Here is a 115,343-nt window from a genome sequence, read left to right on the forward strand (position 1 = left end):
CGCGACTCGATCTCCAGCACCATCAGCGGCTCGCCGACGGTGACCTCGCGTGTGATGTCCACGTGCGGCGCGACCTCGCGTGCCCGTTGTTCGGCGTCGGCCAGCGTGCCGTCCACCAGCTCGCGCACCCCTGCCCTGGCCGGACTCCAAGGAGGCCCACCAGGCGGTGGATGGATCGACGGCCACCCGAAGGCGTGCACCAGCCGTAGGCCGACCCCGCTCAACACCGCCTCGTATGCCGCCGTCTCGACCGCGTCCAGGCTGGACGGTGAGCCGTCGACCCCCGCGACGACCGGTTTCGCCATGCCCGCCTCCTCACCAGTCAGGCTCTACGGGCCGCCTGCCCGGCTCTCATCCATCCTCCGCCACCATGCCCGGCACCGCATGGGACCAATGGATCTCCCGCACGCTCCGTCATCACCCGGACAGCTCAGCAGACACGGCATGGGTGCACCCGAACGGGTCCTATGAGGAAGGGGGCGCTGTCACTCAAGAGGCCCCCGGAGGAGGAAGTCGTGTTCCGCCACTCGATACGAACGCTCCTGGCCGGTCTGTGCGCGCTGACCGCGGCATCCCAGGCGGCCCCCGCCCTGGCCCTCGCCGCCCCGGCCTGCCCCCACCCACAGGTGCAAGCTGCCCGGGCGCTACGCGCCCAGACGCTCACGGACCTCACCACCACCATGAAAGGCGAGGCGTTCGCCTACGCCTCCTACAGTCTCTTCGGCACCCAGGCCGACCGCGAGACGCACCCTGCCGTCGGGCGGCTCTTTGGGACCACGGCGCAGACCGAGCTGAACGAGCACCTGCACGAGGCGGCCACGCTGGCTGGCGTGGTCGGCACGAACGCGGCCAACCTGCACCAGGCCATCAAGGGAGAGACGTACGAGCACCAGGTCATGTACCGCGGCTTCGCGGACCAGGCCCGGCAGGACGGGGACACGAACGCCGCCGCACTGTTCACGGAGATCGCCGCGGACGAGGGCCGCCACCGCGACGCCTTCCGCACGGCCCTCCACGTCGTGAACTCCGGCCAAGGCGCCATCCCGGCTCCGCAGAACGCCAAGACGGTGCCGGTGCCCGCCGGGCTGCCGAAGGTGCACGCCGCCCGTACCAAGACCAACCTGGACACCGCGATGCACGGCGAGGCCCTCGCCTACGCCAAGTACATGCTGTTCGCAGCGCAGGCGAAGAAGGCCGGGAACCCCTCACTGGCCCGCCTGTGGGAAGGGACAGCGGCAGTGGAGCTGCACGAGCACTTCGCCGGCGAGGCCGTACTGGCCGGACTGGTGCGCACCACGAAGGAGAACCTGAACAAGGCCATCACCGGGGAGCGTGCCGAGGCGACCACAATCTACCCCGGGTTCGCCAAGCAGGCGAAGGCCGCCAGTGACACCGCTGCCGCCGCCTACTTCCGCAACACCGCCGCGGACGAGGCCAAACACGCAGCCGCCTTCCAACAGGCACTCAACCAGCTCCACTGACCCCCTGGCCAGGCCGCGAGACCGGCCGGACGCAAGCAAGAACATCCGGCCGGTCGACGCTGCGGGTGCCGAGAAATCATCCGCCCGGGTCGCGGCCTTGACCGCCGATCTCTGGTCGTGCCCCAGCCCACCCAGTCTCTTCACGTGCACAGGCGCGTACACCATCATGATTCTTTCGTGCTGCTGCGCTTGACCTACTCGCCGCGACCAACACCCTGGCACTCCTGCGCCTTCTGCCGATGAGCGACCGCGACAAGGACATCGAGATCCTGGCGCTGCGCCACCAGCTGCTGGTCCTGCAGCGTCAGGTCGGCAAACCCACGTTCACCGCCGCCGACCGCGCCGTCCTCTCCGGCCTGCTCCACCACCTCCCGACGGACAAGCTGCGGCACCTCCTGCTGCTGGTACGTCCAGACACCATCCTGCGATGGCACCGTGACCTTCTCAAGGGACGCCATGCTGCGGCCTGCGTGCCCAAGCGCCGCGGCCGCCCGCCCACCGTCCGCTCGATCCGCACCCTCGTCCTGCGCCTCGCCTGGGAGAATCCCTCATGGGGGTATCGCCGGATCCACGGCGAACTCGCGGCTCTCGGCGTCAAGGTCGCCGCCTCCACCGTCTGGGAGATCCTCCGCGCGCACGGCATCCTGCCCGCACCCGAACGACAGAACACGACCTGGGCCGACTTCCTCCGCAGCCAGGCCGACGCACTGCTCGCCTGCGATCTCTTCGAGACCCGCACCTTGACCGGCGCGCGCCTGTACGTCTTCGCGGTCATCGAGCACGCCACGAGACCCATCCGGATCCTGGGCGCCGCGGCACATCCGACCGCGCAGTGGATCGTCCAGCTCGGACGCAACCGCCTCATGGACCTCGAGGACGCGGGCAGCAAGGCCACGTTCCTCATCCGCGACCGCGACTCAAAGTTCACGGCCGCCTTCGACGACCTGCTCGCCGACGCAGGACTGAAGGTCGTCACCACCAGCATCCGGATACCCCGAATGAACTCGCTCACGGAGCGGTGGATACAGACCTGCCGCAGGGAGCTCCTCGACCGCACCTTGATCTGGAACCGGAGCCACCTGCTCCACGCACTCCGGGAGTTCGAGGCCCATTACAACCAGCGCCGGCCGCACGGAACGCTGAAGCAAGCCGCTCCGCTCCGCCCGCTACCCGAACCGATCAGCGTGCCAGAGACGAGCAGGCACCTGGAGGTGCGCCGACGGGACCGGCTGGGTGGAACCCTACGTGAGTACGAACATGCGGCTTGACCAGGCCGGATGATTAATCGGCACCCGCAATGACGATTGCGGCGGCGCAGGCGATGCCGATCTGCGGGGCGGCGATGCCCATGGCCTTGGCGAAGGCTGCGCCACCATCAGGACCCGTGAGGTGCTGCCGGACGGGTTTCCTCCGGGAGCGCGATGGAGCTTGGCCAGCCGTCGCCGGGATATGAGCGACCGGGTCAAGTGAAGGATATGACGAACGGGCACTCCGGACCGTGCCGATCCCCCCGCCTCGTAGCCCGCTATGTGGGAATCCGCCCGGCTGACGTGGACTGCCGGTCGGTTGACCGGACGGGGACCGAAGTAGGTCACCGCCGCGTTCGGGTTGGGGGACCCTCCCGTAACTCAACGTGTTACCAATGAGGGAGACAGAACGGTTGACGTATCTCGCTGTGACGAACGCGTTCGCGATGCTGCGCGTGCTGCCTATGAGCGACCACGGCAAGGACATCGAGATCCTCGCCCTGCACCATCAGCTCATGGTGCTGGAACGCCAACTCGGCAAGGAGAGGGCGCGGTTCGCCCGGGCGACCGGGCGTTCCTGGCCGCGCTGCTGCACCGTCTCCCGCGTGGCGTGCTGCGCCAGGTGCGGCTGCTGGTGCACCCCGATACGGTGCTGCGGTGGCACCGCGACCTGCTCGCGCGTCGGGACGCGGCCCGTTCCCGGCCGGGCCGGCCCCGCACCGTGCGCTCCGTCCGTGTCCTGGTGCTGCGTCTGGCCCGGGAGAATCCCGGTTGGGGCTACCGGAGAGTGCAGGGCGAACTGCTCGTCCTGGGCGTGCAGGTGGCCGCCTCCACGGTATGGCAGATCCTGAAGGAGGCGGGGATCGACCCGGCACCCGAGCGGGGTTCCAGCACCTGGACGGACTTTCTGCGCTCCCAGGCCGATGCCCTGCTGGCATGTGACTTCTTCGAAGCGGTCACCCTGTCCGGGGCGCGGCTGTACGTGTTCGCGGTGATCGAGCACGCGACCCGCCGGATCCGGGTCCTGGGTGCCACCGCGCACCCGACCGCCTCCTGGGTGGCGCAGGCCGCCAGGAACCTCGTCATGGATCTCGAGGATGCCGGCTGCCGGGCCCGGTTCATGATCCGCGACCGCGATGGGAAGTACCCCGCCCTGTTCGACACCGTCCTTGAGGATGCAGGGATCGAAGGCGACACAGCCGAGAACAGCAGCGATGTACCACGGTCAGTTCGACGCTCGGCACGCACGACCGTGAGCGTAGAGCACGCCGACAATCAGAGCGCCTCGCGAACACGATGGCCGCGCCACCCGGCCTCTCCGGTCGTACTCGAGGACCTCCGGAAGGCGGGAGCTGCCAAGGCCGAGGGCGCGCCTCCTCTGCCACAAGCGCAAGTCGACCGGATCGTCGCCATCCTGCGCCGGGCAGGCTCTCAGGCCAGTGCACGTCGTGGACGCGGAGCGCCACACCGGACGGCTGGGGGCCGTGAGAGCGGTACTCGGCATCGGCGGCACGGGGTGCGTTCACGCTCCTCTCGCGTTCGCGCTCACCCAGTGCCGCAGCGCGAGTCGCCCTTTCCCAAGGCCGCGCCGCCCTCGAAGTGAAGTCAAAGTCCCCGGTTGCGGCAGCCACACGGCGATCATCCCAATCGGATGCGCGCTCACCGACGATGTGCGACGCCGCGAAGCGCGCCTACTTCGTCTCGTTCGGGTGGCTCGTGTGCACCTGCTCCAGGAAGACCGTGCGCTCGTGGACGTAGAACCAGATGCGCGCGGTGCCCTTCGCAGTCGGTTTGTGCTGCCACCGCTCATGGGTCGCGCCGCCACGCTCGATGACGCCGAGCTCACCCTTGAGCCGGTAGTTCGTCGGCGTCGTGGACAGTGGCGTCCGCGTGAGGAAGTCCCAGGTCTCCGTCATAGGGTTGCGGATCGTCGCGACGAGGTCGCGCCACCCCTTCTGCGCGTCGGCTGTGGCGAAGCGGATCTCGTACTCGATCTTCTTAGGAGGGCGAGGAACCAGCTCGCCCTTCCTGGCGGCCGCCACGGCTACGGACGCTCCACGGTCTCATCCTCGTCGAGCCACTCCAGACCGGCGCTGCCGCTGCTGAGCCCGGCCGCGACGGCGGTGGCCGTCTCCTTCCAGGAGGTCAGCTCTGCGATCGCGAGGTGCGGCTGATCGGTGGAGAACGACGCGCGCGCCGCATCGACGAGGTCCTGCGCGCAGGACTCCCGGTCGGCCGGCGACAGCGCGAGCATCCAAGGGAAGGCCTTGGACATCCGCTCGGCGAGCGAGCCGCGGTCATCGAGGGTGACGGTGATGAGCTGCGCGGCAAAGTTCAGCAAGCGGGCACGACCCTCGGCCTCGCGCTGCGACATCAGGACCAGAGCCTCGCCGTCGCGCCGGGTCACCGTCACGGGGTGGTCCTCGGCCTCGGCGAAGACCTCGGCAGAGTGCTTGCTCAGGTCCGAGGAGCGCCGAGTCGCCACGGGGAGGTCTGCTGCGATGGTCATGGATCCATAGTATTCGGAACGTATTCGGAAGTCCAGTGGAGACCGCCCGCGCCGTGCCACTGAATCCTTCGCCCGACCCATTGTCCGACCAGGGACACAGGCATCTGACTCACGCCCGCACGCGGCGTCGCGATCCCGATCCATCAAGCCCTCCTGGCCGACACCACCGGTCGACGCGAACAGCACGGCTTTCCCCGCTACCAGCAGGGCGCGACTCAGCCAGGATCACCCCTTGCAATGCCCCAGTTGGTGCCGGTCCGCGCAATTCGCCACTCCGTGTGGAATATCGCCTCGGCAGCTTGCAGGGTTCCGGGTAGGTCATGTACACGCTGCGGACGAGCGGACGCCACACGCTTGTCGGGACAGCTCGACGCCGGAGGCCACCTCGCGTCAGACCGCTTACCGCACCCATCCGTGACCCCGCTGTTGTGAAACGCGGCCGCGAGGGGATTGCCGGGCGCGAGGGCAAGGCACGTCGAGATCGTGGCGCCCGTGGACAGCCCGGCGGGGGACCCGTACTCGCCGGCTGATCATCGGCGCACAGCACTCCGACACGCAAACAGGTGACTCCCGTTCGCCGGCCCCAGCACTCAGATCTTCGGCCACCACGCACTCGGCGGCGGCTGACACCACCTTGCAGGGCGAGTATCGCTTCGCCGCAGCCTCAAGAAGACGGCACCCCCAGCGGCATTGCCACGGCGAACCCATGACCAGCATTGACACGTGAAAAATCCAGCTCATTAGTATGCAAATCGATCACTGGATCGGTGCAATCGGCACATATGCCGGGCTCCAGGAGGATCTAGCGTCCGAGATGTACGCGGTTCGCACACGGACCAGAAAGGCATACACGCTCCCATGCCCATCCCGGATACCGGCATCGTGCCGGAAACAGCGCCCGACACCCTGATCACGTCCCCCCGCCCCCGCCAGCACACGGCCGAGGACCTCTCCCTCCCAGCCGATGAACTGCCCAACGCGGAATCATCGCCCGACGCCGTCTGCCGCCGCGTACGGGACGAGCTGATGCTCGACGGCAACGCACGGCTCAACCTCGCCACCTTCGTGACGACGTGGATGGAGCCACAAGCACGGCAACTCATGGCCGAGACCGCTGAGAAGAACCTCGCGGACCGCGCCGAGTACCCCCAGATCACAGCGATGGAAGACCGCTGCGTGCGGATGCTGGCCCGGCTCTGGCACGCGCCCTACCCGGAACAGGTCCGCGGCTGCTCCACCACCGGGTCCAGCGAGGCGGCCATACTCGCCGGCCTGGCACTCAAGCGGCGCTGGCAGGCCCGTCGGCGCACACAGGGCAAGGACATCGGACACCCGAACCTCGTCATGGGCGCGAACGTCCAGGTGTGCTGGAAGAAGTTCGCCAACTACTTCGAGGTCGAGCCCCGTTACGTCCCCATGGAGCCGGGCAGACACCACCTCACCCCCGACACGCTCACCGCCTACTGCGACGACAACACCATCGGTGTCGTCGCCGTCCTCGGCTCCACCTTCGACGGCTCCTACGAGCCCGTCGCTGACATCTGCATGGCCCTGGACGGATACCAGGCCGCCACCGGCACCGACATCCCCGTGCATGTCGACGGCGCCTCCGGCGCCCTGGTGGCACCCTTCCTCGACCCCGGCCTCATGTGGGACTTCCAGCTCGAACGCATCGCGTCCATCAACGCCTCGGGGCACAAGTACGGCCACGTCTTCCCCGGCCTCGGCTGGGCCCTGTGGCGCAACGCCGAAGCCCTCCCCGAGGACCTGGTCTTCGAGGTCGACTACCTCGGAGGCACGTCCCCCACGTTCACCCTCAACTTCTCCCGCCCCGGCGCCCATGTCGTCGCCCAGTACTACAACTTCCTGCGCTACGGCTTCGAAGGGCTCAGGAACCTTGCAGACCAGTGCCGTACGACCGCCCGCGCACTGGCAGCACAGATCCGGAACACGCCCCCTTACGAGCTGATCACGGACGGCTCCGAGCTTCCCGCCTTCGCCTTCCGCCTCGCCCCCGACACCCCGGAGTTCACCGTCTTCGACGTCTCCCACGCCATGCGCGCACGAGGCTGGCACCTGCCCGCCTACACCTTCCCCAAGCCGTGCCAGGACGTCTCAGTCCTGCGCCTGGTCGTACGCACCGGCTTCACCACCGAACTCGCCCGGCTCTTCCTCTCCGACCTCACCCAAGTCACCAGGCAACTCCAAACGCACGGCACGCGCGCACTCCCGTCCCTTCGCCGGCCCTCAGCCGTAACCTGAGCCCAGCCGCCCATCGGCACTGGGGCACGAGCCAGGACCGTCTTGTCGGCGGACGGGCCTGCGCGCTTCACCGAACGCTCCATCGAACCGGGGTCGACTCCGGACCGGTTGCGGTGCGGTAGAACTCGGCCGCTGTGACGGTGGCCGGGACGCCGAGTTCGGCGGCGACCGCGGTGATCGCCCTGTCGGCGACGGTGAGGTCGGCTCGGCCGTCGGTGGTGTAGTGCGGTGCGATGAACGTCTCGTAGTGGGCTCGGACCTCGTCCTCGGTGTGTCGGCCCAGGAACGTCCGCATGTGCCGGACCGTGGTGTCGGGATCGTCGTGGATCACCTGAAGGGCGCGTTGGTGGGCTCGTACGACGGCCCGGACGGCGGGGTCGTCCGGGTCGGTGTGGGTCGGGTCGACGGCCACGCCCACGGTGGGGATCTGGAAGTGGTCGCCGACCCAGGCCGGCACCTGCCAGCCGTGCTCGGCGGCTACCGCCTCCGGTGCCATGGTGCTGCCGACATAGGCGGCGTCGATGCTGCCCTCGCGCAGCCGGCGGAGGTCCATGCCGTAGTCGCCGGGCCGACGGACGATGGTCCGCACGTCGTGGTCCGGGTCGAGTCCGGCCTGGCGTAGCACGATCCGGGCGAAGCACCCGGGTGCGGTATGGGGGGCGTGTATCGCCAGCCGCCGGCCAGCCAGGTCGGTCAGGGAGGTCAGGCCGGGGCAGGCGAGGAACCAGAACAACGGGCTGTGGGTGTTTACGTTGAGTGCGATCCAGGGGATGCCGTCGGTCAGCCGGGACAGCAGTGCCCGGCCGAGTCCGATGGTGACACTGCGGCGCAGCCGTTCGTCGTCCCAGGAGCAGCCGTCGCGCAGGGCGACGTGGACGCCCTCGTCGGCGTAGTAGTCCTCCTGGTCGGCGACGTAGGCGACCAGTTCCTCGTGCAGGCCCCGCCCGACGTAGGCGAGATCGATCGTGTACATGAGTGCTTCCGTTGGTCGGCCGGTCAGGGACAACGCGGCCCCGTCCGCGCTGGACATAGGAGCGTCAGTACATGGCCATTCCGCCGTTGACCGCGGCGGTGGTGCCGGTCATGAAGGTACTGTCCTCGCTCGCGTAGAAGGCGACCGTCTGAGCGACATCGGCGGGGTGCGCCAGGCGACCCAAGGGGGTGGCCGCGACCTGCCGTTGCTTGACCGCGTCGTCGATCACACCCGCGAGGCGGGTCTCCTCTACGGGGCCGGGCGCGACGGTGTTGACCGTGATGCCCTGCGGGCCCAGTTCCTGGGCGAGGTACCGGGCCATCCCTTCCAGTGCGGCCTTGGACGCGCCCAGTGCGATCATGCCCTCCCGGGGGCGGCGGCTGAGGCCGGTGCCGAGGTAGATGACGCGTCCCCAGCCCTGTTCGGTCATGTGGGGCAGGACCGCTTTGGTGACCACGTAGGCCGCGTGCATCTCGTCGTTGAGCTTGCCGCCCAGCTCTTCCCACGTCATGTCCTGGAAGGGCTTGATCGCGTACGGGATGAGCGCGTTGTGCACGAGTACGTCGATGCCGCCCCACGCCGCCTGGACCTGATCGACCATGCTCTCGACCGCCACTGCCTCGCGGACGTCGGCCTGTACTGCCATGGCCTGGCCGCCCGCGGCGTCGATGTCGGCCACGACCTGTTCTGCCGCCTCGCTGCTGCGGAGGTAGTTGACCACCACGCGCAGCCCTCGTGCGGCCAGCAGACGCGCGGTGGCCGCGCCGATTCCGCTGCTGGCCCCTGTCACCAGGGCCACCCTGCCGGTTGTCCCCGTCATGGGCCCACCTCCTGTTCGTCATCGCGGGCCGTCGGCACAACCGCCCTCAGTCGTTTGTTGTCGATGCCGGTGTCTGCTGAGCGGATCGCCCCGTAGAGCATCGTGTCGACGGTCGCCCGCAGCAGATCGGCCGCGGTCCAGTCCATTTCGCGCGGCAATTGCGAGGTGAGCAGCCGCTCTAGCGCGCCGCGGGTGATCTCGCTCAGCAGCTCGGGCGGCGCGGAGAGCAACCCTTGTCGGTGCCCGTCCGCGAAGAGCTCGTCGAGCCGCCGGTAGACCACTGCGTCCACGCGCTGCTCCACGTGCCGGCGCACTGCCGCATCGCCCCGTCCCGTCGCGAGCTGGGCCGCGCCAATCCGCTCGAGCTCCGTTCCTGTCGCGATCAGGAATCGCTGCACCCGCACGCGGAACGGCTGCGCTTCGGCATCCTCGGCAGCCGCCACCAGAGTGCGCTCCACCGCTGCGAACTGCCGGTCCAGTACCGCCGTCAGCAGACTGCGCTTGTCGGGGAAGTGACGGTAGATCGTCTTCTTGCTCATTCCCAGTTCGCGGGCGAGGTCGTCCATACTCACCCGCCCGGAGCCCGGCGTGAGGAACAGCCGGCCAGCTGCCTCCACGATCACCTCGGCACGCTGCCGGTCATGCGGGGAAACTTTAGAAACCACTTCCGTTTCCATAGTTTCCAGCGTCCCCCCGCATCTACGCACTGTCAAGCCGATTCCCCCGGGCGCCTGGGACCGAATGCTCACTCCGCTCGTGCACGGCGAAGCTGGAAGGTTTTGCCTCCCAGCAGGGAGGAATCCGGTGTAGTCCCGGTTCCGGTCGACGGCACTGAACGGGCGCCCGAACATCCGACGAACCAGAGTCCGGGTCCGCCGCCGACTGCGATCGCCCCCGGTCGGTCCTGCAACACCCCCGACCAGCGCTGGACGAGGCGCTCGGTCCCCTCCCCTTCGCGCACACCGCTTGGATATCGTCCGGCAGCCACGCACGAAGCACGCCGCACGGCATCGGTCGCCATAGGAACTGGCTAGCGGCTCTGGGCACGGCCGGTGCCTCCTTCGGCGAAGCCAAGTTCGCGCGTGCCCGCTTGGAGCGACGCCGGCTGGCGCAGTGGGACGAGAAGTGGGCGCGCATCGTTGTCGGCCGAGGCTGGGCGGCCGACTGACGCCCGATGCGGTTGTGCGAAGCGACACAGGATCGAGCCGAAGGCCGGGGATGGCAGCGCAACCGAGATCTGCGTCCGTGTACTCGATCACAGGCCGCAAGACATCGCGGTTGCGGTCGCTGTGCGGCCGGAACGCTGTTCTTCCGTCGCCCTTCCGCACGTCTTCAGGCCGACGGAGACCCGGGCCGCCCGCGACGGTGCGCAGTTCGCACAGTTGGGACAGGGTTTCCTCGCTCTGGGCGAGGTGGGCTCCAGCAACTCGGTGACCCGTCGGCAAGGCTGTGCACAGATGCGCTGCAGGCCGGGAGCGTCACCGATCTCAGCCAGGGTCAGGAGTACCGGCGTAGGCGGCCTGCAGTGCCTCGGAGCGATCGGTGTAGCCCGTGATGCGGATGATCGAGCCCGCCGTGACCTCACAGACCTGATACACCGTGGCCTCTCCGGCCGCCACGGAAGCCGGGCCGTGAACACGCAGGCCGAGTACGACGGCCGCCGGATAGGTGAAGGTCTCCTCGATCCGCACACGCAGTCCGAGAGCGTCGAGACGGACACAACGGCTCAGGACGTGGGAGCGGCCACGGCAGTCTGCGCGGGCCCCGTCCGGCCGGGTCCAGCTCACGTTGGGGTGCAGGACCTCTGCCAGAGCCCTCCAGTCGGCGGCGTCCAGGACTCTGCGCAGGTGAGCAGTGACGGCGCCAGGGCCGCGCGGGAGATGTGACTGCATGTGGATCCCTCCGGGATTCCTGGGCTTCCCAGCCCAGCGCGAACTGTTCATGAGCGGCGGGGACTTGCAACTCCCGAGCCGGGCTCCGCGCTCACCCAGGCCGGGACCACCGCGAACTGCCCCAAGGAGGGTTGTCGCCTACCGGCAAGCGCGCCACCGACAAGACGGCGCGAGCCGGGAAGTCCCGTGAGCCGCAAGGCAGCCCGGCGGACGCGCGCCTGTCGCAATGATTCGGGGACGAACCAGTGCGCGGCCCTGCGGGCGACGCGCTGCCTGTTTTTGATGACGGGCCGCCACAGTCGTTCATAGGCGTGCAGCGCGTCCTCGATCCGGGAAACTCGGGAGAGTTGGTCGGCCAGCACATACGCACCACCCATAGCCAGAGAGGCGCCCTGCCCCGCCAGCAGGGACACTGCCTGGCAGGCATCACCGACCAGCACGACCCGCCCATGACTCCAGCTGGGCAGGTCGGCCTGCGCGACCTGGTCGTAGTAGATCCGGGAGGGCGGAGGACACTGGGCCAGGGCGCGGGGCACGAGCCAGCCGAGCGAGCCGTACTCGCGGCGCAGGGCATCCCGTACGTCGCCGGGGCGGGAGGGGTCGGCGGCCCGGTGCACGGTGAAGGCGGCGACCTCGTCGTCGCGCAGCGCGTACAGGCCCATCTGCCTGCCAACGGTGTCGGTGAGGCAGAAGCGGTCACCGATCTGCGCGTGCACCTGAGGGTCACGGAAGGTGAACGCGGCCGTGTGGTAGCCGAGGTAGCGCACGTACCGGTGTTCCTCGCCGAAGACGAGGGTGCGCACCGTGGAGTGGAGGCCGTCGGCACCGACGAGGAGATCGGCGTCGATGCGACTGCCGTCGGTGAGGGTGACGTGAACACCGTCGGGCCGTGCGTCAACGCTGGCAGGGCCGACGCCGAAGCGCAGGCGGACGGCGAGTGACAGGCGTTCCCGCAGGGCGAGTTCGAGGTCGGGCCGCATGATGCTCAGCAGCCGGCCACGCACGGAACGGGCGAACCGGCCGTACGGGAGCCGGGCGCGGCACCGCCCCTCCCCGTCGAGGAAAGCAGCCTCCGAGACCGGGTAGCTGAGTTCTTCGAGCCAGGGCAGTACGCCCATGACTTCGGCCGCGTCGTACCCGGGGCCGAAGAAGTCGATCATGTAGCCCTCGGTGCGGGGCTGTGGCGCCTTCTCCAGGACCAAGACCTCCCAGCCGAGCATGTTGTGCAGGCGGCCGGCCAGAGCGAGCCCCGCGATTCCGGCCCCGCAGATGACGACCCTCATCGGTGCACACCACCCTTCTCAGCAAGCTCGGTCAGCGGGTTCTCAAGCCACCCTCCTTTTTGCACTATGCAAAGCTTAGCGTCAAGCCGACCGGAGAAGCCCGTCAGGGCGCCATGTACTTCCGCCATGGACTGGATCGCGTGAATCTTGACGCTCCCCTAACGCCTCACTGGTCGAATTCTTGACGTAGCTTTGGCGGCGGTGTGCCGGGAAGTCTGGTCGGCGGAGTGTCCTCATTGAGATCCGTCCGTCAGGACGTCCAGGAAGGTCTTCGCGTGTCCCTCTCGAAGGCAGCCGCCGCCACCCGCACAGCCGCCTCCCCCGCGGTACGCGGCCCGCGCCGGTCCGTACTCTTCTTCGCGTTCGCCTTCGCGGTGATCGCCGATCCGGTCTCCTCGGTGGCGTACGCGATCGAGGCGGCGCTGCGCGCCCTGCACGGCGACCTCGCGCTGCTGCTGCCCACGATGAGCCTGGTCATCGGGCTCGTCGTGATCGTCACCGCGAACTACTGGCAGCTCGTGCGGCGCTTCCCCAAAGGCGGCGGCGCGGCAGCAGCGGCCGGGCGGGCCTTCGGTGCCCGCTGGACGTTCCTGCCCATCGGCGCGCTGGTCGTGGACTTCGTGCTGACCATCGGCATCTCGATCGCGGCCGCGGCCAGCGCGGTCATCGCCCTGCTCCCGGGCCTGGCCCCGGTCCGTATCCCGCTCGCGCTGCTTCTGCTCCTGGTCGTGGCGGGGCTCACCTGGTTCGGGCACGGCGGCCGACTGCTGTTCGCCGTCATGACCGTCGCGTTCGTGCTCATCTCCGTCGCTGTACTCATCCTGGGCTTCGCCTCGCCCCATTCCAGCGGGCACGCCGCCGCAACGACCGACCCCGGCCGCCCCGCCGCCCTCGCTGTCGTCCTGGCCTTCCCGGTCGCGATGGCGCTGGCCACCGGGATCGAGGCGCCATCGACCGCCATCGCACAGCTCGGCCAGCTCGACGACACGCACCGCCGCCGCTTCGGCCGCGGCACACTCGCGCTGCTGCTGGTCATCGTCGGCGGCCTGACCCTGGCCCTGACCGCCCTCGCCGTACGCCTGCACATCGGCATCCCCAGCGCAGACTCCACCCAGATCGCCGACATCGCGCACGCCGCCGCCGGACCAGGCTGGCTCTACGACGCCTTCCAGCTGACCAGCTCCCTGCTGCTGCTCGCCGCGGCCAGCTCCTCCTTCCAAGCCGGGCCGGGACTGCTGAAGGCACTGGCAGGAACGGCCGACCGGCCCGGAGTGCTGCCCCCGGTGCTCGGCCGGATCAACCGGCACCACACCCCGTACTGGTCCGTGGTCGTCTACCTGGCCGCCGCCGCCCTGATCATCGTCGCCGCGACCGGCCAGGAACAGGAACTCGTCCTGTTCTATGCCGTCGCCGTCTTCGTCAGCTTCCTGATCGGCCTCGTCGCCATGGCCCGCTTCGCCCACCGGGAACAGAAGACGGGCCTGGCCTGGATGAACGGCCTGGCCGCCGCGGCCGTCGCCTTCACCCTCGCAGTGAACCTGCTGCGCGGCTGGCCCATGCTGTCCCTCGCCGCCACCGTACTCATCGCGGCCGGCCTGTACGCACGGTGGACCCGGGCCGCGCGCCCCGCCGGCATCGAGGACGTCGAGGCACGCGCAGAAGCGGAGTGATTTCCGGGGTCGGCGACCGCCTTCGCGGACGATGAGCACCGGACGGGCGGCATGCTGCACACCGCGCTGACTGACCGAGCCGAGGAGCATCCCCGGCGAAGGTGCCACGTCCGCGGTTGCCCACCATGAGGAGATCGGCGTGCCGGGCAGCCCAGTGCAGCACCACCCGTCTCGGTTACGCCCCGTCCACGCCCACCACGATCGACGGCGGAGGAGCGGCACCACTCATGGTCCGCCTCCACAGTCCATCCCTCTCCCAGCGCTCACACCGAGGCGACCGTCCGCCAACGGGACCGCTCTGTCCCGATGGGTGGACAGATGGAGCGCCCCCTTGACTCGTTTTGCATAATGCAAAAGTAGGAAGGGGTAAATGAATGAGTGCCATACCGGCAACAAGGGACAGCAAGCAAGGGTCCATCACAGCAGCGAGCGGCGCCAAGCTCACACCAAGGCTCGCGGGTCTGCGGAACGCCTCGTGGGGCGTGATGGCACTGGCCGTGGTGGTCGGTGCCGGAGCGGGCGCCGGCTCGGTCGTCTTCCGCTGGTGCATCACGACCTTCACCCGCCTGCTGTCCGGGCACAATGACTACTCCGCCTCTCCCGGGCAGAGCAATCCGCACGTGCCGTGGCTGGGCCCGTATTTCGTGCTGCTCGCGCCGGTGATCGGCGGTCTGCTGTACGGCCCCTTGGTCAACCGGTTCGCCAAGGAGGCCCGCGGGCACGGCGTGCCCGAGGTCATGCTGGCCGTCGCCCAGCGCGGCGGGCGGATCAGCCACAAGGTCGCCGTCGTCAAGACGCTCGCCTCCGCCCTCTGCATCGGCTCCGGCGGTTCAGTCGGCCGCGAGGGCCCCATCGTGCAGATCGGCTCGGCACTCGGCTCCACTCTCGGCCGGGTGACCAAGGCGGCCGAGGGCCGTACGAAGCTCCTGGTCGCCTGCGGCGCGGCCGGGGGCATCGCGGCCACCTTCAACGCGCCCCTTGCCGGTGTCTTCTTCGCCATGGAGCTGATCCTCGGTACCTTCTCGGCCGAGGCGTTCGGCGCCTTGGTCCTCGCCAGCGTCACCGCGAGCGTCATCGGCCGCGCCGCCTTCGGCGACGTCGCTTTTCTGAACCTGCCTGCCTTCCACGTCGACCACCTCGCCCAGTACGGCCTCTTCGCCCTGCTCGGCGTGGTCGCCGCCCTCGTTGGCATGGGCTTCACCCGCTTCCTGTACCTGATCGAGGACGCCTGCGACTGGGTCTGGCGCGGCCCTGAATGGCTGCGCCCGGCGGTCGGCGGACTGGCTCTCGGCCTGGTTCTGCTGGTGCTGCCCGAGATGTACGGCGTCGGCTACCCCGTCCTGGAGAAGGCGACCGAGGGCGGCTACGCGGTCGGCTTCCTGCTCCTGCTGCTGGCCGGCAAGATGCTGGCGACGAGCCTGACGATAGGCATCGGCGGCTCGGGCGGCGTCTTCGCGCCCAGCCTGTTCATCGGCGCGATGCTCGGCTCGGCGTACGGCATCGGCGTCCATGACCTGATACCCGGCACGGCCGGCGCAGTGGGCGCATACGCCCTGATCGGCATGGGTGCCACCTTCTCCGGCGCAGCCCGGGCACCGATCACCGCCGTGGTCATCCTCTTCGAGCTGACCGGCGAGTACTCGATCATCCTGCCCCTGATGCTGGCCATCGTCCTGGCCACCGCCACCAGCCGCCTGCTCTCCCGCGACACCATCTACACCCTCAAACTGCGCCGCCGCGGCATCGACCTCGAGGGCCCCGCCCCTGGAGCGGCCCTCGGCACCCAGCACGTCGGCGCCGTCATGGAGCCGCTGCCCGAACCCCTGCCCGCGACCACGTCGCTGACGGACGCCGCCGACCTGCTGAGCCTGTCCGGCCACGGCGCGCTCCCGGTCGTGGACGACACCGGTGGGTACGTCGGCGTCGTCACCGCCCAGGCGGTGGCCGAGGCCCTCGCCGAACAGCCGGACGCCGTACCGCAAACGGTCGAGCAGCTCGCCACGCCGCCCGCTCCCGTCACCACCGAGCAGCCCCTAGCCCAGGCCCTGCACACCCTGCTGTCGGCAACGGGAACCGGCGTCCCCGTCCTGGATGCCGAGCAGGGCAGGCCGGTCGGCTGGCTCAGTCACCAGAGCGCACTGCGCGCCGTGCATGCCACTGCCTGAGCACCTCCGCAGGCGGTGTCCACCGCGACTCCGTACCAGTTTGCACTGTGCAAAAATAGATGGAGGGAGCCTCACCGGACCCGCTCCAAGGAGGTGAACCGTGGATACGAGACACGTCCGGCACGCCTACTCCTTCGTCTGCCTCGACTGCGGACACGGATGGGAAGCCACCTACGACATCGACGTGACCGAGGACGATCACGGGCACATCATCGCCACCTACCACCTCGACGGCCGCCTCGTGCGCTCGCCGCTGCAGTGGCCGCGCTGCCCCGCCTGCGAGGGTCACAAGATACGCATCATGCGACCGGGACGGGTGGCAACGGCACGCCTGTACGAGAAGTGAGGGCGATGAAGCCGCACACCCGCCGCCTGCGCAGCCGGAGGCGCTTGGCCGGTCCCCTCGCACCCCGAGCGGGGACGAGCGGCCCGGCCATCGGGTGCGGACACGCTTTTGCGTGGTTACCGTCGGCGTTTACGGACCGCGCATCTGGTGCACACGTTCACGACGTCCTCCTGCGCGTCCATCCGCAGCCGGGGACGAAGTGATCAGCCACGAGCCGAGACGCGTCGGCCGGAGGACCGCGAGGTGCCCTAAGGGCCGGGAAGCCGATAGGAGCGCACCACAGCGGCGAGGCTCGCAACCATGAAGGCCACGCACCACGGGACCAGGTCGCGCGGCGTTCCCTGCCCTTCCGTCGCTGCACCGCGCGGCGGCACCAGCCCCTTGGGGTCGTAGGCGACGGCGAGTGTGTCCCCCGGCCGTGTCGCCTCGCCGCAGCCACGCCAGATCCGGACCTTGAGCGGGACGCCGTCATGGTCCATCACCGAGCAGAGGTAGCGGTCCTGCCCATTACCCGCCGCGCGGCCGTCCTCGACCGACGTCACCACCACGGACTGCACCCGCCCCCGCTCCGCCAGCACCACGCCGGCGGCGGCCTGCGGTGCGTGGAGCGCCAGGCACACGCCGAGCAGGGCGGTGATGCCGATCAGCGCGCGGCCGGCTCTCACGGAGAGCAGGTACAGGACGAAGGCAGCCACGCACACGAGTCCCGCCTCACCGTCGGCCAGGCCGGGCCTGCCCGTCCAGGCGCCGAGGAGTGCCGTCCCGACGATCGCCACCATGGCGACGATCCCCGCAAGGATCCCCTCTCCGACGAGCCACCCGGGCGGAGACCCGACGAACTCGGCAGGCCCCCACACCGTGGAATGCAGATATGCCATGAGGCCCGGCTCGATCCGGAACGAGGACCGACGCCTTCGGCGCATGCCTGTCACACCCCACGCCCCATCGCCTGCCGTCGGCGATCGCCGACCGCTGCCAACGTCCGGCAGCGAGCCACATCAACACTTCTCTTGCATTATGCAAAACCTTACGACTTCAAGGAAGAGCAGTCAGGCAGCGTGCACCATCCGCCAACAACAGCGTCACGCGTCTTGCGCCATCGCCCCGTCCACGATCCAGCCGAGCGGGTGCGGCTCCGGATCGTCCGCCCCCGGCGCCGGGGGCTCGCCGCCCGCCTCGTTGAAGGCGTTGAGCGCCTCGACGAGCGCCAGGCGCTCCATCGGGCGGAGGCGTTCGACGATGGCGGCGATCTCGGCGCGCCGCCGGGCGGTGACTTCCTCGACGGTGCGCCGGCCCTCCTCGGTCAGCCGGAGCAGGGTCTCGCGGCGATTGGCGGGATTGGCCTGGCGGTCGGCGAGCCCGGCGGCGATGAGCCGGTCGACCATGCGCATGGCGGTGGAGGGCGCCACCTGGAGCAGGTCGGCGAGCTCGACCAGCTTGGTCGTCCCCCTGGTGGACAGCACTACCAGCATCCGGAACTGAGCGACGGTCACCCGCTCCTCCACCGCCGCCAGCGAGCGGGCCGAGACCGCCACCAACAGCCGCGACGCGGTCAGCACCGCTCTGGTAACAGCATCTACATCGTCCAAGGCACCCGTGGGGGTCTGTCGCTCCGCCATAGTTCCTTTCTACCGTGCCGAAGCCGCACCGCCCGCACTTCATACGAACAGACATTCACCCCGCATGGTCGTGATAGCGGAGCAAAAGCATCGCGGCATCGTCATGGAGAGGTCCGGCAACATGCCGGACCAAGTCTTCGCGCAGCGCCTCAAGGGCACGTTCGGCGTCCGGTTCCTTCAACAGACCCGCTCGGTCACCCAGCGGATAGAAGGAGCCACCCAGGTCACGGGCCTCGGTGACACCGTCCGTGTACAACAGCAGCTGATCACCCGGGATGAAGTCCACCCGATAGGGCCTCGGCCCCTCAGTTCCGTGCTCACCCAGGCCCAGCGGCAGGGCGAAAGAGTCCGGCTCCGCAAAGTCGACGCCACCGTCCTCACGGACGACCATCGGGGCTGGATGCCCGTAGTTGAGGAAGACGGCATCGTGCTCCGGTCCGAACTCGGCGAGCACAGCGGTCACGAACTTCTCGCCCCCCAGCTCCCGGGCCACGCTCCGCTCCAGCCGCTCGCCCAGCCCGACCAAGTCGGGTTCGTCGTGGGCCGCCTCCCGGAAAGCGCCGAGCACGACGGCGGCGGTCTCCACCGCGGCCAGCCCCTTGCCCTGCACATCCCCCACGATCACCCGGACCCCGTGCGGCGAGGCGACCACCTCGTACAGGTCACCGCCGATACGGGCCTGAACGACCGCCGAGGTGTACGACACCGCCGCCTGGAGCGGACCCGCGGTGCGCGGTACCGGCCGCAGCAGCACGCGCTGAGCCACCTCCGCGATCGACCGCACGCTGGCCAGCTCCGCCTCCCTGCGCGAGCGCATCAAGGCCGCCACGATGCCCGCTGCGGTGACCCCGGCCACCGACGCCATCGCCGTGAATCCCCGGCGCTCCTCGAACAGCCCGTCGTACAAGCCGAGGCCCACGCACACCAGCAGAGCCACCACACCGATCAGCGCCGTACGCCGCCACCCGCCGACCAGCCCGGAGAAAGCCGGCCCCAGCGAGACCAAGGGCAAGAACCCCACCCCTGGCCCGACGACGACGTCCGCCGCGGCCACCACGGCCATCGCCGCCAGCGGCAACCAGGACAGCATCACGGAACCGGATGCCGGTTTGAGCACGGTCACGACGTCCTCCAGCTGAACAGGGGAGCCCGCAAGCCGCCCGATCACCTCTGCCACAGAGGCGCCTCACATTTAGACTATGCAAAGGTTTCCTCGACGAGCCTGCCTCTGTCCGGGCCCTTTACCCAAGAGTGGCCGAAAGCCGACACACCAGACCCCGGAAGGCAAAGATGCCCCGCAGACGGACCACACCCCGCCGACCGCAACTCCCCGTCGGCTGGCAGCGCTTCGCCGCGCGACTCCCGATCCTCGTCTTTCGTGCGGGGCTGGGATGGATCTTCCGCAGGCGACTGCTCCTGCTGCACCACACCGGCCGCGTCACCGGGCTGGACCGCCTGGTGGTCCTCGAAGTGGTGGAGCACGACCCGATCGGCGGGAGCTGGACCGTCGCCTCCGGCTTCGGCCCTAGGTCAGCCTGGTACCGCAACCTGCGCGCTCGGCCGAAGACGGTCATCCAGGTGGGCAACCACCGCCACGCCGTCACGGCACACTTCCTCACGCCGGCTGACGGCGCCGACATCATGGTGCGCTACGCCCGCCGGCACCACCGGACCGCACGCCGCCTGTGTGCGTTCATGGGCCTGCCGTCAGACGGCAGCGAAGCCGGGTTCCGGGAAGCCGGCCGGGCCATTCCCTTCGTGCGACTGGACGTCGGCTCTGGTACCAGGGCGGCGTAATCGCTGCGAGTGGCTCGCCAACCGGGGCCTTGCACCTGCCGGGTACACGGGAGGCCGCCGCAGGTCAGTGAGACGTTGATCGCCTGGGAAGCCATCACGCCTCTGCCCTGCCGGGCCACGCAACGGGCGGCGCCGACGCCCCGCTTGAGCAATCAGCGTGATCACCCAGAGGGGTCTGGGCCGTCAGCCTTCCCGAACCATCGATGCCAGCGCAGGGCGTCCAGTTCCTGCCACAACTCCCCAAGTTCGATCTGGACCTGGGTGAGCCCGGTCTCCTCGGCCAACTTCTCCGGGCTGATCCTCCCATGGTGAGCCTCGACCGCACGGCCGATCTTGCCTACCCACAGCTCGGCATACACGAACGGCCGCTCCTTATACACGTCGACCAGCGCGGCCAAATGTTCGGGCGAACACGCAGTCAGCCACCGTTTCCCGTCCAATTTCGGGTCATGGCCATGGATCACCGATGAATCCGGCACCATCGCATGGACCTTGGCCTGACCCGAGATCTCTTCCCCGCACAGATCACACAGCTCTGGCAGTACCTCACTCCCGCCCGGTTCACCGCTATCGGTCACCTACCCTTCCTACCGCCCCCCAACGACCGCTGAGCGTTACGACCCTCTGACCTCGACAGACAAACCGAAATAGCCTTCGGCCGACCCTCCCCTACACGAACGCCGCATCCGCCGTCCGGCGTGACGATCACACCGAGACGTTCGACAACGCTGTCCTCGCTCCGTACGGACATGGTGAGCATGCCGCTTCCTGAGCGATCGAGGTGAGCGACGGGGCCTGCGAGCGGCAGGTCCACTTCGGCGACGTGCACCTGGGCACGCCCTGGGCCCCCTTGCCACTACTAGTAGATGCGCGATCAGTACGAAAAGGGATGGTCCACACAGTCTGTAGTCGGCGCGTGCCACGGGCAGGAAGACCGCGCGGGGACGAGTGGCTATGGCCTGTCGTCTGTGAAGTACGCCAAGATCGGACCTGGAGTAGACCGCCGGGGGCCTCTCAACGGACCGCTCGGCCAAGTGCCGGCTCCGAGCATGCGGTGAACGGGACACCACGTACCACTGGCCTTGCGCTGTGCAAAGATAGTGGTCAGAACCTCGACGGACGGAGCGTCTCGGGGAGGTCGGCCATGGCCGCAGAGCATGCCCGTTGCCACCCTTGCTCGTTTCTCTGCCTCGACTGCGGGCACGGCTGGGACGGCACGTACGACATAGACATGACGGTGGACGAACACGGCCGCATCAGCCCCGTTTACCACCTGGACGGCAGAGAATTCCCTCGCTGCCCCACCTGCAAGAGCCTTGAGATCCGCACCGTTCGGCGTGGGCGCATTTCGTCGGCACACCCCCGTATGCCATGACGAGAAGTAGAAGCGGAGCATGCCACCACCCCCTCCGGCTCGGACGAGCGCTACGTCCGGGCGCGCCACGAGCAGGATGCCTGGTTCATGACGGAGGGCAACCGCCACCATGCCGTCACAACACACCTCTCACTCCCGATAGCGGCGCCGAAATCACTGCCCGCTACGCCTGTCGACCCCCGGACAGCACGCCGTCGCTTCGCGTTCATGGGGCTACCGACGGACGGCACCGAGGCAGGGTTCGGGGGACCGGCAGGGCCGTCCTCTTCGTACGGTTGGACTCCGACAGCCGTTCCCAGTCGACGTGACCGGGAAGGAACCTCGGTCACGGCTCACGCCCCAATCCGACACTTGAGCGGAGTACCGGCGATCTGCTTTTGCGTCATGCAAAGATGGCACCGGAGTCGAGTCGGCGGTCGGGCTGCCCGGCGCCCACGGAGTGAAGCCCCGCATCGGGGGTGAGGCAACACACCGGCCGCCGACAGGCCCCCGCCATCCGGCCGCGCACCAACGCAAACCCACGGCGACGGTCCGCCCCGGCCCTCCCCTCTTTTGCTGCACCAGCATTCAGGCATGCCCGAGCCAACAGCCCCGACCAGGCGAGACACGCGTAAGCAGGCTTTTGCATGCTGTACATGCGCTCAATCCGTGACGACCGGACCACACGGTGTGCCTGCCGAAAATCCATCCGCGCTGGTGAGGGCTCTTCCGTCGCGCTCCGCTCGCCCCCTCTCGGGCGGGGTGCCATCTGTCCGGGGCGCGCGCTACAATGTGTGAGGTATGGGTAATCTTCCCACATGCCGCACATGGAGGGAGTGGTCATCGTGAGCGTGACCAACGTCGACCTGGACGACCAGGCCCTCGCCGAGGCCGCCGCGCTCCTTGGCACCACCACCAAGAAGGACACGATCAACGCCGCCCTCGCCGAGGTCGTCAAGCGCTACAAGCGCCGCCAGGCGGCCGAGCGGCTGGCCGAACGCGGAGCACGCGGCGACTTCGAACCCACCCGGCGCCTGTGGGAGGCGCGTAAGGCCGCGCAGCGCGTCGAGGCCGCCGCAAGCGGCGCCGACGAGGCGGCCGGGTGATCGCGTACCTGATCGACACCAGCGCCTACGTCCACCTGGCCACCGATCCCGCCGGCCTGCGCCGCTGGGACGCCGAGATGGAAACCGGGGCCATCGGCATGTGCGAGGCCACACGGGCGGAGATCCTGTTCAGTGCCACCGGACCGGCCGACCGCGACGCGATAGAGGCCGACCTGAACGACCTGTTCGGCACGGTGCACGTCCCCAAGGATGTATGGCGCTGGGTGGACCGTGCACAGTACAAGCTGACGCAGACCGGCCAGCACCGCGCGGCCGGAGTAATCGACCTCGTACTCTGCGCGACCGCGGTACATCACGGCCTGACCGTCCTGCACCGTGACAACGACTTCGCCACCGTCGCCCGCGTTCTGGACGAGGTGGACCAGCACGACGTACGACGCTGACGTCAACGACGCGGCCTGGTCCGGACAAGGTCACGCGGCAGCGTGCTGGTACTCGTGGAGGATGCCGCCGAGGCGGTCACGTCGACGTATGTCGAGGCGGGCGATGCGGTCGGGTTCGGCGATCGGTGACGGGAGTGGGTGCAGCGGCCGGGCGTTGTTGATGCCCTGGTGGGGCCGGTGCTCGTTGTAGTACTTCTCGAACTCGCGCAGGACATGGAGCAGATGCCGCTGGTTCCAGACGAGGGTGCGGTCCAGCAGCTCGCGTCGGCAGGCCTGCACCCAGCGTTCCATGAGCGCGTTCATGCGGGGCATCCGGACACCGCTGAGCACGACCTCGAGGCCACCGTCCTTCAGGATCGCGTCGAACAGGGCGGGGAACTTCCCGTCCCGGTCCCGGATCAGGAATCTCGCCCGGCAGCCGGTGTCCTCCAGGTCCATGACGAGGTTCTTCGCGGCCTGGGTGACCCAGGAGGCGGTGGGCTGGGCCGTGGCGCCCGGGATGCGGATCCGCCGGGTGGCGTGCTCGATGACGGCGAACACGTACATCCGCGCCCCGGACAGCGTGACGGTCTCGAAGAAGTCGCACGCCAACGGGGCCTCGGCCTGGGACCGCAGGAAGTCCGCCCAGGTGGTGGCAGATCGTTCGGGTGCCGGGTCGATGCCGGCCTCCTTCAAGACCTCCCAGACCGTGGACGCCGCCACCTTTACCCCGAGCACGAGCAACTCGCCGTGCAGGCGCCGATAGCCCCAGCCTGGGTTTTCCCTGGCCAGGCGCAGTACCAGCGCCCGGATCGAGTACACGGTGCGCGGCCGCCCTCCGCGCTTGGGCCGGGACTGGGCGGCGTGCCGGCGGGCGATGAGGTCACGGTGCCACCGCAGCACCGTATCCGGCCGCACCAGCAGCCGCATCCCGCCCAGCACTTCCCGGGGCAGGCCGTGGAGCAGCGCCGCCAGGAACGCCCGGTCGGCCGCGTCGAACCGGACCCGCTGCCCGTTCAGCTGCCGCTGCAGAACCTCGATCTGATGGCGCAGGGCCAGGATCTCGACATCTTTCCCGCGAGCGCTCACCGGGAGCAGCCGCAGCATCGCGAACGCGTTCGTCACGCCCAGGTACGCCAGTCTCAGCAGCACGGCCGATCATCATGCCGCGACCACCGCCGATCACGCGAGAGCGTCGACTAGGTCAACCCCGGCTGACGCCGAAACCCACTCCCACCTGCATGGATGAGGTAATCGGCTAGGGCAGGGTCGGGGTGCGTATCGAGTCGTGATCAATCTGCGGGATTCGCCTCGCAGCAAAGGCCGATCACACGGCCAGCGGGCAATCGCACTGGATGCGCATGCCGGTCAGCCTGTGCGCAGGCCGATCTGGTCGCGTTCGAGCACGGAGCGGAGCTCCGAAAGGACCTGTACGGCGGCCAGTCCTCAGGGCCCGCCGAGAGCGCCTGCGGTCAGCTCGGCCAGCGTTTCGGTGAAGGTTGCCTCCGCCGCCTCGACGAGTTGCAGGCCGTCATCGGTCAGGTCCAGCAGTGATGAGCGACGATCCGATGGATTGGTTCGCCGTATGACCCATGCCCGCTTCTCCAGGCGCTCGGTGCCCTTGCTGGTCACACCGATCCCGCTGGCGAACTCAGCGGCAGGGTCCGCCACCCGGGACCCAGGGTGGTCGCGCAGGAAACGCAGGAACTCCAACTGCGAGGTGACGATCCCGTGCCGCTCGCGAAGACGGTCGTTCAGCGCGTTGCCGCATGGCGGCACGCTCCGTCACCACCGAACGCGAGACGGGGCCGTTGGCTGGACAGACCCGAGGTTGTTGCCCCACAGAGAAGAGTCGGTGCTCTTGAGGCTGGGGACGCCGCTGTACGTGCCGCCGTCGACGGTGACGAGCGGGGCGGAGAGCTGGTCTTCCAGAAGTCCGCCGCGGACCCGCACGATGGTGCTCTCGTGGTCGGTCTTGCCGGGCTTGAACGTCTTCCCGTCGATCGCGGCCTTCAGGTACTGTAGGGCGTACTCGGCGTAAAGGTCGACTGGCTGGGACACGGTAGCGTCGATGTTGCCGTTGGAGATGTCCTTGAGCTCCCTGGGGATGCCGTCGTTGGAGACGACGAACACGTGCTTCTTGTCCCTCGGGCCGACAGACAGCCCCTGCTGCTTGAGCACGTGGAGCGTGCCGGACAGGGCCAAGCTGGACTGCATGTAGATGCCCTTGATGTCCGGGTGGGCTGTCAGGTCGGTCTGGAGCTTCTGCGCGGCGACGGCGCCGTCCCAGTTGGTGGCCTCGCCGAACACCTTGACGCCCGGGTAGTTCTTCTTCATGCAGTCGTTGAATCCCTCGGTGCGGTCACGGCCGTTGATCGATGCGAGGTCGCCCTCGAGCATCACAACCTTGCCCTTGCCGCCCAGCTTGGTGCCCAGGTACTTGCATGCCTTCTCGCCGTAGGCGCGATTGTCGGCGCGGACCACCATGTAGACCTTGCCGGTGTCGGGGCGGGTGTCGATGGTGACGACCGGGATCTTCGCCGCCTGCAACTGCGCCAGGATCGGCGCGATGGCGAACGTGCTCTGCGGGGCCATCGCGATGCCCTTGACGCCCTGGAGGATGAGCGTCTGCACGTTGGCGGCGAGTTTGGCGACATCGTTCTGCGAGTTGGTGGTCTTGAGCGAGAAGCCGAGCTGCTTGGCGTACTCCGGCGTGTACTTGATGTACGCGTTCCAGAAGTCGGTGTCGGAGCGCGGGTACTCGACGCCGACCAGCGGCTTGCCGCCGCTCGACGTGGCCGTGGTGCCGGAGCCGCCGCTGCAGGCGCTGAGCAGCACCAGTGCGGAGAGGGCGGAAGCAGCGGAGCAGAGGACGGATCTGAGCCTCATCGGTACTTCCTCGCGCTGGGTCCCGAAGCGCCTGCCGTCTACCCCCTCGGAAGGGCTGGCTGTGAAATCCCCATCGTGTCGAATTTGTGGTCTGATCTGTGCAGGGACGGAAGGGAGACATGCCACATCCAGCCGACATAAATCACCTCTTTATCCAACATACATGCGAAAACCTCTCTTCGTATCTGGCCAATCACCCTTGCATGCCTGTTGACATGGACGGGATAGCCGCGGCGCTGGAACGCCAGATCGACCATGTGGGAAGCGTCCTGCGTGCACCAGGTGGCCGCGCCCGGAAGCGAGGTATCGGTGCTTCCCGAGAACTGGGCAGCGCCTACGCCGCCCGTGGAAGTGTCAGGCGCGCCCGTGCGCCTGCTGCGCGTGTCGGGACAGCGAGTCAATGACCACCGCGGCGAAGAGCACCCCGCCCGTGATCACCAGCTGGACGGCGGTGGGCGTGTCAGTGAGGGCCATGCCCGAGGCGATCGACTGGATGACCAGGATGCCGAGCACTGCGGACCAGGTCGTACCGCGTCCTCCGAACAGGCTGGTGCCACCGATGACGGCGGCAGCGATGGCGTTGAGCAGCAGGACGCCGGAGCCGGAGCTCTGGCTCACCGACGTGATGCGCGAGGCCAGGAACAGGCCGCCGGTCGCCGCCAGGGTGCCGGAGACCGCGAGCACGGCCGTCTGAACGCCGGTCACGCTGAGGCTGGCGCGACGGGCCGCCTCGATGCTGCTCCCCAGTGCGTAGACCTGCCGTCCGTAGGGCGTGCGCCGGAGCATGATGTCGAGGCCGGCCACCACCGCGAGGAAGATCAGCAGAGCGAGCGGCAGACCCTGGAACTGGTTCAGCACGTAGGCGGAGGCGAACGCGATCACCGCCACCATTCCTGTGCGCACCCCGATGGTGTGCAGCGGGCGGTGTGGCATGCCGACCTCCCTGCGGCGGCGCCTGTCCAGGTAGGAGGCGAGGAAGACCAGAGCTGTGGCGAGTGCCGCCACCGCGTAGGCGACGCCGGCGTTGGTGAAGTAGTAGCTGGTCAGGTGGGCGATGAGCCCGTTCTCGTCGAGGTTGACGGTACCGCTGGTGCCGAGGATGGCGAGCATGAGGCCGTTCCACGTCAGCAGCCCGGCGAGGGTGACCACGAAGGCCGGAACCCGGGTCCTGGCGACGGAGTACCCCTGGACGGTTCCTGCCGCGGTGCCCGTCAGCACGGCGGCGATCAGGGCAAGCCATTCCGGCACGCCGTTGTTGACGCTGAGCACGGCGAAGACCGCGGCGGCGAGCCCGCTGATCGAGCCGACCGACAGGTCGAGTTCACCGAGCAGCAGCACGAAGACGATGCCGACCGCGATGAGGCCCGTACCCACGATGTCCACGCTGAGGTTGGACAGGTTACGGGGCGAGAGGAAGGTGGAGTTGATGCACTGGAAGATGATCCAGACCGAGGCGAGGACGAGGGTGACGGGAAGATGGCCCAGCTCACCGGCGCTCAGCCTGCGCCGCCGGACCGCGATCCAGCCCGCCACAGCACGGGTGACCGCCCACCCGGCGCGGCGCTGACGGGCTTCTGCGGTGGCTGCTGCGGGATCGGCCCGCGTCTCGTCCGGCATGTCACGCATCCCTTTCACCACTCGGCCTCGTGGTGGGCCGGCCGGCGGGGCGCGTTGTCCGTGGCGCCCGTGATGCAGGAGATGATCTGCTCCTGGGAGGTGGTGCTCACGTCGAAGAAGCCGTTGTTGCGGCCGAGCCGCAGTACGGCAGCCCGGTCCGCGAGGGCCTTCACATCACCCATGTTGTGGCTGATGAGCAGGATCCCCAGGCCGTGGTCGCGGAGACGGTCGACGAGGTCGAGGACCTCGGTGGTCTGCTCGAACCCCAGCGCCGCGGTCGGTTCGTCCAGAAGGAGGACGCGCGGGTCGCCGAGAAGCGAGCGGGCGATGGCGACGGTCTGCCGCTGGCCGCTGGACAGTGACACCACGGGACCGCGCAGATCGGGGACATTCCGGGTCAGGCGCTCCAGCAGCTGCATGGAGCGGCGCTCCATCTCCACCTCGTCGAGGAAGCCGAACCTGCGGATCTCCCGTCCGAGGAAGAGGTTGCCGACGACGTCGAGGCTTCCGCACAGCGCCAGGTCCTGGTAGACGGTGGCGATGCCGAGGTCCCGGGCTTCCTGGGGACGCCGCATGTGAACGGGCCGGCCCTCCCACTCGATGCTCCCCTTGTCCGCGGGGGCAACCCCGGAGATCACCTTGACCAGGGTGGACTTGCCGGCTCCGTTGTCGCCGAGCAGGGCGAGGACCTGGCCGGCGTGGATCTCCAGCTCGATGTCCCGGAGGACCTCGACGACGCCGAAGCGCTTGCACACACCGTGCAGGGCGAGCAAGGGGGGCGGCAAGAGAACCATCTCCTTTCCGGGCCTGGGGCCGGCCGGTCCCGCCTGTCAGGCCAGCCCGGCCTTGTGGCAGTCGTCCGCGAGTGGCGGGGCGCAGATCTGTTCGAGCGTGTACACGCCGCCTTTCACCAGGGTGTTCTTGATGGTGGCAAGGGTCACGGGCACCGGGGTGAGCAGCACGGCCGGAACCTCAGCGCCGCCGCGGGTTTTCACCCGCCTGGTGGCCACCCCGTCGAGGCGCTGACCACGCGCGGCGGCCACGGCCATGGCGCCGCCGGCGGCAGCCTCGGGTCCGAACGGCTTGTAGACCGTCATGTACTGGTCGCGGCTGACAATGCGCCGTACGGCTCCGAGCTCGGCGTCCTGCCCGGTGACGGGTGGCAGCGGGCTGACCTTGTTGGCCTTGAGGGCGGAGATACTGCCGGCGGCGAGGCTGTCGTTGGCGGCGTAGACGCCGTTGATGCTGCCGGCGCCCAGGGCGGAGATGGCCCCGGACATGTTCCGGTTCGCCGCCTCCGAGCTCCACTGGGGTGTGTCGTACTCCTTGGCGATCGTCACCTTCCCCTGGAGCTCGGACAGTGCGCCCTGCTTGAACGACAGCGCGTTGGGGTCGCCGGGGTCGCCGTTCATCATCACGATCCGGCCGGCGTGTGCCTTGGCGCCCATGGCCGTCAGCAGCGCCTTGCCCTGGAGCCTGCCGACCTCCTGGCCGTCGAAGGAGACGTAGCCCGAGATCGGGCCCTCGGCGAGGCGGTCGTAGGCGATGACCGGGATGTGCGCGGCAGCCGCTCTGTCGACCGAGGGGCGCATGGCCCTGGCATCGACGGCCGTCAGCACGATGGCATCGACCCCGTTGGCGATCGCCGAGTCCATCTGCTCCTGCTGGATGGCCACGTCACCCTTGGCGTTTGCGTGCTCGATCGTGCAGTCGCCGCACAGCTCCCGGATCTTCTGTTCCAGCAGCGGCCTGTCCTGCGTCTCCCAGCGGGCGGTGATGGAGTCCGGCAGCAGCACGCCGATCTTCCGCGCGCTCCCTGCGCCGGAGGTGTTCCCGGCGCCCGATCCGCAGGCGGTGAGGGACACGGCCGTCGAGAACGCGGCTAGGGCAAGGGCGGTGTCCCGAACGCAGGCTTTCATGCGCGAGGCCTCCCTCCGCCCTGGAACGCCGCGGCCGCAACCGCGGCGCAGCAGCGTGCCCCGCCGGGGCGAGGCGGGGTCTCGGCCCGCACCCGCCCGGACCAGGTGAAAGTGGCAAAACGACCACGTCGCCAGTGTGACACCGGCCATGGTGAACTGCGAACCCGGTGCCGCGTGGCCGACACGACGTCAATCTGTCTTGTTTATCCCTCTATGCGATTCTGGTAGGGGGAGTGCCCAGTGGCAGCCGGTCGGCGCCCCCGGCACGGACGGGAGGTAGATGCGGACATGCCTCACGACGGCAGTGCCCGGGCCGGACTCTCGCCGCCGGGGACAGTCGAGGCTCGCGCCGCGGACACCGGCTCACCACCGAGGCCGGAGAACCCCGTGAGCGTCCGCGCCCTGACGTTCGCCGGAGTGGAGCTGACGGTGCTCTACGTGCCCGGCACAGGTTCTGACGACCTTCGGTCGGTGGACACGGCCGGGTGCGCCCGTGCCGAGTACGGGCTGCCGGAGCGCCTGGCCCTGTCCGGCGGCTCGCCTGCGGCCCACGCCTTCCGTGCCCCCCACCCCGTGTGGCTGACCCCCGGGGAACTCGCCTCCTACCCCGAGGGATGTCCGGCGCCGCCGCGGGCCCGGACATCGCTCGGTGCGTTGCCCCTCGGCGCCGAGGGCAGGCGGCTCGGCTGCCTCGTCGTCGTGGGTGCCGGTGAGAACGGCTTCGAAGCCGGGCAGCAGCGCTTCCTGGAGCGCTATGCCGACGCGGTCGCCGGCGTGCTGGAGGCCGCGGCCGGGGGAGGGACGCCGCGGGCACCCTTGAGTTCCGCATTGCGCCGCATGCGCGTCGGCTCCTTCGTCCTGGTGCCGGAAACCGGTGTGATCGACGCGGACGAGACGCTGCGCGAACTGGTCGGCATCAGGCCGGACGACTTCGACGGCAAGGCGGACTCCCTGCTCGCGCACGCACTGCCGGAAGACTTGCACGCGCTGATGTCGGTGCTGGAGCCGTCCGCCCAGACGTTCGGCCGACGGGAACTGGACTTCCGCGTCCGCTGCCCCACCGGTGGGATGCGCTGGCTGAGCCTGAGGTGCCGCGTGGCGGCGGCTGCCGACGACCGGCCGGAGCGGGTGCTGGGCGTGGTGACGGCGATCTCGGTCCTGCACCGGGGCGCCGACGACGTCTCCCGGATCCAGTGGTTGACCGCCGCACTCGACAAGGCCACCACCGTGCGCGACGTCAGCCACGTGATGGTCACCGCCCTGCACGAACCCCTGAGCGCCGACCGGGTGGCGTTCGCCGAGCTGCAGCACGAACGGCTCCAGGTCACCCTGCTCGACCCGCCGCAGCCCGTTGCCTGGCCGCGGACATGGCGTCTCCAGTGGCGTTCGGAGTGGCCCGACGCACCCCTCAGCGCCCTGCCCACCCTGCAGACGGCTCTTCGAGACGGACGTATGGACCTGTGGCCGACAGGCACAGCTTTCGAACCGGGACTCGACGGCATCGGCCCCGGAGGCCTTGCCGTCCTGCCGCTGCCCGCACGGGGCCGGGTCGTCGGCGTGTGCCTGATCGGCTGGGACCGGCCGCACGAGTTCGTCCCCGAGGAACGTTCGCTGCTGACCGCCACCGCCTCACTGGCCGGCCAGGCCCTCACCCGCGCCCACGCCTATGACGCCGAACAGGAACTCGCGACGATGCTGCAGCGCAGCCTGCTGCCGCGACGTCTGCCCGAGCTTCCCGGCGGGATCGCCGTCGCCCGCTATCTGCCCGCTCGGCGGGGACTGCAGGTGGGCGGCGACTGGTACGACGTGATCGCCCTCTCCGAGGACCGGGTGGCGCTGGTCATCGGCGACGTGCAGGGCCACAGCGCCGCAGCCGCGACGATCATGGGCCAGATGCGTACCGCGGTCAGGGCGTACGCGGTGGAGGGCCACCCGCCCGACGTCGTCGTCTCGCACGCCAACCGCCTCCTCGTCGGTATGGAGACGGATCTCTTCGCCACCTGCTGCTACGCCGAACTGGACATGGACGAGGGCGACGTCCTGTTCGTCCGGGCCGGGCACGTCGCACCGCTGCTGCGCCATCCCGACGGCAGCACCGAGGAGGTCGAGATCGAGGGCGGCCTTCCGCTGGGCATTTCCATGGACGCGGACTTCCCGATGACCGCGGTGGCACTGGCGCCCGGAACGATGCTCGCCCTGGTCACCGACGGGCTGATCGAGGCCGTCGACCTGTCCCTGGACGAGGGCATGCGCCGCACGCGCGCCACCCTCGCCGCGGCCGACCCGTCGGATCCCGGGCGGGTGGCCGACGACCTGCTGGGTCACGTCGGCCGTCGCGAGGACGACGTGGCGCTGTTGCTGCTGCGCTACGACGGCATGAAGACGCGGCCGATCCGGTCGGGCTGGGTGGTGTGGCGGCTGCCCGACGCCGTCATGCACGCCCGCCGGTTCACCGCGCGCACGCTGCGCCGCTGGAAGGTCGAAGAAGCCACCGACCCGGTGCTGCTGGTGGTGTCCGAACTCGTCACCAACGCCCTGGTGCACACCCAGGGCCCGGTCCGTCTCGACCTGATGCTCCGCGAGGACCGGGTGCGTGTCTGCGTGAGCGACTCCTCTCCCCGGGCGCCCGCCAAGCCCGTGATCGTGGACTGGGAGTCGACCGGCGGCCGAGGTCTGCTCCTGGTCGAAGCGATGTCGGAGTCCTTCGGCACGGTGCCCGTGGCCGGCGGCAAGCAGGTGTGCAGCGAGATAGCGGTACCGCGTCGTGAACCGGCTTCGGTGGGCGCAGAACCAGACGCCAAGGACGGAGGCCGATCATGACGTGTCGTAGGCAACTCGTGACGCTCCGTACGCAGTATGTCGTCGGCGCGCTTGTCGCGGGCCTGCTGACCATGCCGTCGGCCGCCTGCACAGGAGACCGGACAGCCACCACGGACAGTTTCACCGTCGGCCTGCTGCTGCCGAGCCGGGAGGCGCCACGCTGGGAGCACTCCGACAAGCCGCTGATCGAGCAACGGGTGAAACGGCTCTGCCCGCACTGCAACGTCGCCTATGCCAACGCCGGCGGCGACTCAGCGGCGCAGCGGCAACAGATGCTCGCCATGATCACCAAAGGGGTCAGGGTCCTCATCCTCGGCGCCACCGACAACAGGGCGCAGCGCTCTTCCGTCCAGGAGGCGCACAACGCGGGCGTCCCCGTCGTCGCCTACGACAGGCTCGCCGACGGCCCGGTCTCGGGCTACGTCAGCTTCGACGGCGTAAAGGTCGGCACGCTGCAGGGCCAGGCTCTCCTCAAGGCCATGCACGCCCCGGCCAAGGACCGGATCATCGTTATGATGAACGGCGACCCGACCAGCTCCAACACCGCGTCGTACAAGAGGGGTGCACTGTCCGTCCTGCGGGGCAAGGTGAGGATCGGCCGTTCCTACGACACCCTGGGCTGGAGCACGAACAACGCGAACGCCAACATGTCCGCCGCCATCTCGGCCCTGGGCCCGGGCCGGATCGACGGCGTCCTAGCCGCCAACGACGCCATGGCCGCAGGCGTCATCTCCGCACTCAAGAGCGCCCACGTCAGTCCCCTTCCACCCGTCACCGGCCAGGACGCCGACCTCGACGCGGTGCAACGCATCGTCAGCGGCGAGCAGTCCATGACGGTGTACAAGTCCTTCCGCGCGGAAGCCGAAGCAGCCGCTGCCATGGCTGTCGCCCTGGGCCGCGGCGAGAAGCTGCACGCCATCGCCACGACGACGACCGACAGCCCCACCACCCACCACATCCCGTCCGTGCTCCTCACCCCGGTCGCCGTGACAACCGCCAACATCAAGCAGACCCTCGTCAAGGACGGTGTGTACACCATCGCCCAGATCTGCACACCACAGCTGCTCGCCGCCTGCGCGAAGGCAGGGCTGACTCCGTAGACGGGCGGGGACCGGCGTGACGGAGCCTTGACCAGTAGTCGAGGCACGTCGACAGGGTGAGGTGGCTGACGCGGTGCGCGGAGCACGCTCGGGCTCGTCCGGGGGCGGGCCGCCACGCTGTGAACCCAGTCCGGCGCGGCCGCTCAGCTCCCCCCTGCACCTCCGACAGCGGTATGTCTCACTCCTGGATTCCGTCTCATGGTGCGCATTGTCTCCATCGTCAACTGCTGTCCCGTGAGGGCGGTTTCGCCTCGCTCCTATGGTCTCAGGCCCCACCGGCACTGGCAGGTCCATGTTGTCCCGGTTTCCCCGAGCCGGCCCTGGGGATGTCATGGCTGCCCCTCCCCCGGGGCCTGCGACGTGTCCGGGCCCGTGCCAGCAGGCGCCAGTGGCCCACCCGAGGCCTTGCGGGAGTGCATGCACCTGCGTGTACTGCTTCGCCCGCAAGACGCACAGCTATCTGGACCTCGACACCGGACTCGGCTTCGACACCCAGATCGTGGTCAAGGTGAACGCGCCCGAGGTGCTGCGCCGTCAGCTGGCCTCCCGCCGTTGGCAGGGCGATCACGTGGCGATGGGCACGAACGTCGACTGCTATCAGCGCGCGGAGGGCCGCTACCGGCTCATGCCGGGCATCATCTCCGCCCTCACCGAGCACGCCAACCCGTTCTCGATCCTCACCAAGGGCACCCTGATCCTGCGCGACCTGGATCTGCTGGTCCGGGCGGCCCAGGTGACGGACGTGGGCATCTCGGTCTCCGTCGGCTTCCTGGACGCCGAGCTGTGGCGCACGGTGGAGCCGGGCACGCCCCCGCCCGAGCGCCGCCTGGACGTCGTACGCGCCCTCGGCGAGCACGGCATCGGCTGCGGGGTGCTGATGGCGCCGGTCATCCCGTTCCTGAGCGACCACCCGGCCCAACTGCGGGCCACGGTACGGGCGATCGCGGCAGCCGGGGCCACCTCGGTGACCCCGCTCACGCTGCATCTGCGCCCCGGCGCGCGGGAGTGGTTCATGGCCTGGCTCGGCCGGCACCATCCGCATCTGGTGCGGCGCTACGAGCGGCTGTACGCGGAGGGCGCCTACGCGCCCAAGTGGTACCAGCGCCGGATCACCCGTCAGGTGCACGAGCTGGCCGAGGAGTACGGCATCGGGCCCACGCGCGCGGGCCTGGCGCGCCGGATCCGCCCGGCCGAACCTCCCGCTGTCGCCGAACCGACCCAGCTCACCCTCATGTGAGAGCGCCGCCCACCCACGGCGGAGCGGCGTTCCCCCAGCTGAGAAGCGTTCCCTCGGGAGGGAGGCGTTCGAGGGCTTCGATCGGACCAATCGGGTCAACTATGCCTATAAGACGTTCTTCAGTACGCCGATTCCGGGACGATGCGGCGAAAGATGTGACCTTCACAATCCGCTGAAACCTCCGTCCCGGGAGGACGCATGAGAACACGCGCAGCCGTGCTGTGCGCATCCGCCGCCGTGCTGGCGGGCTCGGTCACGGCCCCGCCCGCCCAGGCGGCCCCGGCCGCTCCCGCCACCCCGCTCGCCTGGAAGACCTGCGGCTCCATCACCTATCCCACGCTCCAATGCGCGTCCCTCAAGGTGCCGCTGGACCACGCCCGCCCGTCGGGCCGGCAGATCACCCTCGCCCTCACCCGCGTCCCGCACACCGCGCAGACCTCCCAGGGCCCCCTCCTCGTCAACCCGGGCGGGCCCGGCGGCAGCGGCCTGACGCTCGCCGGATACGTCGCCTCGGCCTTGCCGAAGCCCGTCGCCGCGCAGTACGACGTCATCGGCTTCGACCCGCGCGGGGTCGGCCGGAGCAGCCCGGCCCTGGACTGCGCGCCCGGCCACTTCAAGACGGTGCGCCCGGACACCGTGCCCGCCTCGGCCGCGCTGGAGCGGACCAACCTCGCGCGCGCGACCTCCTTCGCCACCGCCTGCGACCACAAGTACGCCGATGTGCTGCCGTACATGGACACCGTCAGCGCGGTGCGCGACATGGACGCCATCCGCCAGGCGCTGGGCGCGCCGCGCATCAGCTACTTCGGCTACTCCTACGGCACCTATCTCGGCGCGGTCTACGCGAAGCTCTACCCGGAGCGGGTCCGCCGTCTGGTGCTGGACTCGGTCGTCGACCCGACGGGCGTCTGGTACAAGGACAACCTCGGCCAGGACTACGCCTTCAACAACCGCCACCGCGCGCTGATGGCGTGGATCGCGCGCAACGACGCCACGTACCACCTCGGCATGGACCCCGCGAAGATCGAGGCCGCGTGGTACGCGATGCGGGCAGCCCTGGCGAAGAAGCCCGCCGGTGGCGCGGTGGGCGCCGCCGAGCTGGAGGACACCTTCATCCCCGGCGGCTACTACGACGGCTACTGGCCCGATCTCGCCCAGGCGTTCGCGGCATACGTGCGCGAGAAGAACACCAAGCCGCTGGTGGCGGCGTACGAGAAGTTCGGTGCCGTGGACGCCTCGGGCGACAACGGCTACAGCGTGTACGCGGCGGTGCAGTGCCGGGACACCTCCTGGCCCACCAGCTGGAAGCGGTGGCGTACGGACACCTGGGCGGTGTACCGCAAGGCGCCCTTCATGGCCTGGAACAACGCCTGGTACAACGCGCCGTGCGCGTTCTGGCCGACCCCGAAGCTCAAGCCGGTGAGCATCGCCAACACCCAGCTGCCGCCGGCGCTGCTCTTCCAGGCGACGAACGACGCGGCCACGCCGTACCCCGGCGGCGTCACGGTCCACCGCCTGCTCGCCCACTCCAGCCTAGTGGTCGAGGACGGCGGCGGCAACCACGGCATCACGCTGAGCGACAACACCTGCCTCGACACCTACCTGGCCGCGTATCTGAACGACGGTACGCTGCCGCACGGTGCGGGCACCGCCGACGCGGTCTGCAAGAAGTCGCCGGACCCGAAGCCGCAGGACACGAAGGCCGCGTCGACCGACTCCCGCGGCTCGACCCTGCACGACCTGCTGGGCTTCCGCCGCTGACCAACCGCCCGGCCCGTCGGGGGCGTTGTCAGTGGGGTGGTCCACCATGGAGCCATGAGCGATCAGCATGGAGCCTGCGGAGCCGTGAGTGAACCGACCCGGATCTCCGCCCCCGACGGCGTCGCCCCCGCCGCCCAGTACAGCCATGTCGTCTCGGCGACCGGCCGTTTCGTCGCCGTCTCCGGCCAGCTCGCGCTGGACGGGGACGGCGAGCTGGTCGGCGCGGGCGACCCCGCGGTCCAGGCCCGCCAGGTCTTCGAGAACCTGAAGCGCTGCCTGACCGCGGCAGGCGCCGGCTTCGAACACGTGGTGAAGCTGACCTACTTCGTCACCGACACAGCCCATCTGCCGGCGATCCGCGCGGCCCGAGCCGCCCACATACCCGACGACCGCCTCCCGGCGTCGTCCGCGGTCCAGGTCGCGGCGCTGGTGGCCCCGGAGTTCCTGATGGAGATCGAGGCGCTGGCGGTGGTGGGCGAATAGGACGAACACGGGCGCCCGCCGCGGCCCGCGGATTCCCGCTCCGGCGAAAGCACCCTCGTCCGGCGAAGGAGTCGGCGTCCAGCGAAGACGCTCGCGCCTGGCGAAGGAGTCGGCATCCGGCGAAGACGCTCGTGTCCAGCGAAGGCGCTCGCGCCGGACCACCGCCGTGCGCCCGACCGCGTGGGCGGCTCCGGTGACCACCAGCAACAGCCCGATCCCGCACGGAAGTACACCCTTCGCCGTCCCCAGCTGCCCCTTCGTCCCGGCCACGGGCAGGACCACATGCGCCGGGTCGTAGACCACCGGCACCTGGTCGTCGACGAGCGGCTCCAGCCGCTCGCAGGTGTCGCTCGATGCCTGCAACTGCCGTGAGTCGCCGTTGGGCAGGGTGACCGTACAGGTGTGGCCCTTGCCTCCGTCGCGCGTCCGCGTGGTGTTCTGGTCGACGACGGTCGCCGTGCCCTCCCTGCCCCAGGTGTCGAGGCAGATCCGGGGAGTGGCGTCGCCGGCGCCGAAGATCAGGATCGCGTAGCCGAGCCCGGCGAGGACGCCGGCGAGCCTGTGCCCCGGCGAGCGCGGCATCCGCCGACGAAGCCAGAAGACATAGAGGAGGGTGAACGCGACCCAGGTGCCGACCGCGGGCCCGCGTCCCGCCGTCACGGCGACCAGCGAGCCGGCCGCCACCACGACGAGGTCGAAGCCGAGCAGAAACGACCACCGCCGTACGGCGAGTCCCAGCGGCACCTCGCGCTCCGACCGGGCGGACCAGTCCAGCTCTTCGCTCAGGCGGCGGAAGAGTTCCTCTTCGGCGGGTTCGGGATCCTTCGACCCGCCTGGATCCTCCGGCCCGCCGGGGTCCTTCTCGCTCATGTCTCGATCACGGCAGGGCACCCTGACAGCGCCTCCAGTCCGCGCCTGACGAACCGCCCTGCCCCACGCCGTGCGGCTGAGCGGCCGTCACCTGGCCTGTTCCGCCTCGGGGATGCTCGCCAGCGCGTGCACCGCGGCCCTCGCCAGTGCCGGATGGGCGAGGGCCTCCTTCAGGACGCGGCGGGCGCGGGGGTCGGCGAGGGTGCCCAGTCCTTCGACGCACGCCAGGGCGACGCGGTGGTAGGGGTCGTGGGGGTGCAACCGGCGCTCCAGCGTGGTGATGAGCGCGGGCACGGACTCGGGAGCGCGGAGTTCGGCCAGGAGTCGCACCGGGTGCAGGGCGTAGGCCACCCGCAGCTCGTTCGTCGCCAGTGCCGCCGCGGCCCGGGCCGTACGCGGATCGCCGAGCCGGCCGAGGGCGTGGGCGGCGGAGGCGCAGCGCGGAGGGTCGCGGTGGTTGAGGAGGAGCACCAGGGACTCGAAGGCGCGCCGGTCGCCGGCGACCCCGAGCCGGAACGCGGCCAGCTCCCTGGCCCACAGCGGCTGTCCGGGCGCGGTGAGCACCTCCGCGAGTTCGTCGTGGTCCTCGGTCACCAGCAGCCGGTCGAACGCCGCCGTGCCGCGCGACTCCTGCCGTAAGCGCTCCGTGAGCGATCGCAACTCTTCGTCCACGAAGTCCAGCGTAGGCGCGTTGCGGGGGCCGGGGGAGCTACATCACAAAGTCAGCCGCGACTCAGGTCTGGCGCGCTCGTTACTCGCCGGTTAAGCTCAGACGAGCGAGTTACCCACTCGCATTTCCACTGGCGACGGTTTGGTGACGCGGCCGTCGCCGGGGGCAGCTCCCACGCCCCTCGGGCAGTGGGGAGATGTCGGTTCGGTACGACGTGTACCGCAGTACGACCCGGCTCCGGGACAGGGCCGGTCGGATTCCCTGCCGTTTGCCGCTCGCGGGCGTGTGCATCGCCCGTGGCACCCGGCAGCACCGGGCGTGTGCGCCAGCAGCCCGACAACACCCGCACTCCATTTCCGCACCGCGGTGCGCCCCTCGGCGCACCCGGCGCGTTCCTCGTCGTCACCCTCATTCCTGGAGTCCCGCGATGGCCACTCCCCTGTCCCCCCAGTCCGGCACCCCGCTGTCCCCGTTCAAGACGATCGCCGTCGTCGGCCTCGGCACCATGGGCACCGGTATCACCGAGGTCCTCGCGAAGGCCGGTCGCGAGGTGATCGGCATCGACATCAGCGAGGCCCAGGCCGCGAAGTCCCTCTCCGCCCTGGAGGCCTCCACCGCCCGCTGCGTGGAGCGCGGCCGGCTCACCGAGCAGGAGCGCGCCGAGGCACTGGCCCGGGTGCGCACCGCCACCGACCTCGCCGCGGCGGCCGACGCCGACCTCGTCATCGAGGTGGCCCCGGAGTCGTACGAGATCAAGCAGCAGATCTTCCGCGAGCTGGACGGCGTCGTCCGCCCGGAGACGATCCTCGCGACCGGTACCAACGCCCTGTCCGTCACCCGCCTCGCGGCCGACTCGGCCCGCCCCGAGCGCGTGCTGGGCCTGCACTTCTTCAACCCGGCACCGGCGATGAAGCTGGTCGAGGTGGTCTCCTCGGTGCTGACCGCGCCGCAGGCCGTCGCCGCGATCACGGACCTCGCGATCGAGCTGGGCAAGGAGCCGGTCGCGGTCGGCGACCGCCCCGGTTTCGTCGCCGACGGCCTGCTGTTCGGCTATCTCAATCAGGCCGCCGCGATGTACGAGGCGCGGTACGCCTCCCGCGAGGACATCGACGCGGCGATGCGGCTCGGCTGCGGTCTGCCGATGGGCCCGCTCGCGCTGCTGGACCTGATCGGCATCGACACCGCGCGCACGGTCCTGGAGGCCATGTACGCCGAGTCCCGCGACCGGCTGCACGCCCCGGCGCCGATCCTGAAGCAGCTCAGCGAGGCGGGTCTGACCGGCCGCAAGTCCGGGCGCGGCTTCTACAGCTACGCGGCGCCGGGCAGCGCCACGGTCGTGCCGGACGCGCTGACCCCGGCGGAGGGGGACACGAAGGCCACCGGCCGCAGCGTCCGCTCGGTGGGCGTCGCCGGCTCCGGCACCATGGCCTCGGGCATCGCCGAGGTGTTCGCCAAGGCGGGCTACGACGTCGTGCTGGCCGCGCGGAGCGAGGAGAAGGCGCAGGCCGCCAAGGCCCGTATCGGCAAGTCGCTTTCGCGCTCTGTCGACAAGGGCCGGCTGACCGCCGAGGCCGCCGCGCAGATCCTGGACCGGATCGCCCCGGCCGGGTCCTACGACGCCTTCGCCGACGTCGACCTGGCCGTCGAGGCGATCGCCGAGGACCTGGAGATCAAGCAGCAGCTGTTCGTCACGCTGGACAAGGTCTGCAAGCCCGGCGCGGTCCTCGCCACCACCACCTCCTCGCTGCCCGTCGTCGCCTGCGCCCGCGCCACCTCGCGGCCGCAGGACGTCATCGGCATGCACTTCTTCAACCCGGCACCGGCGATGAAGCTGGTCGAGGTCGTGCGGACCGTGCTGACGGCCGACGACGTCCACGCGACGGTCCGCGAGGTCTGCGCGAAGATCAAGAAGCACGCGGTGGACTGCGGCGACCGGGCCGGCTTCATCGTGAACGCGCTGCTGTTCCCGTACCTGAACAACGCGATCAAGATGGTCGAGGAGCACTACGCGTCCCTGGACGACATCGACGCCGCGATGAAGCTCGGCGGCGGCTATCCGATGGGCCCGTTCGAGCTGCTGGACGTGGTCGGCCTGGACGTCTCGCTGGCGATCGAGAAGGTCCTGCACCGCGAGTTCCGCGACCCCGGCCTGGCCCCGGCCCCGCTCCTTGAGCACCTGGTGGCCGCGGGCTGCCTCGGCCGCAAGACCGGCCGCGGCTTCCGCGAGTATGCCCGCCGCTGACAGCGTCGGCGACTGGTCCCACACGGACGCGGACTGGGGCGGGCTGCTCGATCCGGGCGGCCTCGCCCCGCCCGGCCGGCCGGGCTCTCCCCCGCCCTCAGCGGGCGGGGGAAACGGCACACCTGCGCATCGAGCTGCGCACATGCAGTACGTTCAGGTCATGTCCCAGCCCGCCAAGTCCTCACGTACACCAGCTACGCCCGACGCGCCGGAAAGTGCCGCAGGCAGTCGCGCCGCCGCCCAGCGGCTCAAGATGCGCCGAGAACTGGCGGCCGCAGCCATGGAGCTGTTCGCTACCAAGGGCTACGAGGCGACCACCGTCGACGAGATCGCGGCCGCCGCCGGAGTCGCCCGCCGGACCTTCTTCCGCCACTTCCGCTCCAAGGAAGAGGCGATCTTCCCCGACCACGACGACACGCTGGTCCGCGCGGAGGCGGTCCTCAACGCCGCCCCGGCGCACGAGCACCCGCTCGACACCGTGTGCCGCGGCATCAAGGAAGTCATGAGGATGTACGCGGCCGCGCCGGAGGTCTCCGTCGCCCGCTACAAGCTGACCCGCGAGGTGCCCACCCTGCGGGAGGCCGAGATCGCCTCGGTGGCCCGCTACGAACGCCTCTTCACCCGCTACCTCCTCGGCCACTTCGACGAGCACGCGCACGCCGACGACGCCAACGACGACCCGTTGCTCGCCGAGGTGGCCGCCTCCGCCGTCGTCACCGCCCACAACCACGTCCTCAGGCGCTGGCTGCGGGCGGGCGGCCAGGGCGACGTCGAGGCGCAGCTGGACCATGCCTTCGCGATCGTGCGGAAGACGTTCGGCACCGGGATCGGGGCCGGGCGCGGTCCGGCGCCGGGGCGGCCGGCCGCCGGCACCGTCCCGGCGACGGCGTCCACGCACGGCGAGGTCCTCGTCACGGTCGCCCGCACCGACGCTCCGCTGGACGAGGTCATGCGCACCATCGAGGAGGCGCTGAAGGAGCGCTAGACCCGCTCCCCCGTGTGACAACGGCCACCCGCCCGGGTGGCCGTTTTGGCATGTCAGGGGCCCTTTTCCGGCACTTTTCTGGGCACGTTCGATCGATCATCGCTCATTTGTTACGTAAAGATTTCACCTGAGCCGAACTTCTGGCACTCAGTGCCTTGCCGCCTGACACGCGGTGTCATACGTTGAAGGTGTCCGGGTGGCCGGCGAGCAGAGACCAATCGCTCGCCGGCTGTCCCCAAAGGCCCATGGCCCGCGCGCCCGGACGCCTGCGTCACAGGCAACCTCCCGCGCCACAAAGCGCTGCCGAAGCACCACCGAGCCGAACCGACGGCACACCTCAACACCCTCAGCAGCACTCATCGCAGCACCGACGAACCCTCAGCGCCCCCTCCCTCAGGGGCGCTCACCGCCGGAGGCAACACCGTGACCGTGAAGGACATCCTGGACGCGATCCAGTCGCCGGACTCGACGCCGGCCGACTTCGCCGCCCTGCCGCTCCCCGAGTCGTACCGCGCGATCACCGTGCACAAGGACGAGACGGAGATGTTCGCGGGCCTGGAGACCCGCGACAAGGACCCGCGCAAGTCGATCCACCTCGACGAGGTGCCCGTGCCCGAACTCGGCCCGGGCGAGGCCCTGGTGGCCGTCATGGCCTCCTCGGTCAACTACAACTCGGTGTGGACCTCGATCTTCGAGCCGCTGCCGACGTTCGGCTTCCTGGAGCGCTACGGCAAGGTCAGCGAGCTGACCCGCCGGCACGACCTGCCGTACCACATCATCGGCTCCGACCTCGCGGGCGTCGTCCTGCGCACCGGCCCGGGCGTCAACGCCTGGAAGCCCGGTGACGAGGTCGTCGCCCACTGTCTGTCCGTCGAGCTGGAGTCCTCCGACGGCCACAACGACACGATGCTCGACCCCGAGCAGCGGATCTGGGGCTTCGAGACCAACTTCGGCGGCCTCGCCGAGGTCGCGCTCGTCAAGTCCAACCAGCTGATGCCGAAGCCGGCCCACCTGTCGTGGGAGGAGGCCGCGGCCCCCGGCCTGGTCAACTCCACCGCCTACCGCCAGCTGGTCTCCCGCAACGGCGCCCAGATGAAGCAGGGCGACAACGTGCTGATCTGGGGCGCGAGCGGCGGACTCGGCTCGTACGCCACCCAGTTCGCCCTCGCCGGCGGCGCCACCCCGATCTGTGTCGTCTCCTCGCCCCAGAAGGCCGAGATCGCGCGGAGGATGGGCGCCGAGCTGATCATCGACCGCAACGCCGAGGGCTACAAGTTCTGGAAGGACGAGCACACCCAGGACCCCAGGGAGTGGAAGCGCTTCGGCAAGCGCATCCGTGAGCTGACCGGCGGCGAGGACGTCGACATCGTCTTCGAGCACCCCGGCCGCGAGACCTTCGGCGCCTCGGTCTACGTCACCCGCAAGGGCGGCACGATCGTCACCTGCGCCTCCACCTCGGGCTACCACCACGAGTACGACAACCGCTACCTGTGGATGTCGCTGAAGCGGATCATCGGCTCGCACTTCGCCAACTACCGCGAGGCCTGGGAGGCCAACCGCCTCGTCGCCAAGGGCAAGATCCACCCGACCCTGTCGAAGGTCTACTCACTCAAGGACACCGGCCAGGCGGCGTACGACGTCCACCGCAACCTGCACCAGGGCAAGGTCGGCGTGCTGTGCCTCGCGCCCGAGGAAGGCCTCGGTGTGCGCGACGAGGAGATGCGGGCCGAGCACCTCGACGCCATCAACCGTTTCCGCAACGTCTGAGAGCCATAGATGACAGAGCGTCAGAAGGACCGTCCGTGGCTCATGCGGACGTACGCGGGCCACTCGACGGCCGAGGCGTCCAACGAGCTGTACCGGCGCAACCTCGCCAAGGGCCAGACGGGTCTGTCGGTGGCGTTCGACCTGCCGACGCAGACCGGCTACGACTCCGACCACATCCTCGCCCGCGGCGAGGTCGGCCGGGTCGGCGTGCCCGTCGCGCACCTCGGTGACATGCGCCGGCTGTTCCAGGACATCCCTCTGGAGCAGATGAACACCTCGATGACGATCAACGCCACCGCCATGTGGCTGCTGGCGCTCTACCAGGTCGTCGCCGAGGAGCAGGGCGCGGACATCACCAAGCTCCAGGGCACGACCCAGAACGACATCGTCAAGGAGTACCTGTCCCGGGGCACCCATGTGTTCCCGCCGGGGCCCTCGCTCCGCCTGACGACGGACATGATCGCGTACACGGTCTCCCACATCCCGAAGTGGAACCCGATCAACATCTGCAGCTACCACCTGCAGGAGGCCGGGGCCACGCCGGTGCAGGAGATCGCGTACGCGATGTCCACCGCGATCGCCGTCCTCGACGCCGTGCGCGACTCCGGCCAGGTGCCGCAGGAGCGCATGGGCGACGTGGTCGCGCGCATCTCCTTCTTCGTGAACGCGGGCGTCCGCTTCATCGAGGAGATGTGCAAGATGCGCGCGTTCGGCCGCATCTGGGACAAGGTCACCCGCGAGCGGTACGGCATCGAGAACGCCAAGCAGCGCCGGTTCCGCTACGGCGTCCAGGTCAACTCGCTCGGCCTGACCGAGGCGCAGCCGGAGAACAACGTCCAGCGGATCGTGCTGGAGATGCTGGCCGTGACGCTGTCGAAGGACGCACGCGCGCGTGCCGTACAGCTGCCGGCCTGGAACGAGGCCCTCGGCCTGCCCCGCCCCTGGGACCAGCAGTGGTCGCTGCGCATCCAGCAGGTACTCGCCTACGAGAGCGACCTGCTGGAGTACGAGGACATCTTCGAGGGCTCGAAGGTGATCGAGGCGAAGGTGGACCAGCTGGTCGAGGACACCCTCGCGGAGATCGACCGCATCCAGGAGATGGGCGGCGCGATGGCCGCCGTGGAGTCCGGCTATCTGAAGTCGCAGCTGGTCGCCTCGCACGCCGAGCGCCGGGCCCGGATCGAGTCCGGGCAGGAGAAGATCGTCGGCGTCAACGCCTTCGAGGGCACCGAGCCCAACCCGCTCACGGCCGACCTGGACACCGCGATCATGACGGTCGACCCGGCGGTCGAGGCCCGCGTCATCGCCTCGCTGCAGCACTGGCGCGACACGCGCTACCAGCCGCCCTTCAACCACCCGCGCCCCTGCAAGGCGCTGGAGCGGCTGAAGGAGGCCGCCAAGGGCACCGACAACCTGATGGAGGCCACCCTGGAGTGCGCCCGTGCCGGGGTCACGACCGGCGAGTGGGCGGGCGCCCTGCGCGAGGTGTTCGGCGAGTACCGGGCGCCGACCGGGGTCTCCTCGGCTCCGGTGGCCGTCCCCGTCGAGGCGGGCTCGGCGCTCGCCGAGGTCCGCGCCAAGGTGGACGCCACCGCCCGTGACCTGGGCGTCGGCAAGCTGCGCTTCCTGGTCGGCAAGCCGGGCCTGGACGGGCACTCCAACGGCGCCGAGCAGATCGCCGTACGCGCGCGTGACGCCGGCTTCGAGGTGGTCTACCAGGGCATCCGGCTCACCCCCGAGCAGATCGTGGACGCGGCCCTCGCGGAGGACGTGCACGCGGTGGGCCTGTCGATCCTGTCCGGCTCGCACGCGCAGCTGGTGCCGGACGTGCTCCAGCGGCTGCGTGTGGCCGGTGCCACAGATATACCGGTGATCGCCGGTGGCATCATCCCGAATGGAGACGCCGAGCAGCTCAGGGCCGCAGGAGTGGCCGCCGTCTTCACCCCGAAGGACTTCGACATCACCGGAATCATCGGCGCGATCGTCGACGAGATCCGGAAAGCGAACAAGCTCGACCCCCTGGAGGTCCCCGCATGACCACCCCTGTCAACCGCCTTCGCCCGCGGCGCTCCTGCCTGGCCGTACCGGGCTCGAACCCCCGCTTCCTGGAGAAGGCGCAGGGCCTCCCCGCCGACCAGGTCTTCCTGGACCTGGAGGACGCGTGCGCGCCGCTCGCCAAGCCGGAGGCGCGGCACACCATCGTCAAGTTCCTCAACGAGGGCGACTGGACGGGCAAGACGCGCGTCGTGCGCGTCAACGACTGGACGACCGAGTGGACGTACCGCGATGTCGTCACGGTCGTCGAGGGCGCGGGCCCGAACCTGGACTGCATCATGCTGCCGAAGGTGCAGACGGCCGAGCAGGTCGTCGCCCTGGACCTGCTGCTGACGCAGATCGAGAAGACCATGGGCTTCGAGGTCGGCAAGATCGGCATCGAGGCGCAGATCGAGAACGCGCAGGGCCTGAACAACGTCAACGCGATCGCGCAGGCCTCCCCGCGCGTCGAGACGATCATCTTCGGCCCGGCCGACTTCATGGCCTCCATCAACATGAAGTCGCTGGTCGTGGGCGAGCAGCCGCCCGGCTACCCGGCGGACGCCTACCACTACATCCTGATGAAGATCCTGATGGCCGCCCGCGCCAACAACCTCCAGGCGATCGACGGCCCCTACCTGCAGATCCGCAACGTGGAGGGTTACCGCGAGGTCGCCCAGCGCGCCGCCGCCCTCGGCTTCGACGGCAAGTGGGTGCTGCACCCGGGCCAGGTCGAGGCGTCCAACGAGATCTTCTCGCCCTCCCAGGAGGACTACGACCACGCCGAGCTGATCCTGGACGCGTACGACTACTACACGTCCGAGGCGGGCGGCAAGAAGGGCTCCGCGATGCTCGGCGACGAAATGATCGACGAGGCCAGCCGCAAGATGGCCCTGGTCGTCTCCGGCAAGGGCCGGGCCGCCGGCATGCAGCGCACGTCGAAGTTCGAGATCCCCGCCAGCTAAGGAGCCCTGAGCGCGATGCAGTTCGGACGCACCTACGAGGAGTTCGAGGTCGGCGCGACGTACAAGCACTGGCCGGGCAAGACGGTCACGGAGTACGACGACCACCTGTTCTGTCTCCTCACCATGAACCACCACCCGCTCCACATGGACACGAACTATGCGGAGAAGACGACGGACTTCGGCAAGAACGTCGTCGTGGGGAACTACATCTACTCCCTGCTGCTCGGCATGAGCGTGCCGGACATCTCCGGCAAGGCGATCGCCAACCTGGAGATCGAGTCGCTCAAGCACGTGGCGCCGACCTTCCACGGCGACACCGTCTACGGCGAGACGACCGTGCTCGACAAGTGGCCGTCGAAGTCGAAGAACGACCGCGGCATCGTCTACGTCGAGACCAAGGGCTACAAGCAGGACGGCACCCTGGTGTGCGTCTTCCGCCGCAAGGTCATGGTGCCCACCGAGACGTACATCAAGGAGCGCGGCGGCGAGCAGCCGGGCCGCCCCGAGCTGAAGCAGCAGGAGAAGTAATGGCGCGCCTCGCCCAGACCGCCGGTCTGACCGACGTCCAGCAGGAGATCCTCTCCACCGTCCGGGACTTTGTCGACAAGGAGATCATTCCTGTCGCCACCGAGCTGGAGCACCGCGACGAGTACCCGCAGCAGATCGTGGACGGCCTGAAGGAACTCGGCCTGTTCGGTCTGATGATCCCCGAGGAGTACGGCGGCCTGGGCGAGTCGCTGCTCACCTACGCGCTGTGCGTGGAGGAGATCGCCCGCGGCTGGATGTCGGTGTCCGGCATCATCAACACCCACTTCATCGTCGCGTACATGCTCAAGCAGCACGGCACGCAGGAGCAGAAGGACCACTTCCTGCCGAGGATGGCCGCCGGCGACATCCGGGGCGCCTTCTCGATGTCGGAGCCGGCCCTGGGCTCCGACGTGTCCGCGATCACCTCGAAGGCGGTCAAGGACGGCGACGAGTACGTCCTGAACGGTCAGAAGATGTGGCTGACGAACGGCGGTACGTCATCCCTGGTGGCCGTGCTCGTCCGCAGCGACGAGGGCCACCCCGAGGGCACGGCGCCCCACAAGTCGATGACCACCTTCCTGATCGAGAAGGAGCCCGGCTTCGGCGAGGTCCGCCCCGGCCTCACGATCCCCGGCAAGATCGAGAAGATGGGCTACAAGGGCGTCGACACGACCGAGCTGATCATGGACGGTCTGCGGCTTCCCGCCGATCGGGTGCTCGGCGGCGTCACCGGCCGAGGTTTTTACCAAATGATGGACGGTGTCGAGGTCGGCCGCGTCAACGTGGCGGCGCGCGGCTGTGGCGTCGCCCAGCGCGCCTTCGAGCTGGGTGTGCAGTACGCCCAGCAGCGGCACACCTTCGGCAAGCCGATCGCCCAGCACCAGGCCATTCAGTTCAAGCTCGCGGAGATGGCGACCAAGGTCGAGGCCGCGCATGCGATGATGGTCAACGCGGCACGCAAGAAGGACTCCGGGGAGCGAAACGACCTTGAGGCCGGGATGGCGAAGTACCTCGCCTCCGAATACTGCAAGGAGGTCGTGGAGGACGCCTTCCGTATCCACGGCGGGTACGGCTTCTCGAAGGAGTACGAGATCGAGCGTCTCTACCGCGAGGCCCCGATGCTGCTCATCGGTGAAGGTACCGCCGAGATCCAGAAAATGATCATCGGGCGCAGGCTGCTCGAAGAGTATCGATTCCAGGGCTGAATGTCCGGATACGGGGTGTTTTCTTCGAGAAGAAGATCACACCCCGTAGACCGTCTTCGGCCGCCGACTCGGCTGCCTGGCTTGCCCAGTTGCAGCCCGCGACCGGTACGATCCCACGGAAAGCCGCCGTCCCCCGTCTTGCGCGGCATCATCCGCTACGAAGGTCATCCATGCCCCACAGCCAAACCTCTGCACCTCGCGACAGCCGAGCCGGCGTACGCCTCGCGCGCGGAGCATCGCCGTGGCTTCTCCCGACCGTCGCCACCGCAGCCCTCAGCCTGGCCCGCGCCCGCCGCTCCGGCGCGGCGAAGGCCGTGGCCGTGCCCGCCACCGCGCTAGCGGCGGGCATGCTGTGGTTCTTCCGCGACCCCGAGCGCGAGATCGGCTCCGGCCGGGTGATCTCGCCCGCCGACGGCGTGGTGCAGAGCATCATGCCGTGGAAGGACGGACGCACCCGCGTCGCGATCTTCATGAGCCCGCTGAACGTCCACGTCAACCGCGCGCCCCTCGCGGGCGCGGTGACGTCCGTCGAGCACATCCCCGGCGGCTTTGTTCCGGCTTTCAACAAGGAGAGCGAGAACAACGAGCGCGTAGTCTGGCATTTCGACACCGAACTCGGCGACATCGAGATGATCCAGATCGCCGGCGCGGTGGCCCGCCGCATCGTGCCCTACATCCCGGAGGGCACGAAGGTCGAGCAGGGTGACCGAATCGGTCTGATCCGCTTCGGCTCGCGTGTCGATCTCTACCTGCCCGAGGGCGTGGAGGTCGCGGTCGAGGTCGGACAGAAGACCGTGGCTGGGGTGACTCGCATTGACCGTGATTGATCCGGAGACCCAGGCGGGCTGGGTGCCCGAGGCCGACGAGGTGGACGACGAGGAGGAGATGCCCCTCTCGCTCCGCCTGTCGATAGCGGACACCCTCACTCTGGGCAACGCGACGTGCGGCTTCATGGCGGTGTACTTCACCACCACCGGCATCCTGATCCCGCACCTGACAGGCAATGACGAGTCGGCGGGCATGGCGCGGCACAGCGCCGCCACGGCCGTCATCCTGATGCTCTGCGCTGCCGTCTTCGACCTGTTCGACGGACTGGTCGCGCGGAAGCTGCGCTCCTCGCCCATGGGCGCTGAGCTGGACAACCTCTCCGACCTGATCAGCTTCGGTCTCGCGCCCGCGTACTTCGTGCTCGTCTACGGCATGGTCGCGGACGACGCACACCAGAGAATGGCGGCGCTGGGGGCAATCGTGGTGCTCCTGGCGGTCGTGCTACGCCTGGCCCGCTTCTCGTGCGTGACGATGAAGGACGGCATGTTCCAGGGCATGCCCTCGCCGTTCGGCGCGCTCACGGTGGTTTCCATCGTCCTGCTGGAGCTGCCCTTCGTGGCGACCCTGCTGGCGATCCTGGGCACAGCCTGGCTGATGGTGAGCCGGGTGGAGTACCCGAAGCCGCGGGGCCGCCTCGCCGGCGCGATGCTCTCCTGGATCGTGCTGTCCATGGGCCTGCTGGCCGCCTGGGCCTTCGACGCCCCGGGCGGTCAGCTGCTGCTCCAGACCGGCTGTGCGCTGCAACTGGTCATGGGGGCGGTGATTCCGTTGTTCGCCACGGCTCGGCGGGTGAACAACTTCCGCGACAATCGGCGCGAGGCGCGGGCGGCACAGCTGCCCTGACCCTCCGTACCGGCACCGACGGGTGTGGCCCGAGCCTCCGAGGCTCGGGCCACACCCGTTTCGCGTTCAAGAGCTGTGTCCGATTGCCCGTTGAGCAGTCAACTACGGTTGTTCTCCGCCGAGTTGCGATGGCCCGCCAGGGGGAGCACGGTGGATTCAGGGGGGTTGTCAGGGGCATATGCCCAACCTCGGGGGGTAACTCTCGCGCAATCCGATGGGAGGACGATCGTGTCCGCCATCAGCATCACTGACCGCAGCATCCAGTTCCAGTCCACCATTCCGGTGAACTCCGGCCAGCAGGTGACCCTGTTCGTGCAGGAGTACGACGGCACCCAGCCCGGCCACGACCGCCGGCCGGTGCTGATGCTCCACGGCCGAAGCGCACCGGTGGCCGCGGGGTTCGACCTCATGCTGCCCCACGGCTTCGGCGACGGCGGCGCCCAAGACCGCTACAGCTGGGCACGGTCGCTGGCCAAGGACGGCTTCGACGTGTTCATCATGGACCTGCAAGGCAATGGACAGTCCACCCGGCCGGCGGTGATGGACGATCCCTGCAACGCCAACCCGGGCCAGCAGGAGCCGGTCCTGGTCCCCAACCCGCTCGCCCAGACGTGTGACCCGAAGTACGCGTTCCAGCTGGGCAATTCCGGGAGCGAGTGGGCGGAGCTGGACGCCGTCGTCCGGTCCATCAGGGGGCTGTCCCCCGACCGGGACAAGCCGATCGAGTTCATCGGCTGGTCCGCGGCGGCCTTCGTGATGGGGCCGTACACCATCCAGCACCCGGAGAACGTCGCTCACCTGATCCTGGTGGCCCCGATATTCCCGCCGCAGGGCCGCTGGTCCACACACATCAACGACCCCTTCGGCCTGCCGCCCAACACCACACTGCCGGTGAACTCGCCGGCGGTCACCTTCGGCTTCCCGCTGAACGTCAACAGCAAGTCCAGCTTCGAGCACTCCTGGGACGTCGAGCAGGGCAGCCCGCAGCAGCGGGAGCCGGGCATGGGCGACCAGGTGTGGGAGACGATGATCGCCACCGACGACATCGGCCTGAAATGGGGGCGCTTCGAGGTGCCGGACGGCCCGCCCGAGGGCGTGCTGCGCTTCCGGAACACCTACTGGTGGGGCTGGAACAGCCAGACGGCACCGCTGACGGGCACCGCGGGCACGCCCGTGCTCGGCGGCCAGGTGCCCGTGCTCATCTTCTACGGCGCGCTGGACCGGCAGGCCAACAACTCGACCACACTGCCCGCGGTCGCGCACTTCTCCGTCCCGGACCTCTACACGGCCATCGCCGGGACACAGAAGCTCATGTTCTGCTACGAGGACGCCGGACACATGGTGCTCTGGGAGCGCCCGGCCAAGTTCGTGCACCACATGGCGAGGGACTGGCTCAACAACGGCAAGGTGCAGGGCCTCACGACCGGAAGCTACCTCCGGGACGCGAGCGGCGAGCTCACGCCCCTCCAGTAGTCCGGTAGAGACGCCCTGCCGCGGGGGACACCCGACGGCTCAGACCAGCCAGTCCCCCGCGATCCGCTCCGCCACGTCCTCAAGGATCGGGCCGGCGTCGGCGATGCACCTGGCCACGTCCGGCTCGACCGAGGTCAACGGGTACGCCCGCTCGATACCGGCCCGCAGCAGCGCCTCCTCGGGCAGAGCCAGCCGCCCGCACACCGCCACGACCTGCTTGCCCGCCGCCCGAGCCGCAGCAGCAACACCCGCCGGCGCCTTCCCGTGCAGCGTCTGCTCGTCCAGTGACCCCTCGCCGGTGATCACCATCGAGGCCCGCTCCAGCGCGGGCGCGAAGCCCAGGACGTCCAGCATGACCTCGATGCCGGCGCGGAAGCGGGCGCCCAGGAGGAGGGCACCGTACCCGATGCCGCCCGCCGCACCCGCGCCCGGCGCCGCCGCGTACTCGGCGGCGCGCGGCCCCACGGCCGACTCCAGCACCTGGGCGAAGTGCGCGAGGGCCGCGTCCAGGGCCTCCACGTCGTCCGGCGAGGCGCCCTTCTGCGGGCCGTAGACGGCCGGCGCGCCCTTCGGGCCGGTCAGCGGGTTGTCGACATCGCTCGCCAGTACCAGTTCCACCTCGGACAGGCGGGGGTCCAGGCCGGACAGGTCGGCGCGGGCCAGACCGGCGAGGCCACCGCCGCCCGGGGACACCGGGTCGCCGTCCTCGTCGAGGAAGCGGGCGCCCAGCGCCGAGAGCATCCCGGCGCCGCCGTCCGTCGTGGCGCTGCCGCCGACGCCGAACACGATCGTCCGCGCGCCCGCGTCGAGCGCGGCCCGCAGCAGCTCGCCGGAGCCGTACGTCGAGGCCGTCAGGGGCGCGAAGACACCGGCCGGCAGGCGCTGCAGGCCGCTCGCCTCGGCCATCTCCACGACCGCGGTGTCGCCGCGCAGCGCGAACGCGGCCGTCACCTCCTGGCCCAGCGGCCCGGCGACCCGCATCTCGCGCCGCTCGAAACCGGCCGCGACCGCCGCGTCCACGGTCCCGTCGCCGCCGTCGGCCACCGGCAGCGCCTCGACCGTCAGGTCCGGTACGACCCGGCGCAGCCCGGCCGTCACCCGCTCGGCGACCTGCACGGCCGTCAGCGAGCCCTTGAACTTGTCCGCGGCGATGAGCACCCGACGGTTCTCGTTCACTGCAGCGTCCGCCACCTTGCTTACCCCTTGCTCTCCGGGCCCCGCGCACGTCAGGGCCAGTCGCGCCGCTGCGACCTTAACCTCAGCAGGCCCCCGTCGTCATGCTCCGACCGAAGGCTGGGAAGCAACGGGGAGCATCCTGGGGAAAACGGGTAGACCCCAGCCATGACCAGCCGACGCCCCGGATCCGACGATCTCGCCGACCGTGTCCACGGCGGCTGGCTCGGCCGGATCGCGGGCAACATGCTCGGCAAGCCGGTCGAGCAGGGCGAGGTGTGGACCCGCGAGCGCATCGACCGGTATCTGCGCAAGACCGCGGCCCTGCCGCTCACCGACTATCTGCCCGAGCCCGCCGACCCGGCCGACGGCGCGGTGCTGCGCCCGGAGTGGCGCCGGTGCGTGCGCGGCCGGATCCACGGCAGTGAGCGCGACGACGACGTCGACTACGCGATCCTCGGGCCGCACCTGCTGGAGACACACGGCTTCGGCTTCAGCACCGAGCAGGTCGGCGACCTGTGGCTGCTGCGGCTGCCGTATCTGCAGACCTTCACCGCGGAGCGGGCGGCGTACCGCAACCTCGCGAACGGGCTGAAACCACCGCTGACGGCGACCGTACGACAATCCGTACCAGGAATGGATCGGCGCGCTGATCCGCGCCGACGCCTACGGCTGGACCCGCCCCGGCGAACCGGTGGGCGCCGCCGGCCTCGCCCGCCGGGACGCGGTGCTGTCGCACACCGGGAACGGCGTGCAGATCACCGTCGCGTCGTCGCGCGGCAGGGTGACGCTCGCACCGGCCGCACCATCAAGATCCTCATCGGCGGAGAATCCATCCTTGCCGCCGCCAGCGGCGAACAGCGATGGAAGTGCCGCGACGTCGGCGAGGGCAGGCCCGTTGCCTCGCCGGTACGGTGATCATCGGCTGATAGGAGGCGGTGTCTTCCGGCTCTCCGACGGGGCGGCCATCGGCCTCCACCCAGGCATGCGCTGCGAACGGCGAAGTCCGCACTCCACTGCACCACGTGGGCCAGGAACCGCGCATCCGGCACAACAGGGCTGTGGCCAAGGACCGTTGCAGGCAATAGCGGCCTGAGCAGAGTGTGCTGAGTGGGCGTTTAGGGATGGATGGTGGTGCTAAGTCGCTCCGGTGGTCAACATCCTTCGGGCTGATTCGGACCTTACGTGCTCCTTTACGGCCTCCCGGGTGCCGATCCGTGCACCCGGGAGGTCCGCTTCTCAACGCCGAATTCCGTCTGGTTTGGTAATGAGACGGAAGCTCCCTATCGGGAGGGAGCTTCCGGGCATTTCACGCTGTACGTGTTGGCGGTAAATACGGCAAAGCATGATGAAACGTGGTTTGCGCCCACGTGCGACTCCGACTCCAGCGTCAGGCCATTGACACCCTCGGTGCGGCGCTCGACACCTCGACGAGCGTTGAGGCAGTCAGCGCCGGTGGCGACGAACCAGCGCCTTCCACCACCTTCGTCCGCTGACATGGCCGTCAACTACTGCCGTCATCCCATGCAGAAGCCCCGCCAGGACGCACCTGACGGGGCTTCAAATTTGCGGAGGCATTCTACGGTGTGGTTCTCAGCATCTGGGTCGGATCGTCGAACTCGGCAAGGAGTCTTGACCGCCTGTAGGTCCATAGTTGGCGGTCAGGGCTGCGGCGTACTCGTCCGGGACGGTCCGACCCGGGAAGGTCAGCGGAAGATAAGACTCCAACGCGCCCGACACCTCCAGGAAGGGCCCGAACTGCGCGCACCACTCATTCCGTGCAGTTGCGTTCGGGAAACCCCGGAAAACTGCAACCTCGGGGTCCCTTTCACCCCAGCAACCCCATCTTCCGGAAGGTCCGGTCACAGCGATGACGTTCGCCGAGATCGCGATCGACCCCATGATGTCGCCGCCCGGCTCATAACCGATCGCGGCCCAATAGTCGTCCACGTCAGCCTCGACGGACAACGACATCGCCGGGTACATCCGATACTCCGGGAGGTAGAACGCATCACAGTCCGGCTCAAGAACCAGCAGTTCGACGCGCCCGTCGCCATGCCACCGGGCCATCGCGCAGAGCGCCGGCCAGAACTCCGGAGTGAGGACCGCATCGAACTCACAGAACAGCGAGTCCCCCGCATCCTCCTTGAAGACCTGGTCGGGCAACCTGGCGTCAAGGTCGAAGGTGACTGCGCCGCGGGAGCGAACATCCAGGTAGCCGTTGCGATCGATCACAATCGAATCCACCTCTGCCATCAGTTCTCACCCAGCCTGATCTTGATGTCGGCCTTCTTGGACCCTGGATTGTAGTAGTCCGCCGTCCACCCCTCGTGAGTGTTGGCCTTCCCACGAAGGAAATACCTTGCCCCATCCTTCTCGTACATGATGTTCGGTCCCTTGTCTATTCGAGTCCACCCATTGGCCTCAAGGTTCTTTCCAAATTCCACGGGACCGACGTCCGTCGATTTGTTCAGCATGCGAGCGCCGGGTCTAGTGATGTCCTCGTATTTTGAGCTCTCTGCTGCCTTTGCGGCGCGGGAGGCCTCGGCGACGCCTTCGACGCCTTCTTCGACCTTCTTGGCTGCCTTGAGTTCGCCGACGCCGGGGATGACGACCATGGCGGCGAAGGCACACTTGTTAAGGGTGGGGTTCTCAACGCAGTCCTGGACGTCCTTGCCGCCGGAGAGCGTCCACAGTCCGCCGTAGATCATGGCGGCCTCTTGCGGATCCACGTTGATCGGCGGATCCATGACACCGCCGTCCTTGACGCAGTCCGGGTAGTAGCCGAGGCGGGGGATGTAATGGCAGTGCTTGGTCTTCTTCTTGGCCTCGGCCTGTGCCTTGCGTGCCGCTTCGGCCTGGCGACGGGCTTCGGCTTCCTCGGCCCGACGCTTGTCCATCGTGATCTGCCATGCCTGTGAAGCCTGTTCCTGGGCTTCCTTGGCGCTCTTACCGGCTGCGGTCGCGGAGTCGTGGGCGTCGGCGGCCGACTGGTCGGCCTGTGCCGCGGAGGTCCGCGCGTAGTCGGCGTTGAACTCGGCCTGGGCGGCCGATTCGGTGGCGTCGGCGGCGTCGCGGTCGGCGGCGTCGGCGGCGGCACGTGCGGTGGCCACGGACTTGCGGGCCTGGTCGGCGGAGTTCTCGGCGGAGGTGGCGGCCACGTCGGCGTCGTGGGCGTAGCCCTGGGCCTCGTGGGCGGAGTTGGCCGCCTGGTTGGCTGCCTTCTGGGCGTCTGTGGATGACCGGTGGGCGTCAGCGGCTGCCTTGGCGGCGAGCCAGCTGTTCTTGCGTGCCGTGGCGGCGATGCCGGAGGCTTCGGCGATCAGGCGCTGCATCTGGGCGTTGTGGGTGTCGGCTAGCTTGTCCTTGCGGTCGGCCATGTACTGGCCGACGCTGAGGAAGGCTTCGAGCTGGTCGGCGGGGCCGGCCAGGGCGATCTTGGCGGCTGCCTTGACCTCCGGGCCGCCGTCGTTGACGAGTTTGGAGGCGGCGACACGTTCGTCGTCGTTGCGGGCGGAGTACTGGCCGGTGGCGATGAAGGCGGCCAGTGTCCTGGGGTCGTTGGTGGCCAGGGCGGCCTTGGAGGCTTCCTTGACGCCGGGTCCGCCGGCGTTGTTGATCTGGGAGACCTTCACCCGCAGGTCGTCGCTGGCCACCGTGTACTGGCCGCTGGTGTAGAAGTCGGCGACCTGCTGGTCGCTGCCCTTGAGCGCGTCTGCGGCGGCGGTGCGCACCGTCTGGTAGGGGCTGTCCGTGGTGAGTTCGAAGACCTTTTCGCGCGTCTCCTGGGCCTTGGTGGTCTGCCAGCCGGTGCGCAGGTAGGCGATGACGTCGGCGTCGGTGCCGGACAGGGCCGTGGTGGCCGCCTGCTGGCTGAGCGGGCCGAGGTCCTTGAGTGCCTGCAGGGCGAGCCGACGTCCCTTGGCGGCCAGTGCCGTGGTGTCCGCGTCGGGCTTGGCGGCTTCGGCGGCCAGGGCCTGTGCGGTGTCGTCCAGGCCGCGTGCCTCCAGCACGCTGGCGGCGGTCTGGGAGGTGAGGGTGTCGGCCTGGTCCTTGCGGCTGCGGGCGCGTTCAATGGCGGCGTTGGTGCGGCTGGTGAGATCTTCGGCCTCGGTTTTGCGGGCGATGTCGAAGACCTTCTTGCCGGTCGTCACCGCCAGGGCGGCGGTGTCGGCGGACTTCTTGGCGGCATCCGCCTGCTGGTCGGCCTGCTTGGCCGCGTCCGCCGCCTGCCCGGCGTGCTTGGCCGCGTCGTCGGCGGCGTCGGCTGCCTTGTTGGCGTGATCGGCGGCGGAGTTGGCCGCATCCCGCGCGGCGTAGGCGGCGTCCGCGGACTCCTGGGCCAGCGCCTGGGCGGCGTTGGCCGCGCGGTTGGCCTCAGCGGCGTGCCGGCGGGTCTCCGCCGCCGCCCGTGCGGCCTCCCCGGAGTGGACCCCGGCCGCGTCCGCGGCAGCGTTGGCCTCGTCCGCGGCGTCCGCAGCGGCGTTGGCGTTCGCACCGGCGGCCAGCGAGTCGGCCGCGGCTGCCTTGGCGGCCCGGGAGGCGTCACCGGCCGCCTGGGCGGCCGCGGCCGACTTGCCCGCCAGCAGCGCGGCGGCCCGCGCGGTGGCCGCGGCGTTCTTTGCGTCCTCGGCCTTGGACGCGTTACCGGCCGCCGCGGCAGCCGCGCTTTGTGCCCGGGATGCGGCATCGGCCGCCGCAGCGGCGGCGCTGGCGGTCTGCGCGGCAGCCGCCGCAGCCACCCGTGCCGACTCATTCGCCGCGTTGGCTGCCCCGATCGCCTCCTGCGCGGCACCGGCGGCGGCCCGTGCCGCGTCGGCGGCCTGGCTGGCCCGGGCCGCGGCGAGCTGTGAGTCGCCCTTGGCCGCCTGCGTCTCCTTGGCCGCCCGCTGCGCGTCCTGCTTGGCCAGCGCCGAGGCCGCCTTGGCCCGCGCGGAAGCCACCTTGGCCGCCTCGGTGGCCGCCTGCGCCCGCACCCCCGCCTTCTGCGCCTGGTCCAGCAACTGCTGGATGGTGGCATGTTCCTGGTCCTTGTTACGGGCCACGAACTGCCCGACCTCCAGGAACTCCACCACGTCGTCGGGTGTGCCCTGCAAGGCGAGCTTGCCGGCCGCCTTCACCGCCTGCCCGCCGTCATTGATGATCTTAGAGGCCTCGACCCGGTCGTCAGTCTCCTGCGCCTCGTACTGGCCCGAGTTCAAGAACCGGGCGACATCCTCCGGAGTGCCCTTCAAGGCCGCCATCCCGGCCTGCTTGACCCCTGGACCGCCGAAGTTGATGACCCGCGACGCCTCGACCCGCTGGTCCTCCTGCAACGGCGCCTTCCAGCCGTCCTTCAGGAAGGCCCACACGGCATCCGGGTCGGTGGACATCAGTGCGTTCTTGGCCGCTTCCTGCACGGCCGGGCCGCCCACGGCGACCATGCGGCTGGCGTCGACACGGTCGTCGTCGTTGCCGATGGCGTCCTTGTCGGCAAGGAACTTCTTGACGTCCTCGTCCGAGCCGACCAGGGCCTTCTCCGCCGCCGCCTTCACACCCGGGCCACCCCAGGTCCACGCGTCGACGACGAGGCGGCGGTCGGAGACCGGGTATCCGCCGTCGTCGGAGTCGTCGTCCGCGGCGGCCGGTCCGGCGCCGAGCAGTCCGGCTGCGAGCGTGACTGGCAGCAGAACGGCGCACGCGCCGCGAAGTGCCAGGCGATGTCCCCGGATCGGCGCTGTTGTGTTCTTCGATGGCGCCCCTGATGAGCGCGAAGGCCGTTTCACTGGCCCATTCCCCCTGAGAAGTAAGTGATGTCGGTCATACGTCGGTACGCATGCGGGCGCGGCTGGTCGAGGGCCGCGTCCTTTGACATCAAGCGGTGGCCACTGCACCCGGGTGACCTGGTCATGGCGTCCGCGCTGACCGGCCGGTCAGCGTCATCCGTGCTGTGTGGTGTGGCTTCTGACTACGCGCCAGTAACATCCTACGCACAGACCACGCACGGGAAGTTCACGGGAGCTTCACTGCCGTGCCGCACCAAAACGGGGAAGGAAAGACACCTTGATATCCAAAGTTCGCAACGTCATCATGGCGGGCGTCTGCGGGGGGCTGGCGCTCTGCGCCGGAGTCGCGACGCTGGCCACCGCGCATGCCGTTCCGGGGGACCCCTCCCCCACCGCCTCGGCCACACCGGCGCCAGGTGACGACAAGATGCCCTTCGCCGTCGAGGACTTCGCCTACCCGGGGGCGGCGAAGATCTTCCAGGAGAAGCAGATCCTCCTCAAGCAGGGTGACGGTCACATCTTGCTGACCGACTGCAAGTCCACGTACGCGATCATGGTGGAGTCGCGGACCGCTCAGAAGCAGTTCTGCTTCTCGGTCAGCGGGAAGCAGGGCGACCTGACCCTGGAGCTGCCCGATGCCTACGGCATCTGGACACAGGACCACCCGGTAGAAGCCAAGGTAAACAACGGCGACAAGGAAACCGTCGTCGAGGCCGCGAAGAACGACTACAAGCCCATCGGCGAGGCGGGCGCCAGCGGCAAGCCCTCCGTCCTCGTCGAACTCCGCGTCACCGGCTGAGCATCCGCACGAGCGCTACCGCAGGCAGATCCGCCGCGTCTCTCCCGCGCCACGCGCCATCAACCCGCACCGGCAGCACGACAGCTGCCACCTCTGACCGGCCACGGCTGCCACCGCTACAGCAGACGCCGAAGCCGGCCGATCCACCGCGCCGTCGTCCGCCGGGTGAGTCAGCGGCAGCCGATGAGGGCCAATCATCCCGAAGGCGCGCCGGCCCTCTGTGGCTCTGCCCCTCGCGGGCTGACCAGGCTCACTTGCTTTCTCTTCTCACCGACCTCACAGAAAACGGGGAAACTTCATGTCCGGCTTTCGTCCGCACACCGCGCGGACCAGCGGCCTGATCGCCGCTGCCACCCTGGCCGCCGCCGTGTCGGCCACGCCCGCGACCGCCGTACAGGGCCCGCAGGCCCCCGCCGCCACCGCGGCCGCCACCGCCCGGCTCGACATCCGGCTCGACACCGACCACCAGCGCGGCTGCTCGGCCGTGCTGGTGGCTCCGCAGTGGCTGCTGACGGCCGCGAGCTGCTTCACCGACACCCCGGGCGCAACCCTCGCCCCCGGCGCGCCGAAGCTGAAGACGACGGCCACCATCGGCGGCAGCGCCCAGCAGGTGATGAACCTCGTTCCCCGCACCGACCGTGACATGGTGATGGCCCAACTGGCCAAGCCGGTCAGCGGCATCACCCCCGTCCCGGTGGCCAGCAGTGCGCCCAGTGCCGGGGACGAGGTCCAGGCCGCAGGATATGGGCGCACACGCGAGGAGTGGGTGCCCGACCAGGTGCACACGGCGACCTTCACCGTCCAGAACACTGGTGCCGCCACCCTCGAGCTGGCGGCGAAGTCCGACGGCGCCGCCGTCTGCCAGGGCGACACCGGCGGCCCCGCGCTGACCACCGCCAACGGCCACACCGCGGTCGTCGGCGTCGACAGCCGTTCTTGGCAGGGCGGTTGCCTGGGCACCGACCCTGCGGAGACCCGCACCGGGGCCATGGCCGCCCGCGTCGACGACCTGGCCGGCTGGGTCCAGCAGGTCGCCTACAGCACCACGTTCGCGAACGCGCCGTGGAAGCACGCCGTGCAGATGACGGCCGGCTACTACGCCGGTGACTCGGCCGGCGGCACCCGTCACATGGACCTGATCGTCGTCTGGGACAGCGGCAAGGTCACCCTCTACCAGGGCGGCTACGGCAACGACCCCGCCCGCCCCTTCGCCGCAGAACACCAACTGCAGCCCGAGAAGAGCATCTGGACCCACGCCGTCAACGTGACCGGCACCAACACCGGCGGCGGCACCGACGGAGTCGTGGTCCGCTGGTCCGACGGCGAGATGACCCTCTACCCCACCGTCGACGCCAAGGGCTTCCACGGCGAGAAGCAGCTCGCCCCGCCCAAGACCAGCGAATGGGAGAACGACGCCCAGCAGCTGACCGCCGGCCGCTTCACCGCGAACGGCCTGCGCGACGACCTGCTGGTCACCTTCAAGGACGGCCACGTCTCCGTCTTCAGCGACCTGGCTGCCAACGGGCTGAAGAAGCAGACCCAGACCGTCGCGAAGAACACCACCTGGCCCTACGCCGAGAAACTCGCCACCGGCTCCTTCACCGGCAAGACCACCGACGACGTGCTGGTGCGCTGGATCGACGGCGAAACCACCATCTACCCCGGCATGACCGGCAAATCCCTGCCCGGCGAGATCAGGATCCGGCCCGCCAAGTCGTACTGGACCAACGCCGCCGCCATCACCGTCGGCGCCTTCACCACCAACGCCACCGCCACCGCCACCGCCACCGCCACCGCCACCGCCACCGCCACCGCCAACGACATCCTCGTCCGCTGGAACGACGGCCACGTCAGCTACTTCACCGGCGTCGACGCCAAGGGTCTCCACGACGAAATCCAGCTGGCACCGGCCCCTTGACCCACCGGCGGAACATCGCCCAGGACCTCGCACGGGCCATCATGATGATGGCTCTCGGAGACTGTTGATTTCGCGGGCGGTATCCCGGCCGGTCCGAGTGCCGCCCGCTCTCCCTTCTCCTGCACGAAGGAGGCACCCCGTGCAACCCCAGCAGCTCGATGACGAACCCACCTGGGCATCTCTGTCCACACGTGAGTAGGCGTCTGTTGCCGTCGGCATGACCGTCCTCGGGCTTGGCATCCTCGCTGTCCTGGTCTTGGTGGTGCTGGCAGGCGTCCTGGTTGTTGCCTTTCTCTCCAGTAACTTGATTGAAGCCGACAGTGCAGGCTCTCTCGTCTGGGCAGTCGTGCTGTGTCTACCCTGTGGCCTGCTCGCAGGTGTATTCGCCGTCCCCGTACGTCTTGCGGTGCGCCTGACAGCTGTTTCTGACAAGATCAAATGCGGCGCGGGTACGGCCATGTCCGCAACCACGACGTTTCTGGGAGCCCTGCTCGTAGAAACCTTCACCCCCGGGCTGCACGTCGAGCACCCCTGGCTTCCAGCGCTGTTGACAACACTTCTGGTTGCTTTCGCCAACCTGGTGATCAGACACATGGAGAGCCGTAAGAGCCAACGAAGCAGCGACGTATAGGAAGCCTTGGTACGTCAGCTACCTCATCTCGAGCGCACCTTCCGTGACGGGAGGGCCACCGACCTGACACCCGGCCTGGATGAGCACCAGGTCCGCCGCTGGACCTCCTGGCATCGCTGGACCACGCTGGCCCTGCTCGCGCACGCATTCCTCGTGGTCACGGCCGCCATCGAACGCACCACCGTGACCACGCCGCCAGGGCTCGCCCCGCTGACCTGCGGGCGAGATCCAACGTCTCTTCACCGCCTTCGCCGCACCGCAACCACGCGGCCTGGCGCACTGGCTCAATTGGTCATGCTGGCGCCGACGACACCAGGCCCGTGCACGGAGCAGCCACTACCAACGTCAGGCCCTCCAACAGTCGTGATCAAGATCTACAGCTGGAGCATTAGCTGCCCAAGTGTTCGTCATTTCCGGTAGTCCGCTACAGGCGCGGGGTGCGCGCCTCGATCTGGTAGTCGAAGGCGGCACCGCCGACGCCGACCGTGGTCACCCCGCCGTCGACTGTGAGGACGGCCCCGTTGGCGTAGGACGCGGCGGGCGACAGCAGCCAGTCGATCGCCTCGGCGACCTCCTCCGGATCACCCGGCCGCCCGGCGGGAGTCAACCGGTTCGCCTCCTCGTACGCCGCCTCGGCACCGCCCGCCAGCCCCGCCTCCGCCGCGAACCGCGCCATCCGCTGGTCGGCCATCTCCGTACGCACCCACCCCGGGCACACCACGTTGGCCCGCAGCCCCTGCGGCCCGTAGTCGACGGCGAGGGAGCGGCAGAGGTGAAGCAAACCCGCCTTGGACGTCGCATAGGCGGCATTGCCGACGCTGTTGCGGAGCGCGGCGACCGAGGCGACCGCGACCACCGCACCACGGGCCGCCAGCAGATGCGGCAGCGCGGCACGCAACAGCAGGAACGGGCCGGTGAGATTGGTCCGTATCAGCTCTTCCCAGTCCTCCACCGCAGTGTCGCCGACCGCGCCGCCCCGCCCGATTCCGGCGTTGAGCACCACACCGTCGAGTCTTCCGTAGGCCGTCACCGTCGTCTCGACCAGCTCGTGCACGGCCTCGGGGTCGGCGGCGTCGGAAGGGTGGGCCAGCGCTCCGGTCTCCTCGGCCACCCGGCGTAGTGGCTCGGGCCGCCGCCCGGAGATCACGACCTGGTGCCCGGCCGCGCGCAGCAACCGGGCGGTGGCGGCCCCGATTCCCGTTCCCCCGCCGGTCACCAGGACAACACGCTGTTCCGACATGGTCGTTCGCCTCCGAAGGTGGTCAGCTTCCGGTTCCCTGCACTGCGAGCATACGAAGCGCCGGCACCTCCGGACCGACCGGGTGCAGCCGCCATCGGCACCGCGGCTGGGCGGGGGGCGAGGAGCGGTTGCGGCGAACAAGGCGGCGATTGAAATCGCTCTTTCGGTTGCGATGGTGAGGGGGCCGGTGCATCAACAACTTGTCGAAGCAGCGAGACGCCGCCAACGCCTCCGCCCTGGTCGAGAACGACGGCGGCGAGTACCTGCTGCGCCTGCGCGACGCCGTCAACACCGGGTCCTCGCCACCCGTGAAACTGGCGCAGCTTCACGAGCACAAGCAGCCGCACACCCGCGCGCTCTTGTACGTCTTCGCGGTCATCGAGCACGCCACGAGACGCATCCGGATCCTGGGCGCCACGGCACATCCGACCGCGCAGTGGATCGTCCAGCTCGGACGCAACCTCCTCATGGACCTCGAGGACGCGGGCAGCAAGGCCAAGTTCCTCATCCGCGACCGCGACTCAAAGTTCACGGCCGCCTTCGACGACCTGCTCGCCGACGCAGGACTGAAGGTCGTCACCACCGGCATCCGGATACCCCGAGGGGTAGCGCTAAGAACGGGGTTTTAGCGTCTACGGCGCCATGTGGGCCGCCGCCCTGATCGCCGCGGCCTTCACCGCTCCCACCGTGCGGGACGCGCTCGACACGGCCCTCGGCGTGATCCCGGCGAGCAGCTGGCTCGCCCGTACCGTACGGCGGGTCATGACCCTGCACGAGACACGGCTGCCCTGGGAGGAGACCCTGGCCACGCTGACCGCTCAGACCGCCGGGCTCGGCTGGATCCACACCGTGCCGAACGCCGCCGTCCTGACCGCCGGGCTGCTGTACGGCGACGGCGACTTCACCCGGACCATCGCGCTGACCGTGCGCGGCGGCCTGGACACCGACTCCAACGGGGCGACGGCCGGCTCGGTGGCCGGGGTCCTCACCGGGGCGGCGGCGATCCCCGCCCAGCGGACGGATCCGCTGGAGGACACCGTCCGGAGTGCGGTGTTCGGCTTCGACGGCGTACGGATCAGTGCGCTGGCAGAACGCACCCTGCGCCTGGCGACGCCTCGGCCGTAGCGGTCCGATGGCTGGTTACCCTTCCTCAATGACCACGACTCCTGACTTCGCCATGTACATCGCGAGCCTGCCCCGTGTCCTCGCCGGTGCCGCCGCGCTCTTCCGGGACGCCGAGGGGCGCGTGCTGCTGGTCGAGCCCAACTACCGTGAGGGCTGGGCGCTTCCGGGCGGCACGATCGAGTCCGACGACGGGGAGACCCCGCGCCAGGGCGCCCGCCGCGAGACGCTGGAGGAGATCGGGCTGGACCGGGAGCCGGGCCGGCTGCTGGCCGTGGACTGGGTGCACGGCACGGCACGGCCGCCGCTGGTGGCGTACCTGTACGACGGCGGGGTCCTCGCGGAGACCGACCTGAAGGCCATCCGTCTCCAGGAGGAGGAGCTGCTGTCCTGGCGGCTGGTGCCGCGCGAGCAGATCACCGCCCATCTGCCCGGCGCCCTCGGCCGCCGCGTCCTGACCGCCCTGGACGTCCTCGCGGACGGCACCGGCACCGCGGAACTGGAGAACGGCCACCGGGTGGCCTGACCGCCCCGCCGACGACGACCGGGGCCGCCCGATACCCGCTCGCACCGGGTCGGGCGGCGGCCTACGCTCGGCCCATGGACAGGCCCCTCGTAGCCATTCTCAGTGGCGCAGGTATCTCCACCGACTCCGGAATCCCCGACTACCGAGGCCCGAACGGCCTGTGGCGGCGGGATCCGGAGGCCGAGAAGCTCGTGACGTACGAGTACTACATGGGCGACCCCGGGATCCGGCGCAGGTCATGGCAGATGCGGCGGAAGAACCGGACGCTCAAGGCCGAGCCGAACGCCGCGCACCGGGCCGTGGCCGAGCTGGAACGGTCCGGGATCCCGGTGCGGGTCATCACCCAGAACGTGGACGGCCTGCACCAGCTCGCCGGCATGCCCGCCCGCAAGGTGCTGGAGCTGCACGGGAGTGCCCGCAGCGTGGTGTGCACCGGGTGCCACGCCCGCGGGCCGATGGAGGACGCCCTCGCCCGGGTCGAGGCCGGGGAGGCGGATCCGCCCTGCCTTCAGTGCGGCGGGATCCTCAAGTCGGCGACCGTCATGTTCGGAGAGCGGCTCGACCCGGTCGTCCTCGGCGAGGCGGTCGCCATCACCAAGGCCTGCCAGGTGTTCATCGCGGTAGGGACCAGCCTTCAGGTGCAGCCCGCCGCCGGACTCGCCGGCGTCGCCGCCGACCACGGGGCGCGGCTGATCATCGTCAACGCCGAGCCGACACCGTACGACGACCGCGCCGACGAGGTCGTACGCGAACCCATCGGCACCGCCCTGCCGGAGCTGCTGACGCGACTGACCTCCGAGAGCGCTGTCGACCGTGATCGCGACTGATACGGGGGCCGGGTTGCCAGGCCCGGCCGAGCGCTGTCCCGAACAGGGCCGCTGACCCGGTCGGACTCCCTGACCGTGTCGTCCGGCGCAGCGCCGGGCCGTTCACCACCACGTACTACATGGACCCGCCCGACGACGGCTCCGGGCGCGCCGTTCCGGTGTGGGAGCTGGCACCCAACTCGTGTCTCGTCGCCCCCGTCGGCGGAGCCGTGCACGTCGGTGAACCGGTCGAGATCTGGGGATGGGCCTGGGCGAACGAGCCGGTGCGCTCCGTCGAGGTCACGACGGACGGCGGCAGCCACTGGGCCCCGCCCGGGTCGCCCCGCGCTCCGCGTACGGATGGCAGCGCTTCACCCGCTCCTGGACGCCGGGCACGGTCGGCGAACATGTCCTCGTCTGCCGCGCCACGACGGGCTCGGGGGCGACCCAGCCCGCCACGCCACGCAGCGACCGCGTGCACCTGCGCATCGTCTTCGTGGACCAGGGTCGCTCACGCTGAGAACAGCGCCGCACCCCGTTCGAGGTCCAGCAGCCGGCGCTTGCGGTCCAGGCCGCCGCCGTAGCCGGTGAGGCTGCCGTCGGAGCCGATCACGCGATGGCAGGGGACAATGATGCCGATCGGGTTGCGGCCGTTGGCGAGGCCGACCGCTCGGGAGGCCTGGGGTTTGCCGAGGGCGTCGGCGAGTTGGCCGTAGGTGCGGGTCTCGCCGTAGGGGATGCGGGTGAGCTGCTGCCAGACACTGCGCTGGAACGGCGTTCCTTTCAGGGCGAGTTCGAGAGTGAAGTGCTGCAACTCGCCCGCGAAGTAGGCCGACAGCTGCCTCCGCGCCGCGGCGAAGCAGGGCAGGTCGTCGTCGCGCGGGCCGAAGGTCTCCTCGGGCGGACGGTGCCGCTGGCCGGCCATGTACAGGCCGCACAGGGCGCCGTCGGCGTCGCCTCCGGTGTCGGCGACCAGGGTGAGCGGGCCGTAGGGGCTGTCGATCACGGTGTGGAACGAGGTTGTCACGGAGGAACCTTCTTACACGGGCAGGAAGTTGATGGGGTGGCTGTCGGTCGCCCACAGGTACTGGACGGCGTACGCCCGCCAGGGCCGCCAGGCCTCGGCGCGGCCGGTGAGCGCGGCGGGGGTGGAGGGCAGTCCCAGCTCCTGGGCCGCGCGCCGGATGCCGAGGTCGGTGGCGAGGAAGGCGTCGGGGTCGCCGAGGGCGCGCATGGCGATGACGTCGACCGTCCAGGGCCCGAAGCCTGGCAGGGCGAGCAGCCGGGCGCGGGCCTCGGCCCAGTCCGACTCGACGCCCAAGGAGAGGGTGCCGTCGGCGAGTTCACGGACGAGGGTGGTGAAGGTGGTGCGCCGGGTGCGGGGCATCGCCAGGGTCTCGGGATCGACGGCGGCCAGTGCCTCGGGCGAGGGGAAGAGATGGGTGAGGCCGCCCTCGGGGTCGTCCAGTGGCTTGCCGTGCGCCCTGACCAGCCGGGCCGCGTGGGTGCGGGCGGCGGACGTGGACACCTGTTGCCCGAGGACGGCGCGGACGGCGAACTCGGCCTCGTCGACCGTGCGCGGCACCCGGCGGCCCGGGGCCTTGTCGACCAGGGGCGCGAGGAACGGGTCCGTGCGCAGATGGTCGTCGACGGCGACCGGGTCCGCGTCCAGGTCGAGCATGCGGCGGCAGCGGCTGATCGCCACGGTCAGATCACGCAGGTCGCTGAGCGTGAGCCGGCAGGCGATGTGGCCGGGGCGTGGGGCGAGGGAGACGATCCCATGGCCGTACGGCAGCCGCAGCGTGCGTCGGTAGGCACCGTCCCGCCACTCCTCGACGCCGGGTACGGCGGTGGCGGCGAGGTGGCCGAAGAGGTTGGAGGGGTTGAGCGGGGCGCGGAACGGCAGCCGCAGGCCGAGCACGCCGGGTGTGCCGGTGCCGGACTTGGGCGCGCGGGCGCGCAGTTCGCTCGGGGTGAGGGCGAAGACCTCGCGGACGGTGTCGTTGAAGGTGCGGATGGAGGAGAAACCGGCCGCGAAGGCGATGTCCGCCATGGGCAGCGCACTGGTCTCGATGAGCAGCCGCGCGGTCTGGGCGCGCTGGGCACGGGCGAGCGCGAGCGGCCCCGCGCCCAGTTCGGCGAGCAGTTGCCGCTCCACCTGACGGGTGCTGTAGCCGAGCCGGGCGGCGAGTCCCGGCACGCCCTCGCGGTCCACGACACCGTCGGCGATCAGCCGCATCGCGCGGGCCACCAGGTCGGCGCGCTGGTTCCACTCCGGGGACCCGGGGCTGGTGTCCGGGCGGCAGCGTTTGCAGGCCCGGAGCCCGGCCTGCTGGCAGGCGGCCGCGCTCGGGTAGAACGTCATGTTCTCCGGCTTGGGCGGGACGACGGGACAGCTGGGCCGGCAGTAGATCCGGGTGGTCAGGACGGCCGTGAAGAACCACCCGTCGAACCGGGCGTCCTTGGACTGTACGGCGCGTACACAGTGCTCCCGGTCGAGGTGCGTCGTCGCTGTCTGCATGCCTCCAGCATCGTCCAGCCGGGGCGGCGATCGCTGGCGGAAATCCGACACCAGCGTCCACGGGCCTGCCGGGATCCCGATCCGGGCGTGGAGATGACCCAAGGGGCGAGAGGCGGCCGGGGGACTACGGCGTGCGTGTGCTGGGGGCGGTCCGCCGGAACCCGGTGATCCACTCGGCGGTGTGGCGCAGCCCGCCGAACGTGTAGAAGTGCACCTTCACCGCGCCGTGCCGCTCGGGGTCGTAACGCTGGGCGAAGGCATGCAGGAAGCGGTCCGGGCCGGTCGTGCCCATGAGGTTGGTCAGCGAGAAGCCGTACTTGCGGGCGACGGAGGCGCTGGTCGCTACGCCGAACCGGGTGGCGTAGCCGAGCAGTCGGCGCACGCCCGCCGGTCCGGGCACGCCGATGCGGACGGGCAGGTGCACGCCCCGCGCGCGAGCGGCCTCCAGCCAGCTCAGGACCGGGTCGGCGTCGAAGCCGAACTGGGTGATGACGTCGCCGTCGAAGCGGTGCGCGCCGATGGCCGCCGCCTTGTCGGTGAGCGCCGACCACAGGGTGCCGTCGGCTATCGCGGGGTGGCCCTCCGGGTAGCCGCTGATGCCGATGTGGCGGACGCCGTGGCGCTGGAGCAGCCCGGTGCGCAGGACGGCGAGGGCGTCGTCGTACGGGCCCTCGGGCCGGGCGGGGTCGCCGCCGACGACGAAGACGTTCTCGGCGGTGCCGTCCGCGGCCAGCCCGGACAGGAACTCCTCCAGGGCGGCGCGGGAGGGCAGACGGCGTGCGGAGATGTGCGGTACGGGGACGAAGCCGAGCCGCTTGACCGCGCGGGCGGCCGCCAGCCGCATACCGAGATCCTCACCGGCGAGGAAGGTGATGTTGATCCGGGTGCCCCGCGGGATGCTGCCCCGCGCCTCCTCCAGCCGGGGCACGTCCTTGCCGGTCATCTCCAGGGAGAAGTCGTCCAGCAGAGCGGCACCGACGGCCGGGGGGACGGTGACAGCGGGGTTCATCGAGCTCCTCGTACGACGGCGTTCCTGACCCCGGCCGATGATGCCACGAGGGACGCGGGGGCCTCGGGCCCGGGTCCGGCCGGTCGTGTGCCGGGCGCGACGGCGTCGGGCGGGGGCGACGGTGTCCGGGGATCCGGCCCGCTACGGCGCCGGGTTCAGGGGGTCGTCGACCACGCCCGCCAGGCGGCCGGTGTCCTCGGCCGGGGCGAGACCGGGGTCCAGGTCGCCGGCCGCGGCCGTCAGGGCGGTGAGCGCCGGGACCAGACCGGCGCGCTCCTGCGCGGGCAGACGTTCCACCAGAGCCCGGATCGCCGCGCGGCGATGGCTCAGCACCCGGTCCACCAGTTCCTCCCCCGCGGTGGTCAGCCGCAGGACGACCTCACGGCGGTTGTCCGGGTTGACCCGTCGGTCGGTGAGTTCCAGGGTCTCCAGGCGCTCGACCATGCGCAGCGCGGTGGACGGCGTGACGCCCAGCGTGGCGGCCATGGCGGCGAGTTTGATCGGACCACAGGTGTGCAGGGCGACCAGGGAGCGCAGCTGGGGCAGGGTGAGGGGCACGTCGACCGAGGCGAGGGCACGGGCGGAGAGGGCGACGATCAGCCGGGAGGCCGCCATCACCGCGAGAGTGACCGCCTCGGCCTCCCGGTCCAGCTCCTGCTCGGCCCCCACCACAGCGCCCCCCGCCTCCTCGGCCCCCGCCGCCCCGGCCGGCGTCTCGGCGGGCGCTCTCTCCTGCCCCGGCGCGTGCTCCGGTCCGCCGTCCTGCTGGGCCATGCGCTCCTCGCTCCCCTTTCAGCTGTCCACGATCCGGACACCACCTGTTACCCATAGCGACCATTGCAGACTGCAATGATAAGCTGCGGGCAACCGGACCGAGCGGGCGCGACGGCTCCGGTGCCGGGGGTGATGACGATGAGATCCGAGCCGATACACGAAGCCTATTCCTTCGTTTGCCTGCGCTGCGGGCACGCCTGGGAGGGCGCCTACGACATCCGGCACGTCCGGGATGCCCGGGGGTACCTGCGCGCCGAGTACCACGTCACGGGGGGCCTTCGGGTCCCGTCCCCGCTCACGGCGAACACCTGCCGGGTGTGCGGCGGGCGCAGGATGCGCATCCTGCGCCCCGGGCGGGTCGACTCCGCACGTGCCACACCCGGCTGAGGACACCGGCCCCATCCCTGACCCGACGGACGCGCGACGAGGCGCGTCCGTCCGCCATGCCCGACGCCCGTCACCTCCCGTACTTCCTCCCTCCTCCGCTTGCCTCGCCCCCGCCTGCCGAATGGGCGGCGTCGCCCGAAGAGGCCACCGCCCCGGCCCGTTCCCTCCGCCCCCCTGCCCCGACACCGGAACCGGGGCACCGGGCCGCCCCGCCACGCCCTGTCCGCCCCTGACCCTCACGGAGCCACCATGCCGCCGCAGCCACAACAGACGTCCGCCAGGCCCCGCACCCCGGCATCGGCCAGGCCTCTGGCCCACTCCCCCACCCGTCACCATCCGCCCGCGCTCAAGGTCCCGCACCTGGGCGACTTCCACGTACCCCCGCGCGTCGTCGTGATCACGGCGCTGGCCGTCCCCGTCGGCGCCGTCGCCGCGCTGGTGGCCGCCGGTCTGCTGAAGCTGATCGCGCTGATCACCAACCTCGCCTTCCTCGGCCGCCCCGGTTTCGGCCCCGCCGTGCCCGCGGACACCCCGCACCGCTGGCTGCTGGCCCTGATGCCGGTGGTGGGCGGGCTGGTCATCGGGGTCATGGCCCGCTACGGCTCGGAGAAGATACGCGGCCACGGCATGCCCGAGGCGATCGAGTCGATCCTCGTGGGCGGCAGCCGGGTGCAGCCGCGCGTCGCCGTGTTGAAGCCCGCATCGGCCGCGATATCCATCGGCACCGGCGGGCCTTTCGGCGCGGAGGGCCCGATCATCATGACCGGCGGAGCCGTGGGCTCCCTGCTGGCCCAGTTCCTCAAGGTCACCACGGACGAACGCAAGGCGCTGCTGGTGGCGGGTTCCGCCGCCGGTATGGCCGCGACCTTCAACGCGCCACTCGCCTCCATCCTGCTCGCGGTCGAGCTGCTGCTCTTCGAGTGGCGGCCCCGCTCCTATCTGCCGGTCGCCGTCTCCGCCGTGACCGCCACCCTGGTGCGCGGCCCCCTGCTCGGCACCGACCCGCTCTTCGGCGGCGCACACGTGCCCGAACGTATCGGCCTGCCGTCCTACGGCCTGTGCGTGGTCGCGGGGGCCGCGGCCGGCCTGCTGGCCCTGGGCGCCACCGCGCTCGTCTACTTCTCCGAGGACCTGTTCTCCCGGCTGCGCATCCACTGGATGTGGTGGCCCGCGATCGGCGGCGCGATCATCGGCGTGGGCGGCCTGCTCGAACCCCGTGCCCTGGGCGTCGGCTACGACGTCATCGACGCGCTGCTGACCGGCCATGCCACGGTCGGGCTGATCGTCGGCATCCTGGTCGTGAAGACTCTGATCTGGGGTCTGTCGCTGGGTTCGGGCACCTCCGGCGGCGTTCTCGCGCCCTTGTTCATGGTCGGCGGTGCGCTGGGCGCGGCCGAGGCCCTGGCCTTCCCGCACGTCAGCCCCGGCTTCTGGGCCCTGGTATCGCTGGCCGGGGTGCTGGGCGGTGTCATGCGTTCGCCGCTCACGGGCATCGTCTTCTGCCTGGAACTCACGCACGAGGTCAACGCCCTGATCCCCATGGTGATCACCGCGTCGACCGCGTATCTGCTGTCGGTGGTCCTGCTGAAGCGGTCCGTGCTCACGGAGAAACTCGCCCGGCGCGGCCTGCATCTCACCCGCGAGTACTCCATCGACCCGCTGGAGGTGCATCTCGTACGGCAGTTGGAGACGACCGCCGCGGTCACCTTCGCCGCCGACCGCGCCGCCGGCGAGGTCACCGCCCTGCTGCGCGCCGCGCACGAGACGGGCGACCCCGAGGGGCTGCTCGCCCAGCGTCTGTACCCGGTGCTTGCCGCCGACGGCGGGCTGGCCGGTGTCGTCACACGCGGCTCACTGATCCACGCCGACCCCGCGGACACCACCCCGCTCGCCGAGCTGGCCCGGCCGGCGGTCACGGCCCATTCCGACGAGACCCTGCGGACGCTCGCCAACCGCATGGCGCAGCACGAGGTCACCCGGCTGCTGGTGGTCACCCGCGAGCCGTGGCCGCGTGTCGAGGGCATCGTCAGCCTCCGGCATCTGCTGACCGCGCGCCGCGTCGACCTGCACGAGGAGCATCACGCGGAGCGTGTCCTGACCCTGCGGGCCCGGCGCGCTCCGGCTCCAGCCGCCGGCTGAAGACAGAGCCGGCAACTCTTGCAAGGGACAAAAAGGACAAGAAGAACGCACGTCCCAGCACCATCAATGGCTACGACCGCTGCGGATCGGCGCACCGCTCTTCCGCTACGCCCAGTCCTCGTCATGGGCGGCCAGGTGACGGGCCTGCTGGTGCCTGAGCCGCTGACCCGGCGGCTGCGACTCAGCGAATCCCAGTACCACGCGGCCGCCCTGACCATGGGCGGGGCGGCGGGCCTGGCTGCCGCCCCGGGCCTCGGCCTCCTGCCGCACCGACGGCTGCGGGTGCCCGCGGCTCGGTCATGGACAGGTGACGCGGTGATCGACGCATCACAGTGCTTATGGACCGGTGAGACGCACTGGCTTTGGCCCTGGTGACCGGACCATCACCCCGGCAAGGTGGTGATCCCGAACCCGAGGAGGCTCCCGACCATGCGATTCCGGCACGCGGACACCATCTGGGCCGCGTTCCCCGAACTGGCCTCAGCCGCGCTGTGCGCCACCGGCGTCGACGCCCGCGTGGACACCGCGCCGCGCGCCGCCGAGTACACCGCCCGCGCCCTGGACCGGCTGGCCGGCGCCACCGAGGGCGAGTTTCCCGAAGTGCTGGCCTGGCGGCGGACGTTCAGCCGGCTCGGGGTGAAGCCGACGCAGTACCGGTGTGCCTCGGAGTCACTGCTGCGGCGGCTCCGGAAGGAGGGCACGCTGCCGCGCATCCATCCGCTGGTCGACCTGTGCAACGCGCTGTCGGTGGCGTACGCGATCCCGGTGGCCGTCCTCGACGTGGACCGGGTCGCCTGGCCGCTGCTGGAGGTGCGGCCGGCCGCCGGCGACGAGACGTACACGGCGTTCGGCGGGGGCGTCGAGCATCCCGCGCACGGCGAGGTGACCTTCGTCGACTCCGCGGGCCGGGCGCACGCCCGGCGCTGGACCCATCGGCAGAGCGGCCACTCGGCGGTCGGGGAGCACACCCGCCGCGTGCTGGTGGTGGCGGAGGCCATGCACGAGGGCGGCGCGGCGATCGTGCCCGAGCTGCTGAAGGCGGTGGAGGAGGAGATCACGGCGCACTGGGGGGCGGGCGCGGAGTCGGCCGTGCTCACCGCGTCCGCCCCGGACTTCGTCTTCGGCGGCTGAGCCCGGCACATGACAGCATCGGCAGGGTGAACGAGGACCGAGAGGCGTGGTGCGCCGCGAGCGAACTACCGGGCCGCGGCTCGGACTTCCTGCAGCTGGCGGTCGGCGATCTGCCCGAGGGCGGGAAGGCGGAGTGGCTGGCCGGCCGGCTGCGGCAGGCCATAGGGGACGGCCGACTGGCGGTGGGCAGCAGACTTCCGCCCACCCGAGTGCTGGCCGCCGAACTGCGTGTCTCCCGCGGGGTGATCACCGAGGCCTACCGTCGGCTCGCCGAGGACGGCCACCTGGAGGGGCGCCGCCGCGGCGGCACGGTGGTGGTGGCGGCGCCGTTCGATTCCCCGGACGCCGGGTCTCGGGGCGGGGGGCGGGCGAACGGCGAAGCGCCCAGAGAAACCGCGCGTGCCGCGCAGGGCAGGCGCCCGCAGGGCGGGCCGGGGACGCTCCGCACCACCCTGCGCGGGACCCTGTCGCCGGACGCGCCGAACACTCGTACCTCCGGCACGCCGCTCTCCGCCACTCCGAGCCCGCTGTCCCTGAGCGCACCCGTTCTCCCGTCCCCCGCGTCGCCCTTCTCCCGCACCCCCGGTGCCGACGTCTTCGACGCGTTGCGCGACGCCCCGGCCACCGTCGACTTCACTCCCGGACGGCCGGACCTCGCCACCTTCCCGCGTACCGCCTGGCTGCGGGCCGAGCGTGCTGTGCTCGACGAGCTGTCCGCCGAGCACCTCGGCTACGGCGACCCCCGTGGCGCTCCCGCGCTGCGGCGGGCCGTGGCCGACTGGCTGGCGCGGATGCGGGGGGTGCGGGTGGAGCCGGACGAGGTGCTGATCGTCGCGGGCACCGCCCAGGCGCTCACGCTGTTGCACCAGGTGCTGCGGGCGGACGGCATCGATGCCGTGGCGGTCGAGGACCCGGGCTCGCTCGGGGGCCGCCAGCATCTGCGCAACGGGGGCCTGGACACCCCGCCGGTGCCGGTCGACGAGGAGGGGGTGCGGGTGGACGCGCTGCGGGCGACCGGAGCCCGCGCGGTGCTGCTCACCCCGGCCCACCAGTTCCCGACCGGTGTGGTGACGAGCGGCGAGCGCCGGCGTGAGCTGCTGGGCTGGGCGCGCGACGGCGGGCTGATCCTGGAGGACGACTACGACGCGGAGCACCGCTACGACCGGCCCCCGGTCCCCGCGCTGCGGGCGCTGCTGGCCGACCGGGTGTGCTACATGGGCAGCGTGTCGAAGCTGCTCGCCCCGGCCCTGCGCATCGGCTGGCTGGTGGCCCCGCCCCGCTATCGCGCGGATCTGGTCGATGCCAAGCGTTTCAACGACCTGGGCAACGCGGTACTGCCGCAGCTGGTGCTGGCCCGGCTGATGGAGTCCGGTGGACTGGAGCGTCAGCTACGGCTGTTGCGGCGCCGGCACCGCGACCGCCGTGACGCGATGATCGCCGCGCTCGCCGAGGAGCTGCCCGGCGGGACCGTGCACGGCGCCGCGGCGGGTCTGCATCTGACCGTCACCTACGCCGCGGACGTACCCGACACCGACTTCGCGGCCGCCGCGCTGGCCCGGGGTGTGAAGTGCCAACCACTGTCCTGGCACCGGCAGTTGCCCGGCCCCCCGGGCCTTGTCCTCGGCTACGCGGCCAGCGCACCGGGAGCCATCGCCGAGGGGGTGGCCCTGCTCGGCGACACCCTGCGTGAACTGGCCTGACCGGCACCGGCGCGCCACGGGGGCGGGGATTTCTCCCCCTGGCGCACTGGTGCTGTCCCCCTCACCGAGCCGCCTGCCTGCCGGAGTGATCGCGGCCCGCGCGCTGCCTAGCGTGCTGTGCCATGGCCATCCCCCTTCTGAAATCCTTGGTCCGCAGGCGTACCGGAATCCGCAGGCACACCAGCCTCGCGGCCGCGGCGACGGCCGTCGTGCTGGTCGCCGCACCCGTGGCATCCGCGCAGATCCCACCCCAGGCGGCACCACAGACGCCACCCCGGGCACCCCACCAGTGCGGCACACATGACGCCTTACGCCGGTCCGTGCACCACCTGGTCACGCACGACCGGATCGCCGGTGCCGCGGTCCTCGTCGACGACGCCGTCGGGGACGCGCCCTGTGCGCGCTGGTCCGTGACGGACGGAGTGGCCGATCTTCGCACCGGCCGCCCGATGAACACCACCGACCGGCTGCGCATCGGCAGCGTCACCAAGACCTTCACCGCGACGGTCGTCCTGCAGCTCGCCGCCGAGCGGCGCCTGTCCCTGGACGCGTCCGTCGAGCGTTATCTGCCCGGCCTGATCCGCGGGTCCGGGTACGACGGCCGCCGGATCACCGTACGGCAGATCCTGCAGCACACCAGCGGGCTCCCCGACTACCTCGACGCACCCGCGTGGGAGCACCCCGATCGGTCGCGGTACCGGCATTTCGAGCCGCGCGAACTCGTCGCCCAGGCGCTCCGGTTGCCGCACCCGAAGCGGAGCTGGCACTACGCGACCACCAACTACGTCATAGCCGGGCTGATCGTGCGGGCCGTCACCGGCCACACGCCCGAGACGGAGATCACCCACCGCGTCATCGCGCCGCTCGGCCTGCACGACACGTACTGGCCCGGAGACGACCCCCGCCTTCAAGGGCCGCACTCGCACAGCTACTTCACCGCCGGCGACGGCCGCCGTACCGACGGCACGAGCTGGAACATGACCTTCGGCGGGACCGGCGGAGCGCTGGTGTCCACTCCGGCCGACCTGAACCGGTTCGCCACCGCCCTGTTCGGCGGCCGGCTGCTGCCCGCGGCCCAACTCGCCCAGATGCGGCGGACCGTGGCGGCCGATCCCGACCGGCTCTGGCCCGGCGCCCGTTACGGGCTCGGGCTGATCTCCTCGCCCCTGTCCTGCGGCGGCACCTGGTGGGGCCACGCGGGCACGGTGCCCGGCGGCCACCGGGCGCTGGTCGCCGTCGGCCCCAGCGGCCGGAGCGTCGCCGTGGCCCTGAACGAGATACCGGCCACGCTCCAGGCCGAACTGGACTTCTTCGACGTCGTCGACAAGGCCCTCTGCGAGCGGGGCACGTCGGAAAGGACACCCGTATGACCGCCTCCCTCTTCCACGGCACCGGGCACCGCCCGCGCACCGGCCGCGCACGCCGCTCGGCCGTGCGGACCGCCACAGCGGCTGCCCTGTGTCTCGCGGGGGCCCTCACCCTGGGCGCCGCCCCTGCCGCTCCCTCCGCCACCGCGGCCACGGACCCCCTCGCCCGCTACCACCACCAGCACCTCCACTGGAAGAGCTGCCGGCTCGGCCCCGACGACACCACGGGCAAGGAACTGGAGCAGGCCGGTGCCCAATGCGCCCACGTCACCGTGCCGTTGGACTACACGCGCCCCGGCGGCCGTACCGTCACCGTCGCGATCTCCCGGATCCGGGCCACCGACACCGTCCACCGCGTCGGCGCGCTGCTGCTCAACAGCGGCGGGCCCGGCGGGCAGACGATCGGCGATCCGCCGTGGGTGCGCAAGGCGATGAAGGACGTCGGAGCACGCTACGACGTGGTGGGTGTGGACCCGCGCTTCGTCGGCCGGAGCACCCCGCTGGACTGCCGCTGGCCCACCGGCAGCATGTTCCGCGGGGCGGGCGGCGGCCGCGCCGGCTTCGACCGCATGGTGGCCTTCTCCGCGGACCTCGCCCGCCGGTGCCGTACCCACGCGGGCGACCTGGTGCCGTACGCCACCACCCGGAACACTGCCCGCGACATGGACGTGATCCGCGCCGCCCTGGGCGAACACCGGATCTCCTATCTCGGGTATTCGTACGGCAGTTACCTCGGCCAGGTGTACGCGACGATGTTCCCGGACCGCACCGGCCGGGTGGTCCTGGACGGCGTGATCGACCCCGCCCGCTATGGTCCGAGGCTGCTGCGGGGCACGGAGCAGGCCAACCGGAACGCCCTGCGGGACTGGGCCGGCTGGGCCGCCGCGCATGATGCGGCCTACGGTCTCGGGCGGACCCGGGGCGCGGTGCTGGCGACCGTGAACGCCGTTCAGTCGGCCGCCGCGCGCACCCCCCTGCGGCTCGGCGGCCACCGCGTGGACGAGCACATCCTGCCCGTCGTCGTCTTCAACGGCCTCTCCCAGGACAACCCCTCGGCCTACGGCGATCTCGCCCGGGCCGTGCGGGACCTGCGCCGGGCCGCGGACGGCCGGGCCGTCTCCCCGTCCCCCTGGCTGGCCGGCACCCTGGACTTCCTGCTGACCGGGCACGACTCCACCTACGGCAGCGCTCAGACGTCGATCCTCTGCGGCGACATGGCCGGCCCGCGCGACCCGGAGGCCTACTGGCGCGATCTGCGGCATGCCGGGGCGCGGGACAGGCTGTTCGCTCCCGTCTCGAACGACATCAACGCATGCGCGTTCTGGGACCCGCCGCGCGAACGCCCCACGACGATCCGCGGCGACCTGCCGGCTCTGCTCGTGAACGCCACCGGCGACCCGCGCACCACCTACCGGAGCGCCGTGACGGTCCACCGCAACTGGCCCAGCTCCCGCCTGGTGACCCTGCGCGGCGCGGACCAGCACGCGGTGTACGGCGTCTTCGGCAGCTCCTGCGTGGACGCCACGGTCAACGCCTATCTCGCGACCGGGCGCCTTCCGGCCAAGGACGTGACCTGCTCCCGGCCGGCCACCTGACGCCATTCGCGGTCGTGTGGCCATTCCGCGTGCCACACATAACACATACGCACACATGAGCGATGATCGAACATCGTCACTCGATCGATCGACGTGCATGGCGGGCACTCCAGTGCGAATGAAGGATCGATTCCGTACATGTGTGCACACATCGCGTGTGCACACATCGCACCACGGAATCTCTGGAGGATGAGCGCATGACGCAGAAAGGGCGCACGGCTGGGATCCACCGCTCCAGTGTCCCCTACGGTCCGGAACACATGCCCTGGTCGCAGATCCTGATGTCGCAGGGGCTGGCGGACGGATTCCCGGCTCCGATCAGCGACCCGGTGTTCGACCCGTGCACCGTCTATCCGGCGGAGGAGGAGCTGCCCGACCAGAAGTACCAGCTCCCGCCGTCCGGGCTGACCAAGGAACAGCGGCTGAAGGCGCTGGACGACCTGGACGACCATCTGACCCGCAAGCGGGAGCACATGCTCGGCTACCAGGTCAACCAGGACATGGACGGCTACAAGGCGGACCTGTCCCGGTTCATGGAGCACCACGTCAACAACGTCGGCGACCCCTTCCGCTCGGGTGGCTACAAGCCGAACACCAAGGTCGTCGAGCGCGCCGTGCTCGACTACTACGCGGCGCTGTGGAACGCCAAGTGGCCGCACAAAGCCGACGACCCGGAGTCCTACTGGGGCTACATGCTCTCCATGGGGTCCACCGAGGGCAACATGTACGCCCTCTGGAACGCGCGTGACTATCTGTCGGGCAAGGCGCTGATCGTCGACCCCACCCGTCCGGCCGACGGCATGCTGTACGTACAGGGCCAGGTCACGGCCGAGACCTTCGCGGCGGAGGACGGGGAAGAGGCGGAACGCAAGCGGCGCAACGCTCTGCGACCGGTGGTCTTCTACTCGGAGGACACCCACTACTCCTTCACCAAGGCCGTCCGTGTGCTGGGCTTCCAGACCTTCCACGAGATGGCGATGAGCGAGCCCCGGTACAAGAACGCCAATCCGCTCGGTGGGCCATGGCCCACCGAGGTCCCCTCGCTGACCGGCACCGAGTCCTCGGCCGACGGGCCGGGGGAGATCGACATCGACAAGCTGGCCTCCCTGGTCGAGTTCTTCGCCAGGAACGGCCACCCCGTCATGGTCAGTCTCAACCTCGGCAGCACCTTCAAGGGCGCGCACGACAACGTCTTCGCGGTGTGCGAAAAACTGCTCCCGATCTTCGAGCAGTACCACCTGGTCGAGCGCGAGATCGAGTACGAGAAGGGGAAGAAGGACGTCCGGCGTGGTTTCTGGATCCATGTCGACGGTGCGCTCGGCGCCGCCTATGCGCCCTTCCTGCGCATGGCGGAGGACAACCCGAGCTATGCGCATGTGCCGGAAGTGAGGATGACCGAGTTCGACTTCGGGCTCCGGCTGCCGCGCGTGGGCGTTCCCGAGGCACCGTCCGTGGACATGATCAGTTCGATCGCGATGAGCGGGCACAAGTGGCCCGGGGCGCCCTGGCCGTGCGGCATCTATATGACCAAGGTCAAGTACCAGCTCAGGCCACCCGCCTCGCCCCAGTACATCGGCTCGCCGGACACCACGTTCGCGGGCTCGCGCAACGGCTTCTCGCCGGTGATCCTCTGGGACTACCTGGCCAAGCACTCCTACGACCGGCAGATCTCGGGAATCCTGCGGGCGCAGCGGCTCGCCCGCTATCTGGAGCAGCAGCTCAAGCGCCTGTCCAACAACATCGGCGTCGATCTCTGGGTGGCACGGACTCCGGGGACCCTCACGGTCCGCTTCCGCAAGCCCAACCCCGAACTGGTCGCCAAGTGGTCGCTGTCCTCGCAGCAAGTGGTCATGAATCCGCAGGAGAGCAAACCGGAGAAGATCCGGCGGCGTGACTATGCCCACGTGTTCGTCATGGCGTCGACGACCGAGGAGAAGATCGACGCGCTGATCAAGGATCTGCACCGGGCGGACGCGTTCCCGGAGCAGATCATTCTGCCGATCGTCGAGCCCGTCCCCGAACTGCTGGATGAGGCAGTGCCGTTGGCCCTCGTACCGGAGGCCGGCCGAGGGTTCGAGTGAAACGTCGGCTCGCCGTCCCCGGCTCGGGGCAGGACACCACGACCCTGCCCCGAGCCGGTGACAACGGGAAACCCGAACCATGGCTCCGTCGCCGAAGCCGGACGCGGCGGCCGGCCTGAACTACGGCCCCGGTTCCCAGTGGACCGCGGCTTCGGCGCTCTGCACGCCGTTCCTCGCCTTCACCGGCGGGAAGGGAAGGTACGCCGGGGTCACGGCCGGACGAACTGGGTCTCGGCGGCGCTGACGTCCGTGGCCGGGGCCGGCGGCGGCCGGCGGGCGGTGTCGCTGACCTTGATCAGGACGGCGACCAGCAGCCAGTTGGCGACCATGGACGAGCCGCCCTGGGCGAGGAAGGGCAGGGCCTTGCCGGTGAGCGGGATGAGCCCCGTGACACCGCCCACGACGACGAAGACCTGGAGGACGAGCGCCGAGGCCAAGCCGCCGGCGAGCAGCTTGCCGAACGGGTCGGTGACGGTCAGGGCCGTGCGCAGGCCGCGCTCGGCGAGCAGGGCGTAGAGCAGGATGACGACCGTCACGCCGGTCAGCCCGAGTTCCTCGCCGACGGTGGTGAGGATGAAGTCGCTGCGTCCGGCGAAGCCGATGAGTTCCGGGTGGCCCTGGCCGAGCCCGCTGCCGAGGATGCCGCCCGAGCCGAAGCTGAACAGGGCCTGGGCCGCCTGGTCCGAGACGAGCCCCGGCGGGCGCTGGTCGGGCGGGAGGAAGATGTCCATCGGGTGCAGCCAGGCGACGACACGGCCGTGGACGTGCGGTTCGAAGGAACCGACGACGAAGGCCCCGATGGCGAACGCGACCACGCCGAACACCACCCAGCTGGTCCGCTCGGTGGCGACGTAGAGCATGATCACGAACAGGCCGAAAAAGATGAGCGAGGTACCGAGGTCCCGTTCGAAGATCAGGACCAGCAGGCTGAGTATCCACACGGCCGCGACCGGGCCCAGCTGCCGCCCGCGCGGGAGATACATGCCGAGGAAGCGCCGGCCGGCGAGCGCGAGGGCGTCCCTGCGAAGCGTCAGATACCCCGCGAAGAAGACCACGATGACGATCTTCACGAACTCGCCCGGCTGGAAGGACAGCGGGCCGATGAAGATCCACCGCTTGGCACCGTAGACGTCGCCGGGGTAGAAGGCCGGCGCCATCAGCAGGACCAGTCCCACGGTGATCGTGACATACGGATAGCGCTGCAGCCTGCGGTGGTCCTTGAGCAGCGCCATCGCCGCGACGAACACCACCACCGCGATACCGCACCACATCAGCTGCCCCGACGCCGCGGGCGCCGAGTGGTGGTAGTGCGTCCCGTAGGCGACGTCGAGCCGGTGGATGAGGACGAGCCCCAAGCCGCTGAGCAGGGTGGCCAGGGGCAGGATCAGCGGATCGGCGTGCGGGGCGAACCGGCGTGCGACGAGGTGACACGCCAGGGGCAGTACGGCCGCGACCGCGCACGTCACCACCATGTCGGAAGGCAGCTGCCCGGTGAGGGCGAGGGCCGTCTCGGCATAGCCGTACCAGCAGATGACGATGGCGCCGAGCAGCAGGACCAGCTCCCGTGTCCGGTCACTCGGCTGCCCCGCCTGTCTCGCCGGCCGCACTGCCAGTTTCGCCGGTCGACGCCGACCAGTCATGCCTTCCCCCTCGATCGGATCCACCGCTCCGGAATCCCGCTCCGGACCATGGTCAACATGGTTGTAAGGTTGCGCAACAGCGCAACTGTAGCTGAGGGCGGGTAAGAGGAGGGGCGGCGTGGCGGCACGCAGGTGGGGGCGCCGCAAGGCGTGGCTGGTCATCATCGGAGTGGGCGTGATCCTGGCGCTCGTGTGCTACCTCACCGTCCGGTTCATCCGCTCGGTGACCCCCGACGAATGCACAGCACAGGGCACGGACGGTACGACCGTCTCGCTCGACCTCGACCAGGCCTCCCACGCCGCGACCGTCGCGGCCGTCGCCCATGCCCGCGGCCTGCCGGAGCGGGCCGTCACCATCGCCCTGGCGACCGCGATCCAGGAGTCCAAGCTCCGCAATCTCGGCTACGGCGACCGCGATTCCCTCGGCCTGTTCCAGCAGCGCCCGTCCCAGGGCTGGGGCAGCCCGGCACAGATCCGCGATCCCGTCTACGCGTCGGGGAGGTTCTTCGACGCGCTGGCCGCCGTGCCGGACTACCTCGACCTGCCGGTCACCGTCGCCGCGCAGAAGGTGCAGCACAGCGGTTACCCGGAGGCCTACGCCCAGCATGAGGGCACGGCGGCGACGCTGGCCGCGGTGCTGACCGGGCGGGAGGGGCCTGCGCTGAGCTGCACGGTGGCGGGGGCAGAGGTGACCGCGGCCCCGACCGGAGCCGATGCGGCGGGTGCCGGGGCGGCCGGGGCGGACGCGACCGGGGCGGGCGGCACCGCGGGCGCCGTACCCGGGAGCGGCACCGGTGTCCCTGTCGCGGTCGGGCGGGAGTTCGGCCGGAAGCCGGCTGCCGTTTCCGTGCCCGGCGGTGTCACCTACCCGGTCGACAAGCCGGCGACAGGCTGGTCCCTGGCCCTGTGGCTGGTCTGCCACGCCACCGCGCTGCACGCCACGTCCGTGACGTTCGACGGCCGCCGGTGGAGCAGCGCCAAGTCGGACCAGGGCTGGACCCGCACCACGTCCGCGCTCGGGGAGAGCTCGACGGTCGCGGTGACGGTGACGTCCCGCGTCAGGCCTGCAGAGGCCGCTGGACCTTGATCGACTGGAGCAGCCCCACGGCCACCCACACGGCGAACATCGACGAGCCGCCGTACGACACGAACGGCAGCGGAATGCCCGCGACCGGCATGATGCCGAGCGCCATGCCGATGTTCTCGAAGGACTGGAAGGAGAACCAGGCGACGATACCGCCGGCGACGATCGTGCTGTACAGCTCGGTCGACTCGCGCGCGATCCGGCAGGCCCGCCACAGGATGACCCCGATCAGGGCGATGATCAGGCCGGCGCCGACGAAGCCCAGCTCCTCCCCGGCAACCGTGAACACGAAGTCCGTCTGCTGCTCCGGCACGAACTGCCCGGTGGTCTGGGCTCCGTGGAAGAGCCCCTGCCCGGTCAGACCGCCGGAACCGATGGCGATCCGGGCCTGGTTGGTGTTGTAGCCGACCCCGGACGGATCCAGGTTCGGATCGGCGAAGGCCGCGAAGCGGTTGATCTGGTACTGGTCCAGCAGATGCAGCTGCCACACGGCGACCGCCCCGCCGACACCGACGGCGAGCAGCCCGAAGACCCAGCGGTTGGACGCGCCCGAGGCCAGCAGCACACCCAGGATCGTGACCGTCATGACCATCGTCGAGCCCAGGTCGGGCATCATCATGACGACCATGATCGGTACGGCGGCCAGGCCCAGCGCCTGGATCACCGTGCGGCTGTCGGGATAGGTCCGGTCACCCGTGTCGACCTGGGCCGAGAGCAGCATCGCCATGCCCAGAATGATCGAGACCTTCACGAACTCCGAGGGCTGGAGCGAGAACCCGCCGCCCAGCACGATCCAGTTGCGGTTGCCGTTGATGGTGGCGCCCAGCGGGGTGAGCACCAGCAGCACGCCCAGGAGGGAGAGGCCGTAGAGGACCGGCACGGCGTTGCGCAGGGCGCGGTGGCCCAGCCAGATCGTGCCGGTCATCAGGACGAACCCGATGCCGAGGTTCATCAGATGCCGGACGAGGAAGTAGTGCGGGTCGCCCTGGTTGATGGTGGTGCGGTTGCGGGTCGCGGAGTAGACCAGCAGCGAGCCGATCGTCGACAGGGCGAGGGCGGCCAGCAGTATCGGCCAGTCCAGCCGGCGCGTCACGGAGTCGCGCGCGAAGAGCCGCGTCCACCTCGGACGTTCGGGGCCGTAGCCCGAGACGGAGAAGCTCTTCACGCCGGTCATGTCCGCAGCCTCCGGCTTCCCCGCGACGTGTGTGTGGTCCCGGGAATAATAGCTGCGTAATTGCGTAAGACGGCAAATGTAGAAGGTGTCGGAACGTAAGAATCAGGTGGTGGTGGGCTTGGTGAGCAGCAGCTCGGTGTTGTGGTCGGCGGCGGTGCCGATGCGGGTGGCGGGGGTGGCGTACGGATCGTTGTAGGCCAGTTCGCGGTAGAGGGCGGCGAGGCCGGGGTCCGAGGTGTCCGCGAAGTCGGTCCGGTACGGTGCCGCCGACTCGATGAGCGTGGTGAACAGCGAGAGGGTGCCGTCCTGGTTGTCGGCGATCTCGATGATCCGGGCGTGGTGCGGATAGTCCACGTGCGAGGCGGTGTTGATCTCCCAGAAGGCGCGCTCCGGGACGGCGTGGCCGTGCGGGATGATCTGGTTGGTGTGGGTGTGCCCGTTGACCCAGGCCACGACATTCGGGAAACGCTGGAGCAGGGCGACGAGTTCCGTACCGCTGTGCCGGCCCTCGAAGGGGCGGTACGGATCGGGCAGCAGATTGCCCATGGTGCCACTGGTGTGATGGCTGAACACGACGACGAGCCGCCCGCCGGACCCGCCGCGCACCACACGGCCGTCGCTGTCGTACCAGTGCCCGCTGTTCGCCTCCAGGACCGACTGCAGCCAGTTCAGCTGGGCGGTGCCGAGGGAACCGTCCGCGAATCCGGCGCGGTTGGTGGTGTCGAGGCTGATGCCGAGGACGCCGTCGGCGAGCTCGAAGGTGTAGTAGAGGTGGCCGCTGCTCACCGAGTCCTTGGTGAAGCCGTGGCCGACGGGACCGGCGCCGGTGTGCGCGGGGTCGAGGTGGGCCTGGGCGAACTCGGCGGGCGTGAACGGTTGACGCCGCTCGTCGGGCGTGACCGTGCGGATCGAACCGCCGCTGGTCAGCAGCCGGCCGAGCAGGACGGCGGCCTCACCGGGGTCGTGCAGCAGGGCGTCCGCCAGCCGGGCGGCGGTGGCGTCGTCGCACCCCTCCACCTTCCGCGACCCGGTGTAGAGGTCACCCAGCAGACCGAGGTCGGGCAGGCTGCCCTCGATGCTGTCGTCGTGGTTGCCGACCGTGGTGTACCAGGGGACGCTCAGCCCGGGCGCCTCGAAGGGCCGGATGGCGCCGCTCAGCAGTCCGGGGATCTGCGGCAGCCCCTTGGCCTTGTAGGCGTCCTGGAGCGCGGACTCGGGATTCCAGTACTGGCCGCTCCCGGAGTTCTGCACGCCTTCGTACCGGGTGAGATCACCGCTGTTCGGGGTGATCCGCCCGCCGCTCATGACGGTCAGGTACCAGTCCAGTTCGATCCGCTCGTGGTTGTCGGTGTTGTCACCGGTGGCCATGACGAGACTGAACGGCAGCCCGGTGTACGGTCCTTGCCGCACCGCGTTGACGCGTTCGACGAGCGATGAGGCGCCCCGCACGGTCAGCGTCTCCTGCGGCCGGTGCGCGCTGTCGTTGAACCGCGCCAGATACTCGAACCGCACCGGCGACTCGGTGTCCGTGAGATGCAGATCGGTGAACTGCACGAAGGAGGCGGCCCCGGTCCGCCGCCCGTCCCGCCCGCTCCCGGCCCCGCACAACTCCTGCCGTACGACGACCGGCCACCCGGGTCCAGCCACGAGCCGCTTGTAGGCCCCGTCGCCGGCAGGCATGGCGGCCTGTTCGAGGGTGGTCCCGTCGACCCGTACGGCCCGGGCGGCGCTGACCGCGAGAGCCCGTTCCCGAGCCATGGCCCGCCCCGGCCAGAGAGCGGCTCCCGCCCCCGCCGCGGACGCCCCCGCCACGAACCGCCGCCGACTGATCCCGCTCATGAATCCCCCTGACACCCTTGAGAACAACGGAACATGACCCCGCGTACCGGTCCTGTTCGCGGCGGCCGGGCCCACCCTTACTGACGGGTAGCCAGGTGTCCAGGGTGTGGAAGGGAACTTGAGGAAAACAGGGGGTGGCGTTCCACGGCGGCACGGCGTCCGGGCCGCGGGCCCCATGGGTCGGTCGCGCCGTGGCTTTCGTCAGTCGAGTTGCCGAGCGAACGCGTCGTACGCCCGGTCGTCGAAGAGGACGAACCGCACCTCTTCCACCGCTGTCGGCGTGTTGCGCACCGTCTCCACCGCGATGCGGGCCGCATCGTCCATCGGCCACCGGTAGACGCCGGTGGAGATCGCCGGGAACGCCACCGTCCGGGCACCCAACTCGTCGGCCACGCGAAGCGACTCCCGGTAACAGGAGGCAAGAAGGGAAGGATCACCGCCTGAGACCTGATACACGGGTCCCACCGTGTGGATGACCCAGCGGGCGTCAAGTTCGCCCGCCGTCGTGGCGACCGCCTGGCCGGTGGGCAGGCCCTTGCCGTAGCGGGAGGCGCGCAGGGCGCGGCACTCCTCGAGGATGGCGGGGCCGCCGCGCCGGTGGATCGCGCCGTCGACGCCCCCGCCGCCGAGGAGGGAGGAGTTGGCGGCGTTGACGATCGCGTCGGCGCTCTGCCGGGTGATGTCCCCCTGGACGAGGGTGATGGTGGTCATGTCTGCCTCAGTCTTCGCCATACGGCCTTGGCCGCGTTGTGGCCCGACATGCCGTGCACGCCGGGTCCCGGCGGGGTGGCCGAGGAGCAGATGAAGACGGCCGGATGCGGGGTGTGGTAGGGGAACAGGGACAGTCTGGGGCGCAGCAGCAGCTGGAGTCCGGACGCCGCGCCGCAGGCGATGTCGCCGCCGACGTAGTTGGCGTTGTGCGCGGCCAGCTCGGCGGGGCCCGCGACGGCGCGGGCGAGCACGCGGTCGCGGAACCCGGGGGCGAAGCGCTCCAGTTGGCGTTCCATGGCATCGGTGAGGTCGCCGGACCAGCCGTTCGGGACATGGCCGTACGCCCAGAAGACGTGCTTGCCCTCGGGGGCGCGGGTCGGGTCGGCCACGCTGGGCTGGACGGTGATCAGGAACGGCCGGTCGGGCGCGCGGCCCTCGCGGGAGACGGCGCGCAGGGCGGTGGAGATCTCGGCCTGGCTCGCGCCGATCTGGACGGTGCCGGCGGCGCGGGCCTCGGGCGCGGTCCAGGGCACCGGGCCGTCCAGCGCGTAATCGATCTTGAAGACGCTCGGGCCGTAGCGGTAGTGGGCGTAGTGGTCGCCGAAGCCGGCGATGCGGGCGAGCGCGGTCGGCGAGGTGTCGAAGACGTACGCCCGGGCGGGCGGCAGGTCGTCCAGGCGCTTGATCTCGTAGTCGGTGTGTACGGCGCCGCCGAGGTCCCGCAGGCAGGAGGCGAGGGCGTCGGAGATCGCCTGGGAGCCGCCGCGGGGCACCGGCCAGCCGCGGGCGTGCGCGGCCAGCGCGAAGACCAGGCCGACGGCGCCGGTGGCCAGGCCGTCCAGCGGCGCGATCACATGCGCGACCAGGCCGGCGAAGAGGGCCTTGGCCCGCTCGTCCTTGAAGCGGCGCAGCAGCCAGGTGGCCGGTGGCAGCCCGGCCAGCCCGAACCGGGCCAGGGTGACCGGGTCGCGCGGGAGCGCGGTCAGCGGCAGGGACATGAAGTCCCGTACGAGGGTGTCCCAGTGGGCGAGGAACGGCTCGACCAGCCTGCGGTACGCGCCCGCGTCACGCGGTCCGAAGGAGGCGGCCGTCTCGGCCACCGAGCGGGACAGCACGGCCGCGGTGCCGTCGAGGAAGGGGTGCGCCATCGGCAGCTCGGCGTGCAGCCATTCGAGGCCGTAGCGGTCGAGAGGGAGGGCGCGGAACGCGGGTGAGTTGATGGCGAGGGGGTGAGCGGCCGAGCACGGGTCGTGCCGGAAGCCGGGCAGGGTCAGCTCCTCGGTGCGGGCGCCCCCGCCCACGGTGGACTTCGCCTCGAACAGCGCGACGGAGAAGCCACGGCGGGCCAGCTCCACCGCAGCGGTCAGTCCGTTCGGTCCCGCTCCCACCACGACCGCATCGAGCATCGACGGCACCTTCGGACCCCTTCGTCGGCCGATGGCCACTCGGGGTTGTGTCAGCCGATGGCCACTCTGCGTTCAGGATATGCCGGAGGGCTGACACTCCCCCGGGGCGGGTGACCGGGTGGACCGACCGGTGCGGGCGGAGGGGAATCCTCCGGCGGGGGCCGGTCCGGGGTTCAGACTGCCGTGCGCAACAGTTCGGCCACCCGGTGGGCCGTCGCGGCGTCCCGGGCCGCGGTGAAGGGCAGGGCGTTGCCACCGGTCACTCTGAACGGCTCGCCGGTGCGCGTGAGATGCGCGCCGCCCGCCTCCTCGACCAGCAGCAGACCCGCCGCGTGGTCCCAGGCCGCCTCCCAGGAGAACGCCACGGCGTCCAACTCGCCCCGGGCGACGGCGAGATACTCAAGGCCCGCCGAACCGCAGGCTCGGGGGGCGAAGCCGTCGGTCCACAGGGCGTGCAGCGCGCGCTTCTGCTCGTCGGTGGTGTAGTCCGGGTGCGACGTGGCGACGACGAGGTCCCGGCCGGGCGCGGGCGGGCCCGCGATCAGCCGCTCGCCGTCGAGGAAGGCCCCCTGGCCGCGGACCGCGGTGGCGAGCTGGTCGCGTGCCGCGGCGTAGGTCCAGGAGGCGAGGACGGCCCCCCGGTGGGCGAGTGCGACCAGGGTGCAGAACCCGTCGTCGCCGTGCACGAACTGGCGGGTGCCGTCGACCGGGTCGACGATCCACACCGGCGCGTCGCCCTGGATCGCCGCGTAGGTCGCCGGGTCGGCGTGCACCGCCTCCTCGCCGACCACGACCGAGCCGGGCAGCAGTGCGCCCAGGTCCTCGGTGAGCCGCAGCTCGGCCAGCCGGTCGGCGTCCGTCACCAGGTCGTGGGGGCCGCTCTTCTGGTCCACCTCGTGCGCGGCGAGACGGCGGAAGCGGGGCAGGATCTCGGCCGCGGCCGCCTTGCGGACCGCTTCCTCCACGTCGGCCGAGCAGCGCGCGAGAAACTCGTCGATGGTTTCCGTGTCTTCGATCATGCCTCCATGAGAGCATGCCCCACTGACAATCCCCGCCTCCGCGGTGCACACCGGGTGGAATCGAGATGAAGAACGGGGGTCGCACCGCGCCTAGCGCCTGGGCGTGTCGTCAGCGGCCCACCGCGTAGCCCTGCATCCCGCGTGGGTTCGCCGCCGCCGACAGCACGCCGGTCTCCGGGTCCCGGGCCACCGCGCACAGGCGCCCTTCGGACCAGGCCGGGCCGACCCTGACGTCGTGGCCGCGCCGCCGCAGCCCCTCGATCACGTCCCCGTCCGTACGGGACTCCACGGTGACGCTGCCGGGGCGGCAGCCACGCGGGTAGAAGGAGCTGGGGAAGCTGTCGTTGTGCCAGTTCGGGGCGTCGATCGCGCCCTGCAGGTCGAGGGCGCCGCGGACCGGGGCGCGCAGCGCGGCGGCGAGGAAGAAGTGCAGCTGCCACTGGTCCTGCTGGTCGCCGCCGGGCGTGCCGAAGGCCAGGACCGGCACCCCGTCGCGCAGCGCGAGCGACGGGGTGAGGGTGGTGCGCGGGCGGCGGCCCGGGGTGAGGGAGTTCGGCAGGCCCTCCGCCAGCCAGGTCATCTGCAGCCGGGTGCCGAGCGGGAAGCCCAGCCCGGGAACGACCGGGTTGGACTGCAGCCAGCCGCCGCTGGGGGTGGCCGCGATCATGTTGCCCCAACGGTCGACGACGTCCAGGTGGCAGGTGTCACCGCGAGTGCGGCCGTCGCCGCCCACGTCCGGCTCACCGGACAGCTCGGCGGTCGTCGGCTCGCCGGGCAGCTCGGCGACGGTCGGCTCGCCCGCGCCCAGCGGGTCGAAGCCGCGACCGCTGCCGGTCTCCACGCGCGCGTACGCCTGCGGCGGCAGCCGCGGGGTGCGTCCGCCTGGGCTGCCGGGCCGCAGCTCCCAGGATGCCTTGGCGCCGATCAGGGCCCGCCGTACGGCGTTGTAGTCGTCCGAGAGCAGCTCGGCGACCGGGACCTCGGCGGCGTCGCCGTACCATGCCTCGCGGTCGGCCATGGCGAGCTTGCAGCCCTCGATCAGCAGATGGACGTAGTCGGCGGAGCCGTAGGCGGGCAGTTCCGGCGGGAGCAGGGCGAGCTGCTGGAGAAGGGCGGGGCCCTGGCTCCAGGGGCCGGCCTTGCACACGGTCCAGCCGTTCCAGTCGTAGGTCACCGGGGTCTCGTAGGCCGCCGACCAGCCGGCGAGGTCGGACTCGGTGAGCGTGCCGGTGTGCCGTTCGCCGCTGGTGTCCCTCGTGGGCCGCCGGGACTGCCGTACCAGCGCCTCGGCGATGAATCCGGAGCGCCACACCTCGCGTGCGGCGTCGATCCGGGCCTCCCGGTCACCGGCCCGGGCGGTCTCGGCGAGCAGCCGCTTCCAGGTGCCGGCGAGCGCGGGATTGCGCAGCAGCTGCCCGGGCCGGGGCGCCCGCCCGCCGGGCAGATAGACCTCCGCCGAAGAGGTCCACTCCGTCTCGAACAGCTCCCGTACGGTCTCCACGGTCGCGCCGACCCTCTCCACGGGCGCGTGCCCGTGCTCGGCGTATCCGATCGCGTACTTCAGGACGTCGTCCAGGGACTTCGTGCCGTGGTCGCGCAGGAGCAGCAGCCAGGCGTCGAAGGCACCGGGCACGGCGGCCGCGAGCGGTCCGGTGCCGGGGACGAGATCCAGCCCCAGCCCCCGGTAGTGCGCGACGGTGGCTCCGGCCGGCGCCACGCCCTGCCCGCACAGCACCCGCACCTCGCCGCCCGCCGGGGCGAGCAGAATCGGCACCTCGCCCGCCGGGCCGTTGAGGTGCGGCTCCACCACATGCAGCACGAACGCGCCGGCCACGGCGGCGTCGAAGGCGTTGCCCCCGTCCTCCAGTACCGCCATCGCCGACTGGGAGGCCAGCCAGTGCGTGGAGGACACCATCCCGAAGGTGCCTTGCAGGGTGGGCCGGGTGGTGAACACGGGCGCCTCCAGGGCTCGGGTACGTCTTCCAGGTGATCGTACGAGCGTGATCGCCGTCCGGGGAACACGGCGACGACCTGCGGCGTTGATCTCGTACGGCAGGAACGGAGGCCCAGGCAAGTGCACGGTGAGTACAAGGTGCCCGGCGGGAAGCTCGTCGTGGTGGATGTGGCGGCCGAGGGTGGCGTGTTGCGGCATGTGCGCGTGGCGGGCGACTTCTTCCTGGAGCCGGACGAGGCGCTGGACGCGGTGAACCGCGCGTTGGAGGGTGCCCCGGTGGACACCGACGCGGCGGGGCTGGCCGCGCGCATCGACGCGGCGCTGCCCGCGGGGACGGTGATGTACGGCCTGACCTCGGAGGGTGTCGCCATCGCGGTGCGCCGGGCCCTGGCCCGCGCCACGGACTGGACCGACTACGACTGGCAGCTGGTCCACGAGGGCCCGCAGCCGCCCGCACTGCACATGGCGCTGGACGAGGTGCTGACCGCCGAGGTCGCCGCGGGTCGGCGGCCGCCGACCCTCAGAGTGTGGGAGTGGGGCGCCCCGGCGGTGATCATCGGCAGCTTCCAGTCACTGCGCAACGAGGTGGACGCCGAAGGTGCCGCGCGGCACGGCATCGAGGTGGTGCGGCGGATCTCCGGCGGCGGCGCGATGTTCGTGGAGCCCGGCAACACGATCACGTACTCCCTGTCGGTGCCGGAGTCGCTCGTGCAGGGCCTGTCCTTCCAGGACAGCTACGCCTATCTGGACGACTGGGTGCTGGGTGCCCTCGGCGACCTGGGCATCCGGGCGTGGTACCAGCCGCTGAACGACATCGCGACGGACCAGGGCAAGATCGCGGGTGCCGCGCAGAAGCGGATCGTCGGGCCCGACGGCGGTCCGGGCGCCGTACTGCACCACGTGACCATGGCGTACGACATCGACGCCGACAAGATGGTCGAGGTGCTGCGCATCGGGCGGGAGAAGCTGTCCGACAAGGGGACGGCGAGCGCGAAGAAGCGGGTCGATCCGCTGCGGCGGCAGACCGGGCTGCCGCGCGAGGCGGTCATCGACCGGATGATCGAGTCGTTCCGCGTGCGGTACGGCCTGGCACCGGGCAAGATCACGGACGGGGAGCTGACGCGCGCGAAGGAACTGGCGCGGACCAAGTTCATCTCCCCGGAGTGGACTGCGAGGGTGCCGTAGCGGTGGGCCTGCGGGACGTCTCTCAAAGGAGGTCCCTTCCCCAACTCCGGGAGCAAAACGGGCAGATCGGTATGTTGCGAACAGGATGCCGTGATCGTGCGGGCACGCAGCGCGTTCCCCACTTCCGCCCCACGGGGACTCGTGTGACACTGTCGTCTCCGTCCACCATGCGGTCCCCCTCCGCACCCCCTCCCCCACGAGAAGTGCGCCGTGCGTTCTCTTCCTCTGCCGCTGGCCCTCACCGCGCGGATCTCGCCGGTCGCGGTCCTCGCCTGTGCCGGCTGGGCGCTGACGTCCGGACCGGCCGTATCGTCGGCGGCGGCCGGGCATCAGACGGCCCGGACGACGCCCGCCCAGTCCTCCTCCGGATCCTCCGGCCCGTCGTCCGGCGGCGCGGCCTCGCAGGCGTACTCCTCCGCGCCATCCCCGTGCACCAGCGTGCCCGCGGCGACCGTCAAGTCCCTGGTGCCCGGGGCGAAGACGCAGGGCAAGGAGATCCCGTCGACGGACACCAAGCTGCGCCGCACCTGCTCCTGGAACGCCCTGCAGGGCTACGACTACCGCTGGCTCGACGTCTCGTTCGAGCTCAGCGGGTCGGCGCAGGAGGCGCAGCAGGAGTACCAGCAGCGGGTGAAGGCGAAGAGCGGCGGCGGGGCGGTGCCGGGGCTCGGGGACAGCGCCTACTCCGTGGTGAATCTGACCACCGAGGACAAGCAGCAGACCCGGGAGGGCGTGGTGATGGTCCAGGTGTCCAACGCCCTGGTGATCGTCACCTACAACGGCAGCGACTTCGAGACGAAGAAGGCTCCGGACACGGACGAGATCAACAAGGGGGCGATCCAGGCGGCGCGGGCCGCGGTCGGCGCCCTCGGGGGCGGGCAGTCCCAGTCCGGCTGACCGCCCACCCCCTGTGCCCTTACGCCGTGACCTCCCTGCGGCCCGTCAGCAGTGTGAGAGCCAGGTACAGCACCAGGGACGTGCCCAGGCCCACCGCCCAGCCGTAGTCCGCCAAGGACGCGAGGGCGGGGATGGGGCGGCCGTCGATCAGGGGCTTGAAGCTGGCGCCGCCGATCGCGAGGACACCGCCCGCCAGGAAGGACACGACCGCGCGCCAGTTCCAGCCGCCCGCGTACCAGTAACGGCCTCCCGTGCGGTAGAGGTCGGAGAGGTTCAGGCGGGTGCGGCGCAGGAACCAGTAGTCGGCCACGAGGATGCCCGCGACCGTGCCGAGCAGGCCGCCGACCAGGCCGAGCCAGGTGAAGATGTAGCCCTGCGGGTCGGAGTACAGCTTCCAGGGGAAGATGAGGACCGCGAGGACGGCGGTGATGAGCGCTCCGGTGCGGAAACTCACCTTTCTGGGCGCCATGTTGGAGAAGTCGAAGGCCGGCGAGACCAGGTTCGCCGCGATGTTCACGGACAGGGTCGCGACCAGGACCGTCACCAGCGCGTAGAGCAGGCCGGCCACGTTGTCCGTCTTCGCCGCCAGCTGCACCGGGTCCCAGACCGGCTTGCCGTACACCGCCTGGGAGCCGGAGGTGACCAGGACGGACAGGAACGCGAAGAGGGTCATCGTCGTCGGCAGGCCGAGGGCCTGGCCCCAGGTCTGGGCTCTCTGGCTGCGCCCATAGCGGGTGAAGTCGGGAATATTCAGGCTCAGAGTGGACCAGAAGCCGATCATGCCCATCAACGAGGGCCAGAAGAGCTTCCAGAAGCTCCCGCCCCAGCCGAGCTTCGACGGCTGGTCGAACAGCGGGCCCACGCCGCCCGCCTTGCTGCTCATCCACCACAGCATCACGAACGCGCCGACGAGTACGAACGGCGCCGCCCAGTTCTCGAAGCGGCGGATGGTCTCCATGCCCCGGTAGATGATCGCGACCTGGATGACCCAGAAGATCGCGAACGACAGCCACATGGTCCAGGCGTAGCCGCCGAAGTGCGCCGCGTTCGACCAGCTGTCGCCGATCAGCTTCCCGGCGAGGAAGTAGATGGCCTCGCCGCCGATCCAGGTCTGGATGCCGAACCAGCCGCAGGCCACCAACGCCCGTACGACGGCAGGCAGGTTGGCGCCACGCACACCGAAGGAGGCGCGGGCGAAGACCGGGAACGGGATGCCGTACTTGGGGCCGGCGTGCCCGGTGAGCAGCATCGGCACCAGCACGACCAGGTTGGCGAGTGCGATGGTGAACACCGCCTGCTTCCAGTCCATGCCGACGGCGATCAGACCGGAGGCCAGGGTCCAGGAGGCCGTGTTGTGGGCCATGCCAACCCAGAGCGCGGAGAAGTTGTACGTGGTCCAGGTGCGCTTCTCGGCCGGGACCGGGAGCAGGTCCTCGTTGGCGTAGGGACCGCTGGGCGGCCGGGTGCCAGGAGCGAGTTCCACGCGCCCGTCGGGGAGGGTGACTTGACCGGAGAGGGGTATGGCCGGGGGAGCGGTGTCGGTCATGGGCTGGCCAATCGGATGAGGTGGGAGGGGAGTTGGCCGTGCGGGCACCAGCCCCCTCCCCTGGACGGCGGGGAGGGGGTGACCAAGGGGGTGTGGGGGGAGGTCGGACGGCGGAGGACGGGTCAGGCGTTGACGGCCGGAATCACCGTCGTGCCGTAGGCGTCGATGGTGGCCTCCTGCGCGTCGTGCATGTCGTACACCGCGAACTGGTCGACGCCCAGCGCGCGGAGCGCGTTCAGTTTCTCGATGTGCTTCTCCGCGGGGCCGATCACGCAGAACCGGTCCACGATCTCGTCGGGCACGAACTCGGTGTCCGGGTTGCCGCTGCGCCCGTGGTGGGCGTAGTCGTAGCCCTGCCGCGCCCTGATGTAGTCGGTGAGTTCCTCGGGGACCTGGGCGGAGTGCTCGCCGTACTTGGCGACCAGGTCGGCGACGTGATTGCCGACCATGCCGCCGAACCAGCGGCACTGCTCCCGGGCGTGGGCGAGGGCCTCGGGCGAGTCGTCCTCGGTGACATAGGCGGGAGCCGCCACGCAGATCGTCACCTCCGACGGATCGCGTCCGGCGGCGGCCGCCGCGTCCTTGACGGCTTTCACCATGTACTCGGTCAGATACAGGTCGGACAGCTGGAGGATGAAACCGTCGGCCTCCTCACCGGTCATCTTCAGCGCCTTCGGGCCGTACGCGGCCATCCAGACGGGGAGTTCGGCGCCCTCCTTGATCCAAGGGAACCGGATCTTGGTACCGCCGAGATCGGCCTCCTCGCCCCGGGCGAGCGCGCGGATGACCTTCATCGCCTCGCTGATCCGGGCCAGGGTGTTGGGTTTGCGGCCCGCGACCCGCATCGCGGAGTCGCCGCGGCCGATGCCGCAGACGGTGCGGTTGCCGAACATGTCGTTGAGGGTGGCGAACGTGGAGGCGGTGACCTCCCAGGTGCGGGTGCCCGGGTTGGTGACCATCGGGCCGATCTTGAGATGGGACGTGTTCGCCAGGATCTGGCTGTAGATCACGAACGGCTCCTGCCAGAGCACGGAGGAGTCGAAGGTCCAGCCGTACGTGAAACCGTTGCGCTCGGCCCGTTTCATCAGGCTGACGACACGTGAGGCCGGCGGGTCGGTCTGCAGGACGAGTCCGAAGTCCATGGGCGCCACTCCTAGTTGAGGTACTGACAGGTGGAGCGCGGGGTGAAGACGCCGTGGCCGGCGTGTCCGGTGTACTCCCGCTGGTCGATGATCACCTCACCGCGCGAGAGGACGGTCTCGACACGGCCGGTGGTGCGCTTGCCCTCGTACGCCGAGTAGTCGACGTTCATGTGGTGTGTCCCGGCGGACATGATCTGCTCGGCGCGCGGGTCGTAGAGGACGATGTCGGCGTCGGTGCCGGGGGCGATGGTGCCCTTCTTCGGGTACAGGCCGAACATGCGCGCCGGGGTGGCGCAGGCGATCTCGATCCAGCGGCGGCGGCTGATGTGCCCGTCGACGACGGCCTGGTGGAGCAGGTCCATACGGTTCTCCACGCCCGGCAGGCCGTTGGGGATCTTGGAGAAGTCACCGCGGCCCAGCTCCTTCTGGCCCACGAAGCAGAACGGGCAGTGGTCGGTGGAGACCACCTGCAGGTCGTTCGTCCTGAGGCCCTGCCACAGCCTGGCCTGGTGTTCGCGCGGCCGCAGCGGGGTGCTGCACACATACTTCGCGCCCTCGAAGTCCGGCTCGGCGAGGTTGTCGGTGGACAGGAAGAGATACTGCGGGCAGGTCTCGCCGAAGACATTGAGCCCCTCGTCCCGGGCCCGGGCCAGTTCGGCCACCGCCTCCATGGCCGAGACGTGCACGACGTACAGCGGGGCGCCCGCGACCTGGGCGAGCCGGATGGCGCGATGGGTGGCCTCTGCCTCCAGCAGGGCCTTGCGGACCTCGCCGTGGTAGCGCGGGTCGGTCTCGCCCCGGGCGAGCGCCTGCTCGACCAGGACGTCGATGGCGATGCCGTTCTCGGCGTGCATCATGATGAGCCCGCCGTTGTCGGCGGAGCGCTGCATGGCGCGCAGGATCTGTCCGTCGTCGGAGTAGAAGACGCCCGGATACGCCATGAACTGCTTGAAGGAGGTGACGCCCTCCTCCACGAGCAGGTCCATCTCCTTCAGCGTCTCGTCGTTGACGTCGGAGACGATCATGTGGAAGGCGTAGTCGATCGCGCAGTTGCCCTCGGCCTTGGCGTGCCAGGTGTCCAGGCCCTCGCGCAGGGTGTGGCCGACGCTCTGCACCGCGAAGTCGACGATCGTCGTCGTACCGCCCCAGGCGGCGGCCCGGGTGCCGGTCTCGAAGGTGTCGGAGGCGAAGGTACCGCCGAACGGCAACTCCATGTGGGTGTGCGCGTCGACGCCGCCCGGGATGACGTACTTCCCGGTGGCGTCGATGACCCTCTCGGCGGTGAACGCCCCCGCGGCGGGCGTGCTGGAGGCGGCGAGGGCGGCGACGCGGCCGTCCTCGATCAGGACGTCGGCGTGGATCTCGTCCGACGCGGTGATGACGAGCCCACCACGGATGACGGTACGGCTGCTCATGCTGCTCCCTCGGTCAACGGTGCGGTCAGGGCGCGGTCAGCGGTGTGTACGCCCCCGGTGCCCGGTCGCGGTAGAACTGCCAGCGGTCGCGGACCTCGCGGAGCTTGGCCAGGTCGAGGTCGCGGACCACGAGTTCGGTCTCCTTGTCGCTCGCGACCTCGCCGACGAACTGGGCCTCGGGGTCCACGAAGTAGGTCGTGCCGTAGAAGTCGTTGTCGCCCAGGTCCTCCACGCCGACCCGGTTGATCGCGCCGACGAAGTACTCGTTGGCGACGGCGGCCGCCGGCTGCTCCAGCTGCCACAGGTAGCGGGACAGTCCGCGCGAGGTGGCAGAGGGGTTGAAGACGATCTCGGCTCCGGCGAGGCCCAGCGCCCGCCAGCCCTCCGGGAAGTGGCGGTCGTAGCAGATGTACACGCCGATCCGCCCGGCGGCCGTCTCGAAGACAGGCCAGCCGCTGTTCCCCGGGCGGAAGTAGAACTTCTCCCAGAATCCCTGGACCTGGGGGATGTGGGTCTTGCGGTACTTGCCGAGGTAGGAGCCGTCCGCGTCGATCACGGCGGCCGTGTTGTACAGGACCCCCGGCTGCTCCTCCTCGTACATGGGCAGGACCAGGACGATGCCCAGCTCGCGGGCGAGGGACTGGAAGCGGCCCACGGTCGGGCCCTCGGGGATCCGCTCGGCGTACTCGTAGAAAGCCTTGTCCTGGACCTGGCAGAAGTAGGGGCCGTAGAACAGCTCCTGGAAGCAGAGGACTTGGGCGCCCTGCGCGGCCGCGTCGCGGGCGGCCTGCTCGTGGACCTGGATCATGGATTCCTTGTCGCCGGTCCACGCGGTCTGGAACAGGGCGGCACGGATCACTCGGCTCATCGGGACCTCCGGTAGCTCGGTGTTCCGTGAGCGTAGAAAGCCCGCGAGGGTCCTTCGATTGGCAGCGTGTCACGTCTGTGGGCGTGCGGCGTGCCACCGTGTCACGCGTTCGCGATCCCATGTTTCACCGCCGTTTTCCCAGGTCGACGCATGTTTCACCCCTGTTGCGCATCGTGCGCGAGGAGCGCGATGTGGACGGAGGCCGCCTGTTCGAAGTCGTCCAGGTCGACGCCGAGGCGGGCCTGTATGGCCTCCAGGCGGCGATAGAGGGCGGGCCGGGAGACATGGTGGAGCTGGGCGGTGCGGGACTTGTTGCGGCCGGTCGCGAGATAGGTGCGCAGGACGTTCAGCAGCTCCGGTTCGGCGTCGCACAGCAGCCCGTCCAGTTCCCGCTCGGCGAAGGACTGTACGTGTGGGTCGTCGCGCAGCAGCCGGATCAGCCCGCGCAGATGGACGTCCTTCAGGCGGACGACGGCCGGCAGGTCGAGGACGGCCGAGGAGTCGGTGACGGCGTCGGCGACATGCCGGGCCTCGCGCAGCCCGGCGGGCACGTCGTCCCAGGCGGTACGGGGGTCGGCGGCGGCGACCACGGCCGGTGACCCGGCAGGCAGCCGGGCCGCGAAGTGCGCGGTGAGGGCCTCGGCGTCCTGGTCGCGGGCCAGGCTGAGCAGTACGGCGGCGGCGCCGTCGGCGAGTTCGGCGACCAGCCCGGACATCCCCAGCAGGCGCAGCACCCGGTCGAGTTCATCGGCGGTGCGGCCTGGGACGACGAGCGGGACGAAGGTGCGCCGGTTGACCGGCAGCCCGGCGGCGCGCGCCCGGGGCAGCAGTTGCCGGGCCGGTACGACACCGGAGACCAGGTCGGTCAGCAGGCTCTGCGCGGACTCCTCCTCCCAGGAGTGACCGGGGCCGCCGCCGAGCATGCGGTGCAGGACCAGCGCCTCGGCGGCCCGGTCGGCGAGCAGCCGCCCGGTGGCCGTCTCGCCCCGGTAGCCGCACAGCAGCAGCCGGCCCCAGCGCTCCCCGCGTCCGCCGAGTTCGGCGCTGATCCAGCCGCCGGCCGCGCCGGCAGAGGCCTGCCGGGCGATCCGCTCCCAGTCGCGCAGCACGTCGTCCACCGCGGACCGCTCCCCCGCCGTGGCGAGGACGCGGTGGGCGAGGTTGGTGAGCACGACCGGGCAGCCGCTGTGTACGGCGACCTCGTCGAGGAGCCGTGGCAGGGGGGCGCCGGCCGTGATCAGAGCGGTGAGCGCGCTGCGCACCGACTCCGAGAGGCTGACGGCGGCGAACTTTCTCCGCACCAGGCGGGACTGGACCTCCTCGGTCAACTCGGCGAAGGGGAAGGGGCGGTGGAGGACCACCATGGGCAGGCCGCACCGTTCGGCGGCCCGCCGCATCACCTCGGGCGGGGTGGGAAAGGCACGGCCGAGACCGAGGACGACCGCGGCGGCCTCGGCCCGGTGGAGCGACTGGATGTACTCGGCCTGCTTGGCCTCGTCACCGGCGAGGAGCACACCGGTGGTGAGGACCATCTCGCCGCCGCTGAGCATCACCCCGACATCGGCTGCCTCGGCGACATGCACCCAGCGCACGGGCCGGTCGAGCTGCCCGGCACCGGCCACCACCTCGGGTTCCCCGGCGAGCACCCGCTCCAGGGTGAGCACCTGGCGGACGGAGAGGGCGGGTTCCCAGCCGTACCGGGTCTCGGAGGTGGTGGTCATGGCCGTGCACCTGTTTCTCTAGTACGTGCTCCGCAGCGCCTGTTCGAGGATCGCCGCGCCCTCTTCCGCCTCCGCGACGGTGAGTGACAGCGGCGGGGCGACACGCAGGGCGCTGGTGTTGTGGCCGCCGCCCTTGCCGATCAGCAGGCCACCCTCGCGGGCCACCTCCAGGACGGTGGAGGCCGCCTGCGGATCGGCCTCGTCCGTGCCGGGCTTGACCAGCTCGATGCCGATCATCAGCCCGCGCCCGCGCACCTCGCGCACGCCGGGCAGCTGGGCGGCGACGGCCCGCAGCCGCTCGATGAGCAGGCCGCCGACCCGGCGGGCGTTGCCCTGCAGGTCGTGTTCGAGGAGGTAGGTGAGGTTGGCGAGGCCGGCGGCCATCGTCAGCTGGGTTCCGCCGAACGTCGAAATGCTGTTGGCGTCCAGGCAGTTCATGATCTCGGCGCGGGCGATCACCCCGCCGATCGAGGCGCCGTTACCGATGCCCTTGGCGAAGGTGACGAGGTCCGGCGGGCCGCTCTGGGCGTGCGCCTGCCAGCCCCAGAAGTGGTCGCCGGTCCGGCCCCAGCCGGTCTGCACCTCGTCGGCGATCCACAGGATGCCGTGTTCCTTCAGCACCTCGTGGAAGGCGGCGTAGAGCCCGTCGGGCGGAGAGGTGAAGCCACCGACGCCCTGGACGGGTTCGGCGATCAGCGCGGCGGGCGGGCGGGTGTGCCCGAGGATGTCCTTCAGGTCGGCGACGCACGCGTCGATGAACGCGCGGTCGTCCAGCTCGGCGAACGGCCCCCGGGTGCGCACACCGCCGTGCACGTAGAGGGTCTGCAGCGGGGACAGCGAGGTCGGCGACCAGGTGCGGTTGCCAGTGATGCCGACCGTGCTGAAGGAGCGGCCGTGGTAGCTGTTGCGCATGGCCAGGACGGTGTTGCTGCGCCGGTGGGCGGTGGCGAGTAGCAGGGCGGTGTCGTTGGCCTCGGTGCCGGAGGTGGTGAAGAAGACCCGGGCGTCCGGGATGCCGCTCACCTGGGCGATGCGCTCGGCGAGTTCGACCATCGGCCGGTTCAGGTACAGCGTGGACGAGTGGACGATCCGCCCGGCCTGCTCGCCGACCGCCTTGGTCACCTCGGGCAGCGCGTGCGCGGTCATCGTGGTCAGGATGCCGCCGAAGAAGTCCAGGTACTTGTTGCCGGCGGAGTCCCAGACGTGACGGCCCTCGCCGTGGGTGATCTCGATCGGCTCGTCGTAGTAGAGGGCGAGCCAGTCGGGCAGGACCTGGCGGTGGCGGGAGTAGAGGTCGTTCACGGCTGCACCAGCCCTTCGTAGGCGTCGGGGCGGCGGTCGCGGTAGAAGGCCCACTGCTGCCGCACTTCCTCGATCTGGTCGAAATCGAGGTCACGGACGAGGAGTTCCTCGGACTTGTCGCTCGCGACCTCGCCGACGAACTGCCCACGTGGATCGACGAAGTAACTGGTCCCGTAGAAGTCGTTGTCGCCGTACTCCTCCCGGCCCACCCGGTTGATGGCGGCGATGAAGTACTCGTTGGCGACGGCCGCGGCGGGCTGTTCCAGCTGCCACAGGTGGGCGGACAGCCCGCGGTGGGTGGCCGAGGGGTTGTAGACCAACTGGGCACCGTTGAGGCCGAGTTGCCGCCAGCCCTCGGGGAAGTGCCGGTCGTAGCAGATGTAGACACCGATACGGCCGACGCGGGTGTCGAAGACGGGCCAGCCCAGATTGCCGGGTTTGAAGTAGTACTTCTCCCAGAAGCCCTTGACCTGCGGGATGTGGTGCTTGCGGTACTTGCCGAGGTAGGTCCCGTCGGCGTCGATCACGGCAGCGGTGTTGTAGTAGAAGCCGGACTGCTCGACCTCGAAGACCGGGACGACGATCACCATGCCGGTCTCGCGCGCGAGGTCCCGCATACGACGCACCGTCGGCCCGTCGGGCACCGGCTCGGCCCAGCGGTAGTGCTCCGGCTCCTGGACCTGGCAGAAGTAGGGCGCGTTGAAGACTTCCTGGAACCCGATGACCTTGGCACCCTGCTGGGCCGCCGCGCGGGCGTGCTCCTCGTGTTTGGCCACCATGGACCCGGTGTCGCCGGTCCAGGTGGCCTGGACCAGTGCGGCTCGTACGACGTTGGCCATGAGCTGCTCCTTCGACGGGACCGCCAAAGCCTCTACGCCCGTAGAACAGGCGCCAGAGGGACGAACGTAAGCCTCCGGGAGGCCCTTGCCAAGACCATCGTCGTCAACCCGCGGAGTCGATCACGTGTCACGCCTCCGTGAGTGAGCGAAGGGACCGCTCGAAGGGGTGAAACGGAGCATACCGGGACGATGCCATCGGCCACCGCTCACGTCGCGTGTCCGGCCACCCGCAACGCGTGCACGAGATCCCAGTACCGCTCGTCGGAGACGGCCTGCGCGGCCCGGAGCAGCAGCGGCACGAGCCGGCCCGGATCGGACACGACGCTCCGCGCGGCCTCCTCCGCCGTACGCACCCGCACACAGGCGTCCAGCAGCGCCTCCGCCTCCCGCCGGCGCCCCTCCTCCGTCAGCCGCAGCACGGCCGCGCCGATCTGCTCCGCCGGGCGGGCCACACCCTGCCGCAGCAGCTGCGCCCCGTCGGCCTCCCGGCCGGCGGTGCCGAGCGCGTCGGCGACACCGACGAGCTGCTCGGCGGCCAGCGAGGCGGCCTCCCACAGCAGCGTCGTCCAGTCAGCCCCGAGCCCGGCGCGATGCAGCGCGTCCGCGAGCGGCGGGAAGCGGCCGGGCGGCCACTGCGCCACCTCGACCAACAGCGCATGCGCCTCCCCGCTGCGCCCTTCCCCCCGCAACCGCGCCAGCCGCTCCACGACCCCGGCCACCGCGGGCTCCGCCTCGGCATCCACGGCCTCGACAGGGCCCGCTGCGGGCTGGACCGGCTGCCCGGCCCCGGCGAACCGGGCCCCACGCGGAGTACGACGCTCGGGCTGGGCCGCGGGCACGGCCTCCGGCGGAGCCTGCGGTACGACGACCGGATCGGCCGCATCCTCCGCCATCCCGGCGAACCGGGCGCTGCCACGACGCCGTTTGCGGGGCTTGACCGGGGCGACGGGAGGCCCCGAGTCGGGCCCAGAGGCTCCGCGGACCGGCGCGGGCGAGGCGCCCGATCGGGAGCCGGCGGCGGGGGAGGTCGACGCACCCTGTTCGGCAGCAACGACCGGGAAGGACGGCGCTCCCGCCTGCGAGGCCGCAGCCGGGGAGAACGGGGCAGCCTGAGGGGCCGCCACGTAGGAACCAGAAGCCCCACGGACCGGCGCAGGCGACCCACCCGACCGAGAGCCGACAGCCGCAGAGGGCGACGCGCCCTGTCGGGCGGCGGTGACCGGGAAGGACGGCGGTCCCGTCTGAGGGGCCGCAGCCGGGGAGGACGGGGCGGCTTGGGGGGCCACGGCAGGGGCGGTATGGCCAGAGGAGGGGGTGGTGTGCGGGATCGGCGTGGCGTCGGGAGCGGATGCGGCGGCGTGGAGCGTGTCGGTGAGGGCGGGTCCGGCGGGCCGGGGTTCCGGGTCGGCCGCCGGGCGGTCGGCGAACTCGGCGTGCGAGGGGGCGTGGCCAGAGGGGGACGAGACCGGCCACTGGGCGCGATCATGATCGGCCCGCTGGAAGCGCGACGGCGCCCCGGCGGTCACCCCCCGTTCCGCCACGTAGCCCTCGCCATCGGTGTCCGCGAAGCGCGGCGGCACTTGAGCGGTCACCCCGCGCTCCGTCGCCCCCGGTCCCCCGCTCTCGTGCCACACCGACCCGGAACCACTCCCGCGCCGCACCCCCAGCACGTCGCCCACTCCCCGTCGGTCCAACTCCGTCAATCGACCCCGGAGTTCCGCACACCTGGCGGTGGCGCGTTCGTGGTCGTCCTGGGCCCAGGCGAGGTCGACGCTGAGGGACTCGGCGTCCTCGGGAGCGGTCGGCGAGGACAGCAGGCGGTTCAGTTCGGCCTGGCGTTCCACCGCGTAGCGCTGTTCGCGGAGCATCACGTCGAGGCGGTCGACCAGGACGTCCCGCGCGCCGGGCCGGGCGTCGTACGCGATGAGCGCGGCCCGGTGCAGGGCGCGGGCGCGTTCCCGCTCGGCCGCGGCGGCCGCGGGGCCGTACACACCCGCGAGATCCTCCAGCAGCGCCTCCACCACGTCCCACGGCGGCACCTCGCGCCCGTCCAGGCACGCCCGCATACCGTCGGGGTCGCGCTGCCAGAAGACCCCGCTCCAGCCTCCGCCCTGATCCAGGCGCGCCAGCAGAGCGTCCAGATAGCTCGCGAACTCCCGTACCCCACCAGGGAGTTGATCCACCGCCATCGCTCAGCTCCCGCCCGGCCGCCGGCACTCTCGCCTGCCCAGGCAACACCAGCCGTGTTACGGCTCTGCTACACAGAGTTTTCCGGCAGTGCGCGGACAGCTCAGCGCGGGACCCCGGCCGCTGCGCGGAGCCGGCTCCTCATACGGCCACGAGCGCGCACCGCGCGACCAGATCGTCCATCGACAGCCCGAGGACCCCGGCCAGCGCGGCCACGGTGAAGAACGCCGGTGTCGGCGCCCGGCCGGTCTCGATCTTGCGGAGCGTCTCGGCGGAGATGCCCGCCTGCTCGGCGACGTCGGCCATGCTCCGGCCACCGCGCGCCTCGCGCAGCAGCTGCCCGAGCCGCCGGCCGCGTTCACGTTCTTCGGGAGTGAGAGGGGCGCGCACCATGCGCCCATTCTAATACCGGACCCCAGCGACCCCATTAAAATACCGGTATAGTTATTGGCGTGATGGAACTGAAGACGGACCCATCGATCGACGCGATGCACGCGGCGGGCCAGGTCGTCGCGCGGGCCCTGACGGCCGTACGACAGGCCGCGGACGTCGGCGTCCCCCTGCTGGAGCTGGACGAGGTGGCGCGGGAGGTGCTGCGCGAGGCCGGGGCGACCTCACCGTTCCTCGGCTACCGCCCCTCCTTCGCCCCGACCCCCTTCCCCGCGGTGATCTGCGCCTCCGTGAACGACGCGATCGTGCACGGCGTCCCCACCGGGTACCGGCTCCGCGACGGCGACCTGGTCTCCGTGGACTGCGGTGCCGAGCTGGCCGGCTGGGCCGGCGACTCGGCGCTCAGCTTCACGGTGGGCCGCGCCCGCCCGGCGGACCTGCGCCTGATCGAGACGGCCGAGCGGGCACTGACGGCCGGTATCGACGCGGCCGTCGTCGGCAACCGCATCGGCGACATCTCCCACGCCGTCGGCCGGGTCTGCCGTACGGCCGGCTACGGCATCCCGCACGACTTCGGCGGCCACGGCGTGGGCCGCCGGATGCACGAGGACCCCGAGGTCCCGAACGAGGGCCGCCCCGGCCGGGGACTTCCGCTCCGTCCCGGCATGGTCCTGGCCATCGAACCCATGCTCATCGCCGGCGGCAAGGACACGTACCACACGGCGGGGGACGGCTGGACCCTCCGCACGACGGACGGCTCCCGCGCGGCACACGCGGAGCACACGGTGGCGATCACGCAGACCGGTCCGAGGGTTCTCACTGAGCGGTGACAGGCCGGCCGGCCCCAGGGGCGCGGGGGACTGGGCGAACATGCCCACCCCACCGGATCGTGTCATCGTGGGCATGAACGGCCCCCACCCGGTTACCCGGCGGAGCCAGTCGTCAGCGAAGGAACCTCGCCATGACCAACGGCTACCCTCCTGACCCCTTCGGTGAATTCCTGGCCCGCTTTTTCGGCGGAACCGGCGGAGCCACAGGCGGAGCCCCTCGCCACATCGACATCGGCCGCCTGCTCAGCCAGCCGGCCCGGGACCTGGTGCGAGGGGCAGCGCAGTACGCCGCCGAGCACGGCAGCCGGAACCTGGACACCCAGCATCTGCTGCGCGCGGCCGTGGCGGCCGAGCCCACCCGGGGCCTGCTGAGCCGGGCGGGCGCGGATCCGGACTCGCTCGCGACGGAGATCGACGACCGGGCCGGCCCGGTCCAGCACCCGCCCGGCGAGACGCCGCCGCCCACCTCGCTGTCGCTGACGCCCGCCGTCAAGCGCGCCCTGCTGGACGCGCACGACCTGGCGCGGGCGAGCGGCGCCGGGTACATCGGCCCGGAGCATGTGCTGAGCGCGCTGGCCGCCAACCCGGACTCGGCGGCCGGCCACATCCTGAACGCGGCCCGGTTCTCGGCCGGCTCCCTGCCGGCCGAGGCCCCGGAGAGCACCCAGGTCCGGGTGGAGCGGCAGCGCGCCACCGGCACGCCCACGCTGGACAAGTACGGCCGTGACATCACCGACCTGGCCCGGCAGGACCGCATCGACCCGGTCATCGGCCGGGACACGGAGATCGAGCAGACCATCGAGGTGCTGTCCCGGCGTGGCAAGAACAACCCCGTGCTGATCGGCGACGCCGGCGTCGGCAAGACGGCCATCGTGGAGGGGCTCGCCCAGCGCATCGCCGACGGGGACGTGCCGGACACGCTGGCCGGGCGGCGGGTGGTCGCCCTGGACCTGACCGGAGTCGTCGCCGGCACCCGCTACCGGGGCGACTTCGAGGAGCGCCTGAACACCATCGTGGAGGAGATCCGCGCCCACTCCGACCGGCTGATCGTGTTCATCGACGAGCTGCACACCGTCGTGGGCGCGGGGTCCGGCGGCGAGGGCGGCGCGATGGACGCCGGCAACATCCTCAAGCCCGCCCTCGCCCGGGGCGAGCTGCACATCGTGGGCGCGACCACGCTGGAGGAGTTCCGCCGGATCGAGAAGGACGCGGCGCTGGCGCGCCGGTTCCAGCCGATCCTGGTGCCCGAGCCGACGGTCGAGGACACCATCGAGATCCTGCGCGGGCTGCGCGACCGCTACGAGGCCCACCACCAGGTCCGCTACACCGACGAGGCGCTCGTCGCGGCCGTGGAGCTGTCCGACCGGTATCTCACCGACCGGCGGCTGCCGGACAAGGCCATCGACCTGATCGACCAGGCGGGCGTCCGGGTACGGCTCGGCGCGCGGACCAAGGGCACGGACGTGCGCACGATGGAGCGGGAGACCGAGCAGCTGGTCCGGGACAAGGACCAGGCGGTCGCGGCCGAGGACTACGACAAGGCCAAGGAGCTGCGCGACCGGATCGGCGAGCTGAAGCGGCGGATCGCCGAGGTGAGCGGCGGTGAGAAGGCCGACGAGGGGCTGGACCTGGAGGTGACCGGGGAGGCCGTCGCCGAGGTGGTGTCCCGGCAGACCGGCATCCCGGTCAGCCGGCTCACCCAGGAGGAGAAGGAACGGCTGCTCGATCTGGAGAACCATCTGCACCAGCGGGTGGTCGGCCAGGAGGAGGCCGTCGCCGTGGTCTCCGAGGCCGTGCTGCGCTCCCGCGCGGGGCTCGCGAGCCCGAACCGGCCGATCGGCAGCTTCCTCTTCCTGGGCCCGACCGGCGTCGGCAAGACCGAGCTGGCCCGGGCGCTCGCCGAGGCACTGTTCGGCAGCGAGGACCGCATGGTCCGGCTCGACATGAGCGAGTACCAGGAGCGGCACACCGTCTCCCGGCTGGTCGGCGCCCCGCCCGGATACGTCGGCCACGAGGAGGCGGGCCAGCTCACCGAGGTGGTGCGCCGGCACCCGTACTCGCTGCTCCTCCTCGACGAGGTGGAGAAGGCGCACCCGGACGTCTTCAACATCCTGCTGCAGGTCCTGGACGACGGCCGGCTGACCGACTCCCAGGGCCGGACGGTGGACTTCACCAACACGGTCATCGTGATGACCAGCAACCTCGGCTCGGAGGCGATCACCCGGCGCGGTGCCGGGATCGGGTTCGGGCCGGGCGGCGCGGAGGCGGACGAGGAGGCGCGGCGCGAGCAGATCCTGCGGCCGCTGCGCGAGCACTTCCGCCCGGAGTTCCTCAACCGCATCGACGAGATCGTGGTCTTCCGGCAGCTGACGAGCGAGCAACTGCGGCAGATCACCGATCTGTTGCTGGAGGGCACCCGGCGGCTGCTGGACGGGCAGGGCGTCTCGGTTCAGTTCACGGACGCGGCCGTCGACTGGCTGGCCGAGCGCGGCTATCAGCCGGAGTACGGCGCCCGGCCGCTGCGCCGCACCATTCAGCGGGAGGTCGACAACCAGCTGTCGAGGCGGCTGCTGAACGGCTCGATCTCCAAGGGCGGCCGGGTGACGGTGGATGTCCGGGACGGACGGCTGGACTTCCACCCGGACGCCCCGGCGCAGGACGCCCCCGCACCCGAGGCCCAGCCGCCCACGCCCGAGCAGTGACGGTCACGCAGACCCAGCCGCCCGCAGCCGAGCGGTGAAGGTCACGGCGCCGGGTCCACCACCATCGCCGAGCCGCCCCCGCGCCTCACCTTCTCGGCGGCGGCCAGCCACTCGCCGCCCGGCAGCCGTTGCACGCCGGTCGCCGCGCCGATCTCGGGGTTGAGCGAGAAGGAGTGCCCGATGGCCTCCAGCTGTTTCCTCAAGACGCTGTTGTAGAGGGCGGGTTCGAGTTCGGTCCTGGCCGCGTTCCGCTGGCTCGCGCGCGGCGCGGCGATGGCATCGACCAGCGGCAGGTGCCGGTCCAGGAACTCGGTGAGGGTCTGCAGCACGGTGGTGATGATCGTGGCCCCGCCGGGCGAACCGAGCGCCACGACGGGCCGGTTGTGCCGGTCCAGCACGATGGTCGGGGAGATCGAGGAGCGGGGCCGCTTGCCCGGGCCGGGCAGGTTCGGGTCGTGCACGGCCGGGTTGGCCGGGGTGAAGGAGAAGTCGGTCAGCTCGTTGTTGAGCAGGAAACCCCGGCCGGGCACGGTGATGGCGCTGCCGCCGGTCTGCTCGATGGTGAGCGTGTAGGAGACGACGTTGCCCCACTTGTCGGCCACGGTCAGATGCGTGGTGTTGTCGCCCTCGTACGTGGTCGGGGCCGTCGTACCGCCCTTGCCGCAGGCCGCCGGGTGACGCGGGTCGCCGGGGGCGAGCGGGCTGGTGAGGACCGCGTCGTCCCTGATCAGGCAGGCGCGCGAGTCGGCGTACCGCTGGGACAGCAGCTGCCGGGTCGGTACGTCCTCGAAGGCGGGGTCGCCGACCCAGCGCCCGCGGTCGGCGAAGGCGATCCGGCTGGCCTCGATGAAGTGGTGCAGGTACTGCAGCTCGCCGGCCTTCGAAAGGTCGGTCTTCTCCAGGATGTTGAGCGCCTCGCCGACCGTGGTGCCGCCGGAGGAGGAGGGGGCGATGGAGTACACGTTCAGGCCCCGGTACGACGTCCTGGTCGGCGCCTGGAGCTTGGTCCCGTAGACGGCGAGGTCCTTCTCGGCCAGCTTGCCGGGGCGGGCGTTCCAGCCGGACGCGGGGTCCACGGGCGGGTGTTCGACCGTCTTGACGATGTCGTCGCCGATGTCCCCGCGGTAGACGGCATCGGTGCCCTCGTGTCCGAGCTCCTCATAAGTGCGGGCCAGTTCGGGGTTCTTGAAGGTGGATCCGACGACCGGCAGCTGCCCGTTCGGCAGGAACAGCTTCGCGGTGTCCGGGAAGTAGCGGAACCGGGTTTCGTTGGACGCGGTCTGCGAGCGGAAGGTGTCGTCCACGGTGAAGCCGTCGCGGGCGATCCGCTCGGCGGGCTTCAGGACCGCGCCGAGCCGTTCGCTGCCCCATTCGTCCAGCGCGGTCTGCCAGGTGGCGGGCGTGCCCGGGGTGCCGACGCTCAGACCGCTGCTGACGGCATCGGCGAAGGCGAGCGGCTTGCCGTTCTCCACGAACAGATCGGAGTCGGCACTGAGCGGCGCCGTCTCGCGGCCGTCGATGGTGTGCACCGTGCGGGACTTGGCGTCGTAGTAGACGAAGTAGCCGCCTCCGCCGATGCCGGAGGAGTAGGGCTCGGTGACGCCGAGGGCGGCGGCGGTGGCGACGGCCGCGTCGACCGCGTTGCCGCCGTGTCTGAGGACCTCGATGCCGGCGGCGGAGGCGTCGGCGTCGACGCTGGCGACCGCGCCGCCGTAGCCCACCGCCACGGGAACCTTGGTGACCGTCTTGCTCGTTGTAGCGGCGGGTGGCGCCGCCGCCCCCACCGACACCATGGCGGCCGAGACCGCCAGAACCGCCAGTTTCCGCATGCCAGGACGATCCATCCGAACCTCCCGTCGGGACAGTCCGCGCAGCGTAACCAGAGCATCGTCATACCGACAGTACGCCTCGGTGCCGTGCCACACGAACGTCACACGTCGAACACCGGTACGTAGCCGTCGCCCGGGCCCGCTACCATGCGCGGCCATGAACGACGACGTGCGCAACATCGTCCTGGGCCTGGTGGCGACCGGGATATCGGCCTCGCTGGGCTGGCTCGCCCGTACGTATCTGTGGCGCCGCAAGCTGCGGCGCAAGCAGGCGTTCTTCGGCCTGCCGGACAATTCCGAGTCGCTGCTCGTCGTCAGCCGCGATCCGGCCGCCACCGAACCGGCCGTGCATCGGTACGACGTGTTCGCCCTGCTGGAACTCTCCGCTCTCATCAAGGAATGCGGCGCGCACGCCCGGGTGGTCACCCAGGACGGGGTCCAGCAGGGCTTCGGCGAGCGCACCGAGTTCTGTGTGGGCGGTCCGGCGGCGAACCGGCGCATGAGCGCACACATGTCGGCGATGCTGCCCGGCCTGCGGATCAACACCGACCCCGAGCCGGGGCTCGAACGGGCCGCGTTCCGAATCGGGGGTGAGCACTACCGCATGGAGCGGGGCACGGCCGAATACGTGCTCCTCGCGCGGGTCACCGGCGGCGACCAGGCGCGCCCGGTGTTCCTCTTCTGCGGCCAGAGCGCCATCACCAACCAGGCCGCCACCCGCTATCTCGCCCGCCACCACGAACGGCTGCACCGCAAGTACGGCACCGGCTCCTTCGTCCTGCTGCTGAAGGTGGTCAACTCGCAGGCGTACGGCCCGGATGTGGTCGAGCTGGTGGCGGACGTGACGCGGGCGGCGCGGACGCCGCTTCCGGAAACGGCGTCCGCCGACCCGGCCGCTTAGCGGTTCAACAATCTTTACTGGTACGTAACTTACCGACGGGTTACTTGCGGTAAGGGGTCAAGGTTACCGTCGGGTCACTTTGCACTGTTGACACGTGAAGGAGTGACCCATGGGACATGGTCGCGCCACTCTGCGCTCCGCAGCCGCCGGAGCCGTCTCGGCCGCGTTGATCGCCGGTACCGTCGTCGGCCTGGCGCCCGCCGCCCAGGCCGCCGCCCCGTCCGTCCGCTTCGTCGACATCACCGGCGACGGCGGCACCGTACTGAAGGCGAACGTCGTCACACCCGCCGGAGCGGACGGCTCGCACCGCTACCCGCTCATCGTGCTGCCCACGAGCTGGTCCCTGCCCCAGGTGGAGTATCTGGCGCAGGCGCAGAAGCTCGCCGACGCCGGCTATGTGGTGCTCACCTACAACGTGCGCGGGTTCTGGCAGTCCGGCGGCCAGATAGAAGTGGCCGGTCCGCCGGACATAGCGGACGCCTCCAAGGTCATCGACTGGGCCCTCGCACACACTCCGGCCGACCCGGCGCACGTCGGCATGGCGGGGGTGTCGTACGGCGCCGGGATCAGTCTGCTCGCCGCCGCGCACGACAAGCGGATCAAGGCCGTGGCGGCGCTCAGCGGCTGGGCGGACCTGGTCGCCTCGATCTACTCGGGCCGCACCCAGCACGTCCAGGCGCTCGGCGTACTGGACGGCGCGGCCACCCTCACCGGCCGGGAGAGCCCCGAACTGCGGGAGATCTTCGACAACCTGTACTCGTCGAACCTGTCCAAGGAACAGGAGATGATCAACTGGGGGCGGAAACGTTCCGCCGCGACCTATGTCGACCAGTTGAACAAGAACGGCGCGGCCGTCATGCTGGCCAACGCCTGGGGCGACACCATCTTCCCGGCGAACCAGTACGCCGACTTCTACCAGAAGCTCAAGGTGCCCAAGCGCCTGGAGCTGCGTCCCGGCGACCACGCGACCGCCGAGCTGACCGGCCTGTTCGGGCTGCCCAACGACGTCTGGACGGACACCGGGCGCTGGTTCGACCACTATCTGAGGGGCGCCGACAACGGCATCGACCGCGAACAGCCGGTCCAGCTGAAGTCCCGTAGCGCGGGGGGATACGAGGGCTACCCGGACTGGAAGTCGATCGCCGCGACCCGCCGGAAGATCGCGCTCGCGGGCTCCACCACCATCCACGCCAATGTCGACTCGGGCGCGGACGGCGGCATCGTGTTCCTCTCCAGCATCCTGGACCAGGTGGCCCAGCTGCCGCCCATGGCCGCCATCCCGCTGCTGCCGCGCCGCTGGGCGGCCGTGTGGCAGTCGGAGCGGTACGGCACCGCCCAGCAGGTGCGCGGCACGGCCACCCTGCACACCACCCTCACCCCGAGCGCGGAGAGCGGCACCCTCGTCGCCTATCTCTACGACGTCGGGCCGCTCGGCCTCGGCAAGCTGGTCAGCCACGCCCCGTACACCTGGCACGGGCGGACGCCCGGCGAGCCGTTCGACGTCGACCTGGACCTGTTCTCCACGGCCTACGACGTTCCCGCCGGGCACCGCCTCGCGGTCGTGGTCGACACGGTCGACCCGCTGTACATCGAGCACAACCCGTCCGGCGCGCAGCTGACCTTCTCCTCGCCCTCGGACGACCCGTCGTACGTGTCCGTCCCCGTGCGCGAGCAGTGATCTCCGGCTGCCGCCGGACGAGCCTGGCCCGTGTGAACTGCCGCCCCTCCTAGGGCTTCGGGGCCATGGGGGGCTCCCCGCCCGGCAGCAGCGCCCCAGGACCGGGTGTGGCGACCGCCACCGCCTCGGTCTTGGGGCTGCGCTGCTCACGGCGGGACACCCAGACGGCGAACCACGAGAGCAGCATGCACATCCCGATGTAGATCGGCGAGATCACCATCACCACAGGGATGAACGGCAAATCGTAGTCGAGGTTGGAGGCGATGAGCTTCCCGGCATGGAGGAACTCCTCGTAGGTGATGAGGTAGCCGAGTGAGGTGTCCTTCAGGGCGACCACCAACTGGCTGATGATGGCGGGCAGCATGGCGCGTACCGCCTGCGGGACGAGGACGTGCGCCATGACCTGCGTCTTGCGCATGCCGAGCGCGAACGCGGCCTCGCGCTGGCCGCGTTCGACGGCGTTCACCCCGGCGCGGAAGACCTCGGCGAGCACCGAGCCGTTGTAGAGGGTGAGTCCGGCGACCAGCGCGGGCAGCGGCTGGACCTTCAGCGCCACGAAGATGAAGAAGATCATCACCAGCACGGGCATGGCACGGAAGAACTCCACGACGAGCGTGGCCAGCCAGCGCACGGGCCGGTGGTCCGACAGCCGGCCGACGGCCAGCAGTCCGCCCAGGGCCAGGGAGAGCGCGGCGGCGATCCCGAAGGCCCTGAGCGTGTTGCCGAGGCCGCGCAGCAGCAGTTCCTGGATGCCCTTGTACTCGAAGGGCATCCACTTGGTGTACGTGAACTGCTCGGTGTCGAAGAGGAGATACAGCACCCAGGCGGTCAGGCCGAGGATGACGGCGACGGCGAGGACGCCGTAGCGGCGGTGCCGCCGCCGGGTGCGGGGTCCGGGGATGTCGTAGAGGGCGGTGGCGTCGGTCATCGGGCGACTCCCCAGGTGCGCTCCAGCACATGGAACAGCGCGCTGATGGCGAGCGTGATGACCAGGTAGCCGAGGGCGATCCAGACGAACGTCCAGACGATGTTGTAGCCGAGTTCGTTGAGGGTCTTGTAGGTGCCGAGGAGTTCGGTGACGCTGAACGCACCCGCGATCGCGGAGTTCTTGGCGAGTGCGATGAGGGTGGAGCCGATCGGCGGGATCACCGAGCGGAAGGCCTGCGGCAGGACGACCAGGTTCAGCGTCTGGCCGAAGGTCATGCCGAGGCTGCGGGCCGCCTCGCCCTGCCCCCTGGGCACGGTGTTGATGCCGGAACGCAGCGCCTCGCAGATGAACGCCGAGGTGTAGCAGCCCAGGGCGAGGATCGCGAACATCTTGAAGGGCAGCACGAGTCCGAACCTCGGCAGTCCGAGCAGCACCGCGAAGAAGAGCAGGGTGAGCGGGGTGTTGCGCAGCACCGTGACCCACACCGTGCCGAAGACGCGCAGCGAGCCGACGGGCGCGACCCGGAAGGACGCCATCACGAAGCCCAGGGCGAGGGCCAACAGGGAGGAGTAGACGGTCAGTTCGACCGTGCCGAGGAAACCCTCCCGGTAGGTGGGGAAGTTGTCTGTCAGTACGTTCATGCCGTCCTCGTCAGCTCGCCGGATAGCGGTCGATCGCGGGCGGGTTCGGGGCGCGCACGCCGGACAGGCCGAGCGTGGCCTCGTACGCCCTCTTCCAGTCGCCGTTCTTCTCCCGGGCCTCCAGGGCGTCGTCGAGGGCGAACCGCAGGGCGCTGTCGGCGTGCGGGACGCCGATGCCGTACGGCTCCTTGGAGAAGGGCCTGCCGACGACCTTGAGTTCGCCGGGGGCCTTGGCCGCGTAGCCGATGAGGATGGCGTCGTCGGTGGTGACCGCGTCGACCTGGTAGGTGAGGAGGTTGTCGACGCAGACGGAGTAGGTGTCGTAGGCGACCGGGACCGCCTTCGGGTAGTCGGTCCTGATGCGCTGGTACGGCGTCGAACCGGCCGCCGAGCAGACGCGTTTGCCGTCGAGGTCCCGGGGGCCGTGGATGTGCTTCTCGTCCCTGCGGACCAGCAGGGACTGTCCGGCCAGGTAGTAGGGGCCGGCGAAGCCGACGAGCTTCTTGCGGTTGGCGTTGATGGTGTAGGTGCCGACGTAGTAGTCGATCTGGCCGTTCTGCAGGGCGGTCTCGCGGTTGGCGGAGGCGATCGTGCGGAAGCGGACCGTCTGCGGCGCGAAGCCGAGGGAGGCGGACATCATCTTGGCGATCTCGATGTCGAAGCCGGAGTAGGTGCCGGTCGCCGGGTCCTTCTCGCCGAGGTAGGGCTGGTCCTCCTTGGCGCCGACGACGAAATAGCCGCGCCGCTTCGCCCGCTTCCAGGTGTCGGACGCGGACAGGGCGTATCCCTGGGCCACCTGATAGTGCGGGAGCCGGTCGGCGGCCGGGCCCTTGCCCGGCGGGCTGCCCTCCTTGCCGCAGGCGGCGGCGAGCAACGCGAGAAGGGCGCAGAGGCCGAAGGGCACACGGGTGGTACGGAACATGGGTCGCACTCCCCCGCTCAGTGTTTGAGGATCTTGGAGAGGAAGTCCTTGGCGCGCTCGCTGCGCGGGTGGGTGAAGAACTCCTCCGGGGCGCGGTCCTCGACGATCCGGCCGTCGGCCATGAAGACGACCCGGTTGGCGGAGGCGCGGGCGAAGCCCATCTCGTGGGTGACGACGACCATGGTCATGCCGTCGCGGGCGAGCTGCCGCATCACCTCCAGCACCTCGTTGATCATCTCCGGGTCGAGGGCGGAGGTGGGCTCGTCGAAGAGCATCGCCTTGGGTTCCATGGCGAGGGCGCGGGCGATGGCCACCCGCTGCTGCTGGCCGCCGGAGAGCTGGGCGGGGTACTTGCCCGCGTGCGCGAGGAGACCGACCCGTTCGAGGAGTTCACGGGATCGGCCGTCGGCCTCGTCCTTGCTGCGTCTTCGTACCTTGACCTGGGCGAGGGAGACGTTCTGGAGGACCGTCTTGTGGGCGAAGAGGTTGAAGGACTGGAAGACCATGCCGACCTCGGCGCGCAGCCGGGCGAGGGCCCTTCCCTCCTCGGGCAGCGGCTGCCCGTCGAGCCTGATGGTGCCGGACTGGATGGTCTCCAGCCGGTTGATCGTCCTGCACAGGGTGGACTTGCCCGACCCCGACGGGCCGATGACCACGACCACCTCTGCCTTGCTCACGGTGAGGTCGATGTCCCTGAGGACGTGCAGCTCTCCGTAGTACTTGTTGACGCCCTGCAGCTCGATCAACGGATCGACGGCCATACGCA

Annotated in this window: 92 protein-coding genes and 6 pseudogenes; 49 read left to right on the forward strand and 49 right to left on the reverse strand. The window is 70.3% G+C overall.

Annotated elements, in window-relative coordinates; genetic code table 11:
* Window positions 1-305: universal stress protein (locus AV521_RS34670; RefSeq protein WP_179023610.1), on the reverse strand; the 305-nt coding region annotated here is incomplete at its 3' end.
* Between the two features lie 210 nt (window positions 306-515).
* On the opposite strand from AV521_RS34670, the gene AV521_RS34675 reads away from it, so the two are divergent.
* From AV521_RS34675 to AV521_RS34685, 3 genes and pseudogenes are all read left to right on the forward strand, one after another.
* The gene (locus AV521_RS34675) at window positions 516-1,481 is read left to right on the forward strand and encodes a ferritin family protein (protein WP_256725787.1); all 966 of its coding nucleotides are present in this window, start codon (window positions 516-518) and stop codon (window positions 1,479-1,481) included.
* Between the two features lie 177 nt (window positions 1,482-1,658).
* A pseudogene (locus AV521_RS34680) lies at window positions 1,659-2,749 on the forward strand (integrase core domain-containing protein).
* 374 nt (window positions 2,750-3,123) lie between these two features.
* A pseudogene (locus AV521_RS34685) lies at window positions 3,124-3,917 on the forward strand (integrase); the annotation flags it as partial.
* A 502-nt stretch (window positions 3,918-4,419) separates the two neighbouring features.
* On the opposite strand, the gene AV521_RS34690 reads toward AV521_RS34685, so the two are convergent.
* Together AV521_RS34690 and AV521_RS34695 are read right to left on the reverse strand one after the other, a co-directional pair.
* Window positions 4,420-4,770: a hypothetical protein gene (locus AV521_RS34690; RefSeq protein WP_076094230.1), complete on the reverse strand. Its 351-nt coding sequence runs from the start codon at window positions 4,768-4,770 to the stop codon at window positions 4,420-4,422.
* Between the two features lie 2 nt (window positions 4,771-4,772).
* Window positions 4,773-5,237, reverse strand: a complete 465-nt coding sequence (locus tag AV521_RS34695) for a prevent-host-death protein (RefSeq protein WP_076094232.1) — start codon at window positions 5,235-5,237, stop codon at window positions 4,773-4,775.
* A gap of 858 nt (window positions 5,238-6,095) precedes the next feature.
* Between AV521_RS34695 and AV521_RS34700 the strand changes: the two genes are divergently transcribed.
* Entirely contained in the window at window positions 6,096-7,499 is a 1,404-nt protein-coding gene (locus AV521_RS34700) for a glutamate decarboxylase (RefSeq protein WP_076094234.1), read from the forward strand.
* A gap of 67 nt (window positions 7,500-7,566) precedes the next feature.
* On the opposite strand, the gene AV521_RS34705 is transcribed toward AV521_RS34700, so the two are convergent.
* From AV521_RS34705 to AV521_RS34725, 5 genes are all read right to left on the reverse strand, one after another.
* Entirely contained in the window at window positions 7,567-8,472 is a 906-nt protein-coding gene (locus tag AV521_RS34705) for an ABC transporter substrate-binding protein (protein ID WP_076094236.1), read from the reverse strand.
* A gap of 64 nt (window positions 8,473-8,536) precedes the next feature.
* The gene (locus AV521_RS34710; RefSeq protein ID WP_076094237.1) at window positions 8,537-9,292 is read right to left on the reverse strand and encodes an SDR family NAD(P)-dependent oxidoreductase; all 756 of its coding nucleotides are present in this window, start codon (window positions 9,290-9,292) and stop codon (window positions 8,537-8,539) included.
* Window positions 9,289-9,969: a TetR/AcrR family transcriptional regulator gene (locus AV521_RS34715; protein WP_079249537.1), complete on the reverse strand. Its 681-nt coding sequence runs from the start codon at window positions 9,967-9,969 to the stop codon at window positions 9,289-9,291. Before AV521_RS34715 ends, AV521_RS34710 begins: the two co-directional genes overlap by 4 nt.
* 810 nt (window positions 9,970-10,779) lie before the next feature.
* Complete coding sequence (locus AV521_RS34720) at window positions 10,780-11,184, reverse strand: nuclear transport factor 2 family protein (protein WP_076094239.1); 405 nt, start codon at window positions 11,182-11,184, stop codon at window positions 10,780-10,782.
* Window positions 11,185-11,231: 47 nt separating this feature from the next.
* Complete coding sequence (locus AV521_RS34725; protein ID WP_076094241.1) at window positions 11,232-12,467, reverse strand: FAD-dependent monooxygenase; 1,236 nt, start codon at window positions 12,465-12,467, stop codon at window positions 11,232-11,234.
* Between the two features lie 275 nt (window positions 12,468-12,742).
* Between AV521_RS34725 and AV521_RS34730 the strand changes: the two genes are divergently transcribed.
* The 3 genes from AV521_RS34730 (at window position 12,743) to AV521_RS34740 (ending at window position 16,648) form a co-directional block, all read left to right on the forward strand.
* The gene (locus AV521_RS34730; protein ID WP_107481109.1) at window positions 12,743-14,137 is read left to right on the forward strand and encodes an amino acid permease; all 1,395 of its coding nucleotides are present in this window, start codon (window positions 12,743-12,745) and stop codon (window positions 14,135-14,137) included.
* 485 nt (window positions 14,138-14,622) lie between these two features.
* On the forward strand, window positions 14,623-16,302 hold the full coding sequence (locus AV521_RS34735) for a chloride channel protein (protein WP_179023624.1): 1,680 nt from the start codon (window positions 14,623-14,625) through the stop codon (window positions 16,300-16,302).
* A 100-nt stretch (window positions 16,303-16,402) separates the two neighbouring features.
* Window positions 16,403-16,648: a hypothetical protein gene (locus AV521_RS34740; RefSeq protein ID WP_076094245.1), complete on the forward strand. Its 246-nt coding sequence runs from the start codon at window positions 16,403-16,405 to the stop codon at window positions 16,646-16,648.
* Between the two features lie 248 nt (window positions 16,649-16,896).
* On the opposite strand, the gene AV521_RS34745 is transcribed toward AV521_RS34740, so the two are convergent.
* The 3 genes from AV521_RS34745 to AV521_RS34755 form a co-directional block, all read right to left on the reverse strand.
* Window positions 16,897-17,526 (reverse strand): hypothetical protein, encoded by a 630-nt coding sequence (locus tag AV521_RS34745; RefSeq protein WP_076094410.1) that lies wholly within the window; start codon window positions 17,524-17,526, stop codon window positions 16,897-16,899.
* A 204-nt stretch (window positions 17,527-17,730) separates the two neighbouring features.
* Window positions 17,731-18,267: a MarR family winged helix-turn-helix transcriptional regulator gene (locus tag AV521_RS34750; RefSeq protein ID WP_076094248.1), complete on the reverse strand. Its 537-nt coding sequence runs from the start codon at window positions 18,265-18,267 to the stop codon at window positions 17,731-17,733.
* A 55-nt stretch (window positions 18,268-18,322) separates the two neighbouring features.
* Window positions 18,323-19,357 (reverse strand): PP2C family protein-serine/threonine phosphatase, encoded by a 1,035-nt coding sequence (locus AV521_RS34755; RefSeq protein ID WP_079249548.1) that lies wholly within the window; start codon window positions 19,355-19,357, stop codon window positions 18,323-18,325.
* Between the two features lie 200 nt (window positions 19,358-19,557).
* On the opposite strand from AV521_RS34755, the gene AV521_RS34760 reads away from it, so the two are divergent.
* Window positions 19,558-20,064: a nitroreductase family deazaflavin-dependent oxidoreductase gene (locus tag AV521_RS34760; protein WP_076094251.1), complete on the forward strand. Its 507-nt coding sequence runs from the start codon at window positions 19,558-19,560 to the stop codon at window positions 20,062-20,064.
* Between the two features lie 161 nt (window positions 20,065-20,225).
* Here AV521_RS34760 and AV521_RS48825 read toward each other — a convergent pair whose 3' ends face one another.
* Window positions 20,226-20,642: a hypothetical protein gene (locus AV521_RS48825; protein WP_143658698.1), complete on the reverse strand. Its 417-nt coding sequence runs from the start codon at window positions 20,640-20,642 to the stop codon at window positions 20,226-20,228.
* Between the two features lie 1,621 nt (window positions 20,643-22,263).
* On the opposite strand from AV521_RS48825, the gene AV521_RS34775 reads away from it, so the two are divergent.
* Entirely contained in the window at window positions 22,264-22,524 is a 261-nt protein-coding gene (locus tag AV521_RS34775) for a type II toxin-antitoxin system VapB family antitoxin (RefSeq protein WP_076094415.1), read from the forward strand.
* Entirely contained in the window at window positions 22,521-22,928 is a 408-nt protein-coding gene (locus AV521_RS34780; protein WP_076094254.1) for a PIN domain nuclease, read from the forward strand. The genes AV521_RS34775 and AV521_RS34780 overlap by 4 nt, the downstream gene beginning before the upstream one ends.
* A 30-nt stretch (window positions 22,929-22,958) precedes the next feature.
* Here AV521_RS34780 and AV521_RS34785 read toward each other — a convergent pair whose 3' ends face one another.
* The 6 genes from AV521_RS34785 to AV521_RS34810 form a co-directional block, all read right to left on the reverse strand.
* Window positions 22,959-24,059, reverse strand: coding sequence for an integrase core domain-containing protein (locus AV521_RS34785; protein WP_076094256.1), 1,101 nt, complete (start codon window positions 24,057-24,059; stop codon window positions 22,959-22,961).
* 294 nt (window positions 24,060-24,353) lie between these two features.
* Entirely contained in the window at window positions 24,354-24,686 is a 333-nt protein-coding gene (locus tag AV521_RS34790) for a MarR family winged helix-turn-helix transcriptional regulator (protein ID WP_256725788.1), read from the reverse strand.
* 6 nt (window positions 24,687-24,692) lie between these two features.
* A complete protein-coding gene (locus AV521_RS34795; protein ID WP_076094257.1) occupies window positions 24,693-25,796 on the reverse strand; it encodes a sugar ABC transporter substrate-binding protein in 1,104 nt (367 codons plus the stop codon).
* A 354-nt stretch (window positions 25,797-26,150) separates the two neighbouring features.
* Window positions 26,151-27,422: a sugar ABC transporter permease gene (locus AV521_RS34800; protein WP_076094258.1), complete on the reverse strand. Its 1,272-nt coding sequence runs from the start codon at window positions 27,420-27,422 to the stop codon at window positions 26,151-26,153.
* 5 nt (window positions 27,423-27,427) lie between these two features.
* The gene (locus AV521_RS34805) at window positions 27,428-28,207 is read right to left on the reverse strand and encodes an ATP-binding cassette domain-containing protein (protein WP_076094260.1); all 780 of its coding nucleotides are present in this window, start codon (window positions 28,205-28,207) and stop codon (window positions 27,428-27,430) included.
* 36 nt (window positions 28,208-28,243) lie between these two features.
* A complete protein-coding gene (locus tag AV521_RS34810; protein WP_076094265.1) occupies window positions 28,244-29,332 on the reverse strand; it encodes a substrate-binding domain-containing protein in 1,089 nt (362 codons plus the stop codon).
* Between the two features lie 288 nt (window positions 29,333-29,620).
* On the opposite strand from AV521_RS34810, the gene AV521_RS34815 reads away from it, so the two are divergent.
* The 5 genes and pseudogenes from AV521_RS34815 to AV521_RS34835 all read left to right on the forward strand — a co-directional run bounded on the left by AV521_RS34815 (window position 29,621) and on the right by AV521_RS34835 (window position 36,733).
* Window positions 29,621-32,152 carry a SpoIIE family protein phosphatase gene (locus AV521_RS34815; protein WP_076094268.1) on the forward strand — a complete coding sequence of 844 codons (2,532 nt, stop codon included), beginning with the start codon at window positions 29,621-29,623 and terminating at the stop codon, window positions 32,150-32,152.
* Window positions 32,149-33,252, forward strand: a complete 1,104-nt coding sequence (locus tag AV521_RS34820) for a sugar ABC transporter substrate-binding protein (protein ID WP_076094270.1) — start codon at window positions 32,149-32,151, stop codon at window positions 33,250-33,252. The genes AV521_RS34815 and AV521_RS34820 overlap by 4 nt, the downstream gene beginning before the upstream one ends.
* A 409-nt stretch (window positions 33,253-33,661) precedes the next feature.
* Window positions 33,662-34,489, forward strand: a pseudogene (locus AV521_RS34825) (radical SAM protein); the annotation flags it as partial.
* 198 nt (window positions 34,490-34,687) lie between these two features.
* Window positions 34,688-36,250 (forward strand): alpha/beta hydrolase, encoded by a 1,563-nt coding sequence (locus AV521_RS34830; protein ID WP_076094273.1) that lies wholly within the window; start codon window positions 34,688-34,690, stop codon window positions 36,248-36,250.
* An 84-nt stretch (window positions 36,251-36,334) separates the two neighbouring features.
* Window positions 36,335-36,733 carry a RidA family protein gene (locus AV521_RS34835; RefSeq protein WP_076094276.1) on the forward strand — a complete coding sequence of 133 codons (399 nt, stop codon included), beginning with the start codon at window positions 36,335-36,337 and terminating at the stop codon, window positions 36,731-36,733.
* Between the two features lie 957 nt (window positions 36,734-37,690).
* On the opposite strand, the gene AV521_RS34845 is transcribed toward AV521_RS34835, so the two are convergent.
* Window positions 37,691-38,275 (reverse strand): adenylosuccinate lyase, encoded by a 585-nt coding sequence (locus tag AV521_RS34845; protein WP_076094279.1) that lies wholly within the window; start codon window positions 38,273-38,275, stop codon window positions 37,691-37,693.
* Between the two features lie 425 nt (window positions 38,276-38,700).
* On the opposite strand from AV521_RS34845, the gene AV521_RS34850 reads away from it, so the two are divergent.
* The 10 genes from AV521_RS34850 to AV521_RS34895 all read left to right on the forward strand — a co-directional run bounded on the left by AV521_RS34850 (window position 38,701) and on the right by AV521_RS34895 (window position 51,143).
* Entirely contained in the window at window positions 38,701-40,515 is a 1,815-nt protein-coding gene (locus AV521_RS34850; protein ID WP_076094281.1) for a 3-hydroxyacyl-CoA dehydrogenase family protein, read from the forward strand.
* 160 nt (window positions 40,516-40,675) lie between these two features.
* Entirely contained in the window at window positions 40,676-41,500 is an 825-nt protein-coding gene (locus tag AV521_RS34855; protein ID WP_179023612.1) for a TetR family transcriptional regulator, read from the forward strand.
* 429 nt (window positions 41,501-41,929) lie between these two features.
* Entirely contained in the window at window positions 41,930-43,267 is a 1,338-nt protein-coding gene (gene ccrA / locus AV521_RS34860; protein WP_179023626.1) for a crotonyl-CoA carboxylase/reductase, read from the forward strand.
* 9 nt (window positions 43,268-43,276) lie between these two features.
* Window positions 43,277-45,304 (forward strand): protein meaA, encoded by a 2,028-nt coding sequence (locus tag AV521_RS34865; RefSeq protein ID WP_076094285.1) that lies wholly within the window; start codon window positions 43,277-43,279, stop codon window positions 45,302-45,304.
* A complete protein-coding gene (locus AV521_RS34870; protein WP_076094289.1) occupies window positions 45,301-46,266 on the forward strand; it encodes a CoA ester lyase in 966 nt (321 codons plus the stop codon). The genes AV521_RS34865 and AV521_RS34870 overlap by 4 nt, the downstream gene beginning before the upstream one ends.
* A gap of 15 nt (window positions 46,267-46,281) precedes the next feature.
* A complete protein-coding gene (locus tag AV521_RS34875) occupies window positions 46,282-46,794 on the forward strand; it encodes a MaoC family dehydratase (RefSeq protein WP_059254189.1) in 513 nt (170 codons plus the stop codon).
* A complete protein-coding gene (locus AV521_RS34880) occupies window positions 46,794-47,999 on the forward strand; it encodes an acyl-CoA dehydrogenase family protein (protein WP_076094290.1) in 1,206 nt (401 codons plus the stop codon). Before AV521_RS34875 ends, AV521_RS34880 begins: the two co-directional genes overlap by 1 nt.
* A 170-nt stretch (window positions 48,000-48,169) precedes the next feature.
* Window positions 48,170-48,826: a phosphatidylserine decarboxylase gene (locus AV521_RS34885; RefSeq protein WP_076094292.1), complete on the forward strand. Its 657-nt coding sequence runs from the start codon at window positions 48,170-48,172 to the stop codon at window positions 48,824-48,826.
* Between the two features lie 22 nt (window positions 48,827-48,848).
* Complete coding sequence (pssA, locus tag AV521_RS34890; RefSeq protein ID WP_076094416.1) at window positions 48,849-49,670, forward strand: CDP-diacylglycerol--serine O-phosphatidyltransferase; 822 nt, start codon at window positions 48,849-48,851, stop codon at window positions 49,668-49,670.
* Window positions 49,671-49,898: 228 nt separating this feature from the next.
* A complete protein-coding gene (locus tag AV521_RS34895; RefSeq protein ID WP_256725789.1) occupies window positions 49,899-51,143 on the forward strand; it encodes an alpha/beta fold hydrolase in 1,245 nt (414 codons plus the stop codon).
* Between the two features lie 39 nt (window positions 51,144-51,182).
* Here AV521_RS34895 and AV521_RS34900 read toward each other — a convergent pair whose 3' ends face one another.
* A complete protein-coding gene (locus tag AV521_RS34900) occupies window positions 51,183-52,301 on the reverse strand; it encodes a glycerate kinase (protein WP_076094420.1) in 1,119 nt (372 codons plus the stop codon).
* Window positions 52,302-52,484: 183 nt separating this feature from the next.
* On the opposite strand from AV521_RS34900, the pseudogene AV521_RS34905 reads away from it, so the two are divergent.
* A pseudogene (locus tag AV521_RS34905) lies at window positions 52,485-53,070 on the forward strand (ADP-ribosylglycohydrolase family protein); the annotation flags it as partial.
* A gap of 63 nt (window positions 53,071-53,133) precedes the next feature.
* Here the strand turns inward: AV521_RS34905 and AV521_RS52890 are convergent.
* The 3 genes from AV521_RS52890 to AV521_RS34920 all read right to left on the reverse strand — a co-directional run bounded on the left by AV521_RS52890 (window position 53,134) and on the right by AV521_RS34920 (window position 58,081).
* Window positions 53,134-53,559, reverse strand: coding sequence for a lasso peptide biosynthesis B2 protein (locus tag AV521_RS52890; protein WP_079249549.1), 426 nt, complete (start codon window positions 53,557-53,559; stop codon window positions 53,134-53,136).
* 350 nt (window positions 53,560-53,909) lie between these two features.
* A complete protein-coding gene (locus tag AV521_RS34915) occupies window positions 53,910-54,572 on the reverse strand; it encodes a hypothetical protein (RefSeq protein ID WP_076094295.1) in 663 nt (220 codons plus the stop codon).
* On the reverse strand, window positions 54,572-58,081 hold the full coding sequence (locus AV521_RS34920; RefSeq protein ID WP_076094297.1) for an ALF repeat-containing protein: 3,510 nt from the start codon (window positions 58,079-58,081) through the stop codon (window positions 54,572-54,574). The genes AV521_RS34915 and AV521_RS34920 overlap by 1 nt, the downstream gene beginning before the upstream one ends.
* A gap of 277 nt (window positions 58,082-58,358) precedes the next feature.
* On the opposite strand from AV521_RS34920, the gene AV521_RS34925 reads away from it, so the two are divergent.
* The 3 genes from AV521_RS34925 to AV521_RS48830 all read left to right on the forward strand — a co-directional run bounded on the left by AV521_RS34925 (window position 58,359) and on the right by AV521_RS48830 (window position 61,429).
* A complete protein-coding gene (locus AV521_RS34925; protein WP_256725790.1) occupies window positions 58,359-58,880 on the forward strand; it encodes a hypothetical protein in 522 nt (173 codons plus the stop codon).
* 298 nt (window positions 58,881-59,178) lie between these two features.
* Window positions 59,179-60,798, forward strand: coding sequence for a trypsin-like serine protease (locus tag AV521_RS34930; RefSeq protein ID WP_076094301.1), 1,620 nt, complete (start codon window positions 59,179-59,181; stop codon window positions 60,796-60,798).
* A gap of 217 nt (window positions 60,799-61,015) precedes the next feature.
* Entirely contained in the window at window positions 61,016-61,429 is a 414-nt protein-coding gene (locus AV521_RS48830) for a hypothetical protein (protein ID WP_076094303.1), read from the forward strand.
* A 424-nt stretch (window positions 61,430-61,853) separates the two neighbouring features.
* Here the strand turns inward: AV521_RS48830 and AV521_RS34940 are convergent, their stop codons facing one another.
* Window positions 61,854-62,669 (reverse strand): SDR family NAD(P)-dependent oxidoreductase, encoded by an 816-nt coding sequence (locus AV521_RS34940; RefSeq protein ID WP_076094306.1) that lies wholly within the window; start codon window positions 62,667-62,669, stop codon window positions 61,854-61,856.
* Window positions 62,670-63,016: 347 nt separating this feature from the next.
* Here AV521_RS34940 and AV521_RS48095 point away from each other — a divergent pair.
* The 5 genes and pseudogenes from AV521_RS48095 to AV521_RS34965 all read left to right on the forward strand — a co-directional run.
* A pseudogene (locus AV521_RS48095) lies at window positions 63,017-63,271 on the forward strand (integrase); the annotation flags it as partial.
* A gap of 19 nt (window positions 63,272-63,290) precedes the next feature.
* Window positions 63,291-63,794: pseudogene (locus AV521_RS34950) on the forward strand (ADP-ribosylglycohydrolase family protein); the annotation flags it as partial.
* A 28-nt stretch (window positions 63,795-63,822) separates the two neighbouring features.
* A complete protein-coding gene (locus tag AV521_RS34955) occupies window positions 63,823-64,317 on the forward strand; it encodes an NUDIX hydrolase (protein WP_076094311.1) in 495 nt (164 codons plus the stop codon).
* A 74-nt stretch (window positions 64,318-64,391) separates the two neighbouring features.
* Entirely contained in the window at window positions 64,392-65,144 is a 753-nt protein-coding gene (locus tag AV521_RS34960) for a Sir2 family NAD-dependent protein deacetylase (RefSeq protein WP_076094314.1), read from the forward strand.
* A gap of 241 nt (window positions 65,145-65,385) precedes the next feature.
* Window positions 65,386-65,643: a hypothetical protein gene (locus AV521_RS34965; protein WP_076094318.1), complete on the forward strand. Its 258-nt coding sequence runs from the start codon at window positions 65,386-65,388 to the stop codon at window positions 65,641-65,643.
* On the opposite strand, the gene AV521_RS34970 is transcribed toward AV521_RS34965, so the two are convergent.
* The 4 genes from AV521_RS34970 to AV521_RS34985 all read right to left on the reverse strand — a co-directional run bounded on the left by AV521_RS34970 (window position 65,635) and on the right by AV521_RS34985 (window position 69,268).
* A complete protein-coding gene (locus AV521_RS34970; RefSeq protein WP_076094321.1) occupies window positions 65,635-66,150 on the reverse strand; it encodes a methylated-DNA--[protein]-cysteine S-methyltransferase in 516 nt (171 codons plus the stop codon). The two genes, AV521_RS34965 and AV521_RS34970, sit on opposite strands and share 9 nt — an antisense overlap.
* A 12-nt stretch (window positions 66,151-66,162) precedes the next feature.
* Entirely contained in the window at window positions 66,163-67,644 is a 1,482-nt protein-coding gene (locus AV521_RS34975) for a DNA-3-methyladenine glycosylase 2 family protein (protein ID WP_076094323.1), read from the reverse strand.
* Window positions 67,645-67,768: 124 nt separating this feature from the next.
* On the reverse strand, window positions 67,769-68,653 hold the full coding sequence (locus AV521_RS34980; protein WP_076094324.1) for a methylenetetrahydrofolate reductase: 885 nt from the start codon (window positions 68,651-68,653) through the stop codon (window positions 67,769-67,771).
* A gap of 141 nt (window positions 68,654-68,794) precedes the next feature.
* A complete protein-coding gene (locus tag AV521_RS34985; protein WP_256725793.1) occupies window positions 68,795-69,268 on the reverse strand; it encodes a MarR family winged helix-turn-helix transcriptional regulator in 474 nt (157 codons plus the stop codon).
* A 297-nt stretch (window positions 69,269-69,565) separates the two neighbouring features.
* On the opposite strand from AV521_RS34985, the gene AV521_RS34990 reads away from it, so the two are divergent.
* The 8 genes from AV521_RS34990 to AV521_RS35030 all read left to right on the forward strand — a co-directional run bounded on the left by AV521_RS34990 (window position 69,566) and on the right by AV521_RS35030 (window position 79,827).
* The gene (locus AV521_RS34990; protein ID WP_076094422.1) at window positions 69,566-69,814 is read left to right on the forward strand and encodes a hypothetical protein; all 249 of its coding nucleotides are present in this window, start codon (window positions 69,566-69,568) and stop codon (window positions 69,812-69,814) included.
* Between the two features lie 249 nt (window positions 69,815-70,063).
* Window positions 70,064-71,953, forward strand: a complete 1,890-nt coding sequence (locus tag AV521_RS34995) for a chloride channel protein (RefSeq protein ID WP_079249542.1) — start codon at window positions 70,064-70,066, stop codon at window positions 71,951-71,953.
* A 123-nt stretch (window positions 71,954-72,076) separates the two neighbouring features.
* Entirely contained in the window at window positions 72,077-72,328 is a 252-nt protein-coding gene (locus AV521_RS35000; protein ID WP_107481115.1) for a respiratory nitrate reductase subunit gamma, read from the forward strand.
* Window positions 72,329-72,382: 54 nt separating this feature from the next.
* Window positions 72,383-73,084, forward strand: coding sequence for a B3/4 domain-containing protein (locus AV521_RS35005; RefSeq protein WP_079249543.1), 702 nt, complete (start codon window positions 72,383-72,385; stop codon window positions 73,082-73,084).
* Between the two features lie 110 nt (window positions 73,085-73,194).
* Complete coding sequence (locus tag AV521_RS35015; protein ID WP_079249550.1) at window positions 73,195-74,784, forward strand: aminotransferase class I/II-fold pyridoxal phosphate-dependent enzyme; 1,590 nt, start codon at window positions 73,195-73,197, stop codon at window positions 74,782-74,784.
* Between the two features lie 122 nt (window positions 74,785-74,906).
* Complete coding sequence (locus tag AV521_RS35020) at window positions 74,907-76,154, forward strand: serine hydrolase (protein WP_079249544.1); 1,248 nt, start codon at window positions 74,907-74,909, stop codon at window positions 76,152-76,154.
* A complete protein-coding gene (locus tag AV521_RS35025) occupies window positions 76,151-77,746 on the forward strand; it encodes an alpha/beta hydrolase (protein WP_079249545.1) in 1,596 nt (531 codons plus the stop codon). The genes AV521_RS35020 and AV521_RS35025 overlap by 4 nt, the downstream gene beginning before the upstream one ends.
* 197 nt (window positions 77,747-77,943) lie before the next feature.
* A complete protein-coding gene (locus AV521_RS35030) occupies window positions 77,944-79,827 on the forward strand; it encodes a histidine decarboxylase (protein WP_179023614.1) in 1,884 nt (627 codons plus the stop codon).
* Window positions 79,828-80,036: 209 nt separating this feature from the next.
* Here AV521_RS35030 and AV521_RS35035 read toward each other — a convergent pair whose 3' ends face one another.
* On the reverse strand, window positions 80,037-81,467 hold the full coding sequence (locus AV521_RS35035) for an FtsW/RodA/SpoVE family cell cycle protein (protein WP_079249551.1): 1,431 nt from the start codon (window positions 81,465-81,467) through the stop codon (window positions 80,037-80,039).
* A 118-nt stretch (window positions 81,468-81,585) separates the two neighbouring features.
* Here AV521_RS35035 and AV521_RS35040 point away from each other — a divergent pair, with 118 nt between their 5' ends.
* Window positions 81,586-82,554, forward strand: a complete 969-nt coding sequence (locus tag AV521_RS35040; RefSeq protein ID WP_107481113.1) for a heavy metal transporter — start codon at window positions 81,586-81,588, stop codon at window positions 82,552-82,554.
* Here AV521_RS35040 and rodA read toward each other — a convergent pair.
* The 6 genes from rodA to AV521_RS35070 all read right to left on the reverse strand — a co-directional run bounded on the left by rodA (window position 82,526) and on the right by AV521_RS35070 (window position 90,654).
* Window positions 82,526-83,725: a rod shape-determining protein RodA gene (gene rodA / locus AV521_RS35045; RefSeq protein WP_076094328.1), complete on the reverse strand. Its 1,200-nt coding sequence runs from the start codon at window positions 83,723-83,725 to the stop codon at window positions 82,526-82,528. The genes AV521_RS35040 and rodA overlap by 29 nt on opposite strands.
* Before the next feature lie 102 nt (window positions 83,726-83,827).
* Complete coding sequence (locus AV521_RS35050) at window positions 83,828-85,564, reverse strand: TIGR03767 family metallophosphoesterase (RefSeq protein ID WP_076094330.1); 1,737 nt, start codon at window positions 85,562-85,564, stop codon at window positions 83,828-83,830.
* 201 nt (window positions 85,565-85,765) lie between these two features.
* The gene (locus AV521_RS35055; protein WP_076094332.1) at window positions 85,766-86,275 is read right to left on the reverse strand and encodes an O-acetyl-ADP-ribose deacetylase; all 510 of its coding nucleotides are present in this window, start codon (window positions 86,273-86,275) and stop codon (window positions 85,766-85,768) included.
* Window positions 86,272-87,690, reverse strand: coding sequence for an NAD(P)/FAD-dependent oxidoreductase (locus AV521_RS35060; protein WP_179023616.1), 1,419 nt, complete (start codon window positions 87,688-87,690; stop codon window positions 86,272-86,274). Before AV521_RS35060 ends, AV521_RS35055 begins: the two co-directional genes overlap by 4 nt.
* 164 nt (window positions 87,691-87,854) lie before the next feature.
* A complete protein-coding gene (locus AV521_RS35065; protein ID WP_076094336.1) occupies window positions 87,855-88,700 on the reverse strand; it encodes an inositol monophosphatase family protein in 846 nt (281 codons plus the stop codon).
* Between the two features lie 109 nt (window positions 88,701-88,809).
* Window positions 88,810-90,654, reverse strand: a complete 1,845-nt coding sequence (locus AV521_RS35070) for a gamma-glutamyltransferase family protein (protein ID WP_076094339.1) — start codon at window positions 90,652-90,654, stop codon at window positions 88,810-88,812.
* 120 nt (window positions 90,655-90,774) lie between these two features.
* On the opposite strand from AV521_RS35070, the gene AV521_RS35075 reads away from it, so the two are divergent.
* Window positions 90,775-91,839, forward strand: coding sequence for a biotin/lipoate A/B protein ligase family protein (locus tag AV521_RS35075; protein ID WP_076094340.1), 1,065 nt, complete (start codon window positions 90,775-90,777; stop codon window positions 91,837-91,839).
* A 210-nt stretch (window positions 91,840-92,049) separates the two neighbouring features.
* Window positions 92,050-92,736, forward strand: coding sequence for a hypothetical protein (locus AV521_RS35080; protein WP_076094342.1), 687 nt, complete (start codon window positions 92,050-92,052; stop codon window positions 92,734-92,736).
* 19 nt (window positions 92,737-92,755) lie between these two features.
* On the opposite strand, the gene AV521_RS35085 is transcribed toward AV521_RS35080, so the two are convergent.
* The 9 genes from AV521_RS35085 to AV521_RS35125 all read right to left on the reverse strand — a co-directional run bounded on the left by AV521_RS35085 (window position 92,756) and on the right by AV521_RS35125 (window position 104,149).
* A complete protein-coding gene (locus tag AV521_RS35085) occupies window positions 92,756-94,282 on the reverse strand; it encodes an NCS1 family nucleobase:cation symporter-1 (protein ID WP_076094343.1) in 1,527 nt (508 codons plus the stop codon).
* 122 nt (window positions 94,283-94,404) lie between these two features.
* Window positions 94,405-95,424, reverse strand: coding sequence for a TIGR03842 family LLM class F420-dependent oxidoreductase (locus tag AV521_RS35090; protein ID WP_076094345.1), 1,020 nt, complete (start codon window positions 95,422-95,424; stop codon window positions 94,405-94,407).
* Between the two features lie 11 nt (window positions 95,425-95,435).
* On the reverse strand, window positions 95,436-96,839 hold the full coding sequence (gene hydA / locus AV521_RS35095) for a dihydropyrimidinase (protein WP_076094346.1): 1,404 nt from the start codon (window positions 96,837-96,839) through the stop codon (window positions 95,436-95,438).
* Between the two features lie 25 nt (window positions 96,840-96,864).
* Window positions 96,865-97,707 carry a nitrilase-related carbon-nitrogen hydrolase gene (locus AV521_RS35100; RefSeq protein WP_076094347.1) on the reverse strand — a complete coding sequence of 281 codons (843 nt, stop codon included), beginning with the start codon at window positions 97,705-97,707 and terminating at the stop codon, window positions 96,865-96,867.
* A gap of 155 nt (window positions 97,708-97,862) precedes the next feature.
* Entirely contained in the window at window positions 97,863-99,428 is a 1,566-nt protein-coding gene (locus AV521_RS35105) for a PucR family transcriptional regulator ligand-binding domain-containing protein (protein WP_076094349.1), read from the reverse strand.
* A gap of 18 nt (window positions 99,429-99,446) precedes the next feature.
* The gene (locus AV521_RS35110) at window positions 99,447-100,730 is read right to left on the reverse strand and encodes an aspartate aminotransferase family protein (RefSeq protein WP_076094350.1); all 1,284 of its coding nucleotides are present in this window, start codon (window positions 100,728-100,730) and stop codon (window positions 99,447-99,449) included.
* Window positions 100,727-101,569: a nitrilase-related carbon-nitrogen hydrolase gene (locus tag AV521_RS35115; RefSeq protein WP_076094352.1), complete on the reverse strand. Its 843-nt coding sequence runs from the start codon at window positions 101,567-101,569 to the stop codon at window positions 100,727-100,729. Before AV521_RS35115 ends, AV521_RS35110 begins: the two co-directional genes overlap by 4 nt.
* A 206-nt stretch (window positions 101,570-101,775) precedes the next feature.
* Window positions 101,776-103,758, reverse strand: coding sequence for a hypothetical protein (locus tag AV521_RS35120; RefSeq protein WP_076094354.1), 1,983 nt, complete (start codon window positions 103,756-103,758; stop codon window positions 101,776-101,778).
* A 139-nt stretch (window positions 103,759-103,897) separates the two neighbouring features.
* Entirely contained in the window at window positions 103,898-104,149 is a 252-nt protein-coding gene (locus tag AV521_RS35125; protein ID WP_076094356.1) for a helix-turn-helix domain-containing protein, read from the reverse strand.
* A gap of 59 nt (window positions 104,150-104,208) precedes the next feature.
* On the opposite strand from AV521_RS35125, the gene map reads away from it, so the two are divergent.
* Both map and AV521_RS35135 read left to right on the forward strand, forming a co-directional pair.
* Window positions 104,209-104,976, forward strand: coding sequence for a type I methionyl aminopeptidase (gene map, locus AV521_RS35130; RefSeq protein WP_076094358.1), 768 nt, complete (start codon window positions 104,209-104,211; stop codon window positions 104,974-104,976).
* A 131-nt stretch (window positions 104,977-105,107) separates the two neighbouring features.
* Entirely contained in the window at window positions 105,108-107,678 is a 2,571-nt protein-coding gene (locus AV521_RS35135) for an ATP-dependent Clp protease ATP-binding subunit (RefSeq protein ID WP_076094360.1), read from the forward strand.
* A gap of 41 nt (window positions 107,679-107,719) precedes the next feature.
* On the opposite strand, the gene ggt is transcribed toward AV521_RS35135, so the two are convergent.
* Entirely contained in the window at window positions 107,720-109,522 is a 1,803-nt protein-coding gene (gene ggt, locus AV521_RS35140) for a gamma-glutamyltransferase (protein WP_076094361.1), read from the reverse strand.
* A 142-nt stretch (window positions 109,523-109,664) separates the two neighbouring features.
* Here ggt and AV521_RS35145 point away from each other — a divergent pair, with 142 nt between their 5' ends.
* Together AV521_RS35145 and AV521_RS35150 are read left to right on the forward strand one after the other, a co-directional pair.
* Entirely contained in the window at window positions 109,665-110,408 is a 744-nt protein-coding gene (locus AV521_RS35145) for a hypothetical protein (protein WP_076094363.1), read from the forward strand.
* Between the two features lie 109 nt (window positions 110,409-110,517).
* Window positions 110,518-112,086: a CocE/NonD family hydrolase gene (locus AV521_RS35150; protein WP_076094366.1), complete on the forward strand. Its 1,569-nt coding sequence runs from the start codon at window positions 110,518-110,520 to the stop codon at window positions 112,084-112,086.
* A 49-nt stretch (window positions 112,087-112,135) separates the two neighbouring features.
* Here AV521_RS35150 and AV521_RS35155 read toward each other — a convergent pair whose 3' ends face one another.
* Genes AV521_RS35155 through AV521_RS35170 form a run of 4 tightly spaced genes read right to left on the reverse strand, consistent with a single transcriptional unit; the run spans window position 112,136 to window position 115,338 of the window.
* The gene (locus tag AV521_RS35155; RefSeq protein WP_076094368.1) at window positions 112,136-113,014 is read right to left on the reverse strand and encodes an amino acid ABC transporter permease; all 879 of its coding nucleotides are present in this window, start codon (window positions 113,012-113,014) and stop codon (window positions 112,136-112,138) included.
* Window positions 113,011-113,655, reverse strand: coding sequence for an amino acid ABC transporter permease (locus AV521_RS35160; RefSeq protein WP_076094370.1), 645 nt, complete (start codon window positions 113,653-113,655; stop codon window positions 113,011-113,013). Before AV521_RS35160 ends, AV521_RS35155 begins: the two co-directional genes overlap by 4 nt.
* A 10-nt stretch (window positions 113,656-113,665) precedes the next feature.
* Complete coding sequence (locus tag AV521_RS35165) at window positions 113,666-114,577, reverse strand: glutamate ABC transporter substrate-binding protein (RefSeq protein WP_076094372.1); 912 nt, start codon at window positions 114,575-114,577, stop codon at window positions 113,666-113,668.
* Window positions 114,578-114,594: 17 nt separating this feature from the next.
* Complete coding sequence (locus tag AV521_RS35170) at window positions 114,595-115,338, reverse strand: amino acid ABC transporter ATP-binding protein (RefSeq protein ID WP_076094374.1); 744 nt, start codon at window positions 115,336-115,338, stop codon at window positions 114,595-114,597.
* Window positions 115,339-115,343 lie beyond the last annotated feature (5 nt).

The sequence above is a fragment of the Streptomyces sp. IMTB 2501 genome (genome assembly GCF_001953885.1).
GTDB lineage: Bacteria > Actinomycetota > Actinomycetes > Streptomycetales > Streptomycetaceae > Streptomyces.

Coding starts and splice junctions, on each gene's coding strand:
- AV521_RS34695 (WP_076094232.1), bottom strand. CDS start 5,237: ATGACCATCGCAGCAGACCTCCCCGTGGCGACTCGGCGCTCCTCGGAC.
- AV521_RS34700 (WP_076094234.1), top strand. CDS start 6,096: ATGCCCATCCCGGATACCGGCATCGTGCCGGAAACAGCGCCCGACACC.
- AV521_RS34705 (WP_076094236.1), bottom strand. CDS start 8,472: ATGTACACGATCGATCTCGCCTACGTCGGGCGGGGCCTGCACGAGGAA.
- AV521_RS34710 (WP_076094237.1), bottom strand. CDS start 9,292: ATGACGGGGACAACCGGCAGGGTGGCCCTGGTGACAGGGGCCAGCAGC.
- AV521_RS34715 (WP_079249537.1), bottom strand. CDS start 9,969: ATGGAAACGGAAGTGGTTTCTAAAGTTTCCCCGCATGACCGGCAGCGT.
- AV521_RS34720 (WP_076094239.1), bottom strand. CDS start 11,184: ATGCAGTCACATCTCCCGCGCGGCCCTGGCGCCGTCACTGCTCACCTG.
- AV521_RS34725 (WP_076094241.1), bottom strand. CDS start 12,467: ATGAGGGTCGTCATCTGCGGGGCCGGAATCGCGGGGCTCGCTCTGGCC.
- AV521_RS34735 (WP_179023624.1), top strand. CDS start 14,623: ATGGCACTGGCCGTGGTGGTCGGTGCCGGAGCGGGCGCCGGCTCGGTC.
- AV521_RS34745 (WP_076094410.1), bottom strand. CDS start 17,526: ATGGCATATCTGCATTCCACGGTGTGGGGGCCTGCCGAGTTCGTCGGG.
- AV521_RS34750 (WP_076094248.1), bottom strand. CDS start 18,267: ATGGCGGAGCGACAGACCCCCACGGGTGCCTTGGACGATGTAGATGCT.
- AV521_RS34755 (WP_079249548.1), bottom strand. CDS start 19,357: ATGCTGTCCTGGTTGCCGCTGGCGGCGATGGCCGTGGTGGCCGCGGCG.
- AV521_RS34760 (WP_076094251.1), top strand. CDS start 19,558: ATGCCCCGCAGACGGACCACACCCCGCCGACCGCAACTCCCCGTCGGC.
- AV521_RS34795 (WP_076094257.1), bottom strand. CDS start 25,796: ATGAGGCTCAGATCCGTCCTCTGCTCCGCTGCTTCCGCCCTCTCCGCA.
- AV521_RS34800 (WP_076094258.1), bottom strand. CDS start 27,422: ATGCGTGACATGCCGGACGAGACGCGGGCCGATCCCGCAGCAGCCACC.
- AV521_RS34805 (WP_076094260.1), bottom strand. CDS start 28,207: ATGGTTCTCTTGCCGCCCCCCTTGCTCGCCCTGCACGGTGTGTGCAAG.
- AV521_RS34810 (WP_076094265.1), bottom strand. CDS start 29,332: ATGAAAGCCTGCGTTCGGGACACCGCCCTTGCCCTAGCCGCGTTCTCG.
- AV521_RS34815 (WP_076094268.1), top strand. CDS start 29,621: ATGCCTCACGACGGCAGTGCCCGGGCCGGACTCTCGCCGCCGGGGACA.
- AV521_RS34820 (WP_076094270.1), top strand. CDS start 32,149: ATGACGTGTCGTAGGCAACTCGTGACGCTCCGTACGCAGTATGTCGTC.
- AV521_RS34830 (WP_076094273.1), top strand. CDS start 34,688: ATGAGAACACGCGCAGCCGTGCTGTGCGCATCCGCCGCCGTGCTGGCG.
- AV521_RS34850 (WP_076094281.1), top strand. CDS start 38,701: ATGGCCACTCCCCTGTCCCCCCAGTCCGGCACCCCGCTGTCCCCGTTC.
- AV521_RS34855 (WP_179023612.1), top strand. CDS start 40,676: ATGTCCCAGCCCGCCAAGTCCTCACGTACACCAGCTACGCCCGACGCG.
- AV521_RS34865 (WP_076094285.1), top strand. CDS start 43,277: ATGACAGAGCGTCAGAAGGACCGTCCGTGGCTCATGCGGACGTACGCG.
- AV521_RS34870 (WP_076094289.1), top strand. CDS start 45,301: ATGACCACCCCTGTCAACCGCCTTCGCCCGCGGCGCTCCTGCCTGGCC.
- AV521_RS34875 (WP_059254189.1), top strand. CDS start 46,282: ATGCAGTTCGGACGCACCTACGAGGAGTTCGAGGTCGGCGCGACGTAC.
- AV521_RS34880 (WP_076094290.1), top strand. CDS start 46,794: ATGGCGCGCCTCGCCCAGACCGCCGGTCTGACCGACGTCCAGCAGGAG.
- AV521_RS34885 (WP_076094292.1), top strand. CDS start 48,170: ATGCCCCACAGCCAAACCTCTGCACCTCGCGACAGCCGAGCCGGCGTA.
- AV521_RS34915 (WP_076094295.1), bottom strand. CDS start 54,572: ATGGCAGAGGTGGATTCGATTGTGATCGATCGCAACGGCTACCTGGAT.
- AV521_RS34930 (WP_076094301.1), top strand. CDS start 59,179: ATGTCCGGCTTTCGTCCGCACACCGCGCGGACCAGCGGCCTGATCGCC.
- AV521_RS48830 (WP_076094303.1), top strand. CDS start 61,016: ATGACCGTCCTCGGGCTTGGCATCCTCGCTGTCCTGGTCTTGGTGGTG.
- AV521_RS34940 (WP_076094306.1), bottom strand. CDS start 62,669: ATGTCGGAACAGCGTGTTGTCCTGGTGACCGGCGGGGGAACGGGAATC.
- AV521_RS34955 (WP_076094311.1), top strand. CDS start 63,823: ATGACCACGACTCCTGACTTCGCCATGTACATCGCGAGCCTGCCCCGT.
- AV521_RS34960 (WP_076094314.1), top strand. CDS start 64,392: ATGGACAGGCCCCTCGTAGCCATTCTCAGTGGCGCAGGTATCTCCACC.
- AV521_RS34965 (WP_076094318.1), top strand. CDS start 65,386: ATGGGCCTGGGCGAACGAGCCGGTGCGCTCCGTCGAGGTCACGACGGA.
- AV521_RS34975 (WP_076094323.1), bottom strand. CDS start 67,644: ATGCAGACAGCGACGACGCACCTCGACCGGGAGCACTGTGTACGCGCC.
- AV521_RS34980 (WP_076094324.1), bottom strand. CDS start 68,653: ATGAACCCCGCTGTCACCGTCCCCCCGGCCGTCGGTGCCGCTCTGCTG.
- AV521_RS34985 (WP_256725793.1), bottom strand. CDS start 69,268: ATGGCGGCCTCCCGGCTGATCGTCGCCCTCTCCGCCCGTGCCCTCGCC.
- AV521_RS34990 (WP_076094422.1), top strand. CDS start 69,566: ATGAGATCCGAGCCGATACACGAAGCCTATTCCTTCGTTTGCCTGCGC.
- AV521_RS34995 (WP_079249542.1), top strand. CDS start 70,064: ATGCCGCCGCAGCCACAACAGACGTCCGCCAGGCCCCGCACCCCGGCA.
- AV521_RS35000 (WP_107481115.1), top strand. CDS start 72,077: ATGGGCGGCCAGGTGACGGGCCTGCTGGTGCCTGAGCCGCTGACCCGG.
- AV521_RS35005 (WP_079249543.1), top strand. CDS start 72,383: ATGCGATTCCGGCACGCGGACACCATCTGGGCCGCGTTCCCCGAACTG.
- AV521_RS35020 (WP_079249544.1), top strand. CDS start 74,907: ATGGCCATCCCCCTTCTGAAATCCTTGGTCCGCAGGCGTACCGGAATC.
- AV521_RS35025 (WP_079249545.1), top strand. CDS start 76,151: ATGACCGCCTCCCTCTTCCACGGCACCGGGCACCGCCCGCGCACCGGC.
- AV521_RS35030 (WP_179023614.1), top strand. CDS start 77,944: ATGACGCAGAAAGGGCGCACGGCTGGGATCCACCGCTCCAGTGTCCCC.
- AV521_RS35035 (WP_079249551.1), bottom strand. CDS start 81,467: ATGACTGGTCGGCGTCGACCGGCGAAACTGGCAGTGCGGCCGGCGAGA.
- rodA (WP_076094328.1), bottom strand. CDS start 83,725: ATGACCGGCGTGAAGAGCTTCTCCGTCTCGGGCTACGGCCCCGAACGT.
- AV521_RS35050 (WP_076094330.1), bottom strand. CDS start 85,564: ATGAGCGGGATCAGTCGGCGGCGGTTCGTGGCGGGGGCGTCCGCGGCG.
- AV521_RS35055 (WP_076094332.1), bottom strand. CDS start 86,275: ATGACCACCATCACCCTCGTCCAGGGGGACATCACCCGGCAGAGCGCC.
- AV521_RS35065 (WP_076094336.1), bottom strand. CDS start 88,700: ATGATCGAAGACACGGAAACCATCGACGAGTTTCTCGCGCGCTGCTCG.
- AV521_RS35085 (WP_076094343.1), bottom strand. CDS start 94,282: ATGACCGACACCGCTCCCCCGGCCATACCCCTCTCCGGTCAAGTCACC.
- AV521_RS35090 (WP_076094345.1), bottom strand. CDS start 95,424: ATGGACTTCGGACTCGTCCTGCAGACCGACCCGCCGGCCTCACGTGTC.
- hydA (WP_076094346.1), bottom strand. CDS start 96,839: ATGAGCAGCCGTACCGTCATCCGTGGTGGGCTCGTCATCACCGCGTCG.
- AV521_RS35100 (WP_076094347.1), bottom strand. CDS start 97,707: ATGAGCCGAGTGATCCGTGCCGCCCTGTTCCAGACCGCGTGGACCGGC.
- AV521_RS35105 (WP_076094349.1), bottom strand. CDS start 99,428: ATGACCACCACCTCCGAGACCCGGTACGGCTGGGAACCCGCCCTCTCC.
- AV521_RS35115 (WP_076094352.1), bottom strand. CDS start 101,569: ATGGCCAACGTCGTACGAGCCGCACTGGTCCAGGCCACCTGGACCGGC.
- AV521_RS35120 (WP_076094354.1), bottom strand. CDS start 103,758: ATGGCGGTGGATCAACTCCCTGGTGGGGTACGGGAGTTCGCGAGCTAT.
- AV521_RS35125 (WP_076094356.1), bottom strand. CDS start 104,149: ATGGTGCGCGCCCCTCTCACTCCCGAAGAACGTGAACGCGGCCGGCGG.
- AV521_RS35135 (WP_076094360.1), top strand. CDS start 105,108: ATGACCAACGGCTACCCTCCTGACCCCTTCGGTGAATTCCTGGCCCGC.
- ggt (WP_076094361.1), bottom strand. CDS start 109,522: ATGGATCGTCCTGGCATGCGGAAACTGGCGGTTCTGGCGGTCTCGGCC.
- AV521_RS35145 (WP_076094363.1), top strand. CDS start 109,665: ATGAACGACGACGTGCGCAACATCGTCCTGGGCCTGGTGGCGACCGGG.
- AV521_RS35150 (WP_076094366.1), top strand. CDS start 110,518: ATGGGACATGGTCGCGCCACTCTGCGCTCCGCAGCCGCCGGAGCCGTC.
- AV521_RS35155 (WP_076094368.1), bottom strand. CDS start 113,014: ATGACCGACGCCACCGCCCTCTACGACATCCCCGGACCCCGCACCCGG.
- AV521_RS35160 (WP_076094370.1), bottom strand. CDS start 113,655: ATGAACGTACTGACAGACAACTTCCCCACCTACCGGGAGGGTTTCCTC.
- AV521_RS35165 (WP_076094372.1), bottom strand. CDS start 114,577: ATGTTCCGTACCACCCGTGTGCCCTTCGGCCTCTGCGCCCTTCTCGCG.
- AV521_RS35170 (WP_076094374.1), bottom strand. CDS start 115,338: ATGGCCGTCGATCCGTTGATCGAGCTGCAGGGCGTCAACAAGTACTAC.